This window comes from Rosenbergiella epipactidis, from assembly GCF_018494055.1.
Taxonomy (GTDB): domain Bacteria; phylum Pseudomonadota; class Gammaproteobacteria; order Enterobacterales; family Enterobacteriaceae; genus Rosenbergiella; species Rosenbergiella epipactidis.
On sequence record NZ_JABBFQ010000009.1, the window covers coordinates 57,024 to 157,710 of the forward strand.

Consider the following 100,687-nt stretch of genomic DNA (forward strand, 5'->3'; position numbering starts at 1 on the left):
ATCATCCGTCAGTTAATGACCTACATGATGGAAGATCCCCGAACGATACCCAGTGTCTTAACTGCGCTATTTTGCGCTCGTTCGATTGAACGCATAGGTGACCGCTGCCAAAATATTTGTGAGATAATCTTCTACTTTGTCAAAGGTCAAGACGTCCGCCATCTTGATGGTGATAAGTTAGATCAATTCCTAACCAATAATATCAATTAAAAAAATCCTAAATATTGGAACCAGTATCGGTTAATAACTGATACTGGTTTTTTTTTAAACTCGACAAACGCAATTGTTTCTTAACCTCAAGGAAAATAAAATGAGGCTAGCGATATATTCCCTAGTATTTATTTTCCCAATAAACGGATTTTTACCTTTCTTGTGAAAATATATCATTGTAAGCCATAGTAACACTCGTTAACCTTACCGCTGTCAACATAATCAATAATCTATTGTTGATAAATAATTAGAAATTAATCTTATTAAGGAAGGTCTTGTGAAAGAATTAAATAGCGTACAAATGGAAAGTGTTTCTGGAGCAGGTGCATTCGCTAACGCCTTCGGAACCGTAGGAACTGTCTTTGGTAGCGTCGCTCAATTAGTTGGCTGGAAAAATGCTAAAGCGAATGCTGGCAACATGGCAAAAAATGCGGGTTTGGTTATTGACTCTGCAATTGGTACAGTAACATCCTTTTTCAAACTTGTTTTCAGAAAGTAATGTAATTTAATTAGAAAGCAAAGGGATTTTAAAAAATCTCTTTGCTTTTTTTATGATACACCCTATCGCCATTCGGCACTACATCAAAAAATTATATGAAAGATAATGAGCTATTCAGAAAGGAAGCACTTTATCACCAGCGCTATCATTGGCTTGGTAAAGCATTGCTGTTAAAAGGAATACCGCTCTGGGTAGTGGTCACCTGTACTATCACTTTTATCACAATTACTTTCGTCGCATTAATCAAAGGCGAATACACTAGACGAGTTAATGTCAGAGGTGAAATTTTTTCACAACAACAAACAGTCACTATCCTGGCACCACAGCAAGGTATCATTGCTAAGAGTTATGTCGAGATTGGCGAAACCGTAAAAAAAGGTGTCCCGATTTACGCACTGGATATTAGCCGAGATACACAATCCGGGAATTTAAGTGAAAATTCTAAGCTAAGTATTCATCAACAGATTTCGCTTACAAAAGATATAATTAAAAAATTAAACGAAAATAAAAAAAATAATATCGAAAAATTAACTCAACAACTGATTGAGTATAAGCAATCTTATGACAACACTAAGCAACTTGTTGGAAACTCCTTACATGGACTTAATGAAATGAAGGAGAGCATGAAGAACTATGATGAATATTTGAAGAGAGGCTTAATCAGTAAAGAACAATCTTATAATCAACGCTATCTCTTTTATCAGCAACAGTCGTCTTGGCAAAATATGAATAGTCAGCTAATCCAAGAAAATTTGCAGATTATTAATCTAGAAAGTGAAATAAACAGCACGTCGGCAGATTTTGATAATCGTATCTCGGAATATGAACTTAAACTCAGTGAGTTCAATCGGATGCTCGCAGAGGTAGACGCGAACGATCAGTTAATTATCACTTCGCCTGTAACGGGGAAGATTGAAAACTTAGCCTTCACAGAGGGACAAATGTTCAGCTTGGGTGATAGCTTAGTGCAAATTTTACCGGGCGAGAAACAGCATTATCAATTGATGTTGTGGTTACCGAACCACAGTGTGCCGTTTGTGCGCCCCGGCGATAAAGTGAATATTCGCTACGATGCTTATCCTTACGAAAAATTTGGTCAGTTTTCGGGTGAAATTATCTCTTTATCACGTGTCCCAGCGACCGAAAGTGAAATGCTGAGCTATAAAGGCAGCTCTCCAGTGACTGCGCAACAGCCGAAGGAAGCCTACTACAAGACGGTTGTTGCATTGAGTGATCAAGTCCTTCATTTCGATGATCGAAGTCTACCTATAGGTAATGGTATGTCGGCAGAAGTGACGTTATTTCTTGAGAAGCGTCCGCTTTATCAATGGATTCTTTCACCTTATTACGATATCAAACGTAGTCTAGGAGGGCCGGTTAATGGATGAGGTCCGTCACCTTTTTAGTCGAGTATGTCAGCAGCTCCAGTTCAGTTTTTTTAGAAAAGTGCCGCAAGTTCTTCAGACCGAGGCTGCTGAATGTGGGCTTGCCTGTATCGTTATGGTTTGTCGTTATTTTGGGATGAATATTGATTTACTCAATTTACGTCAAAAGTTTGGCCTCTCTACACAGGGGGCGACCTTAGCAACACTGGTGCATATAGGCAGTCAGTTAAATCTACAAACACGGGCATTATCTCTGGATTTAGACGAAATCAGGCAGCTTAGACGGCCTTGTCTACTGCATTGGGATATGAGCCATTTTGTGGTACTGGTGAAAGCGGGTAGGAATAAATTTACGATTCACGACCCGGCATTTGGGCGGCGAGTGGTGAGCTTACAGGAGATGTCGCAGCATTTTACCGGGATTGCGTTAGAGCTCTGGCCTGATAGTGAATTTAAACCTATCAAAGCACGTTCGCGCATCAGTTTTTTGAGCTTACTGAAGAATATTTCAGGTCTACCTGGTGTGCTCGCTAAAATCTTTGCATTAACGATCTTAGTGGAAGCCGTAAATATAGCGATCCCAATTGGAACCCAGTTGGTGATGGACCACGTGATTATCGCGAGAGACCGAGATCTTTTGACGCTGATCTGTCTAGGCTTAGTAAGCTTTATCTTATTCCGCACTTTTATCAGTATGCTACGAAGTTGGACGTCGTTAGTGATGCAGTCGCTCATCGATGTGCAATGGAAAACCGGCCTGATGGATCATTTATTACGTTTGCCATTGAGTTACTTTGAAAAACGTAAACTGGGCGATATTCAATCTCGGTTTGGATCGCTCGCCACCATACGTGAAACGCTGACGTCGAGCATTATCTCGGGCACTATTGATCTCCTAATGGTGATTAGTGTTTCGATAATGATGTTTATGTATGGCGGATGGTTATATTTCGTCGTATTGGCCTTCACTCTCCTTTATGTCATCTTACGTTTAGCGACCTATCACCGCTATCGACAGGCCCAAGAAGAGCAGATCGTCAAAGATGCGCGTGCCAGTTCGCATTTTATGGAAACCTTGTATGGCATCGCCACACTGAAGGTCTTAGGATTAAATAAAACGCGGTCACGCTATTGGCTTAACCTCAATATCGAAACGACCAATGCCGTGATTCGTATGACGCGTTTAGATATGCTCTTTGGGGGAGTTAACTCGCTTATCAGTACGTTGGATCAAGTACTGATACTTTGGCTAGGTGCATCGATGGTTATCGATGGCCACATGACCTTAGGGATGTTTGTTGCGTTTAATGCTTACCGCGGACAATTCTCTGAACGTGCATCGGCCATTGTCGATATGGTACTCGAGCTCAGGATGCTCAGCCTGCATAACGAAAGGGTGGCGGATATTGTTTACCAAGAGCCGGAATCTCAACTGAGTGCAAAACGGTTATGTCAGCACAACGAGGCGGCGAGATTTGATGTGGAAAATATCAGTTATCAATACGATAAATTAACGCTACCGGTCCTTTCGCATTGTTCCTTCAATATTGAGCGCGGAGAAAGCGTTGCCATTGTTGGGCCGTCTGGAGTAGGGAAGACCACGTTGATGAAGTTAATGTGCGGCTTACTGACACCGGACAGTGGCACTATTCGTTTTAATGGACTCGATATTACTCAAGTGGGGCTAAATAACTTTCGAGACGTGATTGCTTGTGTACTTCAAGAGGATAAATTATTTGCGGGATCTATCGCTGAAAATATTATGGGATTCGGCGAAGACAATGATCGTGAACGTATCATTGAATGTGCGAACCTAGCCAATTTGCATGAGGAAATTATTAGCATGCCGATGGGCTATGAAACCTTGGTCAGTGAGCTCGGTGGCAGCCTATCGGGGGGGCAAAAACAACGTCTACTGATTGCTCGTGCACTCTATCGCAGACCTGCCATCCTCTTTTTAGATGAAGCGACCAGTCATTTGGATCTAGAGAACGAATCTGCGGTAAATGCTGCAATTCGATCATTAAATATAACAAGGATCTTTATTGCGCATCGCCCGTCGACGATCGCCACTGCCGATCGCATCATTGATCTAACCCCACAAACTTAACGCGATTGAATGTAAAGTTTGTATGGATGTTGGCCTGTCTATCTGAATAAAAGGTATGATTCGAAGAATCATCATTTATAAGGAATTGTCGATGGGCTTCTATTGGATATGGCTCGGTGTTGCCGCAATTTTTGCGATAATCGAATTTTGTACCGTGACCTTCTTTGGACTGTGGATGGCAATTGCTGCATTGGTTCCAGCAATTGCCTCCTACTTTTTTCCTCATCTTTCCGTGGTCATGCAACTCTTAATTTGGGCACTCTCTTCACTGGTTTGTGCCTTTATCTGGGTGAAATGGATCAGAAGCAAACCTATCGTACATATTGAAAGCGCAATAGTGGGTAGTGAAGGTATCCTGGCTGAGGCCCTCGAACCGGGAAAAGTCGGTACCTTACTCCTTAGCCGTCCAATTCAAGGTAAGCAGGAGTGGATGTGTTGTAGTGATCATTCGCTAGCAAGGCAAACCCGTGTGACTGCCATTGCAATAACTGAAAACGATATCGTCGAAGTACAAGCCAGTTCATCATTAAAAGAGGGAATCAAATGATCATCACCCCGGGAATTATCGTCGCTATTCTACTTGTTGTACTGGTTATAGTGACCTTTTTAAAATGTGTACGAATAGTGCCTCAAGCTGACCAATGGATTGTCGAGCGTCTAGGGAAATATCATACGACGTTGAATCCTGGCCTGAATATCCTTATCCCCTTTATTGATGCGGTAGCCTACCGGATGTCAGCAAAAGACCAGATGTTCGAAGTAAAGGGTATTGAAGGGATTACTCGCGACAATGCCACCGTAGGAGTAAACGCTATTTGTTTTATCCGTATCGCCGATCCGGCAAAGGCGGCTTATGGTGTCGATAGCTACAGTGCAGCCGTGCAGAATTTAGTGATGACGACTATACGTAATGCGGTAGGGGGGATGAATCTTGATGACACCTTATCTAATCGTGACCAATTAGCGGTTACGTTGCGCGCGAATATGGAAGAGCAGATGAGCGACTGGGGGCTAATCCTTAAGGCTGTCGATATTCAAGATATTACCCCTTCTGAGTCAATGCGTAAGTCGATGGAGCAGCAAGCGGCGGCAGAACGTGAACGTAAAGCAACTGAAACTCGCGCTGAAGGTAATAAAAATGCCGCTATCCGTGAAGCTGAAGGTAAGAAGCAAGCGATGATCTTAGAAGCGGAAGCGAAATTAGAGTCGTCGAGAAGAGAAGCCGAGGCGCTGGAAACCTTAGCGGAAGGGCAACGTAAAGCAACGTCACAGCTTTCACAAGCCCTAGCGGAAACAGGTGGCGAGAAAGCGATGACCTTCCAATTAGCCAATAACTATGTCACATCATTATCGACCTTGGCCGCAAGCGATAATAGTAAAGTCGTTGCTATCCCTGCAGACCTTGCGCAATCAGTCGGTGGATTACTGAACGCGGGCGTATTGATGGGTGTTAGCCAAGAGACGAAGACACATTGATAGGGTGGGCACAGCATCACTGTGCCCATTTATGACTATTTACCGATACAGAAACTGGAAAAAATCCTGCCAAGTAGATCATCGGATGTAAATTCACCGGTAATCTCGCTTAACGCACTTTGCGCCACTCGCAGTTCTTCTGCTAAGAGCTCCCCTGCACGCGCATCCACGAGTTGTGCTTTTCCTTGTTGTAGGTGAGTACCTGCTAACTCTAAAGCCTCAAGGTGTCGGCGTCTTGCAATAAAGCCCCCTTCAGTATTTCCAGCAAAGCCCATGCTTTGTTTCAGATGATCGCGTAAGGCATCAATCCCTGACCCTTCGCGAGCGGAAAGGCGAATAAGAAGGTTACCGTTCTCTTCAGAAAGTCCAGCGGTCTCTCCGGTAATATCCGCTTTATTTCTGACGACAATCACGGGGATAGACGTAGGCAGGCGAGCGATAAAATCAGGCCAGATCGCAGCCGCATCGGTGGCTTCAGTAGTCGTGCTATCCACCATAAATAAGACGCAGTCAGCTTGGTCTATCTCCTGCCAGGCCCGCTCGATACCAATACGCTCGACTTCATCACTCGCCTCGCGTAACCCCGCGGTATCAATAATGTGTAATGGCATCCCATCGATGTGGATATGTTCGCGTAAGACGTCACGGGTGGTTCCCGCGATATCGGTAACGATAGCGGCCTCTCTACCGGCAAGGGCATTGAGTAAACTTGATTTACCCGCATTCGGACGACCGGCAATAACGACCTTCATACCTTCGCGTAATAAACTGCCTTGGCGAGCCTCTTGGCGGACCGCATTTAAGTCACTCATCACGGTGTTGAGCTGTGCCTCTATTTTACCGTCAGAGAGAAAATCGATCTCTTCATCAGGAAAATCAATCGCTGCTTCAACATAAATACGAAGATGAGTGAGTGCTTCCACAAGGTGGTTAACGCGCGCGGAAAACGCGCCTTGTAAAGAATTCACGGCGGAGCGGGCGGCTTGCTCTGAACTGGCATCGATCAAGTCAGCAATAGCCTCGGCTTGCGCTAAGTCGAGCTTATCGTTAAGGAATGCGCGCTCTGAGAACTCCCCCGGTTTAGCAATACGTACGGTATTGGTTGCCAAGATACGTTTAAGCAATAGGTCGAGAATAACCGGTCCGCCATGGCCTTGAAGTTCCAGTACATCCTCGCCCGTAAAGGAGTGTGGATTTGGAAACCATAGAGCGATGCCTTGATCGAGCACGGCCCCGTCGGCATCGTTGAATGCAAGGTACTCTGCGGTGCGAGGTTTAGGCAATTTCCCTAATAAAGCCTGAGCAACGTCGGCGGCTGCTGGGCCTGATATTCTCAATATCCCAACACCGCCACGGCCGGGAGGGGTTGCTTGGGCGACGATCGTATCGTTGTGGCTCATGTTATTCTCTCTAGCATAAAAAAAGGCGGTCATAATGACCGCCTAAGTATAACGCGATTTAGCGTATTACGGGATTAGCCTTTTTTCTTACGGCTATGTAATCCACGCTTTTCTAATCCACGATAAATCAGCTGTTGTTGCAGGATCGTCACGAGGTTGCTGACGATGTAGTACAGCACCAGACCTGATGGGAACCATAAGAAGAAGACGGTAAAGATGACAGGCATAAATGTCATAATCTTCTGCTGCATTGGATCCGTAACGGTTGTTGGAGACATCTTCTGAATGAAGAACATCGTCACACCCATTAAGATTGGCAGAATATAGTACGGGTCCTGTGCACTTAAGTCGTGAATCCATAATGCAAAAGGAGCATGACGTAATTCAATCGATCCCATCAGCATATAGTAAAGTGCTAAGAAGATTGGCATCTGGATTAACAGAGGAAGACATCCACCCAGCGGGTTAACTTTCTCTGCTTTATACAGCGCCATCATTTCTTGGCTAACACGTTGCTTATCTTCACCGTGACGCTCACGCATCGCTTGGATTTTAGGCTGCAGCATACGCATCTTAGCCATTGACGTGTACTGTGCTTTCGTCAATGGATACATGATACCGCGAACGATGAACGTAATGACGATAATGGAGAAGCCCCAGTTGCCAATAAAGCTATGCAGGAATTTCAGCAGCTTAAATAGCGGTTGAGAGATAAACCATAACCAGCCGTAATCAACGGTCAAGTCTAAGTGTGGTGCGGCAGCAGCCATTTGGTCTTGAATTTCAGGACCTACCCACAGCGTTGCTTTTAAGTCTTGTTGCTGACCCGCCGCAACGGTAACAGGAGTTGATTTGTACCCCACAGCGGCTAAGTTATCGCTTAACTTCGTGGTGTAGAAAGTATTATTCCCGGCAGTATGAGGGATCCATGCAGTAGCGAAGTATTGCTGTAACATTGCCACCCAACCATTGCTGGTGGTGGTGTTCAGGTTCTTATCTTCAGCAATTGTATCGAACTTATATTTTTCATACTTCTCATCATTTGTGGAATATGCTGCACCACGGAAAGTATGTAAAGCGAAGTTACTGCTACCGGTATCACGTGCTTTAGGCAGAGTGATGGTTTGCTTTAATTGCCCAAACATTGCTAACGACAGAGGCTGTTGAGTCACGTTATTCACGTTATAATCAACATTCACCGCATATCCGCCACGCTTGAATACAAATGTCTTGGTATAGACAACGCCATCGGCTGCTGTCCAAGTCATCGGTACACGCAGTTCAGACTGACCGTCCGCTAACGTATAGCTATCTTGCGTCGCGTTGAACAGAGGACGTGTCGCATTACTATCCGGTGCGTTTTGTCCAATCAATCCACTTTGGGCTTGATAAACAAAGTCAGGAGCAGTTTCAAGTAATTGGAACGGAGTTGTGGAGCCTAACTTATCAGGGTACGCCAGCAGTTTGGCTTGTTCAATGTCCCCACCACGAGTATTAATCTGTAGAGATAATACATCGGTGGTAACGGTAATCGTTTTACCTTGTCCACTAGTGTTAGCCTGATTTGCGGCATCACCCGCAGGCGTGTTCGTATTCTGTGTAGTCTGCTGTGCTTGAGGCTGCGGATTGTGATCCGTATGCCATGTTTGCCAGACCATAAAGGAGACGAACAGAAAAGCGATGAAAAAAAGATTGCGTTGCGAATCCATCGTTAGTTTTCTCTGGTTTCAGTGTTTTTCGGCGGCACAGGGTCTTCACCACCCGGATGTAAAGGATGGCATTTTAATACGCGTTTAATCGTTAACCAACTCCCCTTTGCTACGCCAAAACGCCGTAATGCTTCAATGCCGTAATGAGAACAACTGGGAGTAAAACGGCAATGTGGCCCAAGGAGCGGACTTATTAACCGTTGATAAACACGTATTAAAGCAATCAGGAGCCGCGTGCTAGGCGACAATGACGACGCCATAATTTCTCCAACACTTCCGTAAATGACTGATTATCCAGCTCCGCGATCCCTTTTTTTGCTACGATCACAAAATCCATCGCGGGCAATTCATGTTGACGCAGACGAAAACTTTCCCGAGTTAAGCGTTTAATTCGGTTACGTTCATGTGCACGTTTGACATGTTTTTTGGCGACAGTGAGACCGATGCGGGGATGCCCCAGCGAATTTTGGCGGCCGAGAATGGTGATTTGCGGCATGCCAGCCCGTTGTGGTTGCTGGAAGACGAAAGTGAAATGAGCGGGAGTTAACAAACGTAACTCCCTAGGAAATGCGAGCTTAACCACTAGGGCTAGCTTTATTACTTAGAAACGGTCAGACGAGCACGGCCTTTAGCACGACGACGTGCTAGAACCTGACGACCATTTTTAGTAGCCATACGAGCACGGAAGCCGTGAGAACGGTTACGCTTCAGTACAGATGGTTGAAAAGTGCGTTTCATGGCGATTTCTACCTAAACTTGAAAATGTTCACTTGGTGATGCGTTATAAGGCCAGTAAAACGACCAACGCCTCGGTATATTTTATCAAAGAGGCGGGATTGTAATAATTGTACAGCCCGGAGTCAATTTACTTCGCTGATTATCATACGCCTATTCTCTATAAGAGAAGCTTTTTACGTCAGGAAAAACGTAACACCCCTAAAATAGAATCGGCAAGATTATACTTGCTTCACGCTAAAGCGCAAGGATCGTTCTGGATCCTCGCTAGAAAGCTGATCGATAGCTTAAGCTTATTTTTGCCATAGAGAACACAACTATTGGAAAAGCCTGTGGATAAAATGGGTAAAATCGGTGTAGAAAAGCAAGATCTCTGGCTCACTTTGCGTTATGATCCACGGTTCCGCAAGCGATCCCTTGTCGTGTACACGGCGTTATTCGGGGAAAACATCGCTGCTGACGTATCTACGCTTATATATATAAAACATATTTATCAATATCTTAGCGCCATTTCTTGTCTTACTTTTTGTATGAGTGGAGTCCGCCGTGTCACTTACGCTTTGGCAACAGTGCCTTACCCGTCTGCAGGATGAGCTTCCTGCCACTGAATTCAGTATGTGGATCAGACCTCTTCAAGCTGAGTTAAGCGACAACATTTTGGCTCTGTATGCACCCAACCGTTTTGTTTTAGATTGGGTTCGCGATAAGTACATCAATAATATTAATGCTCTGCTCAATGAATTTTGTGGGGCCAATGTCCCACAGTTACGTTTCGAAGTCGGCGCTAAACCGGCCAGTGCTCAAACGGTGACTACCGTGCCAGCGGTCGAGAAAATACCGGCGGCAACAGTGGCGGCACAGCCAGTAGTGAATAATGATAACCGCCGCCCCAGCTGGGACAGTGTGCCCGCTCCTGTCGACGTGGCGTACCGCTCGAACGTGAATAATCGTCATAACTTTGACAACTTCGTTGAAGGTAAATCAAACCAACTCGCTCGCGCTGCTGCGCGTCAAGTCGCGGATAATCCCGGCGGCGCTTATAACCCTTTGTTTCTTTACGGAGGAACAGGTTTAGGTAAAACGCACTTATTACATGCGGTAGGCAACGGTATTATGGCCCATAAGCCGAACGCTAAAGTGGTCTACATGCATTCCGAGCGGTTTGTACAAGATATGGTGAAAGCGCTTCAGAATAATGCGATTGAAGAGTTCAAACGTTACTATCGTTCGGTTGATGCATTATTAATCGATGACATTCAATTTTTTGCCAATAAAGAGCGCTCTCAAGAAGAGTTTTTTCATACCTTTAATGCATTGTTAGAGGGTAATCAGCAAATTATTTTAACCTCAGATCGTTATCCTAAAGAGATTAATGGTGTTGAAGATCGCTTAAAATCGCGGTTTGGTTGGGGATTAACGGTTGCGATTGAACCGCCAGAACTTGAAACCCGTGTGGCTATCTTAATGAAAAAAGCGGATGAGAATAATATTCGCCTTCCGGGTGAAGTCGCTTTCTTTATTGCAAAACGTCTACGTTCAAATGTGCGTGAGTTGGAAGGGGCATTAAACCGTGTGATTGCTAATGCAAACTTTACCGGTCGGGCGATTACCATCGACTTTGTCCGAGAAGCATTACGCGATTTATTAGCGCTACAAGAAAAGTTAGTCACGATCGATAATATTCAGAAAACAGTGGCTGAATACTATAAAATTAAAGTTGCCGATTTGCTGTCTAAGCGTCGATCGCGCTCAGTCGCAAGACCTCGTCAAATGGCGATGGCGATGGCAAAAGAATTAACTAACCACAGCTTACCTGAAATCGGGGACGCTTTTGGTGGGCGCGATCATACGACGGTATTACATGCTTGTCGTAAGATCGAACAGTTACGTGAAGAAAGTCATGATATCAAAGAAGACTTTTCTAATTTAATCAGAACATTATCCTCTTGATGCTATGAAATTTATTGTAGAACGTGAGCATCTGCTCAAACCATTACAGCAAGTCAGCAGCCCTCTAGGTGGAAGACCTACTCTGCCTATTTTAGGGAATATTTTACTGCAAGTGACAGAGAACTGCTTATCTCTGACCGGCACCGATCTCGAAATGGAGATGATTGCTCGCGTTGCATTAACCCAAGCGCATGAAGTCGGTGCAACGACTGTGCCTGCCCGCAAGTTTCTCGATATTTGTCGTGGGCTGCCGGAAGGGGCCGAGATACATGTCACTCTAGATGGTGACCGTATTTTAGTGCGTTCTGGACGAAGCCGCTTCTCGCTTTCTACTTTACCAGCGGGAGACTTTCCTAATCTCGATGATTGGCAAAGTGATGTGGAGTTCACCTTACCGCATGCCACGCTAAAACGCTTGATTGATGCTACACAGTTCTCGATGGCTCATCAGGATGTGCGCTACTACTTGAACGGTATGCTGTTTGAAACCGAAGGTGAAGAACTTCGTACCGTATCAACCGACGGTCACCGACTCGCCGTCTGTGCCATGTCAGTGGGACAATCCTTACCCCACCATTCAGTCATCGTTCCTCGTAAAGGCGTGACCGAACTGGTGCGGTTACTCGATGGTAGCGAAACGCCATTACAGGTCCAGATTGGCAGTAATAATATTCGCGCGCATGTTGGCGACTATATTTTCACCTCCAAGTTAGTCGATGGTCGTTTCCCTGATTACCGTCGCGTGCTTCCGAAAAATCCTGATAAGACATTACAATCAGGCTGCGATGTGCTTAAACAAGCCTTTGCGCGCGCGGCTATCCTTTCCAACGAGAAATTCCGTGGAGTACGGCTGTTTATTACGCAGAACCAACTGCGCATTACCGCGAACAATCCTGAGCAGGAAGAAGCCGAAGAGATTTTAGATGTCGACTACCAGGGCAGTGATCTGGAAATCGGCTTCAACGTCAGTTACGTGTTAGACGTGTTAAACGCGCTCAAATGCGAAAACGTCCGTCTGCTGTTGACCGATTCTGTATCCAGTGTCCAGATCGAAGATGTTGCGAGTCCCCATGCAGCCTACGTTGTTATGCCAATGCGGCTCTAGAGGGTGCTGAGCAAGATAGACTTGCTAATCACCGGTTACCCTTATGTCTATTAATCGATTAATGATAAAAGACTTCCGCAATATCGACCAAGCGGAGCTCGCCCCGGCCGCGGGGTTTAATTATTTGATAGGCGAAAACGGTAGCGGTAAAACCAGTGTTTTAGAGGCTATCTATACCCTCGGTCATGGTCGTGCATTTCGTAGCGTGCAGACCGCGAGAGTTATTCGTCATGATATGCCCGAATTCGTCTTACACTGTCGACTAGCGGGCGATCAATACCAGCAAACCTTGGGATTAAGTAAAGATCGCGCAGGCACGACCAAGGTAAGAATCGATGGGACAGACGGTCATCGCGTTGCCGATCTTGCACAGTTACTTCCGATGCAGCTCATCACCCCAGAAGGCTTCACCTTACTGACTGGGGGGCCTAAATTTCGACGGGCTTACATTGATTGGGGCTGCTTTCATCGCTATCCAGGATTTTTTACCGCCTGGAATGATTATCGGCGATTGATCAAACAGCGTAATGCCGCGTTAAGGCAAGTGAGTCGTTACCAACAATTACGCCCTTGGGATCAACTGATGGTTCCCTTAGCCGAGCAGATTAGCGCTTGGCGTGCTGAATATAGCCAGCAAATTGCCCTTGAAATTCAGAAAACCTGTCAGCAGTTTTTACCCGAATTTGCTCTGCAATTTTCCTACCTGCGTGGGTGGGATAAAGAGAGCGATTATGCAGAACTACTCGAACGCCAGTTCGAACGTGACCGAGGGTTGACCTATACCTCATCAGGGCCGCATAAAGCGGATTTTCGGATCCGTGCGCATGCAACACCTGTCGAAGATTTGTTGTCTCGAGGTCAGTTAAAATTACTTATGTGTGCACTGCGGTTGGCCCAAGGCGAATTCCTTACCCAACAAAGTGGTCGCCGTTGTATTTACCTAATCGATGATTTTGCCTCTGAGCTTGATGACTCACGTCGGCACCTCTTAGCCGAGCGTTTAAAAGCCACACAAGCACAAGTTTTCGTTAGCGCAATTAATTTTGATCATGTTATCGACATGAATGACGAAAAGGGCAAGATGTTCAGCGTAGAAAAGGGTAAAATAACCGTTCAATCTTCAGAAAAATGAGTGAGAAACGTTGATGTCGAATTCTTATGACTCCTCAAGTATTAAAGTTCTAAAAGGACTTGATGCGGTACGTAAACGCCCAGGCATGTATATTGGTGATACCGATGATGGTACTGGGTTGCATCACATGGTATTCGAGGTTGTGGATAACGCCATCGACGAAGCCCTCGCGGGTCACTGTAGTGAAATTACAGTCACCATTCATGCTGACAACTCTGTCTCCGTACAAGATGATGGACGGGGAATTCCAACGGGGATCCACCCAGAGGAAGGTGTCTCCGCTGCCGAAGTCATCATGACAGTCCTGCATGCGGGCGGAAAATTTGATGATAACTCCTATAAAGTCTCAGGGGGGTTACATGGCGTAGGCGTTTCAGTGGTAAATGCCTTATCCGCGAAATTAGAGCTAACGATCCGCCGCGATAATAAAGTTCACCAACAAACCTACGTGCATGGTGTACCACAAGGGCCGTTGACCGTTATCGGTGAAACGGATTCGACGGGTACGCAGGTAAGATTTTGGCCAAGCTACGAAACTTTTACCAATGTCACGACTTTCGAATACGAGATTTTGGCTAAGCGCTTACGTGAGCTTTCATTTCTAAACTCCGGTGTTTCCATTCGTCTTGAAGATAAGCGTGATGATAAATCTGATCATTACCACTATGAAGGCGGTATTAAAGCATTCGTTGAGTACTTGAATAAAAATAAGACACCTATCCATCCTAATGTTTTCTATTTCTCAACTGAAAAAGACGGTATCGGTGTTGAAGTTTCTCTGCAATGGAATGATGGATTCCAAGAGAATATTTACTGCTTTACCAACAACATCCCACAACGCGATGGCGGGACTCACCTAGCCGGATTCCGTGCGGCGATGACGCGTACACTTAACGCGTACATGGACAAAGAAGGGTACAGCAAAAAGGCGAAAGTCAGTGCGACAGGTGACGATGCGCGTGAAGGATTAATTGCGGTCGTATCAGTGAAGGTTCCGGATCCGAAGTTCTCCTCGCAAACTAAAGACAAATTGGTCTCTTCAGAAGTGAAGTCTGCCGTTGAACAGCAAATGAACGAGTTGCTGGCGGAATATCTACTCGAAAATCCAGGTGATGCAAAGATCGTCGTGGGTAAAATTATCGATGCAGCTCGGGCGCGTGAAGCCGCTCGTCGTGCACGCGAAATGACCCGTCGGAAAGGTGCATTAGATCTCGCCGGGCTTCCTGGCAAATTGGCTGATTGCCAAGAAAGAGATCCTGCGCATTCTGAAATCTACCTAGTGGAGGGTGACTCTGCGGGGGGATCGGCGAAGCAAGGGCGTAACCGTAAAAACCAAGCGATTCTTCCGTTGAAAGGTAAAATCCTTAACGTTGAGAAAGCGCGTTTCGATAAAATGCTCTCTTCGCAAGAAGTCGCAACGCTTATCACTGCATTAGGCTGTGGTATTGGTCGCGACGAATATAATCCAGATAAGTTACGTTACCATAGCATCATCATCATGACCGATGCGGACGTCGATGGATCACATATTCGTACGCTGCTGCTGACCTTCTTCTATCGTCAAATGCCTGAGCTGATTGAACGCGGTCACGTCTATATTGCTCAACCGCCTTTATTTAAAGTGAAAAAAGGTAAGCAAGAGCAATATATCAAAGACGGTGATGCAATGGACCAATACAACATTGCTATCGCCTTGGATGGCGCTGCCTTATACACGACCACCGGCGCACCTGCCCTACAGGGTGAAGCTCTGGAACAACTTGTGGCGTCATTTATTAGCACAGGCAAAATGATCAAGCGAATGGAACGCCATTATCCGAGCGCACTATTAAACAGCTTGGTCTATAACCCTGCGCTGGTTGAGCTTTCCGATAGCACGCACACTCAGAATTGGGTGGATGGTTTAGTCACTTATTTGACCGACAACGAAGTGAGCGGTAGCACCTATTCAGCGATTCTTCGTGAGAATCGTGAGCTGAATATCCACGAGCCGATCATTCGTGTTCGCACGCATGGTGTTGACACAGATTACACTCTGGACCGTGACTTTATTGAGGGACCCGAGTACCGTAAACTTTCACAACTCGGCCAAGCGCTTAATGGCTTACTTGAAGAAGATGCTTACGTGGAGCGCGGTGAACGTCGCCAACCCGTCGCGACCTTTACTCAAGCGGTTGACTGGTTGATCAAAGAATCCCGTCGTGGGCTTTCCATTCAGCGCTATAAAGGGTTGGGTGAGATGAACCCAGAGCAGTTATGGGAAACTACCATGGATCCTGAAAGCCGTCGTATGTTACGCGTGACCATCAAAGATGCTATCGCGGCGGACCAATTATTCACTACATTAATGGGTGATGCCGTGGAACCTCGCCGTGCCTTTATTGAAGATAACGCCTTAAAAGCGGCCAATATCGATATTTAAGGTTAACGTGCGTGAGCATGCTTTAACGGTAGTCGGAACGGAATAACTGAGCTACTCTGAAAACACCGCCAGCACATTGCAGCGGTGTTTTTTTATTTATGCAGAGGGGTAAACATGGCAGTAAAAATGATTGCACTAGATATGGATGGCACGTTACTCAATCCGCAGCATGAAATCACGGCAGCGGTAAAGTCAGCTATCGAGCAGGCTAAAGCAAAAGGAATACTTGTCGTGCTTGCCTCAGGACGTCCTTACATAGGGATGCAAAAGTACGTTGCTGAGTTAGGGCTTAACGTTCCTGGGCAATATTGTATAAGTTACAATGGCGGCTTGGTCCAGCGCGCGGAAGATGGACACCCTATCCTAGAGACAACGTTAGGGATAGAAGATTATCACTACTTCGAGCAATTATCTCAGCAGCTACAAGTCCACTTTCAAGCGTTGGATAAACAACATCTCTATACGCCTAACCAAGATATTAGCCGTTATACGGTGCATGAATCCGAGATTACAGGGATCCCATTACGTTATCGTAGTGTCGACTCGATGGACGCTGCGCTCCGTTTCCCAAAACTGATGATGGTGGACGAGCCAGAACAATTAGATAAAGCGATCAGCCAGCTGCCTACTGGTCTGCATGATCGTTATACGTTAGTGAAGAGTGCTAACCACTATCTTGAGATCCTGGATAAGCGAGTCAGTAAAGGCAATAGCGTGCGCCACCTTGCCGAACAGCTTGGGATCAATGCTGAAGAAGTCTTAGCGGTGGGTGATCATGAAAACGACCTAACCATGTTAGCGTGGGCCGGCTATGGGGTGGCAATGGGCAATGCTATTGATGCAGTCAAAGAGCAGGCCGCTTACCATACTGCCTCTAATCGTGAGGATGGCGTTGCCAAAGCGATCCAACAGTGGGCGCTATAGGGCGATTACAGAGCGGACAAAATAGTGACAAAAACCGCATTTTTGGGTAATCGTAAAATAGTAACTAGGGTTATTATTAACTTACTCAGTCATTACAGATAATACTGAAGTGACCAAAAATTAGCACTGTGAGCAAGTTGTCTAATAAGTCATTATAATAAGAGCGTTTTATTCCCTGAATGGCTGCCGAAAGGCAGCTTTTTTTTTGCCTAGACGCTGTGCGATGATTACGGCATAGTGCGATGTTGCGTCGATGCCCTAGGAAACCGATATGGATGAAGTACAAGTCACGACTCGCCTACAACATCATCAACTTACCAATGCACAAGTTTGGAGTGCTGACGGTCAAAGCCTCGTTTACGATCTGCGCCCTGCCCAGCATCTTTTTACCAGCAAGAGTGTTGAAAAAATTCAGGTAGAAACGGGGGAGGTCACTGAAATCTATCGGGCATCGCAGGGAGCGCATGTAGGAGTGATTACCGCACATCCGCAAATCAATGACCGCTTTGTTTGTATCCATGGTCCGGAATCCCCTGATGATGAATGGCAATATGATGTTCATCACCGGCGTGGGGCCATTCTCTCCTCAGGGGGCGTTGAAACGTTAGACGCTTGTGATATCACCCCGCCTTTTACCCTTGGGGCGTTACGTGGGGGCAGCCACGTGCATATGTTCAGCCGGGAAGGTGATAGGATTAGTTTCACCTATAATGACCACGTGATGCGTCAACGTGCGATTGAAGAAGATCAGCGCAATGTGGCTATCGCTCTGCCACACCATCCTGTAACCGTATTAAATAAGGTACCTCGAGAGCACGACGGTGCCTATTTCTGCGTAGTCGTCAGTCAAACAACGGGTATACCACAGCCAGGTAGTGATCAAATATCACGGGCCTTCGAGGAAGGTTGGATTGGCGATAGCGGTTATATCAAACACTCAGGGCAGCGGCAGCGCTGGGCATTGGCTTTTATTGGTGAAACCCTTTCTACTGCAGGACACAGCGTCCCAGAAATTTTTATTGTCGACCTTCCAGAAGATTTTAGCGCCTATCAACGTGCTGGCGATTATCCCATTGAGGGTACTGAATACCGTTTACCCGCACCACCGGCTGGAATTAAACAGCGTAGACTCACTTTCAGTGAAGGGAGAGGTGTTGCCTTACAACCGCGACATTGGCTAAGAAGCTCGCCGGATGGCAGTATGATCGCCTTTTTGATGGCAGATATAAACGATGTGATTCAGCTTTGGGTGATTTCGCCTAATGGTGGTGAACCGCAGCAATTAACCACCGGTCGCCATGATGTGCAATCCGCCTTTACTTGGCATCCTTTAGGTAAAGGATTGACCTTTGTCCTAGATAATCAAGTTGTTATTTATGATATCCATTTGGGCACGACCATACCGCTTACCGACAGGACGTCGACCGCACCCTGTGCCGAGGCGGTAGTATGGTCACCGAAAGGCGATAAAATAGCCTTTATGCGCGATGTTGGGGGCTTTAGACAGATCTATGTGGTGAAAACTACTGAATTATATTGGTGTTAGCTTGGGCAAGCGCTTCGTCGGTATGGTTTAGCTTTTCACTGGCCGCGACACGTTCTCTCAGCGAAGAAGGTTCACTGCGGCTGTTGCGGTAATAGTCCCAAGGTAAGATCAGCGTATCGGTGATGGCTGAGAAAGGGTAATCCAGCACGGCTAAAGATTTTATGCCCCATGTCGTTTCGTGACTGCCAATAATTTCGTTATTAGCTTGTGTGCCAAGGTAGTAGCCACGATTATCTCCTGTGTGCGACATAATACTAGAGCAGGCTGTCAGGCTGACTAGGCAGCTCGAAATCATAACAAATTTAGGTAGAGCTTTACGTCTGAGCATGTGTAACTCCTCGATCCATCCATGGTGAAGCAAGTTAAGCAACATCCAATAACGATCTCTATTGTTGCTGCTTAGGCAGTATGTCTTCAGTGTATGACAAATTCTAAAATATTCCTTTCTAATTCCTTTCATTTGAGAAAAAAAGCGTGACCTATAACGGCTAATAATCGATCAATTAGGAATACTGAATTCCTGAGTGAAAAAAGACTATCCACTCTATGGCTAGCGATGACTCAGGCGTAGATAACTGACTATCTTTGGCGCAAAGCTATTCACGATAAGGCCTGCAATAATCAACATAACCGATAAGACTTGCCAGCCAATCAAGGTTTCGCCCAACACTAGGGTGGCGGCAACCATCCCAACAACAGGCACGAGCAGGGTCAAGGGGGCCACAGTAGTAGTGGGGTATTTGCTGAGTAATCCCCCCCAAATCGCATAGGCAACGACCGTACACAGAATCGCCAGATAGAAGATAGTCATTACATTAAATAAGTTAATATTTACGAGGCTATGCCAGAGTGTTTCTTTACCATCAATAAATAGGGCACACAGAAAGAAAGGAAGAATAGGTACAAAAGCACTCCATACGACCAACTTTAACGGCTCGACAGGATAACGCCTTAAAATGACCTTACTCACGATGTTACCAATACCCCAACTTAAGGCTGCCCCTAAAGTTAGTAATAACGTGAATAATGACATCCCTGAAGTTTGATCGGGATGAATACTGCTGTGTGCTAAACAGACCATACCTACTATTGCTATCAGTAACCCAACGATATGGTGAGAGTGAATTTTCTCGCCTAAGCAGAGCGCGCCGAAGAAAAGGGTAAAGAAGGCTTGAGACTGTAATAGTAGTGACGCTAAGCCGGCTGGCATACCAAGATTTAAGGCTAAGAACAGTAGGGCAAATTGTAGGAAACTGATCGTTAGCCCGTAAGCGATGATCAGATGTAGCGGGACTTTCGGTCTAGAAACCAGTAAACAGGCGGGAAATGCAACAAAAGTAAAGCGGAGTCCAGCAAGTAAAAAGGGGGAAAAATTATGCAGGCCTATCTTGATCACAACAAAGTTTATTCCCCAAATAAGAATGACGAGCAAGGCTAACCCAACATCTTTTATCGACATAGTCATCCCCTGAGTAGATGGCTGAAGAGGGGCATCATTACGATGCCCAGTAAACAGGAAATTATGCCTTCAAGGCTTCAGGGTTGATAATATTTTCTGTCAATTTCCCTTGTAGCCCTAAAATCAGGTTTTCAACGCCATCACGCTTCATCGCATAGCGCGTTTCGTGAGTTGCCGAGCCGATATGAGGTAAGGTGACAACATTGGGCAGTTTCGTTAACTCGGAACTGCCTACTAGGGGCTCTTTTTCAAACACATCTAAGCCAGCACCATAAATTTTCTTCGCTTTCAGCGCGGCAATAAGGGCTTCCTCATCGACGACGGGTCCTCTTCCGGCGTTCACTAGAATCGCGCTTTCTTTCATTTGGTCAAATTGCGCATGACTAATCAAATGATGAGTCTCATCAGTCAGTGGCAATACGACACAGACGAAATCAGCTTCAGCGAGAAGTTGCTCAACGCTGGCATACTGGGCGTTAACTTCTTGCTCTGCGTTCTTATGTGGCTTGCGGGCATTGTAAATAATATCCATACCAAAGCCGTGATGTGCGCGCTTCGCCAACGCTAACCCGATACGGCCCATACCGATGATCCCCATCTTCTTATGGTGAACATCAATAGCGAGAGGTAACTTTTCCGGTGCGGCATCCCACCCACCAGTTTTTACCCACTGATCCATCGCAGGGATATTTCTCGCTGCGCAAAGCACAAGTGCCATCATGGCATCGGCGACAGTTTCCGTCAGTGCGCCAGGAGTATTGGTCAGGATAGCCTTATGATGGGTTAAGGCCCCGACATCATAGGAGTCATAACCTGCAGAGACAGTAGAACACACTTTTAATGCTGGCATCTGAGCAAGTAATGCCTCATTGACTTTACCCCCAGACCCGATTAACCCTTCAGCCTTACTGAATGCCTCAGCATGCTGATTGACCGTCTCTTGATCAAGGTTATCCACCTCTACCACCTCAAAGTGGTCCGTGAGTTTATTGACCAAATCATCGGGGAGTGGCATAAATTGGATAATAGTGGGTTTCATTCGAACCTCTCTTAACGATATTTAGAAATAAAGCACTTCATGCAGCACGAAGTAGCCCTACGTAATAGTGGACACGTTCGGCGATATCACCACCTTCCAATGGAAACTCGATCCCTAAAGGTACCCCTTCGGGCATCATGCTGAGGAGTGAACGCCATTCGCCTTGTGAGTGATCTAAACTGATAGCCTGCCAACAGGCATCGGTTTTCACCGCTGCTTTGATATGGCAGTAGGTGACGTACGGTGCAAGCTGCTTAGCCGCATTATTCGGTGACTCGTCGACCCACAACCAATTAGCCATATCGAACGTCATACCTTGTACGGTTGGCAGCGGGTGATGGTGATTGAAATAATCCAACATTGGTTGAATCTTTCCGGTCGCAGTTTGATCATTTTCAATCAGTAATGGAATACGACAGCCAGCAAGCTGCTCTGCCAAATGTTCAATCGCACAACTCCCTGCCCCCGCGCCCAAGGCAAACTTAATCGCTCGTGCGTTAAGTAAGGCGGCTTCGTGCTGAAAGTGTTCGAGCCGTGGATTAATCGTACCCGGTGCGGTAAAAAGCGATTCAGGGACAGAGTAGTAAGAAAAGAGTCCTTGTTCTTCAATCAGTGACTTGAGGTCAATCAGTTCATCGTCGACGGCTGACGACAGAAGCTCTCGGCGTATTTCTACGCCATCAGCACCCGACTGAGCGATGATCGGAATAAAGTAGCGCTGCCCACCCGCTTGATAGACAACGTCGGCACCGAAGGCCGCGGTTACAACAATAATTTTTCGTTCCATCACCACCTCTCAAGACTTACAACGCTACAGAATAAATGGTATCGGTTCCATAGGGGGGAGAGAAAAACATTACAGTGCGCACATTCTTAATATTTATTCTTTGCTGGGTAACGCGTGACTTGATGGGCGAACGATCAGTCTGCCTTCAAAGCGAGTTTCCTGCGCAGGATTTTCTGAATGCTTAAGTCTAGTCAAAATATTCTGAAATGCACTGTAGCCAATCTGATGGGTCGGTTGTTGTAGTGTGGTGATCCCGCAGCCTGCAATCGACGACCAGTTCATTTCGTCGAAGCTCGCGAGGCCAATATCGTTACCCCAGACCAATTTCATGGCATGTAAGACTTTAGTTACCAGTAACATTAGAGCGCCATTTGCAGTAATGATCGCTGAGGATTGTCCCGCGTGACGGGTAACAAATTCAGATATCGTCTTCTGTAATAACTCAGGATTATCTAAGGCAACTTCAGCGTGTTCCGCGGTGAGGTTTTGATGTTGAGAGACAGTATTAAGATATCCCTCTAAACGCTCTTTACGGGTATTAACCTGTGCGATGGGTTCGCTAATAAACAACAATGAACGATAGTGGTTATCGATCAAATGTTCAGTAATATCAACCGACCCTTGGAAATTGTCTAAACCGACGACATCGTAATCATAGTTACTGACTTTTCGGTCAATCAATGTAAGCGGGATTGAGGCATGTTGAATACAGTCGAATGCAGTTTCTTGCATATTGGCGGTATTGACAATAATACCTTCAACTTGATAACTGCTTAGAAGCTGTAAGTAATGTTGCTCAAGATGAGGCTTATTATTGGTATTACACATCAGCAAAGTAAAACCGTTATCGCGACAAGCGGTCTCAACACCACCCATTACCTCGATGGAATAGGGATTGGTAATATCAGCGATCAATAGCCCAATTAATTTGGTACGACCATGTTTCAGGCTTCTCGCCATTTGACTCGGGCTGTAATTCAAGTCGCTAATGGCTTGCTTAATGCGATTTTTTAAATCATCTGAAAGCAATTGATGCTCACCATTAAGGTAGCGCGATACGCTCGTTTTACCAGTTTTAGCCGCTTTAGCAACATCACTGATTGTTGCTCTTGTTGACTTGGTGCTCATCAAATCTCCCAATGCATTATAATTATTTATTAAATATACCAAGGCTTAAGCAATATTGCGCCCTAAATTACGTCTTGTTAGAGGCTATTATTTGTCTCTGAATATTTAAAACAGTTCACTTGATGATCAATAATAAGTCCACAAGCTTGCATATAAGCATGACAAATAACGGGGCCTATAAATTTAAATCCTCTTTTTTTCAATGCCTTATATAAAGTGATTGCCTGCGGGCTACTGACAGGCGCCAAGCGATAATCCTCATACGACTGCACGATTGGCTGGTGCTCAACGCTCTGCCAAATAAGGTCAACGAAATCTTCGCCCGCCGCCTCCATCGCCAATAATGCCTGTGCATTATTAATGATTGAGCGAATTTTTAATTTATTGCGAATCAATTCCGGTGATTGCAGCAGTTTATTCATTGTCTCTGAACTTATCTGAGCCACCTTCTCCGGTTCGAACTGGAAGAACGCCCGCCGATAGGCTTCACGTTTTTTTAACACGGTAATCCATGATAGCCCCGCTTGCTGTCCCTCTAAACAGAGCATTTCAAAAAGACGTTGCCGATCAAAACACGGGACTCCCCATTCGTGATCATGGTAAGCGAGGTAATCAGGGTCATTGGTGACCCAACCACAACGAGTTTTACCCATAGATTACTCCTGTTTATTTATTCATCAGCATGAAAAGCACAGCTTTGCGCGATCACTCGTAGCAAAGTTGATACACTATAGCGGTTAAGCAGCGCTTGTGCTCTGTACGAAGTTGGCATACAAAAATACTGAGGTTCGAGTTATCACATGTCGGTAAAGATTTTATCTTCTTCAATCATAGGATTAGAACAGTTTTGCCAAGCTCCGGCTACGGCTATTGAGCATGCCGATCAGCAAACGGTAGCCGTGTTCGATAATAACCAGCCTATTTTCTATGGCTTATCGCCAGCTCGTCTCCATCAGTTATTAATGGCTGAAGCACAATTACAAAATCAAAATGCTATTGCGCTCGACGCTGACTTTTTTGATGAACCTGCAACAGTGGTTAAGGCCCCTACAGGTAAATTCGCGTTATATTCGGGATGGCAACCTGATAGCGATTTTTTGCGCCAGGCTGCGCTATGGGGTATCGCCCTGCATGAACCGGTTACGGTAGAAGAACTTACCGCGTTTATTGCCTACTGGCAGGCAGAAGGGCGTATTTTCCATCAAGTACAATGGCAACAGAAATTAGCGCGTCATTTACAAGTTAGCCGCGGCGCTCCGCACGTGACATCTAAACGCGATATCACGCAAGTCGCCGAGCCTGATTACCAGATTCCCAGTGGTTTTAGAGGTGAATAATGAAGACACCCGAAAATTTATTTACCAGGCTCAAGAAGTTTATGCCCGATGGTATTACCCCAAAGTTTACTGAGGGTAAAGAGCTTCTTGCTTGGAACCAAGAGCAGGGCCGCCTACGTTCTGAAGCAATCGTACGTGAGAACCGGGCGATGAAAATGCAACGTATTATGGGCCGATCTGGGATTAGAGAACTGCATCTGAACTGTTCATTCGATAATTATCGAGTAGAAAGCGAAGGGCAGCGAAAAGCGTTGCTAGCGGCGCGGGAATATGCCGACCAATTTGGGCAAAGTATCGCAAGCTTTGTCTTTTCCGGTCGCCCAGGGACCGGTAAGAACCATCTTGCGGCAGCAATTGGTAATAGCCTAATCTTACAGGGTAAGAGCGTGTTAATTATGACCGTGGCTGACGTGATGTCGACCATGAAGGGAACATTCAGTGGTGGTAGCTCGATGACCGAGGAGCGCTTACTTCACGACTTGAGCACCGTCGATCTCCTGGTCATCGATGAAATTGGTATGCAAACGGAATCCCGTTACGAGAAGGTTATTATCAATCAAATCGTTGACCGTCGCTCTTCGTCCAAACGCCCCACTGGTATGCTTTCCAATCTAAACCATGAAGGTATGAACGCGTTATTAGGCGAGCGGGTTATGGACCGCATGCGACTGGGTAATAGCTTATGGGTAAGATTTGATTGGGAAAGCTATCGTGATCGCGTGATGGGTAATGAGTACTAATAAAAACAGACCGATTAGGAGAAGATATGCCGCATGTAGACATTAAAAGCTTTCCTCGTGAATTGACCGATGAGGAAAAACAAGCGCTGGCAGACGAGATTACAGATGTCATCGTTAGACGTTTCGCCTCAAAAACAGAATCAGTGAGCGTTTCTCTGCAGCATGTCACACCGGACGCCTGGCGTGAAACGGTCTATGAGCCCGAAATTATGGCCCAAGAAGAATACCTGATTAAGAAACCGGGTTATTCTATGTAAGGATTTAAACGATAGGTTGTTATTTAGAAAATAGCCTATCGCATCACCCGAAGAGGTGATACCTGTCTACGCTTAGCTGACGCGGCGTGTTTTGTTATGAGATTTATTTGGAATATGAGTATGTCTGACTCTTTAGAGCGTAAACCGATACCCTTGCCTGGGGGACATAATAAGGTTCTGCTTCACTCTTGTTGTGCGCCTTGTTCAGGTGAAGTGATGGAGGCAATGTTAGCCTCGGGAATTGAATACACCATTTTTTTCTATAACCCGAATATCCATCCTCTTAAAGAGTACGAGTTACGTAAAGAAGAGAATATTCGTTTCGCAGAGAAATTTGGCATCCCTTTTATTGATGCCGACTATGATCGAGATAACTGGTTCGAACGAGCAAAAGGCATGGAGTGGGAACCTGAGCGCGGTGAACGTTGTACGATGTGTTTCGATATGCGTTTTGAGCGTACGGCTCTCTATGCACACGAAAATGGTTTTCCGGTGATCACCTCGTGTTTAGGTATCTCTCGCTGGAAAAACATGGAACAAATCAATGACTGCGGCGTAAGAGCGGCTTCGAAGTACCCCGATATGATGTATTGGGAGTTTAACTGGCGCAAAGGCGGCGGTTCTAAGCGGATGATCGATATCAGTAAACGCGAGCGCTTTTACCAGCAAGAGTATTGCGGATGCATCTATTCCCTGCGCGATACTAACCGTCACCGTGTGGCGACCGGTCGCGAGCGTATCCAGATTGGTGTGCAGTATTACGAAGCAGACAGTAAAGAGTAATACGGCCCCGAAAACCGCCCTCAACGGGCGGTTTAGAGATCATTAGGCGGTCAGGATCTTCTGCTCAGCAAGATCTAAAGCAAAGTAAGAGAGGATGGTATCCGCACCGGCTCGCTTAATTGCCCCTAGGCTCTCCAACACGACATTTGTTTCATCAATCGCACCCGCTTGAGCGGCGAATTTAATCATCGCGTATTCACCACTCACTTGATAGGCAGCCAGTGGCAGGTCGCTACGCTCGCGGATATCGCGAATAATATCCAGATAGGCACCTGCAGGCTTAACCATCAGCACATCAGCTCCTTCGGCTTCATCAAGCAATGACTCACGGATGGCCTCACGGCGGTTCATCGGGTTCATTTGATAAGTTTTGCGGTCGCCTTTTAAGGCCGTTCCTGCTGCTTCGCGGAAAGGACCATAAAACGCTGAGGCAAATTTCGTGGAATAAGCCATGATTGGCGTGTTATGGAATCCAGCGTGATCCAGAGCCTGACGAATGGCTTTAACCTGACCATCCATTGCGGCGGAAGGCGCGATAAAATCAGCACCAGCCCGTGCGGCGGCAACCGCCTGCTTACCTAGATTCACTAAGGTTTGGTCGTTATGGACTTCGCCATTAGCGCATAAAATCCCGCAGTGTCCGTGTGAGGTATATTCGCAGAAGCATGTGTCAGACATCACAATCATCTCCGGTACTGTCTCTTTACAGATACGAGACATTCTTGAGACGAGTCCATTCTCCGCCCAGGCATCACTACCGGTCTCATCAAGATGATGAGAAATTCCGAATGTCATCACCGACCGAATCCCCGCTTTGGCAATACGTTCAATTTCGAACGCAAGACGTTTTTCAGGAATACGCATCACGCCAGGCATAGCATTTATGGGTTGATAGTCCTCTGCGCCTTCCTCGACAAAAATAGGAAGGATTAGGTCATTCAGGCTTAGTGATTGTTCTTTGAAGAGTTCACGCATCGATGCAGTTTTGCGGAGCCTTCTTGGGCGATTGGGGAGAATAAATTCAGACATGGACACTCTCGTACAGATTGTGGAAAGTAAAAGCTTACGCCTTTAAGGAGGGGAGGACATAGCTTTGTGTGCCAAAAAGCCCCCTTTCGGGGGCTTATCACTTACTCTTTAATATCTGGATGTTGATCAACCAAACGACTACGCTTTTGCTCCAGTCTTTGGATCTCTTCATCAATATCGTCAATTTTTTGACCGATATTATCGTGGTGCTCTTGTAAAATTTCACGTGCTTCATCTAAATCAGATGCCGCAGGGGTTGCGCCAATCAGCGGTTTATTAGCGGTCTCTTTCATGAAGATACCCGTGATAAGACCGATAATTGCAACGACCATCAGATAATAAGCAGGCATGAACAGATTGTTCGAGGCTTCAACCAGCCATGCGATGATGGTCGGTGTTAGACCAGCGATCAGAATGGAAATGTTAAATGCGCTGGCTAATGCGCTATAACGGATATTCGTCGGGAACATCGCCGGTAAGGATGATGCCATGACCCCAGTGAAACAGTTTAACACTACGGCCAAAATCAGTAGCCCAGCAAAAATCAAACCGAGTACATTACTGGTGATTAACATAAAGGCTGGAATTGCTGTGAAGAACAGAGCAATACTGCCGACGATGACAAATGGACGGCGTCCGAACCGGTCACTGAGCATTCCCATGACGGGTTGGATAAACAGCATACCAATCATAATCGCGATAATAATCAACACACCGTGATCTTCTGAGTAATGAAGATTGTGTGAAAGATAGCTCGGCATGTAAGTCAGTAACATGTAGTAGGTGACGTTAGTCGCGATGACTAGACCGATACACGCTAGCAGGCTTTTCCAGTGTTTTGTCGCAATGTCTTTGAAAGAGACTTTTGGACCGTTCTGAAGTCCTTCGCGGTCGCCTTGTTCTAACTTATCGACGTGTTGTTGGAAGGCAGGAGTTTCTTCTAAAGCGTGACGAAGGTAAAGTCCGACAATCCCTAACGGTAATGCTAAGAAGAACGGTAGACGCCAGCCCCATTCCATAAAGCGTGCTTCACCGATAACGGTAGAAATAAGAACAACTACCCCTGCACCCAGCACGAAGCCAACAATTGAGCCGAAATCTAACCAGCTACCCATAAAACCGCGTTTACGGTCAGGGGAGTATTCCGCAACGAAGATTGAGGCTCCAGTATATTCGCCCCCAACGGAGAATCCTTGCGCCATTTTGGCAATCAGCAGCAGGATTGGCGCCCAGATACCGATAGAAGCATAGGAAGGGATGAGTCCGATACAGAAGGTACTGATCGACATAATCACAATGGTGACAGAGAGTATTTTTTGGCGGCCGTATTTATCGCCGAGCATACCAAAAAAGAGTCCACCCAGAGGACGAATTAAGAAGGGAACGGAGAAGGTTGCCAACGCAGCAATCATCTGAATGCCAGGCGTAGCGGAAGGGAAAAAGATTTTACCCAACGCATAGGCGACAAAACCGTAAACCCCGAAGTCGAACCACTCCATTGCATTTCCTAATGAAGCAGCAGTGATTGCTTTACGTAAACGAGCATCGTCTATGATAGTAACGTCATCAATTCCGATGGGTTTAATACGCTTCCTACGTAATTTCATAAATTTACCTATAATGTGACGGAAATTTGCTAAGCAGTCGTTCAAAAGCACGTGTAGCTTGGTAACAAAATTATATGAGATTTTTTAAATTTTGAACCAAAGTCTCTTCAATAATTATCAGCGTAATTATACCAATAAGCGGCTAAGTATACTGTATATCTGTGCGTGAAGTCACATTCAGAACGTTTTTTGACCAAGGCCTAGCGGTTGACGGATACGAAATTTCGTCAAGAGAGAAGTAAGAAAAGTATGAATAGATGGGCCGTTACAAGAAATAACGGCCTGAATAGACTTAATGAATAACGATGGACTGAACGATCTCTGAGGCAATACTTTGCGATTGAGATTGGTTATCGGCAGGCAGAGAAATCTGTAGGGTAACAAGCTGATTATTCAGTTTAGCAAGAACGACCGTCGACCAATTGCTGTGGTTATTAGTAGAAACGACACTGTCTAACTGTTGACCAGGTGTATGGCCTAAAGTGATAGATTTATCCGCAACGACTTGCAGTTGAGGATCGCGATTCCGCTGTTGGTCTTGAAGTTTCTGAGAAAGTTGTGGCAGGGTTAGCGCGGTTTCATCGCCGATGATCACGATTACCGCTTGCTGACCATTATTGTTCGCATAGACATGCATATTGTTCGACTCGGTTCCAAGTTTACCGGTCTGATCACTCATTCCTTGTGGCAGGCTAAAGGTCAGTTTGCCGTCGAGTAACGAGATATTCTGATGCTGACTTTGCGAGGCACTTTGGTCGTGGTGTTGTGCTTGGGGATCATCTTTCTTTTGATCGCAGGCAGCAAGACCAAGTACGACTAAAAAGATACCCATGTAGTGTGTAATGTGTCGCATAGTAATCCCTTCCTTACAATTTATGTCGTTATCAAAGCTGAAATAGTACGGTATTGCAAACAGTATTGTGTTGCACATTTCGTCTTAACGTTTTATCCCTTATTCGTGTCTAAAGAGTAAAAGCGTGTATCGCCAAGCAGGCGCTTAATAATGGTATTTAACAGTAGACCATAAATTGGAATAAAAAAGATAAGACAGATCAAAACCTTATAACTATAGTCAACCAGCGCAATTTCTTGCCAGTGAGCCGCCATAAAGGGGTCGCTGCTGTGTAGGAATGCAATCGAAAAAAAGGCGAATGTATCGCTAAGGTTGCCAAAAAACATCGCGGCAACTGGGGCTAGCCACCATTGTTTTGCCATCCTTAAGCGATTAAAAACAGTAATGTCTAATAGCTGGCCCAGTACGTAGGCAACGAAACTTGCTAACGCAATTCGAATCACGACAGTATTTAGGCCTATCATTGCCTGCCAACCTTGCCACGAGGCCTGGTAGAAGAGGCTGGAAATAATAAATGAAAGCAGTAATGCAGGAAGCATTGCCGCGAGAATAATTTTCCGCGCCAATTGAGCGCCAAATATGCGTACTGTGAGGTCAGTGGCAAGGAAGATGAAAGGAAAGCTAAATGCCCCCCATGTCGTGGTAAAGCCAAATACACTCACCGGAAGCTGAACCAAGTAATTGCTGGAGGTGATGATGATAAGGTGAAAAATAGCCAAGGGTAATAACAGCTTTTTACGCTGTTTTTCGCTAAAACAGTTCATTTGTAGCCTTTTTAGTGGAATGGGGTGAGGGAACCCATTTGGTTAAAAATAGTACGGACTCAGACGAGATGGGCTGCATCTTACTAATCTACGGCGATTATGCAAGCAACTATTGCTAATGACTGTGCTAGGCGGCTCGTGCGGTAGAAATTGTCTGTAACGTCGAGGCGGAGTACACTGCGATGTTTTTATCCCCAAGAGACGTGTTATGAATAACCAAGCCGAAAATTATGATCAATTATTGGACACCTGTGGTTTACGATGCCCAGAGCCGGTGATGCTGGTGAGAAAAATGGTCCGTAGTATGCAAGATGGCCAAATCGTTAAAATAATTGCCGATGATCCCGCAACAAAGCGTGATATCCCAGGTTTTTGCGAATTTATGGAACATACGTTACTAACTGCGCAATCGACGGAGATGCCTTACGTTTTTTTCGTTAAAAAGGGGGCTTAACTTGGTCCCCACGGCCAGCAATGTTGTCGTTGAGTTGGCCTATCTTACCCCCTTCACAGCCCATGTTTTACGCGTAGTCAGTTAATGTGATACCCCGTAAAAAATCACGTTTTTTGTTAACTAGTCTCTCTTTCAACATCCTTCTTTAATACGTTGTACGTCTGAGCGCTAATCTAGGATATGTTCTAAATTATATTATTAACAATGTAATATATCTATTTAACGTAATAATAAGCACGAAACATTAATTTATTATTGAATAAATAAGATTCTAATATATTGAATTGTCATATTTTCAATATAAAGTTGACACAGCAACGAGAGACCCGTTGTTTATTAATTCATAGATTAAATAAATTTATAAAGTTCATTTACTATTATTAAGGATTCAATATATGAAAGAAATTTCACTAATAGAGATGACTAAAATCTCTGGAGCGGGTGGCCTGATTGACGGTGATTTTAACGGTGCCTTTTGGGGAGCTTTATTGGGTGCTATTGATGGTTTTGGTACCGGTGCAGCAGTCGGTGGCAAATATGGTGGTGCTGGTGGTTGGTTAATAGGCGGAATTGCCCAGTTAGTCGGGCTGACGGCCTCTGCGGTCGGAGCAGGTATTGGCGGTTATCTTTATGGCGGCATTCTGGGCTATGATAAAGCGAAGCCTTATATTGCTTCTTACCGTGAAATGTAATTAAAAGAAGAACTAAAAGAGAGTAGAACTCTCTTTTAGTTTTTTTACTTTTTGGGGAAATGTTTTTTTTGCCAAGAAAGTAATTCGAAGACACCGAAAATAAATAATTTAATCTCTTCTTTTCTCGTCATCTTTGGCCCAGTGCTGCTTTGCGTCGCTTTTAATAAAACGACTTGTAAGCCGTGCATGACCACCATAAATATCAATGCGACATCGATAAAATATTTCAACGGTTTCGTGGCAGGATGCACGAGATTAAGTAATAGCACTACCCAGATGAATACCATTACTACTCGGCCAAAGTTTATCAACATTACCTATTCCCTCATCATTGACGATGGTAAAGACGATAGCATACCTGCCCTGCAACTTTTTCTCTATGCAGTACCCAATTTGCAGGCACTGTCGGCATACCTTGTTCGACTTCGTTTTCAGTATAAATCACGGCATCTTCCGCTAGCCATTGATGTACTTCGAGCAGCTGTATTGTCTGCTCCAGTAGCCCACGGCGGAACGGCGGATCGATAAAGACGATATTAAATGGCGTATCGGGTCGAGATTGAGCGAGAAACTGTAAGGTATCCGCACGTTGTAGGGTCAGCTGCGGGGCATTCAACACGTCGAGGTTCTTCTGCAGCTGTCGAGCGACATGCGCCTCTTTTTCAATGAGCGTGACTTGCGCCGCATAGCGAGAGGCTGCCTCAATACCGAGTGCGCCGCTACCTGCATAGCAGTCTAAACACTTTGCTTGGGGTAGCCAAGGCGCTAGCCAGTTAAAAAGGGTTTCCCGCACACGGTCAGTTGTGGGTCTCAGCCCTTCGCTATCGAGGACTGATAATTTACGGCCGCGCCACTGGCCCCCGATGATCCGTATCTGACCGATTTTTCCTGCCGATTTGCTCATAGTTTATACTTACGATGATTTATTACTGAATTTTACTGCGGTCAGCCCTGTAAACGCCGAAACGAAACTGTGATGCAGTATGGGTTAAATGGTAGAATAAATGATTATCTCATTAGTGTCGCAGTATGACAGTAGTTAATTACTGACAGATACAAATAATTTTGGTGGCTATTGTTCCAGCGGATTGTTCTGGACGGCCTTAGCAAGGAGTATTGTCTAACAATGGCAAAAGAAAAAAAACGTGGCTTTTTTTCCTGGTTAGGTTTCGGCAAAGACGATGAAAAACAGCCTGCTAAGGACGAGGCTCAGTCGCTAGAGTCAGAAAATAGCAGCAAGACTAATGAAAGTCTTCAGGGCGAAGCTCAACAAGAAAATAGTGCGCCGTCAGCACTGGAGCAGGAGTATTCCGCTCAGCAAGCTGAAATCTCGACGACTGAAGCAGACACCGAGCATAGCGATGAACAACCGGTTGTTGACAACTTAGTGGTGGAGGCGTCGCCTCTTCCTAAAGAGCCAGAGCCAGAGCCAGAGCCAGAGCCAGAGCCAGAGCCAGAGCCAGAGCCAGAGATCACTGCTAATGTCGCAGAACCTCTCCAAGATATTGAAGAAATTGATAATAATGACGTATTGGGTACCGCCGACGCGCAGCCTCAGAATAGTCTGGAAGATGTGACCGAATTAGCACCAATCGTGCCGACCAAAGAACAAGAACGGCCGTCAAAAGAGGGTTTTTTCGCCCGTCTTAAGCGCAGTTTGGTCAAGACTCGGCAGAACTTAGGGAGCGGCTTCGTAGGGCTATTCCGTGGTAAAAAAATTGACGACGAGCTATTCGAAGAGCTTGAAGAACAATTACTTATCGCTGATGTGGGGATGGATACCACCCAAAAAATTATTCGCTCTTTAACGACCCAAGCGAACCGTAAGCAGCTTAAAGATGCTGAAGCGCTGTATGGCATTCTCAAAGAAGAAATGGCTGCAATCTTGCATAAAGTTGAACAACCATTGTCTGTTGAAGGGAAAAATCCATTTGTTATTCTAATGGTTGGTGTCAATGGCGTCGGTAAGACCACTACCATTGGGAAGCTGGCTAAACAATATCAATCCGAGGGTAAGTCGGTCATGTTAGCGGCGGGAGATACCTTCCGAGCGGCAGCCGTCGAGCAGCTACAAGTCTGGGGCGAGCGTAATAATATTCCTGTTATTGCTCAACATACTGGCGCTGACTCTGCTTCGGTAATATTTGATGCCATTCAAGCGGCAAAATCTCGTGGCGTAGATATACTGATTGCTGACACCGCTGGACGTTTGCAAAATAAATCGCACTTAATGGAAGAGCTTAAGAAGATCACCCGTGTGATGGGCCGTTTAGATGAAGATGCGCCGCATGAGGTGATGCTGACGCTCGATGCCAGTACTGGGCAGAATGCCATTAGCCAAGCTAAATTATTTAATGAAGCTGTGGGACTCACCGGGATAAGTTTAACGAAACTCGATGGTACGGCGAAAGGCGGCGTGATTTTCAGTATTGCTGACCAATTTGGTATTCCCATTCGCTACATTGGTGTAGGCGAAGGAATTGATGACTTACGGCCATTCCAGGCTGAAGATTTTATAGAGGCGCTATTCGCCCGAGAGGAATAATGGAATGATTCGCTTTGAAGAGGTCAGTAAAGCTTATTTAGGAGGGCGTCAGGCCCTTCAGGGCGTGGATTTTCATTTACGCCAAGGAGAAATGGCATTCCTAACCGGGCATTCTGGTGCGGGTAAGAGTACGTTACTCAAGCTGATTTGTGGTATTGAGCGGCCAAGCGCGGGCCAAATATGGTTTAGCGGACACAACATTACCCGTCTTAAAAACAGTGAAATTCCGTTCTTGCGTCGTCAAATCGGAATGATCTTTCAGGATCACCACCTGCTGATGGATCGGACGGTGTATGACAACATCGCGATTCCACTGATCATTTCTGGAGCCAGCGAAGAAGACATTCGACGCAGAGTTTCCGCAGCGCTGGATAAAGTGGGCCTATTGGATAAGGCAAGAAACTATCCGATTCAGCTCTCCGGGGGGGAGCAACAAAGGGTTGGTATCGCTCGTGCGGTAGTCAATAAACCGGCATTGCTGCTTGCGGACGAACCAACGGGTAACCTAGACCATGCGCTATCGGAAGATATTTTACGTCTGTTCGAAGAGTTTAACCGAGTAGGCGTGACAGTATTAATGGCGACGCACGATATTTCCCTTATCGCAAGACGTAACTATAACGTGATGAATCTTAACCAAGGTCGGTTATACAGGGGCGAGGAATGAAAGCGGTTAATAAATTAAATAAGCGCCTGAAAAAACCGGGAGCACCCAAGCAAAAGAAAGTGTCTAAGCAGCGAGCTTTGCGTGGAGGGTGGCAAGAGCAGTTGCATTACGCTTGGCGAGGAATGTTGGCCGATATGCTACGCCAGCCCTTGGCAACGCTGTTAACGGTCACCGTAATTGCTATCTCATTAACGTTACCTAGCGTCTGCTACATCGTGTGGAAGAACGTCGACCAAGCCGCTAAGCAATGGTATCCAGCGCCTCAGCTAACCGTTTATCTCTCTAAAACCCTTGATGATAGCGCTGCGGAGAACGTCACTCAGCAACTAAAACAGTTGGAAGGCGTGCAGCACGTTGATTATCTCTCTCGTGAAGAAAGTTTAAGCGAGTTTCGTAATTGGTCAGGTTTCGGTGGCGCAATGGATATGCTAGAGCAGAATCCACTTCCTGCCGTTGCCGTTGTGACCCCTAAGCTTGATTTCCAGAATGCGGATACCATGAACACGCTGCGTGATCGCATTACCAAGATGAACGGTATCGACGAAGTACGTATGGATGACAGCTGGTTTGCCCGACTCTCTGCATTGACCGGATTAGCAGGGCATGTCGCGTTAATGATTGGTATGTTGATGGTCGTCGCCGTCTTCTTAGTGATCGGTAACAGTGTGAGGTTAAGTATTTTCTCTCGCCGCGATACAATAAATGTTCAGAAGCTCATTGGTGCTACCGACGGTTTTATCTTAAGACCCTTTGTATATGGTGGGGCAATGCTCGGACTGAGTGGCGCATTCCTTTCACTCATTTTCTCTGAAATTTTGGTTTTCCGGTTAGAGTCGGTGGTATCGCATGTCGCATCGGTGTTTAGTGCCTCATTTGATCTTTCCGGCTTTTCATGGGATGAAGCGCTGCTATTGCTATTAGTTTCAGCGATGATAGGCTGGTTAGCCGCTTGGCTAGCGACAGTACAGCATTTACGCCGTTTTACACCGGATTAACGCACAGAAATATTTTTTGTTATACTATTACTTGTTATCAGGCCGACACTGTCGGCATTGCAGGGATAAACGCTAGAATAAATTATTCACAATAAATAATGAACCTGTGGATAAGTTTGTGTTCTAATCCTATAGCACCAGCTGTTTAGGGTGATCAACCAACGCTAGCGTTCGGGTTTAGTCTGTTTAAGGATGAACAGCATAATTAATTGAGAGGGTTTGAATGACCAACGAAATGCAAGCTTTAGCTATTGCTCCTTTAGGTAATCTGGATGCTTACGTCCGAGCTGCCAACGGCTGTCCGATGCTGTCGGCCGAAGAGGAAAAAGCATTAGCAGAACGGCTGCATTACCAGTCTGATCTGGATGCAGCGAAAAAGCTGATCCTGTCACATCTGCGGTTTGTGGTTCACATTGCTCGGAACTATTCTGGTTACGGTCTGCCTCAGGCTGACCTTATCCAAGAAGGTAATATCGGTCTGATGAAGGCAGTACGTCGCTTCAATCCAGAAGTTGGCGTACGGTTGGTATCCTTCGCTGTGCACTGGATCAAAGCGGAAATCCACGAGTACGTGTTACGTAACTGGCGTATTGTTAAAGTTGCGACCACCAAAGCACAACGTAAGTTATTCTTTAATTTACGTAAAACCAAACAACGTCTCGGTTGGTTTAACCAAGATGAAGTTGAAATGGTTGCACGTGAGTTAGGGGTAAGCAGTAAAGATGTGCGTGAGATGGAATCTCGGATGGCGGCCCAAGATATGACCTTCGACCTCACTTCTGACGATGATAATGCAGAAGGTAAGTCGCAGGCGCCAGTACTTTATCTTCAAGACAAAACCTCTGATTTTGCGGACGGTATTGAGGAAGATAATTGGGATTCTCACGCAGCAGATAAGCTTAGCGATGCGATGATGACGCTTGACGAGCGGAGTCAAAATATCATCCGTGCTCGCTGGTTGGACGACGACAATAAGATTACCCTGCAAGAGTTAGCTGATCAGTATGGGGTGTCGGCAGAACGTGTTCGCCAACTTGAAAAAAATGCGATGAAAAAGCTACGTGTTGCTATCGAAGCGTAGTGATATAACCTTGTGATTAAAGGAGATGCTCAGTCATCTCCTTTTTTATGCGCTAAAAACCTTACTGTCATAAAACTCCCTTTAATCTGTCCTTTTTCTGTCACACCCCACTGTCATGGTTATGACCAATATTTGTCATCGTTTATTGCATCTATTGGGATATCACTATGTTACCAACGACTATACGCCATTCTCTTTTTGCGCTGTGTTTCGCCACCTCTATCCCTTGCGCGAATGCCTCGGTAGACATTCCTTTCTGGCACTCGATGGAAGGAGAGCTAGGGGCTGAGGTCGATAGCCTTGCGCAGCGATTTAATCAAACACACAGTCAGTATCATATTTCGCCAGTCTATAAAGGTAACTATTCACAAAGCTTGGCATCGGGTATCGCTGCCATCCGAGCGGGCCATGCGCCTGCCTTATTACAAGTCTATGAAGTGGGCACCGCCACCATGATGGCCTCCCATGCTATCGTTCCTGTTTGGCAATTATTCCAACAAACAAAAGTCCCGTTAGATGAACAGCAATTTGTCCCCTCAATAGTCAGTTATTACTCTGATGCCAAAACGGGCCACATGGTTGCCGAGCCCTTTAATAGCTCAACCCCTGTTTTGTATTTTAATAAAGAGGCTTTTAAACGTGCTGGGCTTGATCCCAATAAAGCCCCCGCAACATGGCAAGAACTTGAGGCTGATGCCATAGCATTAAAGAAAGCTGGACAAGCATGCAGCTACAGCAGTGGGTGGCAAGGCTGGATCCAGTTGGAAGAATTCAGTGCATGGAATGGGTTACCGGTTGCCACCGCGAATAATGGCTTCGATAGTACGGATGCGCGACTGCTCTTTAATGGACCTTTACAAGTTCAACATATCGAACTATTGGCCCGTATGAAGAATGCTGGAACCTTTAGTTATCTCGGAAGAACGGATGAGCCGACGAAAGCATTTTATTCAGGAGACTGTGCCATGATCACGGCCTCTTCTGGCTCATTGGCTGATATTAAACATGCCGCGAAATTTGACTATGGTGTCGCGCCGATGCCTTACCAGCAAGGAACGCCTCATGCCCCCCAAAACGCCATCATCGGCGGAGCAAGCTTATGGGTGACGAAAGGCCAAACGCCTGAGGTATATCAAGGCGTCGCAGAATTTCTTAAGTTTTTGACCCAGCCCAATATCGCCGCAGAGTGGCACCAAAAAACCGGCTATTTACCGGTTACAACAGCGGCCTATCAACTCTCGCAACAGCAAGGTTTCTATCGCCGTAATCCGGAAGCAGAAACCGCCATTAAACAGATGTTGAATAAAGCCCCCTTGCCCTATACCAAGGGATTACGCCTAGGCAATATGCCGCAAATACGCGCTATCGTCGATGAAGAGTTAGAGTCTGTGTGGACGGGTAAGAAAACCGCTAAAGCGGCGTTAGACAGTGCGGTCGAACGCGGCAATCAGCAATTACAGCGTTTTCATCAGCAAGTAAACTAAAGCGTGGAGAGGGCAACCTCTCCAACTGTTTAAGAGACTCCGTTATGGCGACTTCTTTACCTCCTACCTTTAAGTCATCAGTGCTTCCCTATCTATTGGTGATGCCCCAGCTGGTCATTACCCTTATATTTTTTCTGTGGCCAGCAGCACAATCATTGTGGTCATCGTTACAGACCAGCGATCCTTTCGGCTTTAGCAGTCGCTTCAGTGGTTGGCTGAATTTCCAAAATCTTTTTGATGATCCTTATTACCTTGAGTCCTTTAAAACGACGTTTATTTTCAGTGGACTCGTGACGGGGTCGGGCTTAGTCATTGCGCTAGTATTGGCGGCACTGGTGAACCATATATGGCGGGGGAAAAAATGTTATCAAACGCTATTTTTATTACCCTATGCCATCGCCCCCGCCATTGCTGCGGTGATGTGGCTGTTCTTGTTCAGCCCAGGGCCAGGTATTGTCAGCCACTGGTTAGACCAATGGGGCTACCATTGGAACAGCGCGCAAAATAGCCAGCAGGCATTATTTCTAGTGGTTCTTGCGTCGGTATGGCAACAGATCAGTTATAACTTCCTGTTCTTTTTTGCCGCGCTACAGTCGATTCCACGTTCGTTGATAGACGCTGCAGCACTTGATGGCGCAGGGCCAATCCGACGCTTTATCCATATTGCCTTACCTTTGATAGCACCGGTCTCGTTCTTCTTGTTGGTCGTGAATATTATTTATGCTTTCTTCGATACTTTCCCAGTGATTGACGCGATCACTCAGGGAGGGCCTGTCCAAGCGACAACGACCTTAATTTATAAAATCTATCGTGAGGGATTTACGGGATTAGACCTTGGCTCCTCAGCCGCTCAATCCGTCATTCTGATGGCAATAGTCATTCTATTGACTGTCGCCCAGTTTAGGTTTATCGACCGTAAGGTACGTTATCAATGATTGAACAGCATCGAAAACTAACGATTTTCAGCCATCTTGTTCTCTGGCTGTCGGGATTGGTTATCCTTTTTCCTCTCTACATTGTGGTGGTTACCGCGACACTCAGTGATCAGCAAGCGGCACAAATGCCGCTGCCTCTACTTCCTGGCGGACACTTTATCGAGAATATCCATCAATTGCTGGTACAAGGTGTCGGTGGTCAAAATCTGCCGCTTTACCACCTCCTGTACAATAGTTTACTGATGGCTTTAGGGATTACCGCAGGCAAGATAGTCATCTCCACGCTTTCGGCTTTTGCGCTGGTCTGGTTTAGGTTTCCTTTCCGCAACCTCTGCTTTTGGCTCATTTTCATTACGTTGATGTTACCTGTGGAAGTACGTATTTTCCCGACGGTGAGTATTGTGACGCAGTTGGGGATGGATAATAGCTTTGCTGGGCTAATTTTACCGATGTTAGCCTCGGCCACTGCGACGTTTTTATTGCGGCAGTACTTCCTTTCCTTACCACACGAACTGATGGAGGCGGCGCGTATTGATGGTGCGAGCCCGTGGCAATTTTTTATCCATATTGTATTGCCTCTTTCGAAGACGCCTTTAGCCGCCTTGTTCGTGATTATTTTTATTTTTGGTTGGAATCAGTACTTATGGCCACTGGTGATCACCAGTGATAGCCATGTGACGACTGCTGTCGCGGCTATTCGCGGCATGATTAGCAGTGGGGACGGGGTATCCCACTGGAATCAAGTCATGACGGCAGTCTTGTTGACTTTACTGCCTCCTTTAATGGTCGTGCTGGTCATGCAAAAAGCCTTTGTTCAAGGATTAGTTGAGAGTGAGAAATAAGTGATGGCAAGTGTACAACTGCAAGCGTTAACCAAAAGCTATGATGGTAAGCACCAGATCATTAAGCCACTAAATGTAATAATTAACCCTGGCGAATTTGTGGTGATTATTGGTCCTTCCGGTTGTGGAAAGTCTACATTATTACGGATGGTTGCTGGACTCGAAGCCGCAACCAGCGGTGATATCTGGATTAATGATCAGCGTATGACAGATAAAGCGCCCAAAGAGCGCCAAGTCGCGATGGTTTTTCAAAACTATGCCCTTTACCCCCATATGACGGTTGAGCAGAATATGGGCTATGGCCTTAAGATACGGGGTATAGGTAAGGCTGAGATCCGTCAACGTGTTCTGACGGTAGCGAAAAGCTTAGAGCTTGATTTACTGCTCTTGCGACGCCCTCGAGAGCTTTCGGGAGGGCAACGCCAACGTGTCGCAATGGGAAGAGCCATCATACGCGAACCCTCAGTCTTTTTATTCGATGAGCCGCTGTCCAATTTGGATGCTCGATTACGTGGGCAGATGCGCCTCGAACTCCAGCGATTACATCAACGCTTGAATATAACCAGTTTGTACGTCACGCATGACCAAGTTGAGGCCATGACCTTGGCAGATCGTGTACTGGTTATGAACAAAGGCGTTGTGGAACAATTTGGTTCGCCCAGTGAAGTATACCAGCGACCACAGTCTACCTTTGTCGCCAGCTTTTTAGGTGCGCCCGCGATGAACTTACTCTCTGCTGAACTCAGCGGGGACGGTAAAACTTGGAGAGTAGAGAACCGTTTTTCTCTTCCCCTAGGTTCCTTGGCAATTGAACCGAACAAGTCGGCAGTAACACTCGGCATACGCCCAGAACATATTAAGGTTGAGTCGGTTACAGAAGACGGGGAGGGCATGATTATTGAAGTCGATGCGGTAGAAATGCTCGGCGCTGATAATATCATTCATGGTAAAATTGGAACGCAACCTTTAGTGATTCGTGCGGCGCAATCAATCTGCCCAAAAGTCGGTGAACTGATAAGGGTGACATTACCCGCCGATGCCTTACATTATTTTGATACCACCTCAGGACAGCGTTTAGATGATTAATGAAGATTGGCCCTATCCAAGAATTGTCGCTCATCGGGGCGGAGGAAACTTAGCACCAGAGAATACCCTAGCGGCCATAGATTGTGGATATCGTTATGGTCATACCATGATTGAATTTGACGCTAAACTCTCAGCTGATCAGCAAGTCTTTTTACTTCACGATGATACCCTTACCCGTACTAGTCATACCCAAGGGGTAGCAGGGGAGATGACCTGGAAGACCTTGCAACAGGTGGATGCCGGCTCATGGTTTTCTAAGCAGTTTGCAGGAGAGGGACTGGCACATCTTGCTGATGTCGCGAAACGTTGTCAGCAATATGGACTCTTCGCCAATATCGAAATTAAACCGACAACGGGTTTAGACGCCGCTACCGGTACCTTGGTTGCCTGCGCCGCGGCCGACTATTGGCGAGAGATGACGTCACCGCTACTGTCTTCATTCTCTTTTACTGCGCTATTTGCCGCTATGCAGGAACAGCCAGGTCTTCCCCGCGGTTACCTAATGCATGAATGGCAGGACGATTGGCTGAATATCACTCAGCAATTAGCCTGCGTCTCACTGCATCTCAATTATCGTCTGTTAACTCCAGAACGAATTGCGCAAATTAAGCAGGAGGGGTTGCGTATTCTTGCCTATACCGTCAACGACCCGCATAAGGCTCGCGCATTGTTAGACCTTGGGGTGGATGCGATTTGTACAGATTGTATCGATCAGATCGGTCCACATTTCCCCAATTAGGGTTGGTCTCTTTGGACTTTACGTAACATTTTCTGTTGATGGAGCTCATTGCCTTGCTGGAGTCGTTGAGCACTATTTTGCTGTTCTAGATGAAGTTGTTGGGAGTGAAGCTGCTGCTGCGTGGACATCTGGTTTTGCAAACGCTGCTGGGTTGCTGAAGGCGACAGCGGCGATGGCGTTGAGAGATTGTTAGCAAAGGCCGCTGCAGAATTGAGTAGCACCATCAGGACACATAATCTTTTCATAAAAAAACCTCAATTATTTTTTATAATGCTATTGCAAATGATAATGATTGCGATTAACATTCAATTGTTCCGGTGAGACTGACAATCAACGGAATACGACATTGCTCACATTGCTTCCAGTATTTAGCCAGCCGCGTGCTGGCTTTTTTTTTCACTGTTATTCATAAATTTTGAATAGAGCGGTGAAGTTTTTCAGCTATTCTTTTTTTCAATATCTCTTCAAACTATAGAAAAAATTGAGGAGGTTTCCATGATTTATATCCGTAAAGCGCAAGAACGTGGTCATGCTCACCATGGCTGGCTGGATAGCTGGCATACATTTTCGTTTGCTGACTACTACGATCCGAATTTCATGGGATTTTCTGCACTGCGCGTGATTAACGAAGACACAATTGCGCCAAGCAAAGGATTCGGCACTCACCCTCATCAAAACATGGAAATTCTGACGTATGTTCTCTCTGGTGCCGTCGAACACCAAGATAGCATGGGTAATAAAGAACAAATTCCGGCAGGGGAGTTCCAGATTATGAGTGCGGGAACTGGCGTTCGTCACTCAGAATATAATCCCGATCCTCAACAGGCTCTGCACCTCTATCAAATTTGGATCATGCCTAATCAGCAAAATATTACCCCTCGTTATGAACAGCGAAAATTTGCTGAGCAATCCGGACGACAATTTATCCTGACACCGGATGCGAGAGAAAACTCGTTAAAAGTACATCAGGATATGACCTTATCACGCTGGGTACTTTCTGCTGGAGAGGTAGGGAATATTGATATCGATCCCTCTCGTAAAATTTGGGTCCAAGTGGTCAAAGGTGAGGTATCAGTTAACGATCAATCCCTCGAGACCAGCGATGCGGCAGCCGTTTGGGATGAGAAGCGTCTTGCTTTCTCTGCCAATCAACCCACGGAACTCTTAATTTTCGACCTACCGCCAGTGTAAAAAGTGATGGGTAATGTGAGACGGCTTCCAGATAGCCGTCTCTTTTTTTTAGGTAGTGTAAAATAGTGTTACTATTAAATTACCCTTACTTCCTACTTAATTGAGCGCAATGAAGAAAAAAAGGCCAATATTACAAGACGTTGCCGATCGCGTTGGTGTGACTAAAATGACGGTCAGCCGTTACCTACGCAATCCACAACAAGTGTCTGCCCCGCTTGGCGAAAGGATTGCCATTGCGCTCGATGAGCTCGGTTATATTCCTAACCGTGTACCTGATATGCTGTCAAATGCGACAAGCCGAGCCATTGGGATATTACTGCCTTCCTTAACAAACCACGTTTTTGCCGATGTACTTCAAGGCATCGAGTCCATCACTGACCAAGCTGGTTATCAAACGTTAGTTGCTCACTTTGGCTATCATGCTGAGAAGGAGGAACGTCAACTTCGCTCGTTACTGGGCTGGAATGTTGACGGGGTCATCTTAACGGAGCGCCAACATACCCCTGGTACATTACGTATGCTAGAGGTAGCTGGGATCCCTGTTGTCGAAATTATGGACTCCTCCTCGCCTTATTTAGACATGGCGGTGGGGTTTGATAATATCGCGGCAGCTCGTCAAATGACTGCAAGCATGATCGCTCAAGGCCACCGGCATCTTGTCTATCTAGGCGCTCGGCTAGACGAACGAACGTTGCAGAAAAAAGCCGGATATATCGAGGCGATGGAGCAGTCTGGGTTAGTTCCACGCACGGTAATGAGCGAGCAGCCTTCTTCATTTAGTACGGGAGGCGAACTATTAAAACTGGCTCAGCAGCGTTATCCAGACGTTGACGGAATATTTTGTACTAATGATGACCTTGCAATCGGTGCAATGTTCGAGTGTCAGCGGCAAGGTATCGCTGTGCCTACTCAAATGGCGATTGCGGGTTTTCATGGCCATGACATTACAGAGAACGTCTCACCCACCTTAGCTACGGTTGTGACGCCTAGGAAAAAAATGGGCAAAATTGCCGCAGAAATGTTGCTCACCCGTTTGGCGGGAAAGACATGTGAGTCTCCCTGCATTGATTTAGGATTTTCACTTAGGATGGGCGGTAGTATTTAATCATTTTTATGATTGAGTTCACATTTTAAGCCTTTTATTAACGAATAGATTGCGCTTCAACCGACAAGCTATAACAATAGTTATTAAATTGTTATCGGTAACATTGTGAATGACTAAGGTTGGAGCAGTTATGACAGAAGCCTCTTCTCAACATTACGTATTTGTCCTGATGGGTGTCTCAGGTAGCGGAAAATCAGTTGTTGCTAATCAAGTCTCACAAAAGCTGCAGACGGCTTTTCTTGATGGTGACTTCTTACATCCTCGCTCTAATATTTTAAAAATGGCTGAAGGCGAGCCACTGAACGATCAAGACCGAGCCCCTTGGCTTCAAGCCATTAACGACGCTGCGTTTGCTATGCAGCGTACGCAAAAAGTCTCTATCATCGTATGTTCATCCTTAAAGAAAAGTTATCGAGATATTCTGCGTAACGGTAATAAGAATCTTAAGTTTATCTATTTGAAAGGTGACTTCGAGACCATCGAACAGCGCCTCAAAGCCCGTAAAGGCCACTTCTTTAAAACAAACATGTTAGTGACTCAATTCGATACCTTGGAAGAACCTAACGGTTCAGAATCTGATGTGTTAGTCGTTGATATTAGCCACTCACTCGATGATGTCATTGCTGAGACAGTTGCAACGATTAAAAATAATATCCAATAAGGTTAAGTCATGAGCACGGCAACACTCGTTTTAACGGCAGCAGGCTCTGTCATACTGCTTCTATTTTTAGTCATGAAAGCGCGGATGCATGCTTTTGTCGCACTAATGCTCGTTTCTGTCGGTGCTGGTATTTTTTCAGGGATGCCACTGGATAAAATTACTGACACCATGCAAAAAGGGATGGGGGGCACTTTAGGCTTCCTGGCCGTAGTGGTCGCACTCGGTGCGATGTTCGGTAAAATTTTGCATGAAACTGGCGCTGTTGACCAAATAGCGATACGGATGTTGAAAACCTTTGGTGAAAAGCGTTCCCACTTTGCGATGGGGGCAGCAGGCTTCATCTGTGCACTGCCACTGTTTTTTGAAGTGGCGATTGTATTATTGATCAGCATTGCCTTTGCGGTCGCGCGTCGCACTAACGACAATATGGTGAAACTGGTCATCCCGTTGTTCGCAGGCGTTGCGGCAGCAGCGGCATTTGTGTTACCAGGGCCTGCACCGATGTTACTGGCTTCGCAAATGCATGCGGATTTTGGCTGGATGATTTTACTCGGTCTCTGTGCGGCAATTCCTGGCATGCTTATCGCGGGTCCACTCTTCGGTAACTTCATCGCAAAGCGTGTGCAATTTGCCTCCCCAGCGGCAGATAGTTTTCCTGAAGTGGCGAAAGATAAGCTACCCTCTTTTGGTTTCAGTTTATCGCTGATCCTTTTCCCGTTAATTTTGGTCGGTTTAAAAACGATAGCGGCTAACTTTATCGATAAGGGAAGCCGTCTTTATGAATGTTTCGAATTTATTGGCCACCCTTTTATTGCGATCCTCATCGCCGTATTAATCACAATTTACGGTTTAGCTTATCGCCAAGGTATGGACAAGTCTCGAGTGATGGCGATTTGTGGTGAAGCGTTACAACCCGCAGGGATTATCTTACTGGTTATTGGGGCGGGCGGCGTTTTTAAACAAGTTCTCGTCGATTCAGGTGTCGGTCCAGCGCTTGGTCACTCCTTAACAGGCTTAGGCTTACCTGTCGCCCTCTCGTGCTTCATCTTGGCTGGGGTGGTTCGTATTATTCAAGGCTCGGCAACGGTAGCCTGCTTGACCGCGGTAGGACTGATTATGCCGGTGATCGAACCGTTACACTATAGCGGCGCTCAGCTGGCGGCTCTTTCAATCTGTATCGGTGGTGGTTCAATTATTGTGAGTCACGTCAATGATGCAGGATTTTGGTTATTTGGACGTTTTACGGGGGCAACTGAAGTGGAAACCCTCAAGACGTGGACAATGATGGAAACCATCCTCGGGGTGACGGGGGGCATTATTGGTATGATCGCCTTCGAATTACTGTCCTAATACAAAAAGGGTCGAGATATCGACCCTTTTTTTACTAGAGTTTTAAATAGGCTCGAATCCCATCTAAAAACATCTGTGTGGCAATCATTATTAAAATGAGTCCCATCAGTCGCTCAAGCGCATTCACGCCCTTCGACCCCAACAGCCGTAGAAATAGCCCGGACATCATCAGGATGGCTGCAGTGATCCCCCATGCAATGGAAAGCGCGATAATCAGCATACCCATATCCCCAGGGTACTGATGTGACATCAGCATTAAGGTCGCAAGCAGCGAAGGACCAGCTAACAGGGGAATGGCTAAGGGAACTAAGAAAGGTTCTTCGCCCGCGGGCAAACCGGAAGTCGTGGATTCTGGTGAAGGAAAAATCATTTTTATCGCGATCAAAAATAAAATAATGCCACCAGAGATGGAGACCGTTTCCGCCCGTAAATTTAGGAAGGCCAACATTTTTTCGCCGGTAAATAAAAATAGCAGCATAATCACGAGGGCAATCAGCAACTCACGGATAATGATGACTCGTCGACGCTTGGGATCAATATGCTTTAACACCGACATAAAGATCGGTAGGTTACCCAGCGGGTCCATAATCAACACCAGCAATACTGCGGCAGAAAAAAGTTCAGTCATGACTTATTGTCGTCCTTCTAGGCGGCTAATATTAGCCAGATGATAAATTAATCGAGCAATATCGATTTTTTTCACTTGCTAGTACGTCCAGTTTTTGTAGAGTTTGATAGTATCATTCCCATTGGCGGGAGTGCAGACATATCCGTTTACCGGTATGCAGCATATTTATTATTACAGCAGGCACAACATGAAAAATGTAGGGTTTATCGGGTGGCGTGGCATGGTCGGTTCCGTGCTGATGTCGCGTATGAATGAGGAAAATGACTTCTCTGTCATTAATCCAGTCTTTTTTTCGACTTCACAGCATGGCCAGCCAGCGCCTATTTTTGGCGGACACAACCAAGGGACCTTACAGGACGCGTATGATATTGATGCCTTAGCGAGCCTCGATATTATTGTTACCTGCCAAGGTGGCGATTATACCAGTGACGTTTATCCACGTTTGCGTCAAGCTGGATGGCAAGGCTATTGGATTGATGCGGCTTCAACGCTTCGGATGGCCGACGAAGCGATCATTATCCTCGATCCGGTAAACCAAAAAGTGATTACCGATGGGATCAATCGTGGCGTCAAAACCTTCGTCGGCGGTAACTGCACCGTCAGCTTAATGTTGATGTCGCTAGGCGGGCTGTTCTCACAAGGTCTTGTTGAATGGGCTTCTGTGGCGACTTATCAGGCGGCATCCGGTGGTGGTGCACGTCATATGCGTGAGTTACTGACGCAGATGGGTATGCTCCATGATCACGTGGCAACCTCATTACAGGATCCTGCTTCGGCTATCCTCGATATTGAACGCAGTGTCACCGACTTTACCCGCTCAGGAACCTTACCTACGGATAATTTTGGCGTACCCTTGGCGGGAAGCCTTATTCCGTGGATCGATAAGCAACTGCCGAGCGGTCAAAGTAAAGAAGAGTGGAAGGGACAAGCCGAAACTAACAAAATTTTGGCAACCCAGCAGATTATCCCTGTTGATGGCCTGTGTGTGCGAGTGGGGGCCTTACGCTGCCATAGCCAAGCCTTTACTCTCAAATTGAAGCAAGATATTCCATTGGCGGATATCGAGCAGATGCTTGGGGCACATAACCCTTGGGTTAAAGTTATCCCTAACGACCGTGAGCTGACGATGCGCGAACTGACACCAGCAGCAGTGACTGGTACTCTCACGACGCCGGTTGGACGCCTTCGTAAATTAAATATGGGACCTGAATATCTCTCCGCCTTTACCGTGGGGGACCAGCTGCTGTGGGGCGCGGCAGAGCCGCTAAGAAGAATGTTACGCCAATTGGTCGGCTAATAAAAAACCCCCGATAGTAGGTTATCCAACTATCGGGGGTCACTTCACTCGCCCGGTTTTTTTAAACCAACGAGTCGGTTATACGGCAGATGAAGAAAGATGCTGTTCTAGCCAACGGGACACCTCTTCTTGTTGCTCCGCTGAGAGCCACATACCTTGTTTTGTTCTGCGCCATAGTGCATCTTCAGCCGTGCGCACCCACTCGTTATCGACCAGATAACGAAGCTCTTTTTCGTAAAAATCGTGACCAAAGTGGTGGCCCAATTGTTCAATACTCGTCACACCCTCAAGTAGCTTATCCGTATCGCTGCCGTAGGTGCGTGCATAATGACGCGACATCTCTGCACTGATAAAAGGGTAGCGCTTGCGAAGGTTTTGCGTAAACGCCTCACGAGTCCCCGTAAAGTGACCACCCGGTAATACGCACTCTTTGGTCCAGGCTGGCCCAATATTGGGATAATATTTTGCTAACTTCTCTAAAGCATGCTCCGCCAATTTACGATAAGTGGTTAGCTTTCCACCAAACACAGAAAGTAACGGTGCATGACCTTGCTCATCGTGCACATCCAGAGTGTAGTCACGCGTAATCGCTTGAGGAGAATCTGATTCATCATCACATAATGGACGTACGCCGGAATAGCTCCAGACAATATCTTCGGTACCTAATTGGCGTTTAAAGTATTGGTTATAGACTTTGAGGAGATACGCGGTCTCTTTCTCGTCGATCTTAACGGCCAGGGGGTCGCCTTTATATTCCACATCGGTCGTACCGATGATTGAGAATTCATCCATCCACGGGATAACAAAAACGATGCGATTATCTTCGTTTTGAAGAATATAAGCTTGTTTCTCATCGTGGGCTTTCGGAACAACGATGTGGCTTCCTTTGATCAGGCGGATACCGTAAGGCGATTTGATGGCTAATTGGTTATCGAAAATATCCTTAACCCATGGGCCTGCCGCATTGACTAAGCCTTTTGCTTGCCAACGCAGTATCTCGCCAGTATCGACGTTTTCAGCTTCAACCTGCCACAAACCGTTTTCACGCCATGCACGGGTGACTTTTGTACGGGTGCGGACTTCCCCCCCTTTCTCAACCACCTCTTGGGCGTTAACGACGACCATCCGCGCATCATCAACCCAGCAATCGGAGTATTCAAAGCCTTTGGTTATATCGGGTTTCAGCGCGGACTGTGTACCAAACTTAAGACTTTTACTGGCGGGTAAGCTTGTGCGTTTACCCAAATGATCATACATAAATAGTCCGACACGGATCATCCATGCGGGACGAAGATGGGGCTGGTGGGGTAAGCGAAATCGCATAGGGAAGGCGAGTTGTGGGGCCATTTTTAATAACACTTCGCGTTCCGCTAATGCTTCGCTCACTAAACGGAACTCGTAATGCTCCAAATAACGTAATCCACCGTGAATGAGTTTCGAACTGGCAGAGGAGGTCGCGCAGGCAAAGTCTTTTGCTTCGAGCAGCAATACAGATAGTCCGCGGCCCGCCGCATCGACCGCGATGCCAGCCCCATTAATACCGCCTCCGATCACAATCAGGTCTTTGGTTTCCACGTGCACTCCTCGCTTATTGGCTATCAATAATGTTCGTTTTCGAAAATATAGTAATCGAAACCAAACATATTTGCCAATATTTAACCGTAAAAAAACATATTAGCGTGATAGAAATAACATTTAAGTTGAACGCAAACTGAATAGCGCAGTGGAAAGGGTTAATCGAGACGAAATTACAGGTACAATATGAAAGACCTGCAACAATTTTGAGAACAGTTATGGACACTTACGAATGTATTGATGTACTGGCCGCAGAAAAGGTCTTACAAGAAGGGGCGCGACTGGTTGATATTCGTGATCCTCAAAGTTTTGAAAAAGCGCATATTCGCGGATCGTTTCATTTAACAAACGGCTCGTTAAATCAATTTGTAGAAGACAGTGATTATGACCAACCGGTGCTCGTTCTCTGTTATCACGGGAATAGCAGCAAAGGAGCGGCACAATATTTGATTAACCAAGGATTTGACCAAGTTTATAGTGTGGATGGCGGGTTTGATGCATGGTATGCACGTTTTCCCGATCAAGTGATCAAAGAGATCTAGTCCCCCTTAAACCTGGTATTGAGGATGATATGATTCGAATCACCGAATTTACAAACCCGCGAATGGCCTATGCATTTGTTGATTATATGGCAACGCAAGGGATTAAATTAACTATTGAACAGCAGCAGAACTACGTCTTATTCCTCGAAGATGAGCAAAAACTGGACGATGTTAACGCCGCCTTGCAGCAATTTATTCGCGATCCCTCCAACCCGCGCTATCTTGCCGCTAGTTGGCAGAGTGGCCGTGCAGGAACCCGGCTAGGCTATCCTAAAGCAGAGTTATGGCGAAATATTAAAGATCGTGCAGGGCCACTGACGCTCACTGTTATGGCATTAGTCGTCATTGCCTACTTGTTACTCATGTTTGTTGGTGAGCAGCCGATTTTCTATTGGCTGAGCTGGCCTGCTAACAGTGAGCAAGGGCTTCAGGTTTGGCGTTGGGTAAGCCATATCTTTATCCACTTTAGTCTGCTGCAAATTGTCTTCAATTTGATGTGGTGGTGGTACCTCGGTGGCGTGATTGAGAAGCGTCTGGGTAGCGGTAAGTTATTTGTGATTACGGTTATCTCAGCGTTATTATCCGGCTGGATGCAAGCTAAGTTTAGCGGGATTTGGTTCGGTGGCCTTTCTGGCGTCGTCTACGCGTTAATGGGATATAGCTGGTTACGGGGTGAACGTGACCCTGACAGTGGTATCTATCTAGAACGTGGTCTAATCGTGTTTGCTCTGCTGTGGTTAGCGGCCGGTTATTACGGTGTCTTTGGTAACCCAATGAGTAATATGGCCTATATTGTTGGACTCGTCATTGGGCTGACGATGGCTTTCGTTGATAGCCAAGCGGCGCTGAAAAAGCGTAAGTGAAGGACGTTTAATGAAACAGACGCAGAGACATGATGCTATTGTTGAGCTTGTGAAACGCCAAGGATACGTCAGCACTGAAGAGTTGGTGGAATTTTTTTCAGTCACTCCCCAGACGATTCGTCGCGATCTCAACGATTTAGCGGAGCAAAACCTTATTCAGCGCCATCACGGTGGTGCTGCGCTACCTTCAAGCGCCGAGAATACGGATTGGCATGATCGTAAGATGATGCACTCCAGTGCGAAAACGCGTATTGCTGCGAAAGTCGCCCAGCAAATACCGGACGGTTCAACCCTTTTTATCGATATCGGTACCACGCCAGAAGCTGTGGCTCATGCCTTAATGGGCCACCATAATCTACAGATCGTGACGAATAACCTTAATGTCGCCCAACTGATGATGGCGAAGACAGATTTTCGCGTCATCATTGCCGGGGGAACCTTGCGTGCCAGTGATGGGGGAATTATTGGTGAAGCGACGATGGATTTTATTTCGCAATTTCGACTCGATTTTGGCGTAATTGGTATTAGTGGAATTGATGAAGCCGGTACGATGTTAGAATTCGATTATCACGAAGTGCGGACTAAACGTGCGATTATTGAAAACTCGCGATGCGTGATGTTGGTGACCGACGGATCAAAATTTGGGCGTAAAGCGATGGTAAGTCTAGGGGGAATGGAGATGTTGGATTCACTCTTTACCGATAAGTTACCACCAGAGCCTATTTTACATCTGCTGTCTCAGCATGCGGTCAAGCTTGAAATATGTTAATCATTCTGCCCGAATATCGGGCAGAATTTTCACTCAATAATAAGAGTGCTCGCCACGCTGGTGCTCGGTCAAATCTCGTACACCTTTAAGCTCAGGGAAGGTAGCAAGAAGCTCCTTCTCAATCCCTTCTTTCAACGTGACATCGACCATTGAACAGCCGTTACATCCGCCGCCAAATTGCAGGATGGCGTAACCTTCCGGCGTGATTTCCATAAGAGAAACCTTTCCGCCATGACTGGCAAGTTGTGGATTGATTTGAGCTTGTAACTGGTACTCTACACGCTCAATCAATGGTGCATCGTCAGACACTTTACGCATCTTAGCGTTAGGCGCTTTTAAGGTCAGTTGCGAGCCGAGATTGTCGGTGACGAAATCGATCTCTGCTTCATCCAGATAGGGCGCGCTTAACTCGTCGACGTAAGCGGTGAGAAACTCGTATTTTAATTCCGTGTCGGTGCTTTCAACTGCATCTGGCGGGCAGTACGACACGCCACATTCCGCGGTAGGCGTACCGGGATTAATGACGAAGACACGGATCTGTGTTCCGGGCTCTTGTTTAGTGAGCAATTTCGCAAAATGTTGTTGGGCTGTATCGGTTATATGAATCATAAGACATCGCTCAATGTTATCTATGTTAAAAGTCATCTTACGCGCATCACTGCCACTCTACAAGGTACGGCACAGGCACCACACCTGCACGCTAGCAACCTGTTGCTGCTGCAGAAGCCTTACGATTTCTCGAGCTGTGGCACCTGTCGTTACGACATCATCAACGAGCGCAATATGTTTACCACTCAGTGAGGCAGTCACCTCATACACTTGGCCAAGATTGTGTTGACGGCTCGCTCTATCGAGAGTGTGTTGCGTAGTCGTTAATTTTGTACAACGTATGGCATTGGACCCATATTGACAAGCGAGCCAACGAGCTAAAGGTCTAGCGAGCAGATCGCTTTGGTTAAAGCCCCGTTGTTGATAACGCTTAGGATGTAAGGGAACGGCGACAACAATATCGGGTTTCTGCCACAAGTAATGCCGTCGATACCGTAAATAGTTTAGCAAAATAAGCCTCGAAAGCATGGCGGCAAGTGCGGTCTGTGATGAAAATTTGAACTGGTGAAGTAGCTTACTAAGAGGAGGAAGGTAATTGGCTGCCGCAATTGTACCTTGCCACGAAAAAGGGATTTGTTGGCACGCGTGACAGGTACTACAAACGGTTTCAGCCGGTAACGCGCAGCGTAAACAACGCGGTTGGTCGAGCAATAGTTTTCGTTCGCACCAAGAACAAATTCCCACTGATGCATGCCAAACGGGTAGCATACATATCCAACACCTGCTTTTGATTGTTAACATAGGCTATACCTCCAAGAGAATAGAGATTATGACCTTATTTACACAATACTTCGGACAAGGTAATCAGCCACTTGTGCTACTCCACGGGTGGGGATTGAATTCTCGAGTGTGGGATTTCATTTTATCGCCACTCAGCCCTCATTTTTCGATTACTCTAATCGATCTCCCAGGCTACGGCCGCAGCCAACCCTTTGATACCTTGAATCTCAACGAGATGGCGAGCCATATTGCGCCGCACATCCCCCCACAAAGCGTCGTACTCGGTTGGTCCCTCGGAGGACTCGTGGCAGCACAATTAGCCATCGACTTCAAAGAGAAAGTTAAGCAACTTATCTTTGTGGCCTCTTCACCTTGTTTTAGTCAAAGGGAACAATGGCCGGGAATTAGCCCAGAGGTTCTAGGTAACTTTCAAACGCAATTAGCGACGGATTTTCGCCGAACGATTGAGCGGTTTATTGCCTTACAAAGTTTGGGGACTGAAAATGCTTCGTTAAACACCAGAACGTTAAAGCAGGCGATCGTCGACCAACCTCAAGCCTCATTAGCAGTATTAAACCAGGGGCTGACTATTTTACAGAACGACGATTTACGTCAAAAACTCCCATCGATAACTGCGCCGACCCTACGCATTTACGGTGCTTTAGATAGCTTAGTCCCTCGTAAAAGTATTCCGCTAACGGACAAGTTATGGCCGACCAGTCAATCGATAGTGATTGAACATGCTGCACATGCCCCCTTTATTTCACATCCGCAACAGTTTTGTGAAGCGATTATAAAATTTACGCATTAGCATTATCGCCCATGAGTATCGGCGATGATTATTCTATAGTGATGAGATGATTAAGTCCTAATGAGGAGAAAATGATGCACCCCTTAATTAACGTAATTGCTTACATTACCGCAAAGCCTGGGCATGAAACCACGGTAGAGCGTGCGCTCAAGGCTGCAGAGCAAGCGGTACAGGGTGAAGCAGGTTGTCAATCCTATGTGTTGACTCAGGATATTCAGCAACCCCGTCGTTATGTCATGCTGGAGTGTTGGAGCAGTCAGGAAGCGCTGGATACACACAGTCAACAACCCCCATTCAAAAAGCTTCTTGCTGAAATCGATGGATTAGCAGAACTGGAAGTTGTGGTAACGAAAACGCTTGCAGAGTGATAACCGTTTCAATCCTGCCCGAGGGCAGGATTGATAGCGAACTACTTTTTCTTGAATGCCGCCGCGAGCGCATCGCCCATCGCACTATTGCCTTGCGTCGAGGCTTGGCGTGACGGCTGGCGAGCTGGCTTGGGGCTAGCCTTTTCAGGGGCTGCGCTACGGCGCGATTGCGTCTCGCCGGGCTGTTCATCTAGACGCATAGTTAACGCGATACGTTTTCTGCCAAGGTCGACTTCGAGCACCTTCACTTTGACAATTTCACCCGTCTTGATCACTTCATGAGGATCGCTGACGAAACGGTTGGCTAATGAAGAAATATGGACTAAGCCATCTTGATGAACACCAATATCAACAAAGGCGCCGAAATTGGTCACATTAGTGACGGTACCTTCCAGAATTAAGCCCGGAGTCAGATCATCCATCGTTTCGATGCCTTCGGCGAAGGTAGCCGTCTTGAACTCAGGGCGGGGATCGCGGCCTGGCTTCTCAAGCTCTTTAAGAATATCAGTAACAGTCGGCAGCCCAAATCGCTCATCAGTGAACTGAGAAGCAGACAGTGCACGAATGGCCGTGCTGTTGCCCATTAACGAAGCGAGCTGCTCATGAGTCTGTGCGATGATCCGTTCAACCACCGGATAAGCTTCAGGGTGCACCGTTGATGCATCGAGCGGGTTATCTCCTTGGTTGATACGTAAAAACCCAGCACACTGCTCAAAAGCTTTGGGACCAAGTCGAGTCACTTTAAGCAGCTGTTGACGGTTCATAAAGCGACCATTATCGTCGCGCCATTGCACAATATTCTGTGCAATCATTCGGCTTAATCCCGCAACACGGGTCAATAGCGGTACGGAGGCGGTATTCAAATCAACGCCTACGGCGTTCACACAGTCTTCGACCACCGTATCGAGTTTCTTGGCGAGTTGCGTCTGGCTCACATCATGTTGATATTGGCCCACCCCGATTGATTTAGGATCGATTTTCACTAATTCCGCCAGAGGATCCTGCAGCCTCCGGGCGATCGAGACAGCACCTCGTAAGGAGACATCGAGATTTGGAAACTCTAAGGCTGCAAGTTCAGAAGCGGAATAGACGGACGCGCCAGCTTCGCTAACAATCACCTTTTCAGCCGTCACGCCAGGATACTGTTTTTTGAGCTCAACAAAAAAGCGCTCAGTTTCCCGTGAAGCCGTACCGTTACCAATCGCCACCAACTCAACGTTATGTCGCTGGCAAAGCGTCGCGACGGCCGTGGCGGCTTTAGCCGCTTGACCGGTATGAGGATAAACTGTATCGGTGGCGACTAACTTACCGGTGGCGTCTACGACCGCCACTTTTACGCCGGTACGTAATCCTGGGTCAAGCCCCATCGTGGCTCGCATACCGGCGGGGGCTGCCATCAATAGTGCATTAAGATTACGCGCGAACACATCGATGGCTTCAAGTTCCGCTTGTTCACGTAGCGAGCCCATCAGTTCCGTTTCTAAGTGCAGCAGGACTTTAATTTTCCACGTCCAACTAATCACCGACTTACGCCAACTATCGCTCGGTGCATTGGCGACACGCACGTCAAGGTGTTCGCTAATTAACGTTTCACCGAAGCTCTCTTTGGGCGTCTCTTCACTGTGAGGGTCTGGGTTGAGAGACAGTTGTAAGATCCCTTCGTTGCGACCGCGTAGCATGGCGAGTGCTCGGTGGGAAGGCGTTGTTGCCAAGAGTTCGTGATGATCGAAATAATCGCGGAACTTCGCGCCTTCAGCCTCTTTTCCTGAGGCCACTTTCGAAACAAGATGTGCATTTTTCCACAGATACTGCCGGACTTTTGCTAGCAGTGAGGCATCTTCTGCAAATCTTTCCATCAGAATATAGCGAGCGCCATCTAAAGCGCCGCGTGTATCAGCGATACCCTTATCAGCATTAATGAACTCTGCAGCGGTCGCTTCCGGATCGAGCTGAGGAGAGGTCCATAATTTATCTGCTAACGGCTCAAGACCCGCCTCAATCGCGATCTGTCCACGCGTACGGCGCTTAGGCTTATAAGGTAGATAAAGATCTTCGAGTTCAGTCTTACTCAAAACGGTGTCAATGGACTGAGCCAGCTCGTCGGTTAATTTACCTTGCTCTGAAATGGAGTTAAGGATGGTTTGCCGACGCTCATCAAGTTCTCGCAGGTAGGTTAAACGAGTTTCTAATTGACGCAGTTGGGTATCGTCCAAGCCACCAGTGACTTCCTTACGGTAGCGGGCGATAAAAGGGACTGTGTTACCTTCGTCATAGAGTTGTATCGTGGCATCAACTTGTTCGATGCGGACGTGCAATTCGTTGGCAATGATCTGACTTAGCGGCTTTTTCATTGTGACTCGTAGCTTATAGGAGGTAAATTTTCTGACAGTTATACGGCGATGCTCTGTGAATTTCCAGTCTGGACGCTCAGATTAAGGATTTTCCTGAGGCACAGGGCTATAAGTGATATGATTGACGTACCATACGGCGGGGCCTGACGGTGTCTGAACGGTAGCACTGTCGCCGACCTCTTTTTTCAGTAAGGCTCTAGCCATTGGCGAGTCGATCGAGATATAGTCATTACGACCAAAAATTTCGTCATATCCTACAATGCGAAAGGCGAGAATTTCCCCGGCATCATTTTCAATTTCCACTTGTGCACCGAAGAACACCTTCCCCTCTTGTTGTGGGGAGTAGTCAACAATACGGAGTGATTCGAGACTCTTACGGAGATAGCGGACTCGACGATCAATCTCTCTTAAACGCTTTTTATTATATTGGTAGTCAGCATTCTCACTGCGATCGCCCAAGCTTGCGGCCCAAGTGACTTTTTTTGTGACTTCCGGACGCTCTTCTCGCCACAGTTGGTCGAGTTCTTGTTTTAACTTATTGTAGCCTTCACGAGTGATAAGTTGGGTTTTCACACTATTGTCCTCTATCACCTATAGTTAGATCTTTACTTAACGTACTGTTAAATATGCTTTGTAACAATTTCAGTAAGAATATAAACCAATAAAATTTGTCACTGTAAGCATTATTTTTAAAAATAGCATAGCTGGCGATAATGCCTTTGGGAGTCATTAGAATGCAGGAAAATTACAAAGTTTTAGTTGTCGATGACGACATGCGTTTACGGGCATTGCTTGAAAGGTACCTCACCGAGCAAGGATTCCAAGTGCGTAGCGTAGCGAATGCTGAACAAATGGACCGTTTGTTAACCCGTGAATCTTTCCACCTGATGGTACTAGACTTGATGTTACCGGGTGAGGATGGGCTATCCATCTGCCGCCGCTTGCGTAGCCAGAGTAATCCAATGCCGATTATTATGGTTACGGCGAAGGGTGAAGAGGTCGATAGGATTGTTGGGTTAGAAATCGGTGCCGACGATTATATTCCTAAGCCGTTTAATCCACGCGAATTATTGGCTCGTATCCGTGCTGTTTTACGCCGTCAAGCGAATGAACTACCTGGTGCGCCTTCTCAGGAAGAGGCGGTTATTACTTTCGGTAAGTTTAAACTTAACTTAGGCACGCGCGAGATGTTCCGTGAAGACGAGCCTATGCCATTGACCAGTGGGGAATTTGCGGTGCTTAAGGCACTGGTGAGCCACCCCCGCGAGCCGCTTTCTCGAGATAAGCTCATGAATTTAGCGCGTGGTCGTGAGTACAGTGCAATGGAACGTTCTATCGATGTGCAGATTTCACGACTGAGAAGAATGGTTGAAGAAGATCCTGCTCATCCCCGTTATATTCAAACGGTTTGGGGTCTTGGCTACGTCTTTGTTCCCGATGGCAGTAAAGCATGAAGAAATTTCGCTTCTCTCCGCGCAGCTCTTTTGCGCGGATGTTGCTCCTCATCGTTTCACTTCTCTTTGTCAGTTTGGTGACGACCTATCTAGTCGTCCTTAACTTCGCCATTTTACCGAGCTTGCAGCAGTTTAATAAGGTTCTCGCCTATGAAGTGAGAATGCTCATGACGGATAAGCTACAGCTTGAAGACGGTACGCAACTCGAAGTTCCCCCGGCTTTCAGACGGGAAATCTATCGCGAGCTAGGTATTTCACTCTATACCAACTCTGCCGCGGAAGAGAGCGGGCTACGTTGGGCGCAGCATTATAAATTCTTAAGCGAACAGATGGCACACCAACTGGGTGGTCCGACAGATGTTCGTGTTGAAGTGAATAAGAAAACCCCGGTGGTGTGGTTAAAAACCTGGTTATCCCCGAATATCTGGGTCAGGGTACCCTTGACCGAAATCCATCAAGGCGATTTCTCTCCATTATTCCGCTATACCTTGATGATCATGTTATTGGCTATCGTCGGGGCGTGGTTATTTATTCGTATGCAAAATCGACCATTGGTTGCGCTTGAGCATGCCGCACTGCAGGTCGGTAGAGGTCAAATCCCACCGCCGCTGAGAGAGTATGGCGCATCGGAAGTCCGCTCGGTAACACGTGCTTTTAACCAAATGGCCTCGGGTGTAAAGCAGCTAGCCGACGACCGAACCTTGTTGATGGCCGGTGTTAGCCACGACCTGCGTACCCCCTTAACACGCATTCGCTTAGCGACAGAGATGATAGGTGCTGATGAACAATACCTTGCCGATTCTATTAATAAAGATATTGAAGAGTGTAATGCCATTATCGAGCAGTTCATTGACTATCTGCGTACAGGGCAAGAGATTCAGAAGGAACGCGTTGATCTGAACACAGTCTTAGGCGAAGTCGTGGCCGCGGAAAGTGGATATGAACGCGAAATCGATAATCACGTGATGAGTAACGAACTATTACTTGATATTAACCCTCTGGGCATTAAACGGGCCGTAGCGAATATGGTGGTAAATGCTGCGCGTTATGGGAATGGCTGGATCCGGGTAAGCAGTGGGCGCGAACTAGACCGTGCTTGGTTCCAAGTCGAAGATGACGGCCCAGGGATTGATAAAGAGCAAATCGCCCATCTTCTTCAGCCCTTTGTGAGGGGGGATAGTGCGAGAACCACTAGTGGTACGGGATTAGGACTCGCGATAGTGCAGAGAATTATCGATGCACATCAGGGGGAGCTAAATTTCGATACCAGTGAAAAGGGTGGTCTTAAGATTAGAGCATGGCTACCTTTGCCATCCAGTAAACAGCCTGCTGTATCTGAAAACGTCTAACTCAACACTCACTCCCGTTAAAACGGGAGTGAGTGAAAGATTATGCGTGAAGTTGCGGCCCCGCGCTGACCAACGCTTTACCGGCTTCGGTATCCGTATAAGGCGCGAAGTGGTCGATAAATTGCTTCGCCAACGCTTCTGCCTTCGATTCCCACTCCAGAGCATTATTCCAACTCGATCGGGGATCAAGAATTGAAGGATCAATGCCTTGAATATGTTTGGGAAACTGTAAGTTAAAGAGCGGCAGGGTATGGCATTCAGCATGATCTAATTCGTCATGTAAAATGGCATTAATTAATCGACGAGTATCTTTTAACGATAGACGTTTCCCTTGTCCGTTCCATCCGGTATTGACTAAGTATGCCTTCGCCCCACTTGCCTGCATCCGTTTGACTAATACTTCTGCATAGCGCGTAGGGTGTAGCGTTAAAAATACCGCGCCAAAACAGGCAGAGAACGTTGGTGTGGGGTGTTTTACACCGCGCTCTGTGCCCGCTAATTTTGCTGTAAAGCCTGATAGGAAATGATACTGCGTCTGCTCTGGGGTCAATCTTGATACCGGTGGGAAAATACCAAAGGCATCAGCCGTTAAAAAGATGACTTTTTTTGCATGGCCAGCTTTCGAGATGGGGCGAACGATATTATCGATATGATTTATCGGATAAGAAACTCGGGTATTCTCGGTCTTACTGTCATCGTTGAAATCAACACTCCCATCTTGATTAACTACGACATTTTCAAGTAAAGCGTTGCGACGAATTGCTTTATAGATTTCAGGTTCAGCAGCTTGCGAAAGATTGATTGTCTTGGCGTAGCACCCTCCCTCGAAGTTGAACACTCCATCATCGTCCCACCCGTGTTCATCATCACCAATTAACTGGCGTAGCGGATCCGTAGAGAGTGTCGTTTTCCCCGTACCGGAGAGACCGAAGAATACCGCCACATCCCCCTCTTTACCGACATTGGCAGAGCAGTGCATGGACGCAATATTCTGCAGCGGTAACAGGTAGTTCATGACCGAAAACATACCTTTCTTCATCTCGCCGCCGTACCAAGTTCCGCCGATAAGTTGCATACGCTCGGTGAGGTTGAAGGCCACAAAGTTTTCCGAGTTAAGCCCCTGCTCACGCCACGATGGGTTATGGCACTTTGAACCATTCAAAACGACGAAGTTTGGCTCGAAGACCGCTAATTCTTCTGGGCTTGGGATAATAAACATATTGGTGACGAAATGGGCCTGCCAAGCGACTTCGGTCACGAATCTCACACTCAAGCGTGTTTCAGGGTTAGCCCCGCAAAAGGCATCCACAACAAATAATCGCTTTCCTGAAAGCTGTTCACATAACAGCCCCTTCAAGTGATCCCATATTTGGGGTGAGAGCGGTTGGTTAGCGTTTTTAGCAGCACTGGTGTCGTTCCACCATACGGTTTTCTCGGTGGTAGCATCACGGACGATATATTTATCTTTCGGGGACCGGCCTGTAAAAATTCCTGTATCGACCGCGACAGCACCAGATTGGGTGACTATACCTTTCTCAAAACCTTCAAGATCGGGTGATGTTTCTTCTTTAAAAAGTTGTTCATATGAGGGGTTATGGACAATCTCGATAGAACCAGTGATCCCAATAGCACTCAGATCGGGAAGCGGGGGTGTGGCTGACATGAGTCGCAACTCCTTCGATAAAAAAGTGGCTTAGCAAAAATACGTCAATGTCAGAAAAGTGTACCCTGAATCGTCGGGGGGAAAAGCAGGGAGGCAGTAAAGTGTGAGCGGCGTTAAATTACTACTGAAAAAAGGGAATTATTCAAAGGGAGCACAGAGAAGTAAGCGGGGTTATCACCCCGCTCACTGCCTCATTAATGGATTGAGGAGTTACTTAACGGCACGTCGTTACGGATATTGGCAACATCTACTGCATCATAGAGATAGTGGCTGCCGCAATAATCGCAATGCATATCGATTTTTCCATCTTCGGCTAAAATGGCGTCGATTTCTTCTACCGAAACGGTCTTTAGAACTTCGCCGCAGCGTTGTCGAGAACAGCTGCATTTAAATTGCACCGGCTGAGGATCGTAGACGGTTACCTCTTCTTGGTGGAACAGACGCCATAAAACATCGTTGGCCGGTAAACCAATAAGCTCTTCTTCCGTTACCGTTGTGGCAAGCGTCGCTAAGTGGGTGAGGGCTTCACTGTCTTTATCTTCGCTGGGTAACACTTGCAGTAAGATGCCTGCTGCACCTTGGGTATTATTTCTGATGATTAACCGTGTTGGAAGCTGTTCTGAACGTAGGAAATACTCTTCAATACACTCTGCAAACGTCGGTTTTTCTAGCGCGACAATACCTTGATAACGCTCACCTTTGGCTGGAGTAATAGTAATCACCAGGTAACCTTGACCTAGCATTTGCGCGAGGGTAGCGTCATCGTCTATCTCGCCACGAACCCGTGCAACGCCGCGTAACTCTTGTTTATCGTTACCGTTGATCACTGCCATAGCTAAGGGGCCTTCACCTTGTAATTGCACGGTGATATCGCCCTCAAATTTTAACGTAGCCGTCATTAAACTCGTGGTCACCAACATTTCTGCCATCAGTTTCTTAACCGCAGCAGGGTAGTCATGGCCTTCGAGGATAGCGTGTAGCGTATGGCTGACATTAACCAATTCTCCACGAACGGCGGCATCAGCAAATAAGTAACGGTGAAGTTGATCTTGGACGGACATTATTTTCTCTTTAGGGCGTAGTTATTCGCCCGTTATCTTAAATTTAATTAAATCACGGCGCTCTTTTTTATCGGGGCGACGGTCGGGATGTGGCATCGTTAATGCGTTCATCTTGCGTGCCTGTGCGATCGATTCGCGCTTAGCGATACTCTCTGCAGTTTCCTGATAGAGTTGCTGAGCTTCGGGTGCGCTACGGCGATGTTCACTAAGAGAGACGACGATGACGGTACGCAGATCATTACCTTGTCTGACTTGTACCTGAGCGCCAGGTTCCACCCATTTACTGGGTTTACTCCGTTGGCCATTATACTGAACCTTCCCACCCTCGATCATCTGTCTGGCAACGGCCCGCGTCTTATAAAAACGCGCAGCCCAAAGCCATTTATCGAGCCTAACTTTATCGGGAGCAGAATGTGTCTGGGTCATTTGCATGTGTGCCTCCTAGAGACAAACTAGCATAAGCTTAGCAGTAAGACTTAACCTTAACCATCATTCTTTAAAGTGACGTAAGAGAAGCGGCGAGGCATTTGCTATCGAGGCATTGTAGTCTTCTTGAATGCGTGCATTACGTGAGAAATGCGCGCGCAGGCGATGAATCCCCAAGACGGTATTGACTACCACCAAGATAACTAAGCAGGCCAAGAACAGGGTTGTGACGACATAACGCCATAAAGCATGGGTGTTGGGTTCTTGGTGGACGACAACGTGAATCGTCCCTTGGTTATCGTGTTGTAGGGACGTGATGATGCCGGATAAAGCAAAAGGTGTATTTAACAATTGTCCGGAAATACGCTGTAACTCTCTCCATTGCGCCGCCGGCGCTAAATCGAAGAGTGAGGTATCTGGCTGTTCTTGATCGACCAAGAGCTGACCTTGGCCGTTAACAAAGAGGTAGCCATTCTTAGGTAGGTGACTAAGGGATTCGATTGTTTTACGTGTTTCGTTGCTCATAAACGTTGTCGTGGCTGCATCGACAAGATTCGTTAAGTTTTGAGCACTATTTGGCCGAAGCAAAACATTTAAGCCATCAAGTTTTCCGGATTTTGCTTGGTCAACGAGGAGAGGCCAGTCTTTCGCATTCTCAAGGTTCACCAAGGCACTTTTCAAGCGCAGGCAATCATCTTCGGCAGAGCAAAGCTGTGCAGTTTTTAAAACAATATCGGAGAAATTATTCAGTAAGATCATCCCCGACTTCTGTATCGCAGAAGCAAGCTGTGGGTTGATCCCTTTCAGATCGTTCTCGGGAGCAAGCTGCTGTGAAGTGGTCGCCAGCAATGCCTGCGTCTGCTCAATGATCGGTGAGGAAGGTAAGCTATTGGGTAACTGTTTATTCCAATAGATGGCAGAACAATCGAAAGGTAAGAAGTCATAGGTTTGATTACTCTGATAAGTCTGCGGGACTACACACCTTCCCGTCCCTTTGATATTGATAACATCACCCACGTGCAATTTATGCTGCGTAAGTTGTTTGACATCCGTGACGGTGACGCGCTGTTCACCTTGCAGCCGCGCTAAGGCGATATTGAATGAGACGCCAGTGGGTAACCAGCTGGTGGTCATAATCAGTATAAGCAGTGATCCCGCGGCTAACGTCAGATTATGACGCCAATTTTGTAGGGGAAACTTTTTCACCTCTTGTGTGAGGGAGAGCAAAGGACCGTGTTGTACAACGCGGTTTTGACTATCAACTTCAATCACCGCCTCTTTACCAATATCTTGTTGGATATAGGGATACCAATGTTCTGGATAATGGAGATCAAGGATCCCTAAGGAGAGGCTCTGCTGTTTAGGATTGGCTTCGCCAAAAAGATCCCAAGGCTTAAGTAGGCCCCGCATTGTTCTAATTTCTTGTAAGTGGCTTCGCGGCGGGCGGCGATACATAATCCACAAACAGGGTAAAATAATGAGTAAGCTGGCGAGTAAGATCCACGGCATGACTTTTAATGGCGTCAATAGGCTGCAAAAAATCAGCAATAATGCGCAGCAAAGTATCAGTGCTTCACTGATATTATTCGCGTGGGTTAAGGTATATTCCTCGTGAGTTTGACGGCGAACATTAAGAATGGCTACGCGTTCACGGGTCTCTTTACGAATCGAGGTATCTGTGACAGCAGAGAGGTTTGTTTGCGGGCCAGTATGTTCAAGGTCGTGCAATAATGGGTGACCGTTAAGGCTTACAATCAAGGGTAACTGATTGGTGTAGACCAGTTCGATAGTATTATCAGCGGTGATAAAAGGTTGGCCATTGGGCGGTAAATGGACTTCGTACGCATCAAGATAGTAGCGGTTACGTTCTGGCACACCGGCTGACAGACTGTAATGTGTAATGGAGTGATTAAGCTTATAGACTGATTTGCCACGCAGCGTACAGGCGTTGCGAGGTAGGTTAACTTTGTCTAATAAGCGTTCAAGTAGTCCAATCGGTTTAGGTTGCCGCTGTTTTAGGTAGGCACGACAAAGTCTTATTTCTTCTTCAGTCAGCTGACGCTGGTCTAGGGTATTCAATTCTTGGTGTTGGGCGCGGAGCTGTTTTTTGGGTAGCAGTATTTTCGTCCAAACAAAGAGTATGCAGAACAAAATTACCAGCAGTAAGAAAATAAAAACACTCATGCGTTACCCAGAGCAAAGAAGTGATGGGCCTCATGGCCAGTAAAAGAGATCCAGTTCAATGATACCTATATCGGCGGAACAATAAATTAAATAATTGGCATAATCCTGTGTCAATCTAGTCCCGCGCAGTCTAATAATAAATCAGGATAATCTTATTATTATCCTCTTAAAAGCAATCAACCCCGTAAAGACCCGAAATTTGGGCTGGTTGCCTCTCGCTGGCTATGATTCAATAGCGGCATACTGATCATCATTACGAGGTAAACCATGTCCGCGCTAAAAAAACCGCAAATTTTGCGTATTGCAGAAGTCGCGAGCTCAAGGCTGTTTACTATTCAATCTGTCCAGCTTCGTTTTAGTAATGGTGTTGAACGTGTTTATGAGCGCATGAAGCCTGCTGGGCGTGAAGCGGTTATGATCCTCGCGCTGGAAGGCGATAATGTCTTGATGATTGAGGAGTACGCAGTCGGGATTGAGGGCTATGAGTTGGGCTTTCCCAAAGGATTGATCGACGCAGGCGAAACGCCTGAGCAAGCAGCCGTGCGAGAATTGAAAGAAGAGGTCGGAATGGGGGCTGAAAAACTGACGTCGTTAGGACAGGTTACTATGGCACCCTCGTATTTCTCTAGCAGAATGCATATCCTTGTCGCGGAGAATCTCTATCCTGAATGGCTAACGGGCGATGAACCCGAACCGCTAGTGATCCACCGCTGGCCAGTGTCTAGGCTAATCGATCTACTCAGTCACTCTCAATTCCAAGAGGCGCGGAACATCAGTGCAATGTTTTTATTAAGGGAATGGTTAGCGAAGCCGTCTCAGGCTTCAATGTTAAGCGAAGAGGTGGGCTAATCCATTAGCCCACAGTGAGGATTAAAATAAGTCTTGGCTCTCTGCGCCAGTTCCTATCGTCGTACTGGTTTCCTGTACCGAATACTCTTTCGGCTCTGTTCCAGTAATAAAGTATTCAGGACGGCTGTTCCCGCCACCGTGTGATAATTTACCCGTCGTTCTATCAATTGTGACCGTCGTGATCCCTTCTGGCGGTGTTAACGGCTGTAAAGGCACACCCTGTAGTGCGACTTTCATATAATCATCCCACGCCGGTTGGGCGCTTTTAGCCCCCCCTTCGTAACCCGAGACTTGATCGGCTATCGCTCCCGATGCGGTGGTACGGCCTAAGGCATGGCTAGGGTTGTCAAAACCAATCCATACCGATGTCGCAATACCAGGACCATAACCAGAAAACCATGCATCTCTGGAACTATTCGTGGTGCCGGTTTTACCGCCAATGTCATTACGTTGTAAATCACGCCCCGCACGCCATCCAGTACCTTGCCAACCGGGTTCGCCGAAGATATTAGAGTTCATTGCACTCTTAATTAAGAAAGAGAGCGGCGTACTGATTACATGAGGTGCATAGGGATCGGTATTTGAATCCTTATTGACAGTTTGTAAATCTGTTTGTGGCGCGCCATTCGGAACGGGCTGCTCAGCATGGGCCACATTCTCGGTTTGTGAATCGTCCAATCGCGCAACATCCGGTGTATTGGCATAGAGGGTAGGGGAATTACACTCTGGACAGGCGACTTTAGGATTTTCTTGGAACAATACCGTTCCTTGTTGATCACTAATCTTACTGATCAACCAAGGCTCCACTTGGAAACCACCATTGGTGAGTATTGCATAGCCTCTCGCAACCTGGATGGGGGTAAAGGAGGCAGCACCTAAGGCTAATGATTCTGTGTGGATAATATTCTGCTCAGGAAAACCGAAGCGTAAGAGATACTTGGCTGCGTAATCGACACCCATCGCCCGCATGGCACGTACCATCACGACGTTTTTAGACAGTCCAAGCCCTTGACGAAGGCGCATGGGACCTGCATAGACGTTCGGTGAATTATGAGGACGCCAATCTGAACCTGCGCCAGCATCCCATCGTGAGATAGGTAAATCGTTCAAGATAGTGGCTAAGGTAAGGCCTTTATCCATCGCGGCGGTGTAGAGGAATGGTTTGATGTTAGAGCCTACCTGACGTAATGCCTGCGTGGCACGGTTAAACATGCTCTGAGAGAAATCAAAACCACCGACTAGGGCTTTAATTGCCCCGTTGTGTGAATCTAATGATACCAGTGCTGAGTTAACCTGAGGCACTTGTGCTAACCACCACTCTTGACCTACAGCCCTCACCCAGATCAGCTGTCCTGTTGCGAGAACTTGGCTGACAGAACGAGGGGTTGCACCCTGTAAATTATCGTTTTTAAACGGTCTTGCCCAACGTACCCCTGCGAGAGATAGCGTCTGCTCCGTACCGTTTTTTAGTCTTACCTGCGCGGCATTACCGTCAACCTGCTGGACAACCGCCGGAATCAGTGGTCCGTAAGTGGGGTAGTTTGCCAGCGTTTGGTCAATCTTCTTGTTGTCCCAAGCAGATTGTCCATCGTGCCATAGGACCTTAGTCGGCCCACGGTAGCCATGGCGAATATCGTAGTTCAAGACATTTGTGACGACGGCTTGCTGAGCACCTTCTTGTAGCGTTCGTGTGATGGTGGTGGTGACTTGATAACCGTCGTTATAGGCATCTTCCCCATAACGTTTCACCATCTCTTGGCGAACCATCTCACTGATATAAGGTGCGGTAAAGGCAACTTGTGGTCCATGGTATTGTGAAATGAGTGGTTCGTTAACTGCCTGCTCATATTGCTGCTGACTGATATATTTCTGGTCTAACATTCTCCCCAGTACGACATTGCGTCGTGCAAGTGCGCGGGTATGAGAATAGAGCGGATTGAACGTAGAAGGGGCTTTCGGCAATCCGGCAATCATTGCCATCTGGCTTAAGCTCAACTCATTAATGTCTTTGCCGAAATAGACATGTGCGGCAGCACCAACACCGTAAGCACGTGAGCCGAGATAAATTTTATTTAAGTAAAGGTCGAGAATCTGATCTTTACTGAAAAGTTGTTCGATACGAATGGCGAGAAAGGCTTCTCTGATTTTACGCAACAGCGTTTTCTCGGGAGAGAGGAAAAAGTTACGCGCAAGCTGCTGAGTGATTGTACTCGCCCCTTGCGACGCCCTGCCCGAGAACAGCGCTATCGATGCTGCACGAAAAATCCCGATGGGATCTACACCATGATGTTCATAAAAACGGCTGTCCTCAGTCGCAATAAACGCATGGATAAGGTCTGGGGGCATTTGTTGCAAGGTCAAAGGGATACGGCGTTTTTCACCAAATTGCGCGATAAGCTCACCGTCTGCGCTATAGACCTGCATCGGTGTCTGCATTTTGACATCTTTAAGGGTATTTACGTCGGGTAATTGAGGTTCAATATATTTATATAAGCCATATATAGAGCCTACTCCCAGAAAAATGCAGCAAATAAATAATATGAATAAATACTTTAAGAACTTCACCTAAACTCTCTCACTCGAACGGTATTGGGTAGTTTATAAACAATTGCCTCGTAGTATAAAGGCATCAACGTTGCTTTGATACGTCAAAATATCTTATCGACCTTGGGAGGTTGGAAAATGTTTAGCCAAGGATGGCAAATAGGTCTGCATATTAATACGACGCAAGTCAGTGTCGTGGCAGTGAAATGGAAACATCATAAATGGTGCTTACAGGGCTGGTGGGTCTTCCCGTTAGACGAGCCGGTCTTCACCCCAACCGGATTGTTAGTCGTTACCCCAGAATTTAGATCAATTCTACTAACGCTTCGTAATCACTTCCCTTACCGCTATTCCTTACGCGTAAGCTACCCAGTGCAATGTGTTCTACTACGGACCATTGCGTTACCCAGCGCGACTTTACAAGGCTTGTCATTGGCGCGTTTTGTTCAACTTTCTGTGGAGCGCTTATTCTCCCACCTTCATGAGTTGACGTGGGATTACCGTTTAGGCCCAGATACCTCAGCGGAAATTAGTATCACGGTGACTAGGAATAAAGTGCTGAAGGACTATTGTGCTTTATTCGACGACGCTGGCTTAACCCTAGACGTCGTAGAGCTTGCTTCAACAGCGTTGTATTCGTTACTTGATCCCCAAAGTAGCAGTACATTAATCGTCGAAGAGGACGAAACCTGGTTATGGGCAACCTGTCATCAGCAATGCTATCACCACGGGCAATGTTTGAACGTCGACTTCCCCACTATCGGAGCAGTGACCAGTTCGCTCGCTATCAAGAGTGAATCCTATTTCTATGCGGGGATACAAAATGCAATTCAGCCGAAAAATATCGACGTCTTTAGTTTGCTTGGTTCCATCGCTCAATTTCCGCCAGTCATCAGCACTCGACCTGATTTAATCGTGGCCTTGGGACTTGCTTTACGCGAGGCAGACCAATTATGAGCGGTGTTAACTTACTTGAATGGCGACGCAAAAAGTTGTCCCAACGCAGCGTCAATATTTTGGCTACTGGTGTTTTACTCCTGATTTTCTTAGTGATAAGCACCGTTATTAGCCTTGATACCCTCCAGAAAAATCTCCATGAACTCGACACCCTATATAAGCTTTATCAACCGCTGATGACTCAACTGTCTGATCAGCTCGCACAGCAGCAGCAAGGGCTACAGCAATTGGAGCAAGCTGATCGGCACCGTCAGCAGTCAGAGGGCGTACGTGATGAAATGAATACCTACCGATTTTTTTTCCAGTGGCTAACTGACCATTTACCCGAATATTCGTGGCTAACCGCTCTGACTGTTGGGCGAACAGGGTGGATGATTACTGGGCAAAGTTTACAGTTGGAAGAGATTGAACAGTTTATTCACCAACTATTTAGCATTGAGCAGGTTAGGGCATTACATCTCAATGACCTTAAAAAAGAAGCGTGGTATTACGAATTTAGAGTCAGTTTCACCCTGCCAGCAGAGAGAGGGGACAACACGAAGAATGGAAAATAAAATCTGGATAAAAATCATTCACTCATCAAGGCCTAGACAATGGGGGGTTACTCTCGTAGCCGTGATGTTGTCAGGTATTTCTCTACTCTTTTATGGTGTGTTGCCCACGTATCACTCCCACACCAGACAGTTAGCGTTATTTCACAGCGCACGCGATGACGTGAACCAACGTCTAACACTCTATCGCCAAGCAAAACCTAATTACATGCTATCGAAACAACTGGCTCGCCTTGAGGGTGACCAAGGGGAGCTATTCCCACTGTTCATTTTGTCGTATGGCACGGCTGTTGCGAATTGGCAGGAAAGTGATTCCCAGCAAAAAGCTACACTGGTGCTCGGGTGGCAGGACTTTTTACAGTTTTGGCAACACTTAACTCAGCTAAACCGCAAGATAACGCCTGAACAACTACAACTCTCGGCGCAGAATGGCCCTATTTTGGTGAAGCTAACGTATGACAAAAAATAATATGACGCTTTACTGCCTTAGTCTTATATCACTGATAATAGCGGATCGCGCAGTCGCGAAAGATCCTTTCCAGCCTTTCGACGCCTCGCAATGTGCGGTATTCACAACGCAACTCAATGGTTGGCAACTCAATGCTGTGCTTATCAGCGCTTCCCAGCGCCACGCACTGATATCACATAAAGTATTGGGGATAAAAAAGGTGGAATTAGCCTCTCAGCCTTTTTCAATTTATGGACAGGTCACTCAGATCGAATTAACGCATATTGAATTTAGCGTATTCCCCCCTTGTCCGCCGAATCGGGCTACCCTGTCTTTTACAGGAGTTTCATGATGCCTTTAACCAAATTCTTCTTTTTTATATTACTGATTGTTATTGCCGGCAAGGCGCCAGCGAGTAGCAGAATATCGATTAATGCGGAGAATACGCCAGTTGCACAAATATTCTCCTTACTGGCTTCGGCCAAAGATCTCAATATCGTCGTCGATCCCGGAATTGAGCAATCGTTAACGCTGCATCTGGTCGATGTTGAATGGCAGGATGCGTTAACGATCATTCAGGAGTTAACCAACGTAGAGGTTTCTCATCACGCTAATATTTTAGTGGTGCGTGAGAAGACTTCTCAAGCCGCCGATAACGATCAAACGGCAGTTCTTTTCTCATCAGGGCAAGCGGAATGGGAACAAAAAGTGTTTAGTGTAAAGTTTATCGAGGCAGCTAAACTCGAAAAACAGTTAACAGCGCTGCCCTTTATACGATCGGGTGGGAAAGGCCGACGTTTTGTCGACCATGACCGACAACAGCTAATTGTGTGGGACGATGCAGAGACTCTCCGCAAAATAGAGCAGTGGATTGCCTTGCATGATCGCCCTCAGCCACAAATCGAGATCACTGCGCAGATGATTTCGATAAGCCAAGATAATTTACGTGAGCTTGGCGTGTCTTGGTTCAACGAGCCATCAAATATTGAGCCTGGAAAGTTAGCTAGGCACGAGTTTACAACGTCATTAGGCGTTGCAGCACCAACATTACAGGTTAAGACGGCTATTACGCGCATCGATAGCCGACTATTATTTCTCGAACTCTCCGCGTTAGAACAAGAAAACCAGCTAGAGATTATTGCCAGCCCCCATTTAGTGACCTCTCAAGGTCGGACCGCATCCATTAAACAGGGAACAGAAATTCCTTATCAAACGGTAAGCGGTAAAAATGAAAACCCAGTCATTAATTTCAAAGAGGCAGTGCTCGGGATGGAGGTAACACCTGAGCGAGTTGGGCAAGCGTCAATTCGTTTACGGCTAAGGCTTAACCAAGATGTCCCTGGGAAAGTATTGCAAGGTGATGGTAAAGGCCCCCCCTCAATCGAAAAACAGGAGATTACGACTGAAGTAGTAGTCGCCAATGGGACAACCCTTGCGTTAGGGGGAGTGTTTCAACAACAGCATCAACAAGGGATAGCAGCTGTGCCTTGGTTAGGGAAGATACCACTATTAGGCATTCTATTTCGAAAGCAGGCGCGGCAACATCAAAAAAGAGAGCTGGTGATTTTCATTACACCGCGTCTGTTACCTATGGGTAATATCCCGTAAATTCAGGATAGATTGAGGTTCACCGTTGACGTAAAGCGCTAATTAGCATAAAAGGTTATCAATTTTTAAGAACCTTAAGCACTGAGTTTAATAAATCATCACTCAAAGAGGCTGGATATAGTACTATAAGAGCGACTGACAGGAACGCTTCCCGGTCTATGCTGGTGAAGAGTTGCTGATAAATCATTTAATTGGTTGCCAAATGGTCTGGAGTGTTGAGATAATTTTTCACCTGACTCTTGTTACATGCTTATGAGGTCTCAGTTTCTGTCCCGTTGTCTATAGTGACTATGGGGTATCATCAACGAATTCTTAGTAGTACCGATAAAAATGGCAGAGAAACGTAATATCTTTCTGGTTGGGCCTATGGGTGCCGGCAAAAGCACTATTGGTCGTCAGTTAGCTCAACAACTTAATATGGAATTTTATGATTCCGATCAAGAAATTGAGCGCCGTACCGGGGCTGATGTGGGTTGGGTCTTCGATGTTGAAGGCGAAGAGGGCTTCCGGGATCGTGAGGAAAAAATCATCAATGAGTTGACTGAAAAGCAAGGCATTGTCTTAGCGACAGGCGGCGGTTCAGTTAAATCTCGTGAGACACGTAACCGCTTATCGGCTCGTGGCGTCGTTGTGTATCTTGAAACGACCATTGAGAAGCAACTGGCTCGGACACAACGTGATAAACGTCGTCCTCTACTGCAAGTTGATTCTCCTCCGCGTGATGTTCTAGAAGATTTGGCGGGTGAGCGTAATCCTCTGTACGAAGAGATTGCTGATGTGACCATCCGTACTGATGAGCAGAGCGCAAAAGTCGTCGCCAATCAGATCATCCATATGTTAGAAAACAATTAAGTTGATATACCGCAGTTAAATCAGTTGAGGGTCAGTAACATGATGCAGAAGATGATGGTTTCACTTGGCGAACGCAGCTATCCCATAACGATTGCTGCGGGCTTATTCAGTGACTCTGCATCTTACTGGCCACTAACTGCTCATCAATCGGTCATGGTTGTGACAAATGAAACGATTGCACCGCTCTATCTACAGCCCGTTTTAGCACAACTTGCCGCGTTAGGGATTAACGCTGACTCCGTGGTATTACCCGACGGTGAGCAATATAAGTCCTTATCAGTACTCGATACCGTATTTACTGCATTATTAGAAAAGCCACATGGCCGTGACACCACACTCATTGCATTAGGCGGTGGCGTGATTGGTGACATGACCGGCTTTGCTGCAGCTAGCTACCAGCGTGGTGTGCGTTTTATTCAAATGCCTACCACGCTGTTATCTCAAGTTGATTCATCGGTAGGTGGCAAGACTGCCGTCAATCATCCCTTAGGGAAAAATATGATTGGCGCGTTCTATCAACCTACCTCGGTTGTCATTGATCTTGATTGCTTAGCAACGCTACCGGCACGGGAGTTATCCTCTGGTTTAGCGGAAGTCATCAAATATGGTGTAATCCTCGACTATGCCTTTTTTGAATGGCTCGAAGAGAATATCGATGCGCTTCGACGCTTAGATCAAAAAGCACTGGCTTATTGTATTAGACGTTGTTGTGAACTTAAGGCTGAGATTGTTGCAGCAGATGAACGGGAACAGGGTAATCGCGCGCTGTTAAACCTCGGACATACTTTTGGTCATGCTATTGAAGCGCATATGGGTTATGGCAATTGGTTACACGGTGAAGCGGTCGCAGCAGGTATGGTCATGGCTGCACGTACCGCCGAACAACTTGGGACATTCAGTGCCTCATTAACAGAACGGCTCATCACGCTATTAACGCGTGCCGGACTGCCGGTTAACGGTCCACAGCAGATGTTGGCCGAAGACTACTTACCCCATATGATGCGGGATAAGAAAGTGTTATCAGGAGAGCTACGTTTAGTCTTACCGACCGGTTTAGGTAAGGCCGAGGTGCGTTCTGGAGTGGGACATGATACTGTTTTAGCTGCCATAACTAAGTGTTAGCTAAGGTAAGACAATAACTAATAATGTCAGCGGGGCCACGCGAGTGGTACTTAGCCGAATACGTATGAGGTGGATCAATGGATGACTTTCAACCCGAAGATGAATTAAAACCTGACACGAGTGATCGTCCTGCTCCTCGTGGTAAAAAACCTGCACCGTCCTCTAAGCTACCTATTTCCAAGCAGCATCTGATGATCGCTGTAGGAATCTTGGTACTATTGCTACTGGTTTTAGGCATTGGATCAGCAATGAATAGCTCGTCTAAGCCTAACGAGGCGGCTTCAGGTCAAGGTAACGAAAGGAACATCGACCTTTCTGGTAATGCGTCAGCAGATAACTCAACTGCTCCAGCGAACGATCAGTCATCACAACAGACGGATACGCAACCTGCCGCGCAAACACCCGTAGCACCAAGTGACACCACCTCTAATGGGGCGATGGAACCTACCAACGGCGTCTTACAAGATACTCAACCGTCAGCAGAGCAACCGGCAGCGGCTTCTCTACCAACCGCTGCGGCAACGTTGGATCGTAATGCAAAACTTAGCAATACGACGCAGACGGCTCAGCAACCGACGTCTAGTGACGCGCCAGCGCCTATGCCAGCGCATCGTTCTGCTCCGAGCGAACACCCTGTACGGGCTAAGGCACCTGTCACGCATACTGAGCCTCGCCAGCCGAGTCATCGTTCTGAAGTCCGTCATGTCGTACCGGAACATCGTGAGTCAGTTAGCCATCGTCAGCCTGAACACAATCAAGCGAAAAAAGCGGTGGCGCCTAAGGCACCTGTTAAGACAGCCGAGAAGCAGGCTCCTGTAACGACGACTACGTCTCAGCCAGCGAAAGCGCCGTCAGCCCCTGCTGCACCGACTCGGGAAGTCGTATCTGGTAAGGGATACACCCTTCAGCTGAGTGGCGCAAGTCGTGAAGATACGCTAAATGCTTGGGCTAAACAGCAGAAGCTTGCTAGCTACCAAGTTTATAAAACGACGCGTAATGGACAGGCTTGGTATGTCTTGACGACAGGTAATTACAACACGCCTGCAGAAGCCAAAAGTGCTATCTCATCTCTACCAGAAGCGGTAAAAGCTAAGAGTCCATGGGTTAAACCAATGAGCCAAGTTCGTAAAGAATCTGCTCAGTAATCTCAATAGGGCTGCTCATCGCAGCCCTCGATTTAAGCGCCAATCTGTTGTCCGGATAACCGCAACATCTCATAATTAATCTTTGATACGACAACATGAAGAAACATCGCGCTTTTTTAAAATGGGCGGGAGGCAAGTATCTCCTTTTAGACGATATCCAACGCCATCTACCAGAGGGTGACTGCTTAGTAGAGCCTTTTGTGGGCGCGGGGTCAGTCTTCCTCAACACAGACTTCAAAAAGTACTATCTTGCTGATATTAATAGCGACTTGATTAACCTCTACAGCATAATCAAGCACAGCAGTAGTCAATTCATTGCAGACGCTCGCGGCTTTTTTACGCCCGAAACAAATAATGCCGAGACCTATTACGCGCATCGTAGTTTGTTCAACCAGAGCAGTGATCCTTATTATCGAGCGCTACTCTTTCTTTACCTGAATCGACACGGCTATAACGGGCTCTGCCGCTATAATTTACGCGGGCAATTTAACGTACCTTTTGGTCGATATGTTAGGCCTTATTTTCCGCAAGCCGAACTTGAGTGGTTTGCGTTGCGTGCGCAGCAAGCGACGTTTGTGTGCGAATCGTATGTTCAAACACTCTCTCAGGTTAAACGAGGATCAGTGGTTTATTGCGATCCTCCTTACGCGCCGCTTTCACCGACGGCAAACTTCACGGCTTATCATACCAATAGCTTTTCTGCTAAGGAGCAAGCGCTACTCGCAGAATTAGCCCATAAGCTGTCACAAAAGAAATCGGTGCCTGTGTTAATCTCGAACCACGATACGGAATTGACTCGAAAATGGTATGAAGAGGCTACACTTCATATTGTTACCGCTAGGCGTTCTATTAGCCGCAGTGCAAAGGGCAGAACTAAGATTGATGAACTGCTAGCACTTTACACCTAATATCGTCGCGGTCACTCAGCAATGCTGAAACTGGAAATCATACTCTCGGAGAATTGCATGAAAAATTATTTAATTGCGCCATCCATATTATCCGCCGACTTTGCTCGATTAGGGGAAGATACGGCCAAGGCTATTGCGGCCGGGGGTGATGTTGTCCACTTCGATGTCATGGATAATCACTATGTGCCCAATCTTACGATGGGGCCAATGGTGTTAAAAGCGCTCCGCGACTACGGTATTACCGCGCCCATCGATGTACATTTGATGGTGAAGCCTGTCGACGCGCTGATTCCTGAATTTGCTAAGGCCGGTGCAAGTTTTATTACTTTCCACCCTGAAGCCAGCGAACATGTTGATCGCACAGTGCAATTGATTAAAGAACATGGCTGTAAGGCCGGTCTGGTTTTCAATCCTGCTACACCCCTTACCTACTTGGATTACATGTTGGATAAGATTGATATTGTATTATTAATGTCTGTTAATCCTGGATTCGGGGGGCAAAGTTTCATCCCTTCCACATTAAACAAACTTCGCGAAGTGCGTAAGCGTATTGACCAAAGTGGCTACGATGTTCGTCTGGAGATCGATGGTGGGGTGAAAGTCGACAATATCGCTGAAATTGCTGCAGCCGGCGCAGATATGTTTGTGGCGGGTTCCGCTATTTTTAATCAACCAGATTACAGAACGGTCATTGCCGAAATGCGTCGCGAAGTGGAGAAAGCCCATGGCTCATTCCACTGATATTCGCGGTATCGCTTTCGATCTAGATGGCACACTTATCGATAGCGCGCCAGGCTTGGCCAGCGCGATCGATTTAATGCTTGCCGATCTGCAACTTCCTGCTGCAGGTGTTGATAACGTGATCTGTTGGATCGGTAATGGTGCCGATATTATGGTCACTCGGGCGCTCACTTGGGCGCTTGGTGAAGCCCCAGATGACACGCAGCTTGCTCAAGCACGCAGCTGTTTTGACCACCACTATCTTCAGACCGCAGAGACGGGGAGTCAGTTGTTTGACCACGTCACGGACGTCTTAACGGCCCTACAGGCAGAAGATATCCCCCTCGCGATTGTCACCAATAAGCCAACGCCTTTTGTTCGTCCGTTATTAGAGAGCTTAGGAATTGACCACTATTTCAGTTTAATTATTGGTGGCGATGATGTGCCGGTTAAAAAACCTCATCCTGCCGCACTCTTTATGGTACTGGGGCAATTTGGATTACTGACCGAGCAATTATTGTTTGTCGGGGATTCGCGCAACGATATTCAGGCGGCGAAAGCGGCGGGCGTGCAATCGGTCGGGTTATCCTATGGCTACAACTATGGCGAACCGATCGAAGATAGCCACCCAGACCACGTTATTCACCAATTTGATCAGCTTATCTCCCTTTTAGGGAAGTAATTTCCAGGACAAGAACTAATGACAAGACCAATCGTCTTCAGTGGGGCGCAACCCTCCGGCGAACTTTCCATCGGTAACTACATGGGCGCACTGCGTCAATGGGTGCAGATGCAGGATGACTATCATTGTATCTACTGTATTGTTGACCAACACGCGATCACAGTACGTCAAGATGCGGCAGCCTTACGTAAGGCTACCCTCGACACCTTAGCGCTTTATCTTGCCTGCGGTATCGACCCTGAAAAATCAACAATTTTTGTCCAATCCCATGTGCCAGAGCATGCGCAACTTTCATGGGTACTAAACTGCTATACCTATTTCGGTGAGTTAAGCCGAATGACTCAGTTTAAGGATAAATCGTCTCGCTACGCAGAAAATATTAACGCTGGGCTATTTGATTACCCTGTCTTAATGGCCGCTGATATTCTTCTTTATCAAACTCAGCAGGTTCCGGTCGGCGAAGATCAGAAACAGCACCTTGAGCTGAGCCGTGATATTGCCCAACGCTTTAATGCAATTTATGGCGATATCTTTAAAGTTCCTGAGCCGTTTATTCCTAAATCGGGCGCTCGGGTGATGTCGCTGCTCGAACCCACCAAGAAGATGTCGAAGTCTGACGATAACCGCAATAATGTTATTGGATTGCTTGAAGAGCCGAAAGCCGTCGTTAAGAAGATTAAACGCGCCGTCACTGACTCCGATGAGCCGCCTGTTGTGCGTTATGATGTAAAAAATAAGCCTGGTGTATCCAACTTGTTGGATATCCTATCCGGAGTTACCGGTCAATCGATCACTGAACTCGAGAGCGCATTCGAAGGCCAAATGTATGGGCATTTGAAAGGCGCGGTAGCGGAAGCTGTCTCGGGGATGCTGACTGATTTACAAGCACGTTACCACCATTTCCGTAATGATGAAGTTCTGCTTAATAAAATCATGAAAGAAGGTGCGGAAAAGGCGAGCGCGCAGGCTAAACAAACGCTTGATAAAGTGTATGAGGCGATTGGATTTGTCGCGCGTCCCTAATATCAACGTACATTTAATATAAAAAAAGGCGGTAGAGAGATTCTACCGCCTTTTTTGTATCAATGATTTGCGCGATGCTTAGTAACAAATCCGAGTAATAAGCAGCAGACAAATACCGTGAGGTAGAGACCATTAGAGGTCATTAGCGCGGCGAGTGGTCCATCATGACTCACAATAGGGGCCGTGACGACAAACGTTAACATGGTGCCAACCGTGCCGCAGGTTAGGATGAAGTTAACCAATTTAGGCGAGGCGACTTTAGTCTGTTGCGAGCCAAGGGTAATGATGGTGGTATAAATCGCGCTAGAGAAGAAACCTAATGCAGCGATGATGATATGCAGCATATTAGGGTCCTGTGCATGGTTAAACCAATACATCAGTACGGACGCTAATGCCGTGAGTATCACCAGTAATTTCTGTGAATCGATAAAACGTAATACCACGCTGAACACCCACATACCGACCATATACGCTGTCCAGAAATTACCGACCAGCTGGCCTGCGCGCCCTAATTCAAAGCCTAATGTTTTCGTCGCATAATCAGGTACCCAAGCGATAAACCCTAACTGACCAAGAATGTAACATAAGGCCGCGAGTGCAAGTAGGAAGACGCCTACTCCCCATTTCTCTTTCGGTTCGTTTTTTTGTTGTGCATTTTTGGAGAGAATTGGAAATTCGGTGCAGAGGGTAATGATAAAAATCGCGACGTAAATAAGGCCTATTGCACAGTAGACTAGATACCAAGGTAACTGACGTGATAAGACCGCCGCGGCAATGATAGGGAAGAGCGTTCCGGCCATACTGAAAAAAGAGTCAGTAAACAGTAATCTCGCGCCACGTTGACGACCTTCATAGAGGTGGGTAATCAAAAACGTCCCTATCGACATGGTAATCCCGCTAACGACACCCAGTATAAACATACAGGCAGAGAAGATGGCGATAGAGTGGGCGGTCACGAGTCCGGCGATTGCAATCAGCATCAAAACAAAACCAAATATTAGCTGTTTTTTTAGCGGGACTACTTCCATCAGCCAAGCATTAAGGAAAATTGCGATCAAAATCCCCGCATTTAAAAATGTGAAGGTATTGCTCATGCTTGTCACTGGGACGTTGAAATAGTGAGCGATATTATCCATCACCATTCCCGTTACAATCACTAGCGCCCCTGTCAGTGCGTAGGAAAGAAAGCTTATCCAGGTGAGCCCGGTTCTTTTTATTTGCATCATCATTAATATCCGTTAAAGGAATAGTCCGAAGAGTGAAGCGCACGATTGTAATGCCATCGCGTCGGTTTATAAATAATGATGCTCACATTGACGAGAATATTTAATCAATTATTGCCGCCGCTAAAGAAAAAACACGCTTAGCCATATTTTATGCTGTGGTTAGCGAGATATAAGTCAGGAAATCGCTAGCGGTAGGGCGCTGATACTCCTTACAATCACCCACAGTATTTATTCCATCTAAGCTAAGGACACGCGCACCTATGTTAAAAAAAACACTGGCTACAGCATTAACACTGCTTTCGTTAGCCGTCACGGCTCAACATGCGATGGCTGACACGCATGTGTTAATGACCACCTCTGAAGGGAATATTGAATTAACCTTGAACGATGACAAGGCGCCAGTCACCGTTAAAAACTTTCTTCAATACGTCAACAGTGGTTTCTATAACAACACCATTTTCCACCGTGTAATCCCAAGCTTTATGATTCAAGGCGGTGGGTTTACGGCCGATATGCAGCAGAAATCGACCCAAGCGCCAATTAAGAACGAAGCGGATAACGGCTTACGCAACACCCGTGGCACCATTTCTATGGCGAGAACGGCGGATAAGGATAGTGCCACCAGCCAATTCTTTATCAACGTTGCTGATAATGCGTTTCTTGATCATGGCCAACGTGATTTCGGCTATGCCGTCTTTGGTAAAGTGACTAAAGGGCTGGATGTGGCAGAGAAAATCTCCCATGTCGAAACGACTAATAATGGGCCTTATCAAAATGTGCCTGCTAAGCCTGTCACAATCCTTTCTGTAAAAGTTTTACCTTAATAGATATCCAAGCACTGCTTAGGGCGTGCTTGGAACCTTTAGCGTCAGATAATACGATTACCTTCTCAAACTAAGAAATCATATGCTGTTAATCATAGATAACTATGACTCTTTTACTTGGAATCTTTATCAATACTTCTGCCAATGCGGTATAGAAGTAAAGGTTATCCGTAACGATGCAATTACACTCCAAGAGATGGAAGCGCTGGGAATGAGTCACCTTGTGATCTCGCCCGGACCTTGTACGCCTAACGAAGCAGGAATTTCGCTGGCGGCTATTCAACATTTTGCGGGTAAGTTGCCTATCTTAGGGGTTTGCTTGGGTCATCAAGCGATAGCCCAAGCATTTGGCGGTAAAGTAATTCGTGCGTATCAAGCCATGCACGGTAAAACCTCAATGATTCGTCATAATGGGCAAGGGCTATTTTCACAGCTCCCGAACCCTCTTACCGTTACCCGCTATCACTCTCTAATGGTTGATACCTCCTCGCTACCTGATGAGTTGGAAGTCACTGCGTGGGTGGAAGAGGAGGGAGGGAAAACAACGATTATGGGGCTTCGTCATCGACACCTTGAGATAGAGAGTGTGCAATTCCATCCAGAAAGCATTCTGAGTGAACAAGGCTTATCGTTACTGAATAATTTTATTAGCCGATGATTAATTGATTTATTATGCATTATAAATGTATATTTATTCCATCACACTCTCGCCTACTAAGGATCTCAGATGTCGGTAACACAGACCCCCATTACTCGTGAGCTGTTTAACGAAGTAATTTTACCTATTTATGCGCCTGCGCAATTTGTGCCAGTGAAAGGGCAAGGCAGTCGAGTCTGGGATCAGCAAGGAAAAGAGTATATCGACTTTGCCGGTGGGATTGCGGTCACCGCATTAGGCCACTGCCATCCTGCCTTGGTCGAAGCCCTTCAAAAGCAGAGCAAACAGTTATGGCATCTGAGTAATATTTATACGAATGAGCCCGCGCTACGTTTGGCGCAAAAACTCACCGCGGCGACATTTGCTGATCGCGTCTTTTTTGCCAATTCCGGTGCTGAAGCGAACGAAGCTGCGTTTAAGTTAGCACGGTATTATGCCACCCAAAAAATAAGTCCCTATAAAACGAAAATCATCGCTTTTCATCATGCTTTCCACGGGCGTACCTTCTTTACCGTCACTGTGGGGGGGCAACCTAAATATTCCGATGGGTTCGGTCCTAAGCCCGCCGATATTGTACATGTGCCTTTCAATGACCTTGAGGCAGTTAAAGCCGTTATTGATGACCACACTTGTGCGATTGTCGTAGAACCGATTCAAGGTGAAGGGGGAGTTACCCCCGCTACATCGGAATTTCTGACTGGTTTACGTCAGCTTTGTGATCAACACCAAGCGTTATTAGTGTTTGATGAAGTGCAAACAGGCATGGGACGTACAGGTAAATTATTTGCTTATGAGCACTCAGGGGTGATTCCCGATATCCTCACGACAGCCAAAGCATTAGGGGGAGGCTTTCCCGTCAGTGCGATGTTGACGAGAGAAGCGATTGCTCAGGTCATGACTGCGGGCACTCATGGTACGACCTTTGGCGGCAACCCAATGGCTTGTGCGGTGGCCGAGGCGTCGTTGGATATTATTAATGACAACCAGTTGCTTGAAGGTGTGGAGCAGCGTCACCAATGGTTTATCGATGGATTGCGAGAGATTAATCAATACTACCACCTCTTTACAGCCATTCGCGGCCAAGGACTGCTTATCGGTGCACAATTAACACCGGAGTATGCAGGGCGTCTACGCGATATCATTCAGGCCGCTGCAGAGCATGGCTTGCTGGTATTATCCGCCGGGAGTGATGTATTGCGTTTTACCCCGTCACTGATTATTTCTGAACAGGATGTGCAGGAAGGGATGGCTAAGTTACACCGAGCCATTGCCCAAATTATCGGTTAGCTTGCTTGCCCTGAGTTGTTTACTGCTCAGGGTTTTTATTCACACGGGAAAACCATGCGCCGTGTTTGGGTCGCTGGGTCCAGATAATCGCTGAAATGGTCCGCATGGATTTCACATGCACAAGAATGCGCTCGATATGCCGCTCGACGATAGTACTCGGCCCTTTATCGAAATTCGCGGCTTCGTCCATTACATGCGTGGAGTGATAGTTCTCCTGATCGTTGGCATACAGTAACCGCTGTTGGCATTGCTGTAGCGCTATCTCACATGCTTGTAAATAGCGTTCGGCCAGCGTTGGGGTCAGCATGGTGTGCTCACGGGCTAATGCGGTCAGCTCGTTAATATGCTCGACAATATATTGGCTATGGCTAACCCACAAATGCATCTCTTCAAGATACTCATCATCAAACCCAGGTTCCTGCATAGCTTGATTCAGGGCATTGAATAGGGCGTTATGTTTTTGGTTGGCCTCTACTCGCGCGGCTTCGAAAACTTCGTCCTTTTGTTCTGGACCTAATAAGACTTTGAGCGCGTGTTGGTAAGCGTTGAGAACATCTAGGGTGTTATCACGTAGCAGTGCACTTTGCCACTGTGGCCACAACCAAAGCGTTCCGCCGAAGGCGATTAAGCAGCCGAGTAGCGTATCTAATAAACGTGGGACAAGGAATTGGTGTCCGTTTAGGGAAAGAAGCTGCAATGAATAGACGGCAGTGACCGTAAATCCAATAGTTGCCCAGCCATAATATTGGCGATTGAACAGGTTACTGAAAAAGGTAATCAGTAACATGATGATTAAGATCCATGATTCAGGCACATGCAAATTTAGTGTGACTGCCGCAATGATTAATCCCGCAAAGGTTCCTAATGCCCGGTGCTGAATACGTACCCGCGTTGCGCTGTAGTTACTCTGACTGACAAACACTATTGTCATCAAAATCCAGTAAGGTTTGGGCATATTCAGTGCCATGCCGACAATGCCGCCACACATCAACATGATTGAAAAACGTGCAGCAGAACGTAAGGCGGTCGATTTTAGCGATAAATAACTTTTTAAGGCAGGCAATAAGGGTAAACGGCGCTGCCTATCGCGCATCAAGTCACGCTGATAAAGAGGTTTCTCGTTTTGTAAGACCCGAGCAATTCGCGTGAAATGATAAAAGCAAAATTGGGGGACCGGATTATGAGGAAATTGTTGAGCCAGCTTTTCCAATGCTGAAATTTGCTTACTCATCGAAAAAGGCTTCACGAACTGGTGATATAAAATATCGTCAGCCAAACGGTGGAGCTGTGAGGCAACCGTATTGGCATTCCAATTTAAAATTTCTCTACCAAAACTATCGTGACACAGTTTTTTGATTTCATCCGGTTGATTTAAGCTAATCGTAATATGTTCTTGGATATCTTGCGCCATCAAGAAATAGCGAATCAAAAACCGGTCATTACGGTTTCTCGCCGCCGGTAACATATGCAACTGTTGGTAGCATTGGGTAATGAGATCAATCACTTTCTGCTGACGCTTAAGAAGATCCTGCAAACTCTCTGCGGAGTCGTCGGTGCTGAAAATACGGTGATATTTATGCTCACAGTAATTACCCAGTTCGCGATAGAGCAGACTAAGCGTTTCACGAAGCTGTTGCGCCTGCGAAAACTTAAACCAAGCCCAATTAAACACGCCATACCAAACCGTTCCGCCCAAGTAGAGTAGTGGAGGCCCCCATATCGGCATACGGCCAGCTAAGCTGATAGAGAGTACGGCGGCCACCAGTGAGGCGGGCAATAGCCGGCCGTGTAATGGACTGATTTCGCCGGTAACACCGATAATCAACGGTAGAGCGAAAAGAAAGAGCGGTAAGGGATAGTGCTGTTGCAAACACCAAAGGAGCAGGAAGCTACTGCAGGCGAAAAGTAAGCCACCTACGACGAGCCGTTTAAAAAAACGTTTATGCGGAGTATCTAAACCCGCTAGGTTACAGCAGGATGGGACCAAAGAAAAAAGTAAGCCTGAGTGGAGATCCCCCAACAGCCAGCCCAAGGCGATCGGCAGGCAGAGCACCAGAGTTTGGCGAAAAGCATAATTTACTTCAGGGTGATAAATAAGTCGACGTAGCATTACCGCTGCAGCTTGTTGTATGAGTGATCGCGATCGGAGTGAGGCAAGGGTAATTCCCTTGCCTTCAATGCCGATTAGCGTGTGCCGTACACTACGATAGTTTTACCATGTGCGGAGATTAAGTTTTGGTCTTCTAACATCTTGAGAATACGCCCAACCGTTTCGCGCGAACAGCCAACGATTTGCCCAATTTCTTGACGGGTAATTTTGATTTGCATCCCGTCAGGGTGCGTCATGGCATCAGGTTGATGGGCTAGATGCAGCAGCGTTTGAGCGATACGTCCGGTCACGTCTAGAAAGGCGAGGTTACCGACTTTCTCTGAGGTGACCTGTAGGCGCCGAGCCATCTGTGCTGAAAGACGGATAAGAATTTCCGGATTAACCTGAATCAATTGGCGGAATTTTTTATAAGAAATTTCAGCGACTTCGCAAGCTGACTTAGCTCTGACCCAAGCACTACGCTCTTGTCCTTCTTCAAATAAGCCAAGCTCACCAATAAAATCGCCCTGATTAAGGTAAGAAAGGATCATCTCTTTGCCTTCTTCATCTTTAATCAGTACCGCGACAGAACCTTTAACAATGTAATAAAGCGTTTCTGCTTTTTCACCCTGATGGATCAAGGTGCTTTTTGACGGATACTTATGAATATGGCAATGGGAGAGGAACCATTCTAATGTAGGGTCTGTTTGTGGTTTACCGAGAACCATTCGCTTCTATCCTCTATTGTAATCGAACCTGGATAAAACCAGGGTGAGGCGCCTTTGCGACTCTATGAAAGCATCAAGTGCCATTTCTTTTTTTATTGGACGATAAAATTACCTTAGCGTATTCCAAGGCATTTTATCTTGGGATTAACGAAATAAATAATCCTTTCCCTGTTTTTAGCACAGGTTAGCGCCACTGTCTTGTATTGTATGAGTCCAAATGAGTGGTTTGCGAATTAATACACCTCAGAGTATCTTAACTAATAAATTCTGAAACTGGGGACGTGTTGATGGAAGCGAAGGTAAAGTGGGTTGATGGGCTATGTTTTGTCGCAGAATCGGCCTCCGGTCACCAAGTGGTGATGGATGGCAACCGTGGCGAAAAGGGACCTAGTCCAATGGAAATGGTCCTGATGTCAGCGGGCACCTGTAGTGCAATCGATGTGGTATCAATCTTAGAAAAAGGCCGTTATCAGGTTCAAGGTTGCGAGGTTAAATTAACCTCCACTCGTCGTGAGGAAGCGCCACGACTTTTTACTCACATTAACCTGCATTTTATTGTGACAGGGAAGACCTTAACCGATAAAGCGGTTGAGCGTGCAGTCTCCCTCTCAGCGGAGAAATACTGCTCGGTGGCACTCATGTTGGAGCAAGCGGTAGAAATTACCCATAGCCACGAGATTGTCATTGCTTAGTCTTAGGTTGTTAATAAGGTTTGTTGTCGTTTTTCCGCGAGCTTTTCAATGACCGGCGTCAAGATAAGCTCCATCGCTAAGCCCATTTTTCCGCCGGGTACCACTAAGGTGTTCATGGCGGAAATGAAGGATCCTTGGATCATGGCTAAGAGATAGGGATAATTAATTTCTTCGACACCACGAAGGTGGATCACCACCAGACTTTCATCCATCGACGGAATTGCGTGCGCCGCAAAAGGATTCGACGTATCGACCATTGGTACGCGTTGAAAGTTAATATGGGTGCGAGAGAATTGCGGCGTGATGTAATTTACGTAGTCTTCCATAGAACGAATCACTGAATCCATCACCGCTTCGCGAGAATGACTCCGCTCTTGCATGTCACGTATCAGTTTTTGAATCCATTCTAAGTTGACAATGGGCACTACACCGACCAATAAATCGACTAAATCAGCCACATTATATTCATCAGTCACCACCGCGCCATGTAATCCTTCATAGAATAAAACATCAGTCTGTTCAGGAAGAGGCTGCCAAGGCGTAAACGTCCCTGGGACTTGTTTCCAAGGTACCGCTTCGTCATAGGTATGGAGATATTTACGAGAACGGCCGGTCCCAGTCTCAGAATATTGCTTAAATGTCTGTTCTAAAAGTAGAAAGTCGTTAGCGTCTGGACCGAAATAACTAATGTGTTTACCGAGATCCCTCGCCTTACGGATGGCAACGTCCATTTCTGGACGGGTGTAGCGATGGTAACTATCGCCCTCCACCTCCGCAGCCCGGATACCCAGTTGTTGAAAGATTTTACGAAAGGCGAGACTGGTTGTCGTCGTCCCTGCACCACTTGAACCTGTTACGGCGATAATAGGATGTTTGGCTGACATGATGGTCTCCTTAGCGGGTTAGGGGCGACAACTAGAGCGTACAGTTATCCTTTAGCGGGTATCTCGTGCAGCACGAAGGCTGACGGACTCATGTAATTCTGACCAAACAATAACAATATCACCTGCTTGAAGTTGCCGGGTAATATCAGCAACTTTCTCGGATAAGGTTTTCTCTTGCTCACCATAATCGGTTCCTTCTTGTAGCACAAAGGACTCGATGACGCTTTGTAACGTCTCAGTCGGCAGCTCTTGCCAAGGAATAATCATGAAGTCGTATCCAATTGTGTAGAAAGCCACTGAGGAATGCGCTGTTCAAGCCACATTACTGGCTTAAATAGGCTGCCTGTAACGAAACCGACATGTCCACCGTATTCACTTAATTGATAGTCAATCGTCGGCGATAACTGTTCCGGTAGAGGTATCACATCGTCGGTCATAAAGGGATCGTCTGCCGCATGAATAATCAAGAGGGGCTTAGTTATACTGGCAAGCCACGGCATCCCACTTGCTTGTCGATAGTAGTCTAGCGCGTCAGAAAAATGATAAATACGAGAGGTAATCTTATCGTCGAATTCGCGGAGTTTCTTGATTTTCTTAAGCTCACCCGGCGCAATAGAGAAGAGATGTGGATGCGCTTTCAGCTTGCGGCGGAGGCTCTTTTTCAGGCGCGTGAGTAAGTAATGCTGATAGAAGCGCGAGAAGCCGTCTTCAATTTTCACACTGCAAGGTTCGAGCATTAGAGGTGCTGAGACAATAACGCCCGCATCGAGTAAGCATTCGTCACCTTGGCTCCCCATTAGACAAGCAAGCATGTTACCCCCGAGAGAAAATCCGGTTGCGGAGGTCCAGCCTGGACCTAGCTTCTCTTTCATCCAACGAAGGAAGTAGCTGGCATCCTCAATATCCGCCGAGTGGTAGCTCTGTTTTAATCGATTCGGTTCACCGCTGCACCCGCGGTAGTGCATAACGACTCCCAACCATCCTTTCTGCTGAAAAGAGGCGAGTAGGCCATGAGCATAAGGACTTTTTACACTGCCCTCTAAACCGTGAAAAATGACAGCGCGAGGTTTATGCTTGGCCAACATCGGATCTTCGCTCCACGCGAGATCGACGAAGTCCCCATCGGGTAGCTCTAATCGCTGCCAAACAGGTTTGATACGGACCATACGGCGTAAGATTCTGGGTAATAGAGTCTGAATATGTGCATTTCTCAAACAACGAATAGGGGTGAAATTATGCTCGTCATTATGATAATTATTCAGGTTCTCAGGGCTTGTCTGATCCATAACTCACTGTATAGTTTCAAAGGTTAATCTGGATAATGGTAACTTTATGGAACTCAGTCTTTTTCTCTCATTATTTGGTTTTTTGTGGGTCGCGGCGATTACACCAGGCCCCAATAATATGCTACTTACGACCTCTGGCGCCAATTTTGGTTTCGTTCGCACTATACCATTGATGCTAGGCATTATGTTTGGCATGCAAATCATGCTGTTACTCATCGCCTTCGGTGTCGGTAATCTTATTATCCTTTATCCCGCGTTACATCTGTTCTTAAAAATCGCAGGAAGTGCTTATTTACTGTGGTTGGCTTGGAAAATCACGACGGCTGCTTATGAATCTCTTGAGGTGAAAGACCATCCAGAAAAGACATTGCCTTTGTGGCAAGGTGCGGTACTACAACTCGTCAACCCTAAAGCTTGGTTGATGTCGCTGGGAGCGGTTGCCAGTTTCAGTCTAAGCGGTAAGGCCTATATTACCTCGATTGCTGGCATTAGTTTAGCCATGTTTTTAGTCAACCTGATTGCGGGATGTATTTGGCTAGCCTTTGGCACCGTGATTGGTCGGTGGTTGCACAGCCCACGCGCATGGCGGCAGTTCAATGTTATTATGGGATTATTGACCGCCCTGAGCGTGGTCCTTATCTGGTTGTAACGATACAAAAATAGGACTTACCCTGAGCTAGCTTTCGCTCGCAAGCAATGTTTCAAGTTCTTCTTGCGCCTCGAGCCAAGCAAGCTCTATATCATTAAGTTGTGACTGAACTGTTGTCCGATGCTGTAAGGTATCGGTCAGCTCGTTCTTACGCGCCGCCTCATAAATTACGGGGTCAGCTAACTTCTCTTCATCTTCCGCTAATTTCCGCTGGCACTCGCTCATCTGTTTTTCGAGTTTCTCGATTTGCTTGCGTAAGGGTTGCGTTTTAGTGCGCAGTTCAGCATCACGCCTTTTTTGGTCCTTACGCGCTTGCGCGCTTTGGCTGTTATCGCGAGAAGTATCGCTTTTTTGTGTAGCGATGCTGTCTTTTTGCTGGTCGGCAAGCCATTGCTGGTAATCGTCGAGGTCACCCGCAAACATCTCGACACTACCGCCGTGAACGAGGTAAAGGTCATCGGTTGTTGCACGGAGTAGGTGACGGTCGTGTGATACCACGACTAAGGCGCCCTCGAAGTCAATCAACGCTTCCGTCAGTGCTTGACGCATGTCGAGATCAAGGTGGTTAGTCGGTTCATCGAGTAATAGTAAGTTCGGACGCTCCCAGACGATCAGCGCTAATACCAAACGCGCTTTTTCTCCGCCTGAAAACTGCGCGGTAGGTGCTTTTACTTGATCGCCTTGAAAGCCAAATCCGCCCAAGTAGTCGCGCAGATGTTGTTCTAGCTCTTTCGGGGCTTGGCGTTGCAGATGCTGCAACGGTGACTCTTCTGCTCGTAAGTATTCAAGTTGATGTTGAGCGAAATAGCCGAGCTTCACACCTTTAGCGAGCGTCACCGTTCCCGATCGCGGTATAAGCTCACCAGAGAGTAATTTAATTAGGGTAGATTTACCTGCGCCATTTTTACCGAGTAGACCTATACGTGAGCCGGGAACCAGATTCAGTTTAATTGAATCTAAAATAACTCTATCGTCATAGCCTGCAGTCACTTTTTCCATCGTTAATAGTGGGGAAGGTAGCGATTCAGGCGCACGGAACTGGAAGGTAAAAGGATTATCGACATGCGCGGGGGCAATCATTTCCATCCGCTCTAACATCTTTAGGCGACTTTGTGCTTGTTTGGCTTTGGTCGCTTTAGCGCGGAAACGGTCAATATAGTGCTGAAGATGTGCGACTTTAGTCTGCTGGCTTTGGTATAGCGACTGTTGTTGCGCTAATTTCGTTGCGCGCTGCCGCTCAAAATCACTATAGTTGCCGGTATAATCCATAAGCTTCTCTTGCTCAATATGCAAGATCTTGCCCACGGTAGGGTCGAGGAAGTCCCGGTCGTGTGAGATGAGGATTAAGGTTCCAGTATAACTTTTCAGCCATTTCTCTAGCCAAATGACGGCATCAAGATCTAAGTGGTTGGTGGGTTCATCCAATAGCAAAAGGTCTGAACGGCAAATTAGCGCCTGCGCCAGGTTTAGGCGCATTCGCCATCCTCCGGAGAACTCTTTCACTGGCGATTGAAGTTGAGTGTGGGAAAAGCCTAACCCATAGAGCAGGCTAGCCGCTCGCGCATTAATGCTCCACGCTTGGATTGCGTCTAATTTACCGTGAAGAAGCGCAATCTGATTGCCCTCGTTGGCTTGGTTAGCCGCTGAAAGTTGAGTCTCTAACTCTCTGAATTCTCTATCGCCATCAATCACATAATCAATTGCCGACGTCGCGAGTGCCGGGGTTTCTTGATTCACCCAGGCTAAGGACCAATTGGCTGGGAAATTAACGCTACCGCTTTCTGCGCTGATCTCTTGTTTGAGTAACGACAATAGGGTCGATTTCCCGCAGCCATTCTTACCGACTAAGCCAACTTTTTGGCCCGGATTAATGATTGCTGAGGCATTGTCTAGGAGTACGCGAGTGCCGCGTCGTAATTGTAAGGAAGAGAAGACAATCATAAGCGCCGTAATTTATGGAATATGGTAAATTAGTGGCATAACTAAAATCGCTCACCACACATCTTTGTATCGCAGCATGGTAACGGAAAACCATGACTAAGACGATAACTTGGAGGACGACAATGTCATCTTCACCTAAAATACTTTTGCTTTATGCGCACCCTGAGGCACAGGAATCAGTGGTAAACAGTAAGCTACTTAAAGCCGCTCGCCGAGTTGAGCATGTTACGGTGCATGACCTTTATGCAACGTATCCCAATTTTTTTATCGATATCTATCGTGAACAACAATTGTTACGGGAGCACGATATTATTGTGTTTCAATATCCCCTTTATACTTACAGTTGCCCCTCGCTACTTAAGGAATGGCTGGATCGAGTGCTATCTCGTGGATTCGCTTCAGGAATGGGAGAGTCGGCCTTAGAAGGCAAAACCTTACGCTGTGTTGTCACCACCGGCGAACCGGAAAGCGCGTACCAATCGCAGGGCTTGAATCGTTATCCTCTCGGCGAGATTATGCGCCCGTTTGAATTGGTCGCACAGACTTGCCATATGCAGTGGATGTCGCCAATGGTTATCTATCATGCAAGACGGCAGCCGTTAGATGTCTTGAAGTCTCTTGCTGCAGCGTATTCAGACTGGCTGACCCAGCCTTTACCAGAGGAGATCATGGATGGGCGGATCTGATTTATTAACCGCGGGCGTTATTTACTTAGCGGCGGCGGTGGTTGCGGTGCCGATCGCCGCAAGACTGGGAATTGGGGCGGTTCTCGGGTATCTATTAGCCGGGATCGCTATTGGTCCTTGGGGCGCAGGGTTTATCAGCGATGTTGAGGAAATTCTCCACTTCTCCGAGTTAGGGGTAGTGTTTCTGATGTTTATCATCGGGCTCGAGCTTAACCCTGGAAAGCTGTGGCAGTTAAGGCGTTCCATTTTTGGTGTGGGTGCCGGACAAGTTATTTTCTCGAGCGTGTTACTCGCCGGGCTGCTATGGGCTACCCAATTTTCTTGGCAAGCCGCGGTTATTGGCGGCATCGGTCTGGCGATGTCCTCAACGGCCATGGCTCTGCAATTGATGCAGGAAAAAGGCATGAACCGAAGTGAAGCCGGACAACTCGGTTTTTCGGTGTTACTTTTTCAAGATTTAGCTGTGATACCTGCCTTAGCGCTCGTACCCTTGTTAGCAGGCAACGATTCAGGGCATCCTACGGATTGGATGAAAATTGGGATGAAGGTCCTTGCCTTCGCCGGAATGTTGGTAGGTGGGCGCTTCTTATTACGGCCTATTTTCCGCTACATCGCCGCCTCGGGTGTGAAAGAGATTTTTACTGCTTCAGCATTATTGTTGGTTATCGGCTCTGCGCTATTTATGGATGCGCTAGGCTTATCGATGGCGTTAGGAACCTTTATTGCCGGCATCTTGTTAGCAGAAAGTGAATATCGTCACGAGTTAGAAGTCGCGATTGATCCCTTCAAAGCATTACTGCTCGGGCTATTTTTTATCTCTGTCGGTATGGCGCTAAATATTGGCGTATTATTTACCCATATCGTGGAGGTATTGGTTGCGGTCGTTACCCTCGTCGCAATTAAAGCATTGGTGCTCTATATACTGGCGCGCCTATACGGAATGAGAAGCTCGGAACGTTTACAGTTTTCGGGCGTCCTGAGCCAGGGGGGCGAGTTTGCCTTTGTCCTGTTCTCTGCAGCGTCCAGTGCGGGACTGTTCCATCAAGAGCAACTGTCATTACTGCTGGTGATTGTGACGCTATCGATGATTACAACCCCTTTATTAATGAAGCTGATTGATCTTATTTTAGTACGTCGTTTTAATAATCAAGATGATGAAAATGCGGAAAAGCATTATGTTGAAGACGATGAGCCCCAAGTTATTTTGGTCGGTTTCGGTCGCTTTGGACAGGTGGTAGGACGCTTACTGATGGCCAATAACATGCGCGTGACTGTGTTGGAGAAAGATATCAGTGTTGTAAGTTTGACGCGTAGTTATGGCTATAAAGTGTATTACGGAGATTCGAACGATCTCGAGTTGTTACGTGCAGCAGGAGCAGAGCGAGCGCAATCAATCATTGTAACCTGTGATGATCCTTCCGATACCATGTCAACCGTCGCGCTATGCCAGCAACATTTTCCTCATTTGAACATTCTTGCACGGGCAAGAGGCCGGGTAGAGGCGCATGAGCTGTTGCAAGCGGGCATTACAGACATCACACGTGAAACCTTTTTAAGTGCGGTCCAATTAGCGGGTAAAGCTTTAGTATCACTTGGCATCCACCCTTACCAAGCGGAACGCGCTCAGCAATATTTTACTCAGCTTGATGAACAAATGCTGAAAGACTTAATGCCACACCACGATGAAACCGGGCATATCTCTCGAGTGAAGGAAGCTCGCCGAGAACTTGAAGATGTTTTTCGTAGGGAAATGCAACAGGATAAACAAACATTGGGACGCTGGGATGCCGCAGATTAATGCGCATTCTCTCCTTCACTATTAAGGGTATAGCATGCGTAAACGTTTTATTGCCGGTGCAGTCTGTCGGCACTGCCAAGCAAAAGATACTTTAGCGCTGTGGAAAGAATCAGGCGTGGAAGTCGTTGAATGTGTTAAATGTGGTGACCAAATGCGCGAGGCAGATAAACAAGTGCAATCAGCGGTACGAAAAGATGAGCAAATTATCGGTGTCTATACGCCTGAATAAGTTTTTTTCGCTAAATTCCAGTTGAAGCATTGAATTTCGCGTCAATCATTCCCACTATAATTGTTTACGGAAGAACTGATATAGTTTTTCAACATAGTCAGGACCTTTCTGGTTGGTATTATTGCAGGCAAAAATAGACCAATGAGACGGGAACACAGCGCTCAACGGTTAGGAGTTATCATGAAAATTGCAAAAGACTTGGTAGTTAGCATTGCTTATCAAGTACGTACTGAAGATGGTGTGCTGGTTGATGAAGCACCCGTTACAGCACCGCTGGACTACTTACATGGCCACGGCTCTTTAATTTCTGGCTTAGAAAACGCGCTAGATAACCGCGAAGCTGGTGATAAGTTCGATATCAATGTGCCTGCTAACGACGCTTATGGTCAATATGACGAGAATTTAGTTCAACGCGTTCCTAAAGATGTATTTGTAGGCGTTGATGAGCTGCAACCAGGTATGCGTTTCTTAGCCGAAACCGATCAGGGGCCAGTACCCGTAGAAATCACTGAAGTTGGCGACGACCACGTCGTGGTTGACGGTAACCATATGCTGGCGGGTCAAAACCTAAGCTTCAATGTTGAAGTTGTGGCAATTCGTGAAGCGACCGAAGAAGAATTAGCACATGGTCACGTACATGGTGCTGATGGTCATCATCACGACCATGATCACGGCCAGGACGAAGAAGGTTGTGGCACTGGCGGCTGCGGCTGTCATCACTAAGTAAAAAAGGCTGCGAAATGCAGCCTTTTTTATTAATAATGTGGTGGGGGAGTCTCTTCAGATTGAGAGGCCACCATAGAAGGCGAAACGGTCTGCAATTTACTGATCAGCAAGCGTAGATGTTCCCGCATTTTTGCCATTTCAAGTTCGTGACTAATCAGTGTTTGATTTAACTCTTCAAGAGTGTGTTCCTGATAAGCGACTTTTGTTTCAAGGTTGTCCAGTCGTTGAGTTAACTCCTCAACATTCATAATTCAGTCTCCATCGTTGTATTGACGATCATTATTGACAGTATACCGCTCACCCCTCGAAGAAATCCTGTGAAATTCGCGATATTTTATTCACACTTGAAAAACAATATTCTGCCCCAATATGATGAGTTAACCTCGAAACTTTATGATGAGCGTATTGTCGTAGAGGGGCCGTTTAACTCGTAATGGTACTGATGTTAGCCATTAAAAAGTCATTGTGTAGTCTCTACACTTTTAAAGCGCCAAAGTACCTGGCTTTGGTTAGGAGATATGGATGAAATCATTGTTTAAAGTCTCACTGTTGGCTGCAACTTTAGCGGTTGGCCTTAACGCCCCTCTAACTATGGCTGCGGAAACCGCTGCTCAGCCATCAGGACAAGTTGCATTAAACTCTGCATTTAAAGATCAGAGCCAACAATCGGCTTACGCCCTCGGTGCCTCATTAGGTCGTTACATGGAGAACTCTCTTAAGGAACAAGAGAAATTAGGTATCAAGCTGGATAATAAGCAATTGATCGCAGGTGTGCAGGATGCGTTTGCAGGGAAAAGCAAGCTTTCAGATAGCGAAGTAGAGCAAACACTTAAAGCGTTTGAAGGCAATGTAAAAGCTGCCGCACAAGCGAAAATGGAAAAAGATGCTAAAGAGAACACCGATAAAGGTAACGCTTTTGCTGCAAAATTTGCTAAAGAAAAGGGCGTGAAGAAAACTTCTTCAGGCTTACTTTATAAGGTCGATAAGCCGGGTACAGGCGCAGCGCCTACTGATAGCGATACCGTCGTTGTTAACTATAAAGGGACGCTGACCGACGGAACGCAGTTCGACAGCTCCTACGATCGTCATGAGCCACTCTCTTTCCGCCTTGATGGTGTTATCCCCGGCTGGACCGAAGGGTTAAAACACATTAAAAAGGGTGGTAAAATCCAGCTAGTGATTCCACCGGCACTCGCATATGGCCAGAATGGCGTACCAGGTATCCCACCGAATTCAACACTAGTGTTTGACGTTGAGTTATTAGACATCAAACCTGCCGCGAAAGGCGACTCAGCGCCACAAGCGCCAGCGGCTGACGCCAGCTCAGCAGCTAAAAAGTAAAGCTCTCTCGCATTATCAACACCACTGCACACTGCAGTGGTGTTTACCCCTTGCCATCACTTCTTGATTGGCGTAAACAATAGTCTTAAAACCCATAACAATTTTACTTCTATATCTTTATCTTTCCGATATTGAGCGATTGGGAATTATCCTTTGTCATATTAGGATGATGTAAGCTATGTCAAAACCACTAAGAACAACAGATGGCTCAAGGAACATAATGAGCCCTAAATACGCATTTAACGCTCTCGACTATGAAATAGTGCGGTCCTATGAGTCGATGGTAGAGGGTTTAGCCCTGATGCTGGGTAATCATTGCGAGGTCGTTCTGCATACTTTGGATAACCTTGAGAGTTTTGCAGTCTGTATTGCCAATGGTGAATTAACGGGACGCCAAGTCGGCTCACCCATCACCAATCTTGCCTTACAGACGCTACATGAATTGGACGGGAGAGAAGGCCCACCGTCTCGAACTAGCTTTACCCGCTCAAAAAGTGGCGCATTGATGAAATCGACGACGATTGCGATCAAGAATAGTTCGCAACGTGTTATCGGCCTTCTGTGCATAAATATGAACTTAGATGTGCCATTTTCTCAGGTGCTCGCGACCTTTTGCCCATCGGAAACCCAGCATGACAATAACGTTCATTTCGCCAGTTCAGTTGACGATCTCGTTTTGCAAACATTGGAGCATACGATTGAAGAGGTCAGTAATGACCGTTCGGTGGCCAATAATATTAAGAATAGGCAAGTAGTGTTGAATTTATATGCTAAGGGAATATTTGATATCAAAGATGCTATCAATCAGGTGGCAGATCGTTTGAATATTTCCAAACACACTGTTTATCTTTATATCCGTCAATTCAAGCATGAAGACTTTCCCGAAGGAGATGAATAATGCGTTACGCATTGGTCATCACTGGCCCAGCGTATGGCACACAAAATGCCACGAGCGCTTGGATGTTCGCTAAAGCATTATTGAAAGCGAAACACAGTATAACGTCGATTTTTTTCTACCAAGAGGCAGTAAGTAACGCAAATAAGCTCACATCCCCTGCTAGTGACGAGCATGACTTGATTAAAGAATGGGTAAAGTTAAGCCGTGATGAAAATATTCCACTGAATATCTGTGTATCAGCCGCTTTACGGCGTGGGGTCGTTGACCAAGACCATACGCAAGCCGGTCAGTATAACTTTCACCCGCAATTTAATTTTTCAGGGCTAGGGGAACTTGCTACATCCTTGCTGACCTGTGAACGAGTAATACAATTTTAATGAACTCGATAGCTTTTATTTTTAAGACGGCTCCCCATGGTTCAAGTACGGGTAGAGAAGGACTTGATGCGTTGCTTGCAACGGCAGCGCTGAGTGAAAAAATTGGGGTCTTTTTTATCGGTGATGGGATTTTTCAACTTGTTGGCGGCCAACAGCCCAATATAATCTATCAGCGAGACTACATTACCACTTTTAAGCTGCTTGAACTTTACGATATTGAGAACGTTTATGTTTGCCAGCAATCCATGAGGATGCGGGGTATCAATGAACAAGATATGGGCGCCATAGCCGTAACGAGCTTATCAATGGGTGAACTTCACCAACAACTCAGTCATTACGACAAAACTATTAATTTTTAGGGCGGCATATGCTTCATCTCATCATGTCCTCTCCAGTAACGCTCGATATAGACTATCTCGAGACATTTATTGCTCAGACAGACGATATTTTACTCTTACAAGATGCAGTGTATGCCGGGGTGGCTAATAGCCACTATTTTTCTAAGCTGATAGCAAAAAAGCAGTCGGGACTTTACGTGCTTGAGGAAGATGCCCAAGCCCGCGGAATTACAGCATTATTGGGGCCGAAATGTCAGTTAATCAGCTATCAACAGTTCGTTGAGTTGACTGTAAAGCATTCGAAACAGATCACTTGGTGAGACGATATGTTGGTTATTTCTTGACACCCTCTATACTCAGCCCTAAAATTCTGCGTCCTCATAGAAATATGAGGTAGATTTAATACGTGTTTACGAAGCAAAAGCAAAACCAGGAGCTATTTAATGGCAACAGTTAACCAGCTGGTTCGCAAACCACGCGTACGTAAAGTTGCAAAAAGCAACGTACCTGCGCTGGAAGCTTGCCCGCAAAAACGTGGTGTATGTACTCGTGTATATACTACTACTCCAAAAAAACCGAACTCAGCATTACGTAAAGTTTGTCGTGTTCGTTTAACCAACGGTTTTGAAGTTACCTCCTACATTGGTGGTGAAGGTCATAACCTGCAGGAGCACTCCGTGATCCTGATCCGTGGTGGTCGTGTTAAAGACTTACCAGGTGTGCGTTACCATACCGTTCGCGGCGCACTTGACTGTTCCGGTGTTAAAGACCGTAAACAGGCTCGTTCTAAGTACGGTGTGAAGAAGCCAAAGGCTTAATGGTTCTCCGTTAAGTAAGGCCAAACGTTTTAACATAAATGTCAAAATAAACTCGTAGAGTTTTGGACAATCCTGAATTATCAACGGAGATATTCCATGCCACGTCGTCGTGTAATTGGTCAACGTAAAATTCTGCCGGATCCTAAGTTCGGATCAGAACTACTGGCAAAATTTGTAAACATTCTGATGGTAGACGGTAAAAAATCTACTGCAGAATCTATCGTATATAACGCGCTTGAGACCCTGGCTCAGCGCTCTGGTAAATCTGAACTGGAAGCGTTCGAAGTTGCTTTAGACAACGTTCGTCCGACAGTCGAAGTTAAATCACGCCGTGTTGGTGGTTCAACTTATCAGGTTCCAGTTGAAGTACGTCCGGTTCGTCGTAATGCTCTGGCAATGCGTTGGATCGTTGAAGCTGCTCGTAAACGCGGTGATAAATCTATGGCTCTTCGCCTGGCGAACGAACTTTCTGATGCTGCAGAGAACAAAGGTACTGCAGTGAAGAAACGTGAAGACGTTCACCGTATGGCAGAAGCCAACAAGGCGTTCGCTCACTACCGTTGGTAATCCCTTCGGTGTAGTTGTTAACCCAGCGGGCGCTCTAAAAGCTAACCCGCTGTGGTTAACTTAAATAGAACGTCCTAGAATTCAGAGGAATCAAATGGCTCGTAAAACACCCATTTCACGTTACCGTAATATCGGTATCAGTGCACACATCGATGCCGGTAAAACTACTACTACCGAGCGTATCCTGTTCTATACCGGTGTAAGTCATAAAATCGGTGAAGTACACGATGGTGCAGCGACAATGGACTGGATGGCACAGGAGCAGGAGCGTGGTATTACTATCACCTCAGCTGCGACGACTGCATTCTGGTCTGGTATGGCTAAACAATTTGAACCACACCGTATCAACATCATTGATACCCCGGGACACGTTGACTTTACTATCGAAGTAGAGCGTTCGATGCGTGTTCTTGACGGTGCAGTAATGGTTTACTGTGCAGTTGGTGGTGTTCAGCCACAGTCTGAAACCGTATGGCGTCAGGCTAATAAGTATAAAGTTCCACGTATCGCGTTCGTTAACAAAATGGACCGTATGGGTGCGAACTTCCTGAAAGTTGTCAGCCAAATCAAAGCACGTTTAGGTGCTAACCCTGTTCCATTGCAATTAGCAATTGGTGCAGAGGAAGGTTTCACCGGTGTTGTTGACCTGGTGAAAATGAAGGCGATCAACTGGAACGATGCTGACCAAGGTACTACCTTCGATTACGAAGAAATCCCAGCAGAGATGCAAGAGCTAGCAGAAGAATGGCGTCAAAACCTGATCGAGTCTGCAGCAGAAGCTTCTGAAGAGCTGATGGAAAAATACCTGGGTGGTGAAGAACTGACTGAAGCAGAAATCAAAAATGCTCTGCGTCAACGTGTTCTGAACAACGAAATCATCTTGGTTACCTGTGGTTCTGCATTTAAGAACAAAGGTGTTCAAGCGATGCTTGATGCCGTTATCGAATATCTGCCATCACCAACTGAAGTTCCTGCAATTAAAGGAATGTTAGACGATGGTAAAGATACTCCAGCTGAACGTCGTTCAGACGATAGCGAGCCATTCGCAGCATTAGCATTTAAAATTGCGAACGACCCGTTTGTGGGTAACTTGACGTTCTTCCGTGTTTACTCAGGTATCGTTAACTCTGGTGACACCGTACTGAACTCAGTGAAATCACAACGTGAGCGTTTAGGCCGTATCGTTCAGATGCACGCTAACAAGCGTGAAGAAATCAGCGAAGTTCGTGCTGGTGACATCGCTGCAGCAATCGGTCTGAAAGACGTTATTACTGGTGACACCCTGTGTGATCCTAACGCGCCAATTATTTTAGAGCGTATGGAATTCCCAGAGCCAGTAATCTCAATCGCGGTTGAACCAAAAACCAAAGCTGACCAAGAAAAAATGGGTCTAGCTCTGGGCCGTCTGGCGAAAGAAGATCCATCATTCCGCGTATGGACTGATGAAGAATCTAACCAGACAATCATTGCTGGTATGGGTGAACTTCACTTAGATATCATCGTTGACCGTATGAAGCGTGAGTTCAACGTTGAAGCGAACGTGGGTAAACCACAGGTTGCTTACCGTGAAGCAATTCGTAGCAAAATTACCGATGTCGAAGGTAAACATGCTAAGCAGTCTGGTGGTCGTGGACAATATGGTCACGTTGTGATCGATATGTACCCACTTGAGCCAGGCTCTAACCCTAAAGGTTACGAGTTCATCAACGATATCAAAGGTGGTGTAATTCCAACAGAATACATCCCTGCGGTTGATAAAGGTCTGCAAGAGCAGCTGAAATCTGGTCCATTAGCGGGTTACCCGGTAGTTGACTTAGGTGTTCGTCTGCACTTCGGTTCTTACCATGATGTTGACTCATCAGAACTAGCGTTTAAACTGGCTGCATCATTAGCTTTCAAACAAGGCTTTAAACAAGCGAACCCAGTTCTGCTTGAGCCAATCATGAAAGTTGAAGTTGAGACTCCTGAAGAGCACACTGGTGATGTTATCGGTGACCTGAGCAGACGTCGTGGTATGTTGAAAGGTCAAGAATCAAACGCAACTGGCGTTGAGATTCATGCCGAAGTACCATTGTCCGAAATGTTTGGGTATGCGACTCAGTTGCGTTCTCTGACTAAAGGTCGTGCTTCTTACTCCATGGAGTTCTTGAAGTATGACGATGCGCCGAACAACGTTGCGCAGGCTGTTATTGAAGCACGTAGCAAATAAAACTACGGTTTAAATTTGATCCCATGCCCTCATCGAGAATGAGGGCATAACAGTAAGGAATATAGCCATGGCTAAAGAGCAATTTCAACGTAATAAACCACACGTAAACGTGGGCACCATCGGTCACGTTGACCACGGTAAAAC

106 protein-coding genes and 1 pseudogene (1 of these 107 running past the window's edge) are annotated in these 100,687 nt (G+C 46.5%); 70 read left to right on the forward strand and 37 right to left on the reverse strand.

The window, feature by feature from the left end; genetic code table 11:
* From phoU to HGT71_RS13260, 6 genes are all read left to right on the forward strand, one after another.
* Positions 1-210, forward strand: partial view of a phosphate signaling complex protein PhoU gene (gene phoU / locus HGT71_RS13235; RefSeq protein ID WP_214218198.1) — the final stretch only. It extends 510 nt beyond the left edge of the window; the window shows 210 of its 720 coding nt (coding positions 511-720); its start codon lies beyond the left edge, outside the window; it ends in the stop codon at positions 208-210.
* Positions 211-487: 277 nt separating this feature from the next.
* Complete coding sequence (locus HGT71_RS13240) at positions 488-709, forward strand: hypothetical protein (RefSeq protein WP_214218199.1); 222 nt, start codon at positions 488-490, stop codon at positions 707-709.
* Between the two features lie 95 nt (positions 710-804).
* Complete coding sequence (locus HGT71_RS13245) at positions 805-2,097, forward strand: HlyD family secretion protein (RefSeq protein WP_214218200.1); 1,293 nt, start codon at positions 805-807, stop codon at positions 2,095-2,097.
* A complete protein-coding gene (locus tag HGT71_RS13250; protein WP_214218201.1) occupies positions 2,090-4,204 on the forward strand; it encodes a peptidase domain-containing ABC transporter in 2,115 nt (704 codons plus the stop codon). The genes HGT71_RS13245 and HGT71_RS13250 overlap by 8 nt, the downstream gene beginning before the upstream one ends.
* A 91-nt stretch (positions 4,205-4,295) precedes the next feature.
* Positions 4,296-4,751, forward strand: a complete 456-nt coding sequence (locus HGT71_RS13255) for an NfeD family protein (protein ID WP_214218202.1) — start codon at positions 4,296-4,298, stop codon at positions 4,749-4,751.
* Positions 4,748-5,680 carry an SPFH domain-containing protein gene (locus HGT71_RS13260; protein ID WP_210395099.1) on the forward strand — a complete coding sequence of 311 codons (933 nt, stop codon included), beginning with the start codon at positions 4,748-4,750 and terminating at the stop codon, positions 5,678-5,680. Before HGT71_RS13255 ends, HGT71_RS13260 begins: the two co-directional genes overlap by 4 nt.
* A gap of 35 nt (positions 5,681-5,715) precedes the next feature.
* Here the strand turns inward: HGT71_RS13260 and mnmE are convergent, their stop codons facing one another.
* The 5 genes from mnmE to rpmH form a co-directional block, all read right to left on the reverse strand.
* A complete protein-coding gene (gene mnmE, locus HGT71_RS13265; protein ID WP_214218203.1) occupies positions 5,716-7,080 on the reverse strand; it encodes a tRNA uridine-5-carboxymethylaminomethyl(34) synthesis GTPase MnmE in 1,365 nt (454 codons plus the stop codon).
* 74 nt (positions 7,081-7,154) lie between these two features.
* Positions 7,155-8,789: a membrane protein insertase YidC gene (gene yidC / locus HGT71_RS13270; protein WP_099823169.1), complete on the reverse strand. Its 1,635-nt coding sequence runs from the start codon at positions 8,787-8,789 to the stop codon at positions 7,155-7,157.
* A 2-nt stretch (positions 8,790-8,791) separates the two neighbouring features.
* Positions 8,792-9,049: a membrane protein insertion efficiency factor YidD gene (yidD, locus tag HGT71_RS13275; RefSeq protein ID WP_099823171.1), complete on the reverse strand. Its 258-nt coding sequence runs from the start codon at positions 9,047-9,049 to the stop codon at positions 8,792-8,794.
* Complete coding sequence (rnpA, locus tag HGT71_RS13280; protein ID WP_092677275.1) at positions 9,013-9,372, reverse strand: ribonuclease P protein component; 360 nt, start codon at positions 9,370-9,372, stop codon at positions 9,013-9,015. Before rnpA ends, yidD begins: the two co-directional genes overlap by 37 nt.
* Positions 9,373-9,386: 14 nt before the next feature.
* Positions 9,387-9,527: a 50S ribosomal protein L34 gene (gene rpmH, locus HGT71_RS13285; RefSeq protein WP_000831330.1), complete on the reverse strand. Its 141-nt coding sequence runs from the start codon at positions 9,525-9,527 to the stop codon at positions 9,387-9,389.
* 543 nt (positions 9,528-10,070) lie between these two features.
* On the opposite strand from rpmH, the gene dnaA reads away from it, so the two are divergent.
* The 6 genes from dnaA to HGT71_RS13315 all read left to right on the forward strand — a co-directional run bounded on the left by dnaA (position 10,071) and on the right by HGT71_RS13315 (position 18,603).
* Positions 10,071-11,474, forward strand: coding sequence for a chromosomal replication initiator protein DnaA (gene dnaA, locus HGT71_RS13290; protein WP_214218204.1), 1,404 nt, complete (start codon positions 10,071-10,073; stop codon positions 11,472-11,474).
* A 4-nt stretch (positions 11,475-11,478) separates the two neighbouring features.
* The gene (gene dnaN / locus HGT71_RS13295) at positions 11,479-12,579 is read left to right on the forward strand and encodes a DNA polymerase III subunit beta (protein WP_214218205.1); all 1,101 of its coding nucleotides are present in this window, start codon (positions 11,479-11,481) and stop codon (positions 12,577-12,579) included.
* 43 nt (positions 12,580-12,622) lie between these two features.
* Entirely contained in the window at positions 12,623-13,711 is a 1,089-nt protein-coding gene (recF, locus tag HGT71_RS13300) for a DNA replication/repair protein RecF (RefSeq protein WP_214218206.1), read from the forward strand.
* A gap of 13 nt (positions 13,712-13,724) precedes the next feature.
* Positions 13,725-16,133: a DNA topoisomerase (ATP-hydrolyzing) subunit B gene (gene gyrB, locus HGT71_RS13305; RefSeq protein WP_214218207.1), complete on the forward strand. Its 2,409-nt coding sequence runs from the start codon at positions 13,725-13,727 to the stop codon at positions 16,131-16,133.
* A 114-nt stretch (positions 16,134-16,247) separates the two neighbouring features.
* Positions 16,248-17,057, forward strand: coding sequence for a sugar-phosphatase (gene yidA, locus HGT71_RS13310; protein WP_214218208.1), 810 nt, complete (start codon positions 16,248-16,250; stop codon positions 17,055-17,057).
* A 271-nt stretch (positions 17,058-17,328) separates the two neighbouring features.
* Positions 17,329-18,603 carry a DUF3748 domain-containing protein gene (locus HGT71_RS13315; protein ID WP_214218209.1) on the forward strand — a complete coding sequence of 425 codons (1,275 nt, stop codon included), beginning with the start codon at positions 17,329-17,331 and terminating at the stop codon, positions 18,601-18,603.
* Here HGT71_RS13315 and HGT71_RS13320 read toward each other — a convergent pair.
* From HGT71_RS13320 to HGT71_RS13345, 6 genes are all read right to left on the reverse strand, one after another.
* Positions 18,581-18,931, reverse strand: coding sequence for a YceK/YidQ family lipoprotein (locus HGT71_RS13320; RefSeq protein ID WP_214218210.1), 351 nt, complete (start codon positions 18,929-18,931; stop codon positions 18,581-18,583). The genes HGT71_RS13315 and HGT71_RS13320 overlap by 23 nt on opposite strands.
* A 222-nt stretch (positions 18,932-19,153) precedes the next feature.
* The gene (locus HGT71_RS13325; protein WP_214218211.1) at positions 19,154-20,062 is read right to left on the reverse strand and encodes an EamA family transporter; all 909 of its coding nucleotides are present in this window, start codon (positions 20,060-20,062) and stop codon (positions 19,154-19,156) included.
* Between the two features lie 61 nt (positions 20,063-20,123).
* Positions 20,124-21,101: an NAD(P)-dependent oxidoreductase gene (locus HGT71_RS13330; RefSeq protein WP_214218212.1), complete on the reverse strand. Its 978-nt coding sequence runs from the start codon at positions 21,099-21,101 to the stop codon at positions 20,124-20,126.
* Between the two features lie 37 nt (positions 21,102-21,138).
* A complete protein-coding gene (locus HGT71_RS13335) occupies positions 21,139-21,888 on the reverse strand; it encodes a sugar phosphate isomerase/epimerase family protein (protein WP_214218213.1) in 750 nt (249 codons plus the stop codon).
* 93 nt (positions 21,889-21,981) lie between these two features.
* Positions 21,982-23,016 carry a LacI family DNA-binding transcriptional regulator gene (locus HGT71_RS13340; RefSeq protein WP_214218214.1) on the reverse strand — a complete coding sequence of 345 codons (1,035 nt, stop codon included), beginning with the start codon at positions 23,014-23,016 and terminating at the stop codon, positions 21,982-21,984.
* Between the two features lie 77 nt (positions 23,017-23,093).
* Positions 23,094-23,669: a DNA-3-methyladenine glycosylase I gene (locus HGT71_RS13345; protein WP_214218215.1), complete on the reverse strand. Its 576-nt coding sequence runs from the start codon at positions 23,667-23,669 to the stop codon at positions 23,094-23,096.
* A gap of 147 nt (positions 23,670-23,816) precedes the next feature.
* Here HGT71_RS13345 and dnaT point away from each other — a divergent pair, with 147 nt between their 5' ends.
* The 4 genes from dnaT (at position 23,817) to HGT71_RS13365 (ending at position 26,133) form a co-directional block, all read left to right on the forward strand.
* Positions 23,817-24,353: a primosomal protein DnaT gene (dnaT, locus tag HGT71_RS13350; RefSeq protein ID WP_214218216.1), complete on the forward strand. Its 537-nt coding sequence runs from the start codon at positions 23,817-23,819 to the stop codon at positions 24,351-24,353.
* Positions 24,353-25,093: a replicative helicase loader DnaC gene (gene dnaC / locus HGT71_RS13355; protein WP_048911155.1), complete on the forward strand. Its 741-nt coding sequence runs from the start codon at positions 24,353-24,355 to the stop codon at positions 25,091-25,093. The genes dnaT and dnaC overlap by 1 nt, the downstream gene beginning before the upstream one ends.
* 26 nt (positions 25,094-25,119) lie before the next feature.
* Positions 25,120-25,350, forward strand: coding sequence for a tautomerase PptA (gene pptA / locus HGT71_RS13360; protein ID WP_214218217.1), 231 nt, complete (start codon positions 25,120-25,122; stop codon positions 25,348-25,350).
* Positions 25,351-25,470: 120 nt separating this feature from the next.
* On the forward strand, positions 25,471-26,133 hold the full coding sequence (locus tag HGT71_RS13365; protein ID WP_048911157.1) for an epoxyqueuosine reductase QueH: 663 nt from the start codon (positions 25,471-25,473) through the stop codon (positions 26,131-26,133).
* A 42-nt stretch (positions 26,134-26,175) separates the two neighbouring features.
* Here HGT71_RS13365 and hemB read toward each other — a convergent pair whose 3' ends face one another.
* The 4 genes from hemB to HGT71_RS13385 form a co-directional block, all read right to left on the reverse strand.
* Positions 26,176-27,162 carry a porphobilinogen synthase gene (gene hemB / locus HGT71_RS13370; protein WP_214218218.1) on the reverse strand — a complete coding sequence of 329 codons (987 nt, stop codon included), beginning with the start codon at positions 27,160-27,162 and terminating at the stop codon, positions 26,176-26,178.
* 101 nt (positions 27,163-27,263) lie between these two features.
* Positions 27,264-28,769: a glycine betaine/L-proline transporter ProP gene (proP, locus tag HGT71_RS13375; RefSeq protein ID WP_214218219.1), complete on the reverse strand. Its 1,506-nt coding sequence runs from the start codon at positions 28,767-28,769 to the stop codon at positions 27,264-27,266.
* A 292-nt stretch (positions 28,770-29,061) separates the two neighbouring features.
* Entirely contained in the window at positions 29,062-29,622 is a 561-nt protein-coding gene (locus tag HGT71_RS13380) for a DcrB family lipoprotein (RefSeq protein WP_048913816.1), read from the reverse strand.
* 92 nt (positions 29,623-29,714) lie between these two features.
* Positions 29,715-30,386: a 7-cyano-7-deazaguanine/7-aminomethyl-7-deazaguanine transporter gene (locus HGT71_RS13385; RefSeq protein ID WP_214218220.1), complete on the reverse strand. Its 672-nt coding sequence runs from the start codon at positions 30,384-30,386 to the stop codon at positions 29,715-29,717.
* Between the two features lie 208 nt (positions 30,387-30,594).
* Between HGT71_RS13385 and tusA the strand changes: the two genes are divergently transcribed.
* Both tusA and HGT71_RS13395 read left to right on the forward strand, forming a co-directional pair.
* A complete protein-coding gene (tusA, locus tag HGT71_RS13390; protein ID WP_214218221.1) occupies positions 30,595-30,840 on the forward strand; it encodes a sulfurtransferase TusA in 246 nt (81 codons plus the stop codon).
* Positions 30,841-31,235: 395 nt separating this feature from the next.
* Positions 31,236-31,532: a DUF5862 family protein gene (locus HGT71_RS13395; RefSeq protein ID WP_214218222.1), complete on the forward strand. Its 297-nt coding sequence runs from the start codon at positions 31,236-31,238 to the stop codon at positions 31,530-31,532.
* A gap of 44 nt (positions 31,533-31,576) precedes the next feature.
* Here the strand turns inward: HGT71_RS13395 and HGT71_RS13400 are convergent, their stop codons facing one another.
* Both HGT71_RS13400 and rsmD read right to left on the reverse strand, forming a co-directional pair.
* Positions 31,577-31,846 (reverse strand): DUF1145 family protein, encoded by a 270-nt coding sequence (locus HGT71_RS13400; protein ID WP_214218223.1) that lies wholly within the window; start codon positions 31,844-31,846, stop codon positions 31,577-31,579.
* Between the two features lie 14 nt (positions 31,847-31,860).
* Positions 31,861-32,436: a 16S rRNA (guanine(966)-N(2))-methyltransferase gene (gene rsmD / locus HGT71_RS13405; protein ID WP_214218224.1), complete on the reverse strand. Its 576-nt coding sequence runs from the start codon at positions 32,434-32,436 to the stop codon at positions 31,861-31,863.
* 222 nt (positions 32,437-32,658) lie between these two features.
* Here rsmD and ftsY point away from each other — a divergent pair, with 222 nt between their 5' ends.
* The 9 genes from ftsY to ugpQ all read left to right on the forward strand — a co-directional run bounded on the left by ftsY (position 32,659) and on the right by ugpQ (position 41,906).
* Positions 32,659-34,077 (forward strand): signal recognition particle-docking protein FtsY, encoded by a 1,419-nt coding sequence (ftsY, locus tag HGT71_RS13410; RefSeq protein ID WP_214218225.1) that lies wholly within the window; start codon positions 32,659-32,661, stop codon positions 34,075-34,077.
* A gap of 4 nt (positions 34,078-34,081) precedes the next feature.
* Positions 34,082-34,744, forward strand: coding sequence for a cell division ATP-binding protein FtsE (ftsE, locus tag HGT71_RS13415; RefSeq protein ID WP_048911292.1), 663 nt, complete (start codon positions 34,082-34,084; stop codon positions 34,742-34,744).
* On the forward strand, positions 34,741-35,739 hold the full coding sequence (gene ftsX / locus HGT71_RS13420) for a permease-like cell division protein FtsX (RefSeq protein WP_048911293.1): 999 nt from the start codon (positions 34,741-34,743) through the stop codon (positions 35,737-35,739). The genes ftsE and ftsX overlap by 4 nt, the downstream gene beginning before the upstream one ends.
* A gap of 223 nt (positions 35,740-35,962) precedes the next feature.
* The gene (rpoH, locus tag HGT71_RS13425; protein ID WP_048911294.1) at positions 35,963-36,820 is read left to right on the forward strand and encodes an RNA polymerase sigma factor RpoH; all 858 of its coding nucleotides are present in this window, start codon (positions 35,963-35,965) and stop codon (positions 36,818-36,820) included.
* 167 nt (positions 36,821-36,987) lie between these two features.
* The gene (gene ugpB, locus HGT71_RS13430; protein ID WP_214218226.1) at positions 36,988-38,304 is read left to right on the forward strand and encodes a sn-glycerol-3-phosphate ABC transporter substrate-binding protein UgpB; all 1,317 of its coding nucleotides are present in this window, start codon (positions 36,988-36,990) and stop codon (positions 38,302-38,304) included.
* A gap of 44 nt (positions 38,305-38,348) precedes the next feature.
* Entirely contained in the window at positions 38,349-39,239 is an 891-nt protein-coding gene (gene ugpA / locus HGT71_RS13435) for a sn-glycerol-3-phosphate ABC transporter permease UgpA (RefSeq protein ID WP_214218227.1), read from the forward strand.
* The gene (ugpE, locus tag HGT71_RS13440) at positions 39,236-40,081 is read left to right on the forward strand and encodes a sn-glycerol-3-phosphate ABC transporter permease UgpE (protein WP_214218228.1); all 846 of its coding nucleotides are present in this window, start codon (positions 39,236-39,238) and stop codon (positions 40,079-40,081) included. Before ugpA ends, ugpE begins: the two co-directional genes overlap by 4 nt.
* A 3-nt stretch (positions 40,082-40,084) precedes the next feature.
* Complete coding sequence (gene ugpC, locus HGT71_RS13445) at positions 40,085-41,167, forward strand: sn-glycerol-3-phosphate ABC transporter ATP-binding protein UgpC (protein WP_214218229.1); 1,083 nt, start codon at positions 40,085-40,087, stop codon at positions 41,165-41,167.
* Entirely contained in the window at positions 41,160-41,906 is a 747-nt protein-coding gene (gene ugpQ, locus HGT71_RS13450) for a glycerophosphodiester phosphodiesterase (RefSeq protein WP_214218230.1), read from the forward strand. Before ugpC ends, ugpQ begins: the two co-directional genes overlap by 8 nt.
* Here the strand turns inward: ugpQ and HGT71_RS13455 are convergent.
* Positions 41,903-42,151 (reverse strand): hypothetical protein, encoded by a 249-nt coding sequence (locus HGT71_RS13455; RefSeq protein WP_214218231.1) that lies wholly within the window; start codon positions 42,149-42,151, stop codon positions 41,903-41,905. The genes ugpQ and HGT71_RS13455 overlap by 4 nt on opposite strands.
* 250 nt (positions 42,152-42,401) lie before the next feature.
* On the opposite strand from HGT71_RS13455, the gene HGT71_RS13460 reads away from it, so the two are divergent.
* From HGT71_RS13460 to gntU, 4 genes are all read left to right on the forward strand, one after another.
* On the forward strand, positions 42,402-43,097 hold the full coding sequence (locus tag HGT71_RS13460) for a pirin family protein (RefSeq protein ID WP_214218232.1): 696 nt from the start codon (positions 42,402-42,404) through the stop codon (positions 43,095-43,097).
* A gap of 109 nt (positions 43,098-43,206) precedes the next feature.
* On the forward strand, positions 43,207-44,202 hold the full coding sequence (gene gntR, locus HGT71_RS13465; RefSeq protein WP_214218233.1) for a gluconate operon transcriptional repressor GntR: 996 nt from the start codon (positions 43,207-43,209) through the stop codon (positions 44,200-44,202).
* Between the two features lie 130 nt (positions 44,203-44,332).
* On the forward strand, positions 44,333-44,863 hold the full coding sequence (gntK, locus tag HGT71_RS13470) for a gluconokinase (protein ID WP_062812266.1): 531 nt from the start codon (positions 44,333-44,335) through the stop codon (positions 44,861-44,863).
* A gap of 9 nt (positions 44,864-44,872) precedes the next feature.
* A complete protein-coding gene (gene gntU / locus HGT71_RS13475) occupies positions 44,873-46,213 on the forward strand; it encodes a gluconate transporter (protein WP_048911303.1) in 1,341 nt (446 codons plus the stop codon).
* A gap of 34 nt (positions 46,214-46,247) precedes the next feature.
* On the opposite strand, the gene HGT71_RS13480 is transcribed toward gntU, so the two are convergent.
* Positions 46,248-46,841 (reverse strand): YhgN family NAAT transporter, encoded by a 594-nt coding sequence (locus HGT71_RS13480; RefSeq protein ID WP_062812267.1) that lies wholly within the window; start codon positions 46,839-46,841, stop codon positions 46,248-46,250.
* Between the two features lie 187 nt (positions 46,842-47,028).
* Here HGT71_RS13480 and asd point away from each other — a divergent pair, with 187 nt between their 5' ends.
* Positions 47,029-48,138, forward strand: coding sequence for an aspartate-semialdehyde dehydrogenase (asd, locus tag HGT71_RS13485; RefSeq protein ID WP_214218234.1), 1,110 nt, complete (start codon positions 47,029-47,031; stop codon positions 48,136-48,138).
* Between the two features lie 78 nt (positions 48,139-48,216).
* On the opposite strand, the gene glpD is transcribed toward asd, so the two are convergent.
* A complete protein-coding gene (gene glpD / locus HGT71_RS13490; protein ID WP_214218235.1) occupies positions 48,217-49,713 on the reverse strand; it encodes a glycerol-3-phosphate dehydrogenase in 1,497 nt (498 codons plus the stop codon).
* A gap of 218 nt (positions 49,714-49,931) precedes the next feature.
* Between glpD and glpE the strand changes: the two genes are divergently transcribed.
* Genes glpE through HGT71_RS13505 form a run of 3 tightly spaced genes read left to right on the forward strand, consistent with a single transcriptional unit; the run spans position 49,932 to position 51,887 of the window.
* On the forward strand, positions 49,932-50,255 hold the full coding sequence (gene glpE, locus HGT71_RS13495; RefSeq protein ID WP_214218236.1) for a thiosulfate sulfurtransferase GlpE: 324 nt from the start codon (positions 49,932-49,934) through the stop codon (positions 50,253-50,255).
* A gap of 32 nt (positions 50,256-50,287) precedes the next feature.
* Positions 50,288-51,118: a rhomboid family intramembrane serine protease GlpG gene (gene glpG, locus HGT71_RS13500; protein ID WP_214218274.1), complete on the forward strand. Its 831-nt coding sequence runs from the start codon at positions 50,288-50,290 to the stop codon at positions 51,116-51,118.
* 10 nt (positions 51,119-51,128) lie between these two features.
* The gene (locus HGT71_RS13505) at positions 51,129-51,887 is read left to right on the forward strand and encodes a DeoR/GlpR family transcriptional regulator (protein ID WP_048912913.1); all 759 of its coding nucleotides are present in this window, start codon (positions 51,129-51,131) and stop codon (positions 51,885-51,887) included.
* Between the two features lie 33 nt (positions 51,888-51,920).
* Here HGT71_RS13505 and nfuA read toward each other — a convergent pair whose 3' ends face one another.
* Entirely contained in the window at positions 51,921-52,496 is a 576-nt protein-coding gene (gene nfuA, locus HGT71_RS13510) for a Fe-S biogenesis protein NfuA (protein ID WP_048912912.1), read from the reverse strand.
* Between the two features lie 57 nt (positions 52,497-52,553).
* Complete coding sequence (locus HGT71_RS13515) at positions 52,554-53,204, reverse strand: phosphoribosyltransferase family protein (RefSeq protein ID WP_214218237.1); 651 nt, start codon at positions 53,202-53,204, stop codon at positions 52,554-52,556.
* Positions 53,205-53,262: 58 nt separating this feature from the next.
* Between HGT71_RS13515 and bioH the strand changes: the two genes are divergently transcribed.
* Together bioH and HGT71_RS13525 are read left to right on the forward strand one after the other, a co-directional pair.
* Positions 53,263-54,027, forward strand: coding sequence for a pimeloyl-ACP methyl ester esterase BioH (gene bioH / locus HGT71_RS13520; RefSeq protein ID WP_425328671.1), 765 nt, complete (start codon positions 53,263-53,265; stop codon positions 54,025-54,027).
* 71 nt (positions 54,028-54,098) lie between these two features.
* A complete protein-coding gene (locus HGT71_RS13525; protein WP_099823239.1) occupies positions 54,099-54,395 on the forward strand; it encodes a putative quinol monooxygenase in 297 nt (98 codons plus the stop codon).
* 41 nt (positions 54,396-54,436) lie between these two features.
* Here the strand turns inward: HGT71_RS13525 and HGT71_RS13530 are convergent, their stop codons facing one another.
* Both HGT71_RS13530 and greB read right to left on the reverse strand, forming a co-directional pair.
* Positions 54,437-56,746, reverse strand: coding sequence for a Tex family protein (locus tag HGT71_RS13530; RefSeq protein WP_214218239.1), 2,310 nt, complete (start codon positions 56,744-56,746; stop codon positions 54,437-54,439).
* An 81-nt stretch (positions 56,747-56,827) separates the two neighbouring features.
* Positions 56,828-57,319, reverse strand: coding sequence for a transcription elongation factor GreB (greB, locus tag HGT71_RS13535; RefSeq protein WP_214218240.1), 492 nt, complete (start codon positions 57,317-57,319; stop codon positions 56,828-56,830).
* Positions 57,320-57,480: 161 nt separating this feature from the next.
* On the opposite strand from greB, the gene ompR reads away from it, so the two are divergent.
* On the forward strand, positions 57,481-58,200 hold the full coding sequence (gene ompR / locus HGT71_RS13540) for an osmolarity response regulator transcription factor OmpR (RefSeq protein WP_048912907.1): 720 nt from the start codon (positions 57,481-57,483) through the stop codon (positions 58,198-58,200).
* Positions 58,197-59,549: a two-component system sensor histidine kinase EnvZ gene (gene envZ / locus HGT71_RS13545; protein ID WP_214218241.1), complete on the forward strand. Its 1,353-nt coding sequence runs from the start codon at positions 58,197-58,199 to the stop codon at positions 59,547-59,549. Before ompR ends, envZ begins: the two co-directional genes overlap by 4 nt.
* Positions 59,550-59,589: 40 nt before the next feature.
* Here the strand turns inward: envZ and pckA are convergent, their stop codons facing one another.
* The 4 genes from pckA to HGT71_RS13565 form a co-directional block, all read right to left on the reverse strand.
* Entirely contained in the window at positions 59,590-61,212 is a 1,623-nt protein-coding gene (gene pckA / locus HGT71_RS13550; RefSeq protein ID WP_214218242.1) for a phosphoenolpyruvate carboxykinase (ATP), read from the reverse strand.
* 194 nt (positions 61,213-61,406) lie between these two features.
* Positions 61,407-62,273: an Hsp33 family molecular chaperone HslO gene (gene hslO, locus HGT71_RS13555; RefSeq protein WP_048912904.1), complete on the reverse strand. Its 867-nt coding sequence runs from the start codon at positions 62,271-62,273 to the stop codon at positions 61,407-61,409.
* Positions 62,274-62,294: 21 nt separating this feature from the next.
* Positions 62,295-62,699, reverse strand: a complete 405-nt coding sequence (gene hslR, locus HGT71_RS13560; RefSeq protein ID WP_214218275.1) for a ribosome-associated heat shock protein Hsp15 — start codon at positions 62,697-62,699, stop codon at positions 62,295-62,297.
* A 63-nt stretch (positions 62,700-62,762) separates the two neighbouring features.
* A complete protein-coding gene (locus HGT71_RS13565; protein ID WP_214218243.1) occupies positions 62,763-64,883 on the reverse strand; it encodes an IgaA/UmoB family intracellular growth attenuator in 2,121 nt (706 codons plus the stop codon).
* 267 nt (positions 64,884-65,150) lie between these two features.
* Between HGT71_RS13565 and nudE the strand changes: the two genes are divergently transcribed.
* Complete coding sequence (gene nudE, locus HGT71_RS13570) at positions 65,151-65,732, forward strand: ADP compounds hydrolase NudE (RefSeq protein WP_214218244.1); 582 nt, start codon at positions 65,151-65,153, stop codon at positions 65,730-65,732.
* A gap of 21 nt (positions 65,733-65,753) precedes the next feature.
* Here nudE and mrcA read toward each other — a convergent pair whose 3' ends face one another.
* Positions 65,754-68,297 carry a peptidoglycan glycosyltransferase/peptidoglycan DD-transpeptidase MrcA gene (gene mrcA / locus HGT71_RS13575; protein WP_214218245.1) on the reverse strand — a complete coding sequence of 848 codons (2,544 nt, stop codon included), beginning with the start codon at positions 68,295-68,297 and terminating at the stop codon, positions 65,754-65,756.
* Positions 68,298-68,414: 117 nt separating this feature from the next.
* Between mrcA and HGT71_RS13580 the strand changes: the two genes are divergently transcribed.
* The 12 genes from HGT71_RS13580 to trpS all read left to right on the forward strand — a co-directional run bounded on the left by HGT71_RS13580 (position 68,415) and on the right by trpS (position 78,292).
* On the forward strand, positions 68,415-69,233 hold the full coding sequence (locus HGT71_RS13580; RefSeq protein ID WP_214218246.1) for a type IV pilus biogenesis protein PilM: 819 nt from the start codon (positions 68,415-68,417) through the stop codon (positions 69,231-69,233).
* Entirely contained in the window at positions 69,230-69,787 is a 558-nt protein-coding gene (locus HGT71_RS13585; RefSeq protein ID WP_214218247.1) for a PilN domain-containing protein, read from the forward strand. Before HGT71_RS13580 ends, HGT71_RS13585 begins: the two co-directional genes overlap by 4 nt.
* Complete coding sequence (locus HGT71_RS13590; RefSeq protein WP_214218248.1) at positions 69,777-70,253, forward strand: hypothetical protein; 477 nt, start codon at positions 69,777-69,779, stop codon at positions 70,251-70,253. The genes HGT71_RS13585 and HGT71_RS13590 overlap by 11 nt, the downstream gene beginning before the upstream one ends.
* Positions 70,240-70,584 (forward strand): hypothetical protein, encoded by a 345-nt coding sequence (locus tag HGT71_RS13595; RefSeq protein ID WP_214218249.1) that lies wholly within the window; start codon positions 70,240-70,242, stop codon positions 70,582-70,584. The genes HGT71_RS13590 and HGT71_RS13595 overlap by 14 nt, the downstream gene beginning before the upstream one ends.
* Complete coding sequence (gene pilQ / locus HGT71_RS13600; protein ID WP_214218250.1) at positions 70,584-71,840, forward strand: type IV pilus secretin PilQ; 1,257 nt, start codon at positions 70,584-70,586, stop codon at positions 71,838-71,840. The genes HGT71_RS13595 and pilQ overlap by 1 nt, the downstream gene beginning before the upstream one ends.
* A gap of 330 nt (positions 71,841-72,170) precedes the next feature.
* Positions 72,171-72,692 carry a shikimate kinase AroK gene (aroK, locus tag HGT71_RS13605; RefSeq protein ID WP_048912898.1) on the forward strand — a complete coding sequence of 174 codons (522 nt, stop codon included), beginning with the start codon at positions 72,171-72,173 and terminating at the stop codon, positions 72,690-72,692.
* Between the two features lie 42 nt (positions 72,693-72,734).
* A complete protein-coding gene (aroB, locus tag HGT71_RS13610) occupies positions 72,735-73,814 on the forward strand; it encodes a 3-dehydroquinate synthase (RefSeq protein ID WP_214218276.1) in 1,080 nt (359 codons plus the stop codon).
* A gap of 77 nt (positions 73,815-73,891) precedes the next feature.
* Positions 73,892-74,959 carry an SPOR domain-containing protein gene (locus HGT71_RS13615; protein WP_214218251.1) on the forward strand — a complete coding sequence of 356 codons (1,068 nt, stop codon included), beginning with the start codon at positions 73,892-73,894 and terminating at the stop codon, positions 74,957-74,959.
* Between the two features lie 95 nt (positions 74,960-75,054).
* Positions 75,055-75,867 (forward strand): adenine-specific DNA-methyltransferase, encoded by an 813-nt coding sequence (gene dam / locus HGT71_RS13620; protein ID WP_214218252.1) that lies wholly within the window; start codon positions 75,055-75,057, stop codon positions 75,865-75,867.
* Between the two features lie 57 nt (positions 75,868-75,924).
* Positions 75,925-76,608 (forward strand): ribulose-phosphate 3-epimerase, encoded by a 684-nt coding sequence (gene rpe / locus HGT71_RS13625; protein WP_099823268.1) that lies wholly within the window; start codon positions 75,925-75,927, stop codon positions 76,606-76,608.
* Complete coding sequence (locus HGT71_RS13630) at positions 76,592-77,269, forward strand: phosphoglycolate phosphatase (RefSeq protein WP_214218253.1); 678 nt, start codon at positions 76,592-76,594, stop codon at positions 77,267-77,269. The genes rpe and HGT71_RS13630 overlap by 17 nt, the downstream gene beginning before the upstream one ends.
* Positions 77,270-77,287: 18 nt before the next feature.
* A complete protein-coding gene (trpS, locus tag HGT71_RS13635) occupies positions 77,288-78,292 on the forward strand; it encodes a tryptophan--tRNA ligase (protein WP_214218254.1) in 1,005 nt (334 codons plus the stop codon).
* Positions 78,293-78,351: 59 nt separating this feature from the next.
* Here trpS and tsgA read toward each other — a convergent pair whose 3' ends face one another.
* Positions 78,352-79,518, reverse strand: a complete 1,167-nt coding sequence (tsgA, locus tag HGT71_RS13640; protein ID WP_099823338.1) for an MFS transporter TsgA — start codon at positions 79,516-79,518, stop codon at positions 78,352-78,354.
* Positions 79,519-79,778: 260 nt separating this feature from the next.
* On the opposite strand from tsgA, the gene ppiA reads away from it, so the two are divergent.
* From ppiA to HGT71_RS13655, 3 genes are all read left to right on the forward strand, one after another.
* On the forward strand, positions 79,779-80,342 hold the full coding sequence (ppiA, locus tag HGT71_RS13645; RefSeq protein ID WP_214218255.1) for a peptidylprolyl isomerase A: 564 nt from the start codon (positions 79,779-79,781) through the stop codon (positions 80,340-80,342).
* An 82-nt stretch (positions 80,343-80,424) separates the two neighbouring features.
* Positions 80,425-81,000, forward strand: coding sequence for an anthranilate synthase component II (locus tag HGT71_RS13650; protein ID WP_214218256.1), 576 nt, complete (start codon positions 80,425-80,427; stop codon positions 80,998-81,000).
* Between the two features lie 69 nt (positions 81,001-81,069).
* Entirely contained in the window at positions 81,070-82,287 is a 1,218-nt protein-coding gene (locus HGT71_RS13655; RefSeq protein WP_214218257.1) for an aspartate aminotransferase family protein, read from the forward strand.
* 19 nt (positions 82,288-82,306) lie between these two features.
* Here the strand turns inward: HGT71_RS13655 and HGT71_RS13660 are convergent, their stop codons facing one another.
* The gene (locus HGT71_RS13660; RefSeq protein WP_214218258.1) at positions 82,307-84,397 is read right to left on the reverse strand and encodes a YccS/YhfK family putative transporter; all 2,091 of its coding nucleotides are present in this window, start codon (positions 84,395-84,397) and stop codon (positions 82,307-82,309) included.
* A 74-nt stretch (positions 84,398-84,471) separates the two neighbouring features.
* Positions 84,472-85,104 carry a cAMP-activated global transcriptional regulator CRP gene (crp, locus tag HGT71_RS13665; RefSeq protein ID WP_048912889.1) on the reverse strand — a complete coding sequence of 211 codons (633 nt, stop codon included), beginning with the start codon at positions 85,102-85,104 and terminating at the stop codon, positions 84,472-84,474.
* A 287-nt stretch (positions 85,105-85,391) separates the two neighbouring features.
* On the opposite strand from crp, the gene HGT71_RS13670 reads away from it, so the two are divergent.
* Positions 85,392-85,796 carry an OsmC family protein gene (locus HGT71_RS13670; RefSeq protein WP_214218259.1) on the forward strand — a complete coding sequence of 135 codons (405 nt, stop codon included), beginning with the start codon at positions 85,392-85,394 and terminating at the stop codon, positions 85,794-85,796.
* A gap of 2 nt (positions 85,797-85,798) precedes the next feature.
* On the opposite strand, the gene HGT71_RS13675 is transcribed toward HGT71_RS13670, so the two are convergent.
* From HGT71_RS13675 to HGT71_RS13685, 3 genes are read right to left on the reverse strand one after another with little or no spacing between them, the layout of a single operon-like run.
* On the reverse strand, positions 85,799-86,680 hold the full coding sequence (locus tag HGT71_RS13675) for a phosphoribulokinase (RefSeq protein WP_214218260.1): 882 nt from the start codon (positions 86,678-86,680) through the stop codon (positions 85,799-85,801).
* Between the two features lie 51 nt (positions 86,681-86,731).
* Positions 86,732-86,947 carry a YheU family protein gene (locus HGT71_RS13680; protein ID WP_214218261.1) on the reverse strand — a complete coding sequence of 72 codons (216 nt, stop codon included), beginning with the start codon at positions 86,945-86,947 and terminating at the stop codon, positions 86,732-86,734.
* Complete coding sequence (locus HGT71_RS13685) at positions 86,944-87,966, reverse strand: hydrolase (RefSeq protein WP_214218262.1); 1,023 nt, start codon at positions 87,964-87,966, stop codon at positions 86,944-86,946. The genes HGT71_RS13680 and HGT71_RS13685 overlap by 4 nt, the downstream gene beginning before the upstream one ends.
* Before the next feature lie 46 nt (positions 87,967-88,012).
* Here HGT71_RS13685 and HGT71_RS13690 point away from each other — a divergent pair, with 46 nt between their 5' ends.
* A complete protein-coding gene (locus HGT71_RS13690) occupies positions 88,013-88,615 on the forward strand; it encodes a LysE family translocator (RefSeq protein WP_214218263.1) in 603 nt (200 codons plus the stop codon).
* Between the two features lie 27 nt (positions 88,616-88,642).
* On the opposite strand, the gene HGT71_RS13695 is transcribed toward HGT71_RS13690, so the two are convergent.
* The gene (locus tag HGT71_RS13695; protein ID WP_214218264.1) at positions 88,643-90,556 is read right to left on the reverse strand and encodes an ABC transporter ATP-binding protein; all 1,914 of its coding nucleotides are present in this window, start codon (positions 90,554-90,556) and stop codon (positions 88,643-88,645) included.
* A gap of 122 nt (positions 90,557-90,678) precedes the next feature.
* On the opposite strand from HGT71_RS13695, the gene kefG reads away from it, so the two are divergent.
* The 4 genes from kefG (at position 90,679) to slyD (ending at position 93,992) form a co-directional block, all read left to right on the forward strand.
* Positions 90,679-91,242 (forward strand): glutathione-regulated potassium-efflux system ancillary protein KefG, encoded by a 564-nt coding sequence (kefG, locus tag HGT71_RS13700; RefSeq protein ID WP_048912882.1) that lies wholly within the window; start codon positions 90,679-90,681, stop codon positions 91,240-91,242.
* Positions 91,229-93,040 carry a glutathione-regulated potassium-efflux system protein KefB gene (gene kefB / locus HGT71_RS13705; protein WP_214218265.1) on the forward strand — a complete coding sequence of 604 codons (1,812 nt, stop codon included), beginning with the start codon at positions 91,229-91,231 and terminating at the stop codon, positions 93,038-93,040. The genes kefG and kefB overlap by 14 nt, the downstream gene beginning before the upstream one ends.
* Before the next feature lie 34 nt (positions 93,041-93,074).
* A complete protein-coding gene (locus tag HGT71_RS13710) occupies positions 93,075-93,269 on the forward strand; it encodes a YheV family putative zinc ribbon protein (protein ID WP_214218266.1) in 195 nt (64 codons plus the stop codon).
* Positions 93,270-93,449: 180 nt separating this feature from the next.
* Positions 93,450-93,992: a peptidylprolyl isomerase gene (slyD, locus tag HGT71_RS13715; protein WP_048912879.1), complete on the forward strand. Its 543-nt coding sequence runs from the start codon at positions 93,450-93,452 to the stop codon at positions 93,990-93,992.
* A gap of 32 nt (positions 93,993-94,024) precedes the next feature.
* Here slyD and HGT71_RS13720 read toward each other — a convergent pair whose 3' ends face one another.
* Entirely contained in the window at positions 94,025-94,243 is a 219-nt protein-coding gene (locus tag HGT71_RS13720; protein WP_099823292.1) for a SlyX family protein, read from the reverse strand.
* 274 nt (positions 94,244-94,517) lie between these two features.
* Between HGT71_RS13720 and fkpA the strand changes: the two genes are divergently transcribed.
* The 9 genes and pseudogenes from fkpA to HGT71_RS13765 form a co-directional block, all read left to right on the forward strand.
* A complete protein-coding gene (gene fkpA, locus HGT71_RS13725) occupies positions 94,518-95,336 on the forward strand; it encodes an FKBP-type peptidyl-prolyl cis-trans isomerase (protein WP_214218267.1) in 819 nt (272 codons plus the stop codon).
* 178 nt (positions 95,337-95,514) lie between these two features.
* Entirely contained in the window at positions 95,515-96,234 is a 720-nt protein-coding gene (locus HGT71_RS13730) for a helix-turn-helix transcriptional regulator (protein ID WP_214218268.1), read from the forward strand.
* Positions 96,234-96,611, forward strand: coding sequence for a sulfurtransferase complex subunit TusD (tusD, locus tag HGT71_RS13735; protein WP_214218269.1), 378 nt, complete (start codon positions 96,234-96,236; stop codon positions 96,609-96,611). Before HGT71_RS13730 ends, tusD begins: the two co-directional genes overlap by 1 nt.
* Positions 96,611-96,970 (forward strand): sulfurtransferase complex subunit TusC, encoded by a 360-nt coding sequence (gene tusC / locus HGT71_RS13740; RefSeq protein WP_214218270.1) that lies wholly within the window; start codon positions 96,611-96,613, stop codon positions 96,968-96,970. The genes tusD and tusC overlap by 1 nt, the downstream gene beginning before the upstream one ends.
* 8 nt (positions 96,971-96,978) lie before the next feature.
* Positions 96,979-97,269 (forward strand): sulfurtransferase complex subunit TusB, encoded by a 291-nt coding sequence (tusB, locus tag HGT71_RS13745; protein ID WP_214218271.1) that lies wholly within the window; start codon positions 96,979-96,981, stop codon positions 97,267-97,269.
* A 123-nt stretch (positions 97,270-97,392) separates the two neighbouring features.
* The gene (rpsL, locus tag HGT71_RS13750; protein ID WP_003852912.1) at positions 97,393-97,767 is read left to right on the forward strand and encodes a 30S ribosomal protein S12; all 375 of its coding nucleotides are present in this window, start codon (positions 97,393-97,395) and stop codon (positions 97,765-97,767) included.
* A gap of 96 nt (positions 97,768-97,863) precedes the next feature.
* Complete coding sequence (gene rpsG / locus HGT71_RS13755; RefSeq protein ID WP_048912872.1) at positions 97,864-98,334, forward strand: 30S ribosomal protein S7; 471 nt, start codon at positions 97,864-97,866, stop codon at positions 98,332-98,334.
* A gap of 94 nt (positions 98,335-98,428) precedes the next feature.
* Positions 98,429-100,543: an elongation factor G gene (gene fusA / locus HGT71_RS13760; protein ID WP_048912871.1), complete on the forward strand. Its 2,115-nt coding sequence runs from the start codon at positions 98,429-98,431 to the stop codon at positions 100,541-100,543.
* 67 nt (positions 100,544-100,610) lie between these two features.
* Positions 100,611-100,687 (forward strand): annotated as a pseudogene (locus HGT71_RS13765) (GTP-binding protein); the annotation flags it as partial.

Bases quoted from the DNA above. Each gene is read 5' to 3' on its own strand.
- HGT71_RS13245 (WP_214218200.1), top strand. From the start codon at position 805: ATGAAAGATAATGAGCTATTCAGAAAGGAAGCACTTTATCACCAGCGC.
- HGT71_RS13250 (WP_214218201.1), top strand. From the start codon at position 2,090: ATGGATGAGGTCCGTCACCTTTTTAGTCGAGTATGTCAGCAGCTCCAG.
- HGT71_RS13255 (WP_214218202.1), top strand. From the start codon at position 4,296: ATGGGCTTCTATTGGATATGGCTCGGTGTTGCCGCAATTTTTGCGATA.
- HGT71_RS13260 (WP_210395099.1), top strand. From the start codon at position 4,748: ATGATCATCACCCCGGGAATTATCGTCGCTATTCTACTTGTTGTACTG.
- mnmE (WP_214218203.1), bottom strand. From the start codon at position 7,080: ATGAGCCACAACGATACGATCGTCGCCCAAGCAACCCCTCCCGGCCGT.
- yidC (WP_099823169.1), bottom strand. From the start codon at position 8,789: ATGGATTCGCAACGCAATCTTTTTTTCATCGCTTTTCTGTTCGTCTCC.
- yidD (WP_099823171.1), bottom strand. From the start codon at position 9,049: ATGGCGTCGTCATTGTCGCCTAGCACGCGGCTCCTGATTGCTTTAATA.
- rpmH (WP_000831330.1), bottom strand. From the start codon at position 9,527: ATGAAACGCACTTTTCAACCATCTGTACTGAAGCGTAACCGTTCTCAC.
- dnaN (WP_214218205.1), top strand. From the start codon at position 11,479: ATGAAATTTATTGTAGAACGTGAGCATCTGCTCAAACCATTACAGCAA.
- recF (WP_214218206.1), top strand. From the start codon at position 12,623: ATGTCTATTAATCGATTAATGATAAAAGACTTCCGCAATATCGACCAA.
- gyrB (WP_214218207.1), top strand. From the start codon at position 13,725: ATGTCGAATTCTTATGACTCCTCAAGTATTAAAGTTCTAAAAGGACTT.
- yidA (WP_214218208.1), top strand. From the start codon at position 16,248: ATGGCAGTAAAAATGATTGCACTAGATATGGATGGCACGTTACTCAAT.
- HGT71_RS13315 (WP_214218209.1), top strand. From the start codon at position 17,329: ATGGATGAAGTACAAGTCACGACTCGCCTACAACATCATCAACTTACC.
- HGT71_RS13320 (WP_214218210.1), bottom strand. From the start codon at position 18,931: ATGCTCAGACGTAAAGCTCTACCTAAATTTGTTATGATTTCGAGCTGC.
- HGT71_RS13325 (WP_214218211.1), bottom strand. From the start codon at position 20,062: ATGTCGATAAAAGATGTTGGGTTAGCCTTGCTCGTCATTCTTATTTGG.
- HGT71_RS13330 (WP_214218212.1), bottom strand. From the start codon at position 21,101: ATGAAACCCACTATTATCCAATTTATGCCACTCCCCGATGATTTGGTC.
- HGT71_RS13335 (WP_214218213.1), bottom strand. From the start codon at position 21,888: ATGGAACGAAAAATTATTGTTGTAACCGCGGCCTTCGGTGCCGACGTT.
- HGT71_RS13340 (WP_214218214.1), bottom strand. From the start codon at position 23,016: ATGAGCACCAAGTCAACAAGAGCAACAATCAGTGATGTTGCTAAAGCG.
- HGT71_RS13345 (WP_214218215.1), bottom strand. From the start codon at position 23,669: ATGGGTAAAACTCGTTGTGGTTGGGTCACCAATGACCCTGATTACCTC.
- dnaT (WP_214218216.1), top strand. From the start codon at position 23,817: ATGTCGGTAAAGATTTTATCTTCTTCAATCATAGGATTAGAACAGTTT.
- dnaC (WP_048911155.1), top strand. From the start codon at position 24,353: ATGAAGACACCCGAAAATTTATTTACCAGGCTCAAGAAGTTTATGCCC.
- pptA (WP_214218217.1), top strand. From the start codon at position 25,120: ATGCCGCATGTAGACATTAAAAGCTTTCCTCGTGAATTGACCGATGAG.
- HGT71_RS13365 (WP_048911157.1), top strand. From the start codon at position 25,471: ATGTCTGACTCTTTAGAGCGTAAACCGATACCCTTGCCTGGGGGACAT.
- hemB (WP_214218218.1), bottom strand. From the start codon at position 27,162: ATGTCTGAATTTATTCTCCCCAATCGCCCAAGAAGGCTCCGCAAAACT.
- proP (WP_214218219.1), bottom strand. From the start codon at position 28,769: ATGAAATTACGTAGGAAGCGTATTAAACCCATCGGAATTGATGACGTT.
- HGT71_RS13380 (WP_048913816.1), bottom strand. From the start codon at position 29,622: ATGCGACACATTACACACTACATGGGTATCTTTTTAGTCGTACTTGGT.
- HGT71_RS13385 (WP_214218220.1), bottom strand. From the start codon at position 30,386: ATGAACTGTTTTAGCGAAAAACAGCGTAAAAAGCTGTTATTACCCTTG.
- tusA (WP_214218221.1), top strand. From the start codon at position 30,595: ATGAATAACCAAGCCGAAAATTATGATCAATTATTGGACACCTGTGGT.
- HGT71_RS13395 (WP_214218222.1), top strand. From the start codon at position 31,236: ATGAAAGAAATTTCACTAATAGAGATGACTAAAATCTCTGGAGCGGGT.
- HGT71_RS13400 (WP_214218223.1), bottom strand. From the start codon at position 31,846: ATGTTGATAAACTTTGGCCGAGTAGTAATGGTATTCATCTGGGTAGTG.
- rsmD (WP_214218224.1), bottom strand. From the start codon at position 32,436: ATGAGCAAATCGGCAGGAAAAATCGGTCAGATACGGATCATCGGGGGC.
- ftsY (WP_214218225.1), top strand. From the start codon at position 32,659: ATGGCAAAAGAAAAAAAACGTGGCTTTTTTTCCTGGTTAGGTTTCGGC.
- ftsE (WP_048911292.1), top strand. From the start codon at position 34,082: ATGATTCGCTTTGAAGAGGTCAGTAAAGCTTATTTAGGAGGGCGTCAG.
- ftsX (WP_048911293.1), top strand. From the start codon at position 34,741: ATGAAAGCGGTTAATAAATTAAATAAGCGCCTGAAAAAACCGGGAGCA.
- rpoH (WP_048911294.1), top strand. From the start codon at position 35,963: ATGACCAACGAAATGCAAGCTTTAGCTATTGCTCCTTTAGGTAATCTG.
- ugpB (WP_214218226.1), top strand. From the start codon at position 36,988: ATGTTACCAACGACTATACGCCATTCTCTTTTTGCGCTGTGTTTCGCC.
- ugpA (WP_214218227.1), top strand. From the start codon at position 38,349: ATGGCGACTTCTTTACCTCCTACCTTTAAGTCATCAGTGCTTCCCTAT.
- ugpE (WP_214218228.1), top strand. From the start codon at position 39,236: ATGATTGAACAGCATCGAAAACTAACGATTTTCAGCCATCTTGTTCTC.
- ugpC (WP_214218229.1), top strand. From the start codon at position 40,085: ATGGCAAGTGTACAACTGCAAGCGTTAACCAAAAGCTATGATGGTAAG.
- ugpQ (WP_214218230.1), top strand. From the start codon at position 41,160: ATGATTAATGAAGATTGGCCCTATCCAAGAATTGTCGCTCATCGGGGC.
- HGT71_RS13455 (WP_214218231.1), bottom strand. From the start codon at position 42,151: ATGAAAAGATTATGTGTCCTGATGGTGCTACTCAATTCTGCAGCGGCC.
- HGT71_RS13460 (WP_214218232.1), top strand. From the start codon at position 42,402: ATGATTTATATCCGTAAAGCGCAAGAACGTGGTCATGCTCACCATGGC.
- gntR (WP_214218233.1), top strand. From the start codon at position 43,207: ATGAAGAAAAAAAGGCCAATATTACAAGACGTTGCCGATCGCGTTGGT.
- gntK (WP_062812266.1), top strand. From the start codon at position 44,333: ATGACAGAAGCCTCTTCTCAACATTACGTATTTGTCCTGATGGGTGTC.
- gntU (WP_048911303.1), top strand. From the start codon at position 44,873: ATGAGCACGGCAACACTCGTTTTAACGGCAGCAGGCTCTGTCATACTG.
- HGT71_RS13480 (WP_062812267.1), bottom strand. From the start codon at position 46,841: ATGACTGAACTTTTTTCTGCCGCAGTATTGCTGGTGTTGATTATGGAC.
- asd (WP_214218234.1), top strand. From the start codon at position 47,029: ATGAAAAATGTAGGGTTTATCGGGTGGCGTGGCATGGTCGGTTCCGTG.
- glpE (WP_214218236.1), top strand. From the start codon at position 49,932: ATGGACACTTACGAATGTATTGATGTACTGGCCGCAGAAAAGGTCTTA.
- HGT71_RS13505 (WP_048912913.1), top strand. From the start codon at position 51,129: ATGAAACAGACGCAGAGACATGATGCTATTGTTGAGCTTGTGAAACGC.
- nfuA (WP_048912912.1), bottom strand. From the start codon at position 52,496: ATGATTCATATAACCGATACAGCCCAACAACATTTTGCGAAATTGCTC.
- HGT71_RS13515 (WP_214218237.1), bottom strand. From the start codon at position 53,204: ATGCTACCCGTTTGGCATGCATCAGTGGGAATTTGTTCTTGGTGCGAA.
- HGT71_RS13525 (WP_099823239.1), top strand. From the start codon at position 54,099: ATGATGCACCCCTTAATTAACGTAATTGCTTACATTACCGCAAAGCCT.
- HGT71_RS13530 (WP_214218239.1), bottom strand. From the start codon at position 56,746: ATGAAAAAGCCGCTAAGTCAGATCATTGCCAACGAATTGCACGTCCGC.
- ompR (WP_048912907.1), top strand. From the start codon at position 57,481: ATGCAGGAAAATTACAAAGTTTTAGTTGTCGATGACGACATGCGTTTA.
- envZ (WP_214218241.1), top strand. From the start codon at position 58,197: ATGAAGAAATTTCGCTTCTCTCCGCGCAGCTCTTTTGCGCGGATGTTG.
- pckA (WP_214218242.1), bottom strand. From the start codon at position 61,212: ATGTCAGCCACACCCCCGCTTCCCGATCTGAGTGCTATTGGGATCACT.
- hslO (WP_048912904.1), bottom strand. From the start codon at position 62,273: ATGTCCGTCCAAGATCAACTTCACCGTTACTTATTTGCTGATGCCGCC.
- hslR (WP_214218275.1), bottom strand. From the start codon at position 62,699: ATGACCCAGACACATTCTGCTCCCGATAAAGTTAGGCTCGATAAATGG.
- HGT71_RS13565 (WP_214218243.1), bottom strand. From the start codon at position 64,883: ATGAGTGTTTTTATTTTCTTACTGCTGGTAATTTTGTTCTGCATACTC.
- nudE (WP_214218244.1), top strand. From the start codon at position 65,151: ATGTCCGCGCTAAAAAAACCGCAAATTTTGCGTATTGCAGAAGTCGCG.
- HGT71_RS13580 (WP_214218246.1), top strand. From the start codon at position 68,415: ATGTTTAGCCAAGGATGGCAAATAGGTCTGCATATTAATACGACGCAA.
- HGT71_RS13585 (WP_214218247.1), top strand. From the start codon at position 69,230: ATGAGCGGTGTTAACTTACTTGAATGGCGACGCAAAAAGTTGTCCCAA.
- HGT71_RS13590 (WP_214218248.1), top strand. From the start codon at position 69,777: ATGGAAAATAAAATCTGGATAAAAATCATTCACTCATCAAGGCCTAGA.
- HGT71_RS13595 (WP_214218249.1), top strand. From the start codon at position 70,240: ATGACAAAAAATAATATGACGCTTTACTGCCTTAGTCTTATATCACTG.
- pilQ (WP_214218250.1), top strand. From the start codon at position 70,584: ATGCCTTTAACCAAATTCTTCTTTTTTATATTACTGATTGTTATTGCC.
- aroK (WP_048912898.1), top strand. From the start codon at position 72,171: ATGGCAGAGAAACGTAATATCTTTCTGGTTGGGCCTATGGGTGCCGGC.
- aroB (WP_214218276.1), top strand. From the start codon at position 72,735: ATGCAGAAGATGATGGTTTCACTTGGCGAACGCAGCTATCCCATAACG.
- HGT71_RS13615 (WP_214218251.1), top strand. From the start codon at position 73,892: ATGGATGACTTTCAACCCGAAGATGAATTAAAACCTGACACGAGTGAT.
- dam (WP_214218252.1), top strand. From the start codon at position 75,055: ATGAAGAAACATCGCGCTTTTTTAAAATGGGCGGGAGGCAAGTATCTC.
- rpe (WP_099823268.1), top strand. From the start codon at position 75,925: ATGAAAAATTATTTAATTGCGCCATCCATATTATCCGCCGACTTTGCT.
- HGT71_RS13630 (WP_214218253.1), top strand. From the start codon at position 76,592: ATGGCTCATTCCACTGATATTCGCGGTATCGCTTTCGATCTAGATGGC.
- trpS (WP_214218254.1), top strand. From the start codon at position 77,288: ATGACAAGACCAATCGTCTTCAGTGGGGCGCAACCCTCCGGCGAACTT.
- tsgA (WP_099823338.1), bottom strand. From the start codon at position 79,518: ATGATGCAAATAAAAAGAACCGGGCTCACCTGGATAAGCTTTCTTTCC.
- ppiA (WP_214218255.1), top strand. From the start codon at position 79,779: ATGTTAAAAAAAACACTGGCTACAGCATTAACACTGCTTTCGTTAGCC.
- HGT71_RS13650 (WP_214218256.1), top strand. From the start codon at position 80,425: ATGCTGTTAATCATAGATAACTATGACTCTTTTACTTGGAATCTTTAT.
- HGT71_RS13655 (WP_214218257.1), top strand. From the start codon at position 81,070: ATGTCGGTAACACAGACCCCCATTACTCGTGAGCTGTTTAACGAAGTA.
- HGT71_RS13660 (WP_214218258.1), bottom strand. From the start codon at position 84,397: ATGCTACGTCGACTTATTTATCACCCTGAAGTAAATTATGCTTTTCGC.
- crp (WP_048912889.1), bottom strand. From the start codon at position 85,104: ATGGTTCTCGGTAAACCACAAACAGACCCTACATTAGAATGGTTCCTC.
- HGT71_RS13670 (WP_214218259.1), top strand. From the start codon at position 85,392: ATGGAAGCGAAGGTAAAGTGGGTTGATGGGCTATGTTTTGTCGCAGAA.
- HGT71_RS13675 (WP_214218260.1), bottom strand. From the start codon at position 86,680: ATGTCAGCCAAACATCCTATTATCGCCGTAACAGGTTCAAGTGGTGCA.
- HGT71_RS13680 (WP_214218261.1), bottom strand. From the start codon at position 86,947: ATGATTATTCCTTGGCAAGAGCTGCCGACTGAGACGTTACAAAGCGTC.
- HGT71_RS13685 (WP_214218262.1), bottom strand. From the start codon at position 87,966: ATGGATCAGACAAGCCCTGAGAACCTGAATAATTATCATAATGACGAG.
- HGT71_RS13690 (WP_214218263.1), top strand. From the start codon at position 88,013: ATGGAACTCAGTCTTTTTCTCTCATTATTTGGTTTTTTGTGGGTCGCG.
- HGT71_RS13695 (WP_214218264.1), bottom strand. From the start codon at position 90,556: ATGATTGTCTTCTCTTCCTTACAATTACGACGCGGCACTCGCGTACTC.
- kefG (WP_048912882.1), top strand. From the start codon at position 90,679: ATGTCATCTTCACCTAAAATACTTTTGCTTTATGCGCACCCTGAGGCA.
- kefB (WP_214218265.1), top strand. From the start codon at position 91,229: ATGGGCGGATCTGATTTATTAACCGCGGGCGTTATTTACTTAGCGGCG.
- HGT71_RS13710 (WP_214218266.1), top strand. From the start codon at position 93,075: ATGCGTAAACGTTTTATTGCCGGTGCAGTCTGTCGGCACTGCCAAGCA.
- slyD (WP_048912879.1), top strand. From the start codon at position 93,450: ATGAAAATTGCAAAAGACTTGGTAGTTAGCATTGCTTATCAAGTACGT.
- HGT71_RS13720 (WP_099823292.1), bottom strand. From the start codon at position 94,243: ATGAATGTTGAGGAGTTAACTCAACGACTGGACAACCTTGAAACAAAA.
- fkpA (WP_214218267.1), top strand. From the start codon at position 94,518: ATGAAATCATTGTTTAAAGTCTCACTGTTGGCTGCAACTTTAGCGGTT.
- HGT71_RS13730 (WP_214218268.1), top strand. From the start codon at position 95,515: ATGTCAAAACCACTAAGAACAACAGATGGCTCAAGGAACATAATGAGC.
- tusD (WP_214218269.1), top strand. From the start codon at position 96,234: ATGCGTTACGCATTGGTCATCACTGGCCCAGCGTATGGCACACAAAAT.
- tusC (WP_214218270.1), top strand. From the start codon at position 96,611: ATGAACTCGATAGCTTTTATTTTTAAGACGGCTCCCCATGGTTCAAGT.
- tusB (WP_214218271.1), top strand. From the start codon at position 96,979: ATGCTTCATCTCATCATGTCCTCTCCAGTAACGCTCGATATAGACTAT.
- rpsL (WP_003852912.1), top strand. From the start codon at position 97,393: ATGGCAACAGTTAACCAGCTGGTTCGCAAACCACGCGTACGTAAAGTT.
- rpsG (WP_048912872.1), top strand. From the start codon at position 97,864: ATGCCACGTCGTCGTGTAATTGGTCAACGTAAAATTCTGCCGGATCCT.
- fusA (WP_048912871.1), top strand. From the start codon at position 98,429: ATGGCTCGTAAAACACCCATTTCACGTTACCGTAATATCGGTATCAGT.